This is a genomic window from Streptomyces sp. NPDC049585 (assembly GCF_040675615.1).
In the GTDB taxonomy this organism is placed as follows: domain Bacteria; phylum Actinomycetota; class Actinomycetes; order Streptomycetales; family Streptomycetaceae; genus Streptomyces; species Streptomyces luteosporeus.
In genome coordinates this window covers 54,667-168,826 of sequence record NZ_JBFAPE010000001.1, presented here as the reverse complement: position 1 = coordinate 168,826, position 114,160 = coordinate 54,667, and the positions used below count along the sequence as shown (strand labels likewise).

The 114,160-nt window shown below is 72.6% G+C and carries 104 protein-coding genes, 1 tRNA gene and 2 pseudogenes (2 of these 107 running past the window's edge); 68 read left to right on the top strand and 39 right to left on the bottom strand.

Features of this window, described 5'->3' with window-relative positions:
- Nucleotides 1-466: the 3' end of a histidine kinase N-terminal domain-containing protein gene (locus AB0K17_RS00805; protein ID WP_365965360.1), read on the top strand. The gene continues 1,004 nt to the left of window position 1, outside the view; 466 of the gene's 1,470 nt are visible here — the last part of the coding sequence; its start codon lies beyond the left edge, outside the window; it ends in the stop codon at nt 464-466.
- 146 nt (nt 467-612) lie between these two features.
- On the opposite strand, the gene AB0K17_RS00800 is transcribed toward AB0K17_RS00805, so the two are convergent.
- Together AB0K17_RS00800 and AB0K17_RS00795 are read right to left on the bottom strand one after the other, a co-directional pair.
- On the bottom strand, nt 613-870 hold the full coding sequence (locus tag AB0K17_RS00800) for a WhiB family transcriptional regulator (protein WP_004937597.1): 258 nt from the start codon (nt 868-870) through the stop codon (nt 613-615).
- Between the two features lie 322 nt (nt 871-1,192).
- Nucleotides 1,193-2,161, bottom strand: a complete 969-nt coding sequence (locus AB0K17_RS00795) for a diacylglycerol kinase family protein (protein ID WP_365965289.1) — start codon at nt 2,159-2,161, stop codon at nt 1,193-1,195.
- Nucleotides 2,162-2,243: 82 nt separating this feature from the next.
- Between AB0K17_RS00795 and AB0K17_RS00790 the strand changes: the two genes are divergently transcribed.
- Entirely contained in the window at nt 2,244-2,720 is a 477-nt protein-coding gene (locus tag AB0K17_RS00790) for a hypothetical protein (protein ID WP_365981668.1), read from the top strand.
- 168 nt (nt 2,721-2,888) lie between these two features.
- On the opposite strand, the gene AB0K17_RS00785 is transcribed toward AB0K17_RS00790, so the two are convergent.
- The 4 genes from AB0K17_RS00785 to AB0K17_RS00770 form a co-directional block, all read right to left on the bottom strand.
- Entirely contained in the window at nt 2,889-3,842 is a 954-nt protein-coding gene (locus tag AB0K17_RS00785; protein WP_365965287.1) for an RNA polymerase sigma factor SigF, read from the bottom strand.
- Nucleotides 3,843-3,858: 16 nt separating this feature from the next.
- Nucleotides 3,859-4,275: an anti-sigma regulatory factor gene (locus AB0K17_RS00780; protein WP_126915983.1), complete on the bottom strand. Its 417-nt coding sequence runs from the start codon at nt 4,273-4,275 to the stop codon at nt 3,859-3,861.
- A 198-nt stretch (nt 4,276-4,473) separates the two neighbouring features.
- Nucleotides 4,474-5,010, bottom strand: a complete 537-nt coding sequence (locus AB0K17_RS00775) for a GNAT family N-acetyltransferase (protein ID WP_365965286.1) — start codon at nt 5,008-5,010, stop codon at nt 4,474-4,476.
- Between the two features lie 36 nt (nt 5,011-5,046).
- Nucleotides 5,047-5,307, bottom strand: coding sequence for a UBP-type zinc finger domain-containing protein (locus AB0K17_RS00770; RefSeq protein WP_344437253.1), 261 nt, complete (start codon nt 5,305-5,307; stop codon nt 5,047-5,049).
- A 57-nt stretch (nt 5,308-5,364) separates the two neighbouring features.
- On the opposite strand from AB0K17_RS00770, the gene AB0K17_RS00765 reads away from it, so the two are divergent.
- Entirely contained in the window at nt 5,365-6,960 is a 1,596-nt protein-coding gene (locus AB0K17_RS00765; protein ID WP_365981822.1) for a Na+/H+ antiporter, read from the top strand.
- Between the two features lie 199 nt (nt 6,961-7,159).
- Here the strand turns inward: AB0K17_RS00765 and AB0K17_RS00760 are convergent, their stop codons facing one another.
- Nucleotides 7,160-8,065 carry a pyridoxal-phosphate dependent enzyme gene (locus tag AB0K17_RS00760; RefSeq protein WP_365981667.1) on the bottom strand — a complete coding sequence of 302 codons (906 nt, stop codon included), beginning with the start codon at nt 8,063-8,065 and terminating at the stop codon, nt 7,160-7,162.
- A gap of 46 nt (nt 8,066-8,111) precedes the next feature.
- Here AB0K17_RS00760 and AB0K17_RS00755 point away from each other — a divergent pair, with 46 nt between their 5' ends.
- Nucleotides 8,112-9,023 (top strand): glutaminase, encoded by a 912-nt coding sequence (locus AB0K17_RS00755; RefSeq protein WP_365965284.1) that lies wholly within the window; start codon nt 8,112-8,114, stop codon nt 9,021-9,023.
- A gap of 18 nt (nt 9,024-9,041) precedes the next feature.
- Here the strand turns inward: AB0K17_RS00755 and AB0K17_RS00750 are convergent, their stop codons facing one another.
- The 3 genes from AB0K17_RS00750 to tatA form a co-directional block, all read right to left on the bottom strand.
- Nucleotides 9,042-9,980 carry a beta-ketoacyl-ACP synthase III gene (locus AB0K17_RS00750; RefSeq protein WP_365965283.1) on the bottom strand — a complete coding sequence of 313 codons (939 nt, stop codon included), beginning with the start codon at nt 9,978-9,980 and terminating at the stop codon, nt 9,042-9,044.
- A 161-nt stretch (nt 9,981-10,141) separates the two neighbouring features.
- Nucleotides 10,142-11,497, bottom strand: coding sequence for an alkaline phosphatase (locus tag AB0K17_RS00745; protein WP_365981666.1), 1,356 nt, complete (start codon nt 11,495-11,497; stop codon nt 10,142-10,144).
- A gap of 101 nt (nt 11,498-11,598) precedes the next feature.
- The gene (gene tatA, locus AB0K17_RS00740) at nt 11,599-11,814 is read right to left on the bottom strand and encodes a Sec-independent protein translocase subunit TatA (RefSeq protein ID WP_365981665.1); all 216 of its coding nucleotides are present in this window, start codon (nt 11,812-11,814) and stop codon (nt 11,599-11,601) included.
- 162 nt (nt 11,815-11,976) lie between these two features.
- Between tatA and AB0K17_RS00735 the strand changes: the two genes are divergently transcribed.
- A complete protein-coding gene (locus tag AB0K17_RS00735) occupies nt 11,977-13,461 on the top strand; it encodes an LCP family protein (RefSeq protein WP_365981664.1) in 1,485 nt (494 codons plus the stop codon).
- Nucleotides 13,462-13,570: 109 nt separating this feature from the next.
- Nucleotides 13,571-14,911: a hypothetical protein gene (locus tag AB0K17_RS00730; protein ID WP_365981663.1), complete on the top strand. Its 1,341-nt coding sequence runs from the start codon at nt 13,571-13,573 to the stop codon at nt 14,909-14,911.
- Between the two features lie 214 nt (nt 14,912-15,125).
- Here AB0K17_RS00730 and mgtA read toward each other — a convergent pair whose 3' ends face one another.
- A complete protein-coding gene (mgtA, locus tag AB0K17_RS00725) occupies nt 15,126-17,660 on the bottom strand; it encodes a magnesium-translocating P-type ATPase (RefSeq protein ID WP_365981662.1) in 2,535 nt (844 codons plus the stop codon).
- On the bottom strand, nt 17,644-17,970 hold the full coding sequence (locus AB0K17_RS00720; protein ID WP_344437389.1) for a metalloregulator ArsR/SmtB family transcription factor: 327 nt from the start codon (nt 17,968-17,970) through the stop codon (nt 17,644-17,646). The genes mgtA and AB0K17_RS00720 overlap by 17 nt, the downstream gene beginning before the upstream one ends.
- 220 nt (nt 17,971-18,190) lie before the next feature.
- Here AB0K17_RS00720 and AB0K17_RS00715 point away from each other — a divergent pair, with 220 nt between their 5' ends.
- Nucleotides 18,191-18,460, top strand: coding sequence for a GlsB/YeaQ/YmgE family stress response membrane protein (locus AB0K17_RS00715; RefSeq protein ID WP_365965277.1), 270 nt, complete (start codon nt 18,191-18,193; stop codon nt 18,458-18,460).
- A 46-nt stretch (nt 18,461-18,506) separates the two neighbouring features.
- On the opposite strand, the gene AB0K17_RS00710 is transcribed toward AB0K17_RS00715, so the two are convergent.
- Together AB0K17_RS00710 and sodN are read right to left on the bottom strand one after the other, a co-directional pair.
- The gene (locus AB0K17_RS00710; protein WP_365981661.1) at nt 18,507-19,148 is read right to left on the bottom strand and encodes an HAD family acid phosphatase; all 642 of its coding nucleotides are present in this window, start codon (nt 19,146-19,148) and stop codon (nt 18,507-18,509) included.
- A 130-nt stretch (nt 19,149-19,278) separates the two neighbouring features.
- Nucleotides 19,279-19,674: a superoxide dismutase, Ni gene (gene sodN, locus AB0K17_RS00705; RefSeq protein WP_344437265.1), complete on the bottom strand. Its 396-nt coding sequence runs from the start codon at nt 19,672-19,674 to the stop codon at nt 19,279-19,281.
- A 154-nt stretch (nt 19,675-19,828) separates the two neighbouring features.
- Between sodN and sodX the strand changes: the two genes are divergently transcribed.
- Nucleotides 19,829-20,281, top strand: a complete 453-nt coding sequence (gene sodX, locus AB0K17_RS00700) for a nickel-type superoxide dismutase maturation protease (protein WP_365965357.1) — start codon at nt 19,829-19,831, stop codon at nt 20,279-20,281.
- On the opposite strand, the gene AB0K17_RS00695 is transcribed toward sodX, so the two are convergent.
- The gene (locus AB0K17_RS00695) at nt 20,173-20,814 is read right to left on the bottom strand and encodes a CGNR zinc finger domain-containing protein (RefSeq protein WP_365965275.1); all 642 of its coding nucleotides are present in this window, start codon (nt 20,812-20,814) and stop codon (nt 20,173-20,175) included. The genes sodX and AB0K17_RS00695 overlap by 109 nt on opposite strands.
- Nucleotides 20,815-20,962: 148 nt before the next feature.
- Between AB0K17_RS00695 and AB0K17_RS00690 the strand changes: the two genes are divergently transcribed.
- Both AB0K17_RS00690 and AB0K17_RS00685 read left to right on the top strand, forming a co-directional pair.
- Nucleotides 20,963-21,307 carry a hypothetical protein gene (locus AB0K17_RS00690; RefSeq protein WP_365981660.1) on the top strand — a complete coding sequence of 115 codons (345 nt, stop codon included), beginning with the start codon at nt 20,963-20,965 and terminating at the stop codon, nt 21,305-21,307.
- Nucleotides 21,308-21,321: 14 nt separating this feature from the next.
- Nucleotides 21,322-21,675, top strand: coding sequence for a hypothetical protein (locus AB0K17_RS00685; protein WP_365965273.1), 354 nt, complete (start codon nt 21,322-21,324; stop codon nt 21,673-21,675).
- A 54-nt stretch (nt 21,676-21,729) separates the two neighbouring features.
- On the opposite strand, the gene AB0K17_RS00680 is transcribed toward AB0K17_RS00685, so the two are convergent.
- The 3 genes from AB0K17_RS00680 to AB0K17_RS00670 form a co-directional block, all read right to left on the bottom strand.
- A complete protein-coding gene (locus AB0K17_RS00680; protein ID WP_365965271.1) occupies nt 21,730-22,491 on the bottom strand; it encodes an amino acid ABC transporter ATP-binding protein in 762 nt (253 codons plus the stop codon).
- Nucleotides 22,488-23,381 carry an amino acid ABC transporter permease gene (locus tag AB0K17_RS00675; protein WP_365981821.1) on the bottom strand — a complete coding sequence of 298 codons (894 nt, stop codon included), beginning with the start codon at nt 23,379-23,381 and terminating at the stop codon, nt 22,488-22,490. The genes AB0K17_RS00680 and AB0K17_RS00675 overlap by 4 nt, the downstream gene beginning before the upstream one ends.
- Before the next feature lie 864 nt (nt 23,382-24,245).
- On the bottom strand, nt 24,246-25,217 hold the full coding sequence (locus AB0K17_RS00670) for an ABC transporter substrate-binding protein (protein WP_365965270.1): 972 nt from the start codon (nt 25,215-25,217) through the stop codon (nt 24,246-24,248).
- A 576-nt stretch (nt 25,218-25,793) separates the two neighbouring features.
- Here AB0K17_RS00670 and AB0K17_RS00665 point away from each other — a divergent pair.
- Nucleotides 25,794-27,005, top strand: a complete 1,212-nt coding sequence (locus tag AB0K17_RS00665; protein WP_344437271.1) for an NADP-dependent malic enzyme — start codon at nt 25,794-25,796, stop codon at nt 27,003-27,005.
- A gap of 73 nt (nt 27,006-27,078) precedes the next feature.
- On the opposite strand, the gene AB0K17_RS00660 is transcribed toward AB0K17_RS00665, so the two are convergent.
- Nucleotides 27,079-28,443 carry a hypothetical protein gene (locus AB0K17_RS00660; protein ID WP_365965269.1) on the bottom strand — a complete coding sequence of 455 codons (1,365 nt, stop codon included), beginning with the start codon at nt 28,441-28,443 and terminating at the stop codon, nt 27,079-27,081.
- Nucleotides 28,444-28,661: 218 nt separating this feature from the next.
- On the opposite strand from AB0K17_RS00660, the gene AB0K17_RS00655 reads away from it, so the two are divergent.
- Both AB0K17_RS00655 and AB0K17_RS00650 read left to right on the top strand, forming a co-directional pair.
- On the top strand, nt 28,662-29,624 hold the full coding sequence (locus AB0K17_RS00655) for a zinc-binding dehydrogenase (protein WP_365965268.1): 963 nt from the start codon (nt 28,662-28,664) through the stop codon (nt 29,622-29,624).
- A gap of 7 nt (nt 29,625-29,631) precedes the next feature.
- Complete coding sequence (locus tag AB0K17_RS00650; protein WP_365965267.1) at nt 29,632-31,017, top strand: cellulase family glycosylhydrolase; 1,386 nt, start codon at nt 29,632-29,634, stop codon at nt 31,015-31,017.
- A gap of 76 nt (nt 31,018-31,093) precedes the next feature.
- Here AB0K17_RS00650 and AB0K17_RS00645 read toward each other — a convergent pair whose 3' ends face one another.
- Entirely contained in the window at nt 31,094-31,747 is a 654-nt protein-coding gene (locus tag AB0K17_RS00645) for a helix-turn-helix transcriptional regulator (protein ID WP_365965266.1), read from the bottom strand.
- Nucleotides 31,747-32,592, bottom strand: coding sequence for a DUF4097 family beta strand repeat-containing protein (locus AB0K17_RS00640; protein ID WP_365965265.1), 846 nt, complete (start codon nt 32,590-32,592; stop codon nt 31,747-31,749). Before AB0K17_RS00640 ends, AB0K17_RS00645 begins: the two co-directional genes overlap by 1 nt.
- A gap of 114 nt (nt 32,593-32,706) precedes the next feature.
- Between AB0K17_RS00640 and AB0K17_RS00635 the strand changes: the two genes are divergently transcribed.
- Entirely contained in the window at nt 32,707-33,537 is an 831-nt protein-coding gene (locus tag AB0K17_RS00635) for a hypothetical protein (protein ID WP_365965264.1), read from the top strand.
- A gap of 153 nt (nt 33,538-33,690) precedes the next feature.
- On the opposite strand, the gene AB0K17_RS00630 is transcribed toward AB0K17_RS00635, so the two are convergent.
- Complete coding sequence (locus AB0K17_RS00630) at nt 33,691-33,870, bottom strand: DUF6104 family protein (protein WP_086567929.1); 180 nt, start codon at nt 33,868-33,870, stop codon at nt 33,691-33,693.
- Between the two features lie 162 nt (nt 33,871-34,032).
- On the opposite strand from AB0K17_RS00630, the gene AB0K17_RS00625 reads away from it, so the two are divergent.
- From AB0K17_RS00625 to fxsT, 7 genes are all read left to right on the top strand, one after another.
- The gene (locus tag AB0K17_RS00625; protein WP_365965263.1) at nt 34,033-34,416 is read left to right on the top strand and encodes a CU044_2847 family protein; all 384 of its coding nucleotides are present in this window, start codon (nt 34,033-34,035) and stop codon (nt 34,414-34,416) included.
- Between the two features lie 32 nt (nt 34,417-34,448).
- On the top strand, nt 34,449-36,557 hold the full coding sequence (locus tag AB0K17_RS00620; RefSeq protein ID WP_365965262.1) for a trypsin-like peptidase domain-containing protein: 2,109 nt from the start codon (nt 34,449-34,451) through the stop codon (nt 36,555-36,557).
- A gap of 160 nt (nt 36,558-36,717) precedes the next feature.
- Nucleotides 36,718-37,725 carry a MoxR family ATPase gene (locus AB0K17_RS00615; protein ID WP_365965261.1) on the top strand — a complete coding sequence of 336 codons (1,008 nt, stop codon included), beginning with the start codon at nt 36,718-36,720 and terminating at the stop codon, nt 37,723-37,725.
- Between the two features lie 22 nt (nt 37,726-37,747).
- Nucleotides 37,748-40,801 (top strand): SAV_2336 N-terminal domain-related protein, encoded by a 3,054-nt coding sequence (locus tag AB0K17_RS00610; protein WP_365965260.1) that lies wholly within the window; start codon nt 37,748-37,750, stop codon nt 40,799-40,801.
- 101 nt (nt 40,802-40,902) lie between these two features.
- Nucleotides 40,903-41,130, top strand: a complete 228-nt coding sequence (locus AB0K17_RS00605) for a hypothetical protein (RefSeq protein WP_365965259.1) — start codon at nt 40,903-40,905, stop codon at nt 41,128-41,130.
- On the top strand, nt 41,127-42,467 hold the full coding sequence (locus AB0K17_RS00600; RefSeq protein WP_365965258.1) for an HEXXH motif-containing putative peptide modification protein: 1,341 nt from the start codon (nt 41,127-41,129) through the stop codon (nt 42,465-42,467). Before AB0K17_RS00605 ends, AB0K17_RS00600 begins: the two co-directional genes overlap by 4 nt.
- Nucleotides 42,468-42,524: 57 nt before the next feature.
- Nucleotides 42,525-45,554, top strand: a complete 3,030-nt coding sequence (fxsT, locus tag AB0K17_RS00595; protein WP_365965257.1) for an FxSxx-COOH system tetratricopeptide repeat protein — start codon at nt 42,525-42,527, stop codon at nt 45,552-45,554.
- 72 nt (nt 45,555-45,626) lie between these two features.
- On the opposite strand, the gene AB0K17_RS00590 is transcribed toward fxsT, so the two are convergent.
- From AB0K17_RS00590 to AB0K17_RS00575, 4 genes are all read right to left on the bottom strand, one after another.
- Nucleotides 45,627-49,451: a multifunctional oxoglutarate decarboxylase/oxoglutarate dehydrogenase thiamine pyrophosphate-binding subunit/dihydrolipoyllysine-residue succinyltransferase subunit gene (locus tag AB0K17_RS00590; protein ID WP_365965256.1), complete on the bottom strand. Its 3,825-nt coding sequence runs from the start codon at nt 49,449-49,451 to the stop codon at nt 45,627-45,629.
- Between the two features lie 234 nt (nt 49,452-49,685).
- Nucleotides 49,686-50,795 carry a HAMP domain-containing sensor histidine kinase gene (locus AB0K17_RS00585; RefSeq protein ID WP_365965255.1) on the bottom strand — a complete coding sequence of 370 codons (1,110 nt, stop codon included), beginning with the start codon at nt 50,793-50,795 and terminating at the stop codon, nt 49,686-49,688.
- 38 nt (nt 50,796-50,833) lie between these two features.
- Complete coding sequence (locus AB0K17_RS00580; protein WP_344437289.1) at nt 50,834-51,571, bottom strand: response regulator transcription factor; 738 nt, start codon at nt 51,569-51,571, stop codon at nt 50,834-50,836.
- Nucleotides 51,572-51,679: 108 nt separating this feature from the next.
- A complete protein-coding gene (locus AB0K17_RS00575) occupies nt 51,680-52,366 on the bottom strand; it encodes a spermidine synthase (protein ID WP_365965254.1) in 687 nt (228 codons plus the stop codon).
- A 159-nt stretch (nt 52,367-52,525) separates the two neighbouring features.
- On the opposite strand from AB0K17_RS00575, the gene AB0K17_RS00570 reads away from it, so the two are divergent.
- The 5 genes from AB0K17_RS00570 (at nt 52,526) to AB0K17_RS00550 (ending at nt 60,078) form a co-directional block, all read left to right on the top strand.
- Entirely contained in the window at nt 52,526-53,185 is a 660-nt protein-coding gene (locus tag AB0K17_RS00570) for a rhomboid-like protein (protein ID WP_365981659.1), read from the top strand.
- 278 nt (nt 53,186-53,463) lie between these two features.
- Nucleotides 53,464-55,860 (top strand): endopeptidase La, encoded by a 2,397-nt coding sequence (gene lon, locus AB0K17_RS00565; RefSeq protein ID WP_365965251.1) that lies wholly within the window; start codon nt 53,464-53,466, stop codon nt 55,858-55,860.
- A gap of 109 nt (nt 55,861-55,969) precedes the next feature.
- On the top strand, nt 55,970-56,551 hold the full coding sequence (locus tag AB0K17_RS00560) for a Uma2 family endonuclease (protein ID WP_365965250.1): 582 nt from the start codon (nt 55,970-55,972) through the stop codon (nt 56,549-56,551).
- 53 nt (nt 56,552-56,604) lie between these two features.
- Nucleotides 56,605-57,135: a DinB family protein gene (locus tag AB0K17_RS00555; RefSeq protein ID WP_365965248.1), complete on the top strand. Its 531-nt coding sequence runs from the start codon at nt 56,605-56,607 to the stop codon at nt 57,133-57,135.
- Nucleotides 57,136-57,321: 186 nt separating this feature from the next.
- Nucleotides 57,322-60,078, top strand: a complete 2,757-nt coding sequence (locus tag AB0K17_RS00550) for a M4 family metallopeptidase (RefSeq protein ID WP_365965247.1) — start codon at nt 57,322-57,324, stop codon at nt 60,076-60,078.
- A 147-nt stretch (nt 60,079-60,225) separates the two neighbouring features.
- Here AB0K17_RS00550 and AB0K17_RS00545 read toward each other — a convergent pair whose 3' ends face one another.
- A complete protein-coding gene (locus tag AB0K17_RS00545) occupies nt 60,226-61,131 on the bottom strand; it encodes a lysozyme (RefSeq protein WP_365965246.1) in 906 nt (301 codons plus the stop codon).
- Nucleotides 61,132-61,440: 309 nt separating this feature from the next.
- On the opposite strand from AB0K17_RS00545, the gene AB0K17_RS00540 reads away from it, so the two are divergent.
- A complete protein-coding gene (locus AB0K17_RS00540) occupies nt 61,441-61,851 on the top strand; it encodes a MarR family transcriptional regulator (protein WP_365965356.1) in 411 nt (136 codons plus the stop codon).
- 19 nt (nt 61,852-61,870) lie between these two features.
- On the opposite strand, the gene AB0K17_RS00535 is transcribed toward AB0K17_RS00540, so the two are convergent.
- Nucleotides 61,871-62,641: a hypothetical protein gene (locus AB0K17_RS00535; RefSeq protein ID WP_365965245.1), complete on the bottom strand. Its 771-nt coding sequence runs from the start codon at nt 62,639-62,641 to the stop codon at nt 61,871-61,873.
- Between the two features lie 183 nt (nt 62,642-62,824).
- Here AB0K17_RS00535 and AB0K17_RS00530 point away from each other — a divergent pair, with 183 nt between their 5' ends.
- The 5 genes from AB0K17_RS00530 to AB0K17_RS00510 all read left to right on the top strand — a co-directional run bounded on the left by AB0K17_RS00530 (nt 62,825) and on the right by AB0K17_RS00510 (nt 68,476).
- Nucleotides 62,825-65,518: a nitrate- and nitrite sensing domain-containing protein gene (locus AB0K17_RS00530; protein WP_365965244.1), complete on the top strand. Its 2,694-nt coding sequence runs from the start codon at nt 62,825-62,827 to the stop codon at nt 65,516-65,518.
- Nucleotides 65,519-65,619: 101 nt separating this feature from the next.
- Nucleotides 65,620-66,123: a roadblock/LC7 domain-containing protein gene (locus AB0K17_RS00525; protein WP_365965355.1), complete on the top strand. Its 504-nt coding sequence runs from the start codon at nt 65,620-65,622 to the stop codon at nt 66,121-66,123.
- Nucleotides 66,120-66,524 (top strand): DUF742 domain-containing protein, encoded by a 405-nt coding sequence (locus AB0K17_RS00520; RefSeq protein ID WP_365965243.1) that lies wholly within the window; start codon nt 66,120-66,122, stop codon nt 66,522-66,524. Before AB0K17_RS00525 ends, AB0K17_RS00520 begins: the two co-directional genes overlap by 4 nt.
- Nucleotides 66,505-67,206: an ATP/GTP-binding protein gene (locus AB0K17_RS00515; protein WP_365981658.1), complete on the top strand. Its 702-nt coding sequence runs from the start codon at nt 66,505-66,507 to the stop codon at nt 67,204-67,206. The genes AB0K17_RS00520 and AB0K17_RS00515 overlap by 20 nt, the downstream gene beginning before the upstream one ends.
- A 7-nt stretch (nt 67,207-67,213) precedes the next feature.
- Nucleotides 67,214-68,476, top strand: coding sequence for a styrene monooxygenase/indole monooxygenase family protein (locus AB0K17_RS00510; protein WP_365981657.1), 1,263 nt, complete (start codon nt 67,214-67,216; stop codon nt 68,474-68,476).
- Nucleotides 68,477-68,894: 418 nt separating this feature from the next.
- On the opposite strand, the pseudogene AB0K17_RS00505 reads toward AB0K17_RS00510, so the two are convergent.
- From AB0K17_RS00505 to AB0K17_RS00490, 4 genes and pseudogenes are all read right to left on the bottom strand, one after another.
- A pseudogene (locus tag AB0K17_RS00505) lies at nt 68,895-69,410 on the bottom strand (NlpC/P60 family protein); the annotation flags it as partial.
- A gap of 456 nt (nt 69,411-69,866) precedes the next feature.
- Nucleotides 69,867-70,163: a hypothetical protein gene (locus tag AB0K17_RS00500; RefSeq protein WP_365965239.1), complete on the bottom strand. Its 297-nt coding sequence runs from the start codon at nt 70,161-70,163 to the stop codon at nt 69,867-69,869.
- 26 nt (nt 70,164-70,189) lie between these two features.
- On the bottom strand, nt 70,190-70,921 hold the full coding sequence (locus tag AB0K17_RS00495) for a TetR/AcrR family transcriptional regulator (RefSeq protein ID WP_365965238.1): 732 nt from the start codon (nt 70,919-70,921) through the stop codon (nt 70,190-70,192).
- 61 nt (nt 70,922-70,982) lie between these two features.
- Entirely contained in the window at nt 70,983-71,906 is a 924-nt protein-coding gene (locus tag AB0K17_RS00490; protein WP_365965237.1) for a diiron oxygenase, read from the bottom strand.
- Nucleotides 71,907-72,145: 239 nt separating this feature from the next.
- On the opposite strand from AB0K17_RS00490, the gene AB0K17_RS00485 reads away from it, so the two are divergent.
- Nucleotides 72,146-73,240 (top strand): diiron oxygenase, encoded by a 1,095-nt coding sequence (locus AB0K17_RS00485; RefSeq protein ID WP_365965236.1) that lies wholly within the window; start codon nt 72,146-72,148, stop codon nt 73,238-73,240.
- A 150-nt stretch (nt 73,241-73,390) separates the two neighbouring features.
- Nucleotides 73,391-74,197: a polysaccharide deacetylase family protein gene (locus AB0K17_RS00480; protein WP_365965235.1), complete on the top strand. Its 807-nt coding sequence runs from the start codon at nt 73,391-73,393 to the stop codon at nt 74,195-74,197.
- On the opposite strand, the gene AB0K17_RS00475 is transcribed toward AB0K17_RS00480, so the two are convergent.
- The gene (locus AB0K17_RS00475; protein WP_365965234.1) at nt 74,148-75,413 is read right to left on the bottom strand and encodes a hypothetical protein; all 1,266 of its coding nucleotides are present in this window, start codon (nt 75,411-75,413) and stop codon (nt 74,148-74,150) included. The two genes, AB0K17_RS00480 and AB0K17_RS00475, sit on opposite strands and share 50 nt — an antisense overlap.
- A gap of 80 nt (nt 75,414-75,493) precedes the next feature.
- Nucleotides 75,494-75,565, bottom strand: a tRNA-Arg gene (locus AB0K17_RS00470).
- Between the two features lie 114 nt (nt 75,566-75,679).
- On the opposite strand from AB0K17_RS00470, the gene AB0K17_RS00465 reads away from it, so the two are divergent.
- The 25 genes from AB0K17_RS00465 (at nt 75,680) to AB0K17_RS00345 (ending at nt 101,377) form a co-directional block, all read left to right on the top strand.
- Entirely contained in the window at nt 75,680-76,150 is a 471-nt protein-coding gene (locus tag AB0K17_RS00465; RefSeq protein WP_365965233.1) for a response regulator, read from the top strand.
- A gap of 45 nt (nt 76,151-76,195) precedes the next feature.
- A complete protein-coding gene (nrtL, locus tag AB0K17_RS00460) occupies nt 76,196-77,011 on the top strand; it encodes an ArgS-related anticodon-binding protein NrtL (RefSeq protein ID WP_365965232.1) in 816 nt (271 codons plus the stop codon).
- A gap of 15 nt (nt 77,012-77,026) precedes the next feature.
- The gene (gene lysA, locus AB0K17_RS00455; protein ID WP_365965231.1) at nt 77,027-78,418 is read left to right on the top strand and encodes a diaminopimelate decarboxylase; all 1,392 of its coding nucleotides are present in this window, start codon (nt 77,027-77,029) and stop codon (nt 78,416-78,418) included.
- 114 nt (nt 78,419-78,532) lie between these two features.
- The gene (locus AB0K17_RS00450) at nt 78,533-79,825 is read left to right on the top strand and encodes a homoserine dehydrogenase (protein ID WP_365965230.1); all 1,293 of its coding nucleotides are present in this window, start codon (nt 78,533-78,535) and stop codon (nt 79,823-79,825) included.
- A gap of 25 nt (nt 79,826-79,850) precedes the next feature.
- A complete protein-coding gene (thrC, locus tag AB0K17_RS00445; protein ID WP_365965229.1) occupies nt 79,851-80,945 on the top strand; it encodes a threonine synthase in 1,095 nt (364 codons plus the stop codon).
- Nucleotides 80,946-81,251: 306 nt separating this feature from the next.
- On the top strand, nt 81,252-82,166 hold the full coding sequence (thrB, locus tag AB0K17_RS00440; protein ID WP_365965228.1) for a homoserine kinase: 915 nt from the start codon (nt 81,252-81,254) through the stop codon (nt 82,164-82,166).
- 414 nt (nt 82,167-82,580) lie between these two features.
- A complete protein-coding gene (gene rho / locus AB0K17_RS00435; protein WP_365965227.1) occupies nt 82,581-84,599 on the top strand; it encodes a transcription termination factor Rho in 2,019 nt (672 codons plus the stop codon).
- A 330-nt stretch (nt 84,600-84,929) separates the two neighbouring features.
- Entirely contained in the window at nt 84,930-86,048 is a 1,119-nt protein-coding gene (locus AB0K17_RS00430) for an LCP family protein (protein ID WP_365965226.1), read from the top strand.
- Nucleotides 86,049-86,191: 143 nt separating this feature from the next.
- Nucleotides 86,192-86,416 carry a 50S ribosomal protein L31 gene (gene rpmE / locus AB0K17_RS00425; RefSeq protein WP_344437319.1) on the top strand — a complete coding sequence of 75 codons (225 nt, stop codon included), beginning with the start codon at nt 86,192-86,194 and terminating at the stop codon, nt 86,414-86,416.
- 131 nt (nt 86,417-86,547) lie between these two features.
- Nucleotides 86,548-87,627: a peptide chain release factor 1 gene (prfA, locus tag AB0K17_RS00420; RefSeq protein WP_365965224.1), complete on the top strand. Its 1,080-nt coding sequence runs from the start codon at nt 86,548-86,550 to the stop codon at nt 87,625-87,627.
- A 37-nt stretch (nt 87,628-87,664) separates the two neighbouring features.
- A complete protein-coding gene (gene prmC, locus AB0K17_RS00415) occupies nt 87,665-88,510 on the top strand; it encodes a peptide chain release factor N(5)-glutamine methyltransferase (RefSeq protein WP_365965223.1) in 846 nt (281 codons plus the stop codon).
- Between the two features lie 69 nt (nt 88,511-88,579).
- Nucleotides 88,580-89,227: an L-threonylcarbamoyladenylate synthase gene (locus AB0K17_RS00410; protein WP_344437322.1), complete on the top strand. Its 648-nt coding sequence runs from the start codon at nt 88,580-88,582 to the stop codon at nt 89,225-89,227.
- Nucleotides 89,224-89,877 carry a protein-tyrosine-phosphatase gene (locus AB0K17_RS00405; RefSeq protein WP_365965222.1) on the top strand — a complete coding sequence of 218 codons (654 nt, stop codon included), beginning with the start codon at nt 89,224-89,226 and terminating at the stop codon, nt 89,875-89,877. Before AB0K17_RS00410 ends, AB0K17_RS00405 begins: the two co-directional genes overlap by 4 nt.
- Nucleotides 89,878-89,978: 101 nt before the next feature.
- Nucleotides 89,979-91,289: a serine hydroxymethyltransferase gene (glyA, locus tag AB0K17_RS00400; protein WP_365965221.1), complete on the top strand. Its 1,311-nt coding sequence runs from the start codon at nt 89,979-89,981 to the stop codon at nt 91,287-91,289.
- Nucleotides 91,290-91,401: 112 nt separating this feature from the next.
- On the top strand, nt 91,402-92,706 hold the full coding sequence (locus AB0K17_RS00395) for an MraY family glycosyltransferase (protein WP_365965220.1): 1,305 nt from the start codon (nt 91,402-91,404) through the stop codon (nt 92,704-92,706).
- 281 nt (nt 92,707-92,987) lie between these two features.
- A complete protein-coding gene (locus AB0K17_RS00390; protein WP_365965219.1) occupies nt 92,988-93,422 on the top strand; it encodes a hypothetical protein in 435 nt (144 codons plus the stop codon).
- A 267-nt stretch (nt 93,423-93,689) separates the two neighbouring features.
- Nucleotides 93,690-94,502, top strand: a complete 813-nt coding sequence (gene atpB / locus AB0K17_RS00385) for a F0F1 ATP synthase subunit A (protein ID WP_365965218.1) — start codon at nt 93,690-93,692, stop codon at nt 94,500-94,502.
- A gap of 78 nt (nt 94,503-94,580) precedes the next feature.
- Entirely contained in the window at nt 94,581-94,832 is a 252-nt protein-coding gene (gene atpE / locus AB0K17_RS00380) for an ATP synthase F0 subunit C (protein WP_365965217.1), read from the top strand.
- A 42-nt stretch (nt 94,833-94,874) separates the two neighbouring features.
- Complete coding sequence (locus AB0K17_RS00375; protein WP_365965216.1) at nt 94,875-95,438, top strand: F0F1 ATP synthase subunit B; 564 nt, start codon at nt 94,875-94,877, stop codon at nt 95,436-95,438.
- Nucleotides 95,435-96,250: a F0F1 ATP synthase subunit delta gene (locus AB0K17_RS00370; protein ID WP_365965215.1), complete on the top strand. Its 816-nt coding sequence runs from the start codon at nt 95,435-95,437 to the stop codon at nt 96,248-96,250. The genes AB0K17_RS00375 and AB0K17_RS00370 overlap by 4 nt, the downstream gene beginning before the upstream one ends.
- 120 nt (nt 96,251-96,370) lie before the next feature.
- The gene (gene atpA / locus AB0K17_RS00365) at nt 96,371-97,942 is read left to right on the top strand and encodes a F0F1 ATP synthase subunit alpha (protein WP_365965214.1); all 1,572 of its coding nucleotides are present in this window, start codon (nt 96,371-96,373) and stop codon (nt 97,940-97,942) included.
- A gap of 4 nt (nt 97,943-97,946) precedes the next feature.
- Nucleotides 97,947-98,864 (top strand): F0F1 ATP synthase subunit gamma, encoded by a 918-nt coding sequence (locus AB0K17_RS00360; protein ID WP_365965213.1) that lies wholly within the window; start codon nt 97,947-97,949, stop codon nt 98,862-98,864.
- A gap of 4 nt (nt 98,865-98,868) precedes the next feature.
- Nucleotides 98,869-100,311 (top strand): F0F1 ATP synthase subunit beta, encoded by a 1,443-nt coding sequence (gene atpD, locus AB0K17_RS00355; RefSeq protein WP_365965212.1) that lies wholly within the window; start codon nt 98,869-98,871, stop codon nt 100,309-100,311.
- Between the two features lie 116 nt (nt 100,312-100,427).
- Nucleotides 100,428-100,805: a F0F1 ATP synthase subunit epsilon gene (locus AB0K17_RS00350; RefSeq protein ID WP_365965211.1), complete on the top strand. Its 378-nt coding sequence runs from the start codon at nt 100,428-100,430 to the stop codon at nt 100,803-100,805.
- A 122-nt stretch (nt 100,806-100,927) separates the two neighbouring features.
- The gene (locus AB0K17_RS00345) at nt 100,928-101,377 is read left to right on the top strand and encodes a DUF2550 domain-containing protein (protein WP_344437337.1); all 450 of its coding nucleotides are present in this window, start codon (nt 100,928-100,930) and stop codon (nt 101,375-101,377) included.
- Between the two features lie 184 nt (nt 101,378-101,561).
- Here the strand turns inward: AB0K17_RS00345 and AB0K17_RS00340 are convergent, their stop codons facing one another.
- Complete coding sequence (locus AB0K17_RS00340) at nt 101,562-102,113, bottom strand: hypothetical protein (protein WP_365981656.1); 552 nt, start codon at nt 102,111-102,113, stop codon at nt 101,562-101,564.
- Between the two features lie 158 nt (nt 102,114-102,271).
- Between AB0K17_RS00340 and AB0K17_RS00335 the strand changes: the two genes are divergently transcribed.
- The 4 genes from AB0K17_RS00335 (at nt 102,272) to AB0K17_RS00320 (ending at nt 107,208) form a co-directional block, all read left to right on the top strand.
- On the top strand, nt 102,272-103,480 hold the full coding sequence (locus tag AB0K17_RS00335; protein WP_365965209.1) for a histidine kinase: 1,209 nt from the start codon (nt 102,272-102,274) through the stop codon (nt 103,478-103,480).
- Nucleotides 103,477-104,139, top strand: coding sequence for a response regulator transcription factor (locus tag AB0K17_RS00330; protein WP_365965208.1), 663 nt, complete (start codon nt 103,477-103,479; stop codon nt 104,137-104,139). Before AB0K17_RS00335 ends, AB0K17_RS00330 begins: the two co-directional genes overlap by 4 nt.
- A gap of 176 nt (nt 104,140-104,315) precedes the next feature.
- Nucleotides 104,316-106,274: a glycoside hydrolase family 18 chitinase gene (locus AB0K17_RS00325; protein ID WP_365981820.1), complete on the top strand. Its 1,959-nt coding sequence runs from the start codon at nt 104,316-104,318 to the stop codon at nt 106,272-106,274.
- A 154-nt stretch (nt 106,275-106,428) separates the two neighbouring features.
- Nucleotides 106,429-107,208, top strand: coding sequence for a transglutaminase family protein (locus AB0K17_RS00320; RefSeq protein ID WP_365965207.1), 780 nt, complete (start codon nt 106,429-106,431; stop codon nt 107,206-107,208).
- On the opposite strand, the gene AB0K17_RS00315 is transcribed toward AB0K17_RS00320, so the two are convergent.
- Complete coding sequence (locus AB0K17_RS00315) at nt 107,141-107,713, bottom strand: cob(I)yrinic acid a,c-diamide adenosyltransferase (protein ID WP_365965206.1); 573 nt, start codon at nt 107,711-107,713, stop codon at nt 107,141-107,143. The two genes, AB0K17_RS00320 and AB0K17_RS00315, sit on opposite strands and share 68 nt — an antisense overlap.
- A 14-nt stretch (nt 107,714-107,727) precedes the next feature.
- Nucleotides 107,728-107,946, bottom strand: a pseudogene (locus tag AB0K17_RS00310) (ABC transporter permease); the annotation flags it as partial.
- Nucleotides 107,947-107,977: 31 nt separating this feature from the next.
- Between AB0K17_RS00310 and AB0K17_RS00305 the strand changes: the two are divergent.
- The 4 genes from AB0K17_RS00305 (at nt 107,978) to AB0K17_RS00290 (ending at nt 112,714) form a co-directional block, all read left to right on the top strand.
- Nucleotides 107,978-108,250: a hypothetical protein gene (locus AB0K17_RS00305; RefSeq protein WP_365981655.1), complete on the top strand. Its 273-nt coding sequence runs from the start codon at nt 107,978-107,980 to the stop codon at nt 108,248-108,250.
- A 182-nt stretch (nt 108,251-108,432) separates the two neighbouring features.
- The gene (locus AB0K17_RS00300) at nt 108,433-109,281 is read left to right on the top strand and encodes a 3-hydroxyacyl-CoA dehydrogenase family protein (protein WP_365965204.1); all 849 of its coding nucleotides are present in this window, start codon (nt 108,433-108,435) and stop codon (nt 109,279-109,281) included.
- Between the two features lie 143 nt (nt 109,282-109,424).
- Nucleotides 109,425-109,790, top strand: a complete 366-nt coding sequence (locus AB0K17_RS00295; RefSeq protein ID WP_365965203.1) for an STAS domain-containing protein — start codon at nt 109,425-109,427, stop codon at nt 109,788-109,790.
- A 260-nt stretch (nt 109,791-110,050) separates the two neighbouring features.
- On the top strand, nt 110,051-112,714 hold the full coding sequence (locus tag AB0K17_RS00290) for an ATP-binding protein (protein ID WP_365981654.1): 2,664 nt from the start codon (nt 110,051-110,053) through the stop codon (nt 112,712-112,714).
- A 56-nt stretch (nt 112,715-112,770) separates the two neighbouring features.
- Here AB0K17_RS00290 and nucS read toward each other — a convergent pair whose 3' ends face one another.
- On the bottom strand, nt 112,771-113,430 hold the full coding sequence (gene nucS, locus AB0K17_RS00285; protein ID WP_365965201.1) for an endonuclease NucS: 660 nt from the start codon (nt 113,428-113,430) through the stop codon (nt 112,771-112,773).
- Nucleotides 113,431-113,638: 208 nt separating this feature from the next.
- On the opposite strand from nucS, the gene AB0K17_RS00280 reads away from it, so the two are divergent.
- Nucleotides 113,639-114,031 carry an SCO5389 family protein gene (locus tag AB0K17_RS00280; protein ID WP_365965199.1) on the top strand — a complete coding sequence of 131 codons (393 nt, stop codon included), beginning with the start codon at nt 113,639-113,641 and terminating at the stop codon, nt 114,029-114,031.
- A gap of 128 nt (nt 114,032-114,159) precedes the next feature.
- Here AB0K17_RS00280 and AB0K17_RS00275 read toward each other — a convergent pair whose 3' ends face one another.
- On the bottom strand, nt 114,160 holds a 1-nt sliver of the coding sequence (locus tag AB0K17_RS00275) for an LLM class flavin-dependent oxidoreductase (protein WP_365965198.1). It continues 1,037 nt past the right edge of the window; just 1 of its 1,038 coding nucleotides falls inside the window; its start codon lies off the right edge, out of view — the gene reads right to left on this strand; only part of the stop codon is in view: it crosses the right edge, with 1 base visible at nt 114,160.

The following is a 114,160-nucleotide window of genomic DNA, read 5'->3' as shown; positions in this document are numbered from 1 at the left end:
CCACGAGACCCTCTCGCAGAACCTCGACGAGCGGGTGGAGTTCGACGAGATCGCCGACCGGGTGCTCGCCATGGTCGCGGAGATCTCCCCGGGCCGGGTCGCCGCCCGGCGCACCGGCCGCTTCGGGATACTCGAGGCCGAGGTCGCCACCCCCCTGTCGATGGTGCTGACCGAGCTGCTGCAGAACGCCCTGGAGCACGGCTTCGGCCCGGGCGAGCAGGGCACGGTCGAGGTCACCGCGGTGCGCGGCGGCACCCGCCGGGACGCCCGGCTGCTGATCTCCGTGCAGGACGACGGCCGCGGCCTGCCCGCGGGCTTCGACCCGCAGCGCGCGGGCAACCTCGGTCTGCAGATCGTGCGCACCCTCGTCGAGGGGGAGCTGGGCGGGACGTTCGACATGGTGCCCGCCGCCGAACGGGGCACCAGGGTCGTGCTCGACCTCCCCGTCCGGGCCGAGAAGCACTGACCGGTCCCGCACCGCGCCCCGCACAGCACTGAGCCCGGTCGCTCTCGAACGAGAGCGACCGGGCTCAAAGCGTTGTATGCACTGTGTGCTTAGCGCACCGTGGGGGGTACTGCGCGCTGCGGCTCGGGGGCCGAAAGGGGTCCTCGTCAGGCGGTCGCGTTGCGCGCCCGGTTGCGGGCGGCACGGCGCTTCATGGCGCGGCGCTCGTCCTCGCTGAGACCACCCCAGACGCCGGAGTCCTGGCCGGACTCGAGCGCCCACTGCAGGCACTGCTCCATCACGGGGCAGCGACGGCAGACGGCCTTGGCTTCCTCGATCTGCAGCAGCGCAGGACCGGTGTTGCCGATGGGGAAGAACAGCTCGGGGTCTTCCTCGCGGCAAACGGCGTTGTGACGCCAGTCCATGGCTGCTCCATCTCCTCGTGTTACGGCTACGTGGCTTGTGAATGTGAACGCTTTCACGAATCCCCTCGCAAGGGAAGGGCCGACGCCCAGCTGCACGCTGGTGTGGTCCAGGGAGGAAAAGGAGGGGGTTCGGGCTCTCCGGGGAAGCCTTGATGGCGGGCTGTCCCGATCGCCAGGAAGAGACTCGCAAACCTCGGCGACGGATACAACCCCTTCCGGAAAGTTTTTTTTGATTCCTCGGTGTCGGCTAGGTCACAGCCGTCATTCCAGGGGGTGGAACCCAGTCTAAACGTTCGACTGTAAGGACTTTGGTCCCTCGCACTCACACAATCACACGCAGTGCACGGCGAACGCCTGTGAACGTCACGCTCGACCGCAGCCCGAGGTGGTCGCCGTCCATCTGGAACGGCAGGGGGGCCTGCGAATGCAAGGTGAAGGAGGTCTGGTCATGCAGTGACACAGCGTGTTTGCCCTCCGGCCCGCGCTCCGGCGTCGAGGCCAGCAGCTGCAGCGCGTGGCGGGTGGCGGTCACCGTGGACAGCTTGGTGAATCCGAGCACGTCAAGGGCGGTGTCGAAGGACGCCTGCGGCGCCGCGTAGACCGGGCGGTTGCCCAGGTAGGTCCACGGGGCGGTGTTGCAGATTATCGACATGACGAGATTCTCGAGTGGCTCCTCGTCCGGCCGTTCGAGGGTGATCGTGCCGTGCCGGCGGTTCGGTTCCCCGAGGAACTGGCGCATCATCTGTCGCACGTACAGGGCGTGGGTCGAACGCTTGCCGCGCTCGCGCTGCTGCTCCACCCGGCCCACGACCCCCGCGTCGAAGCCGAAGCCGGCGCAGAAGGTGAACCAGCGCTCGGGCACCCCCTCGTCCTCGGTGCCGGGCGTGCCGGCCGCCAGGCCGAGGCCCACCGTGCGCTCCGAGCCCTCGCGCAGCGCGTCCAGCAGGGCGCCGGTGGCCTCCACGACGTCGTTGGGCAGGCCCAGGGCCCGGGCGAAGACGTTGGTGGAGCCGCCCGGCACGACGGCCAGGCGAGGCAGGCCCTGCGGGTCGGGGCCGGCGTGCAGCAGGCCGTTGACGACCTCGTTGACCGTGCCGTCGCCGCCGAGCGCGACCACCAGCTCGATGGTCCCGCTCTCGGCCGCTCTGCGGGCCAGGTCCCGCGCGTGCCCCCGGTACTCGGTCGTCGCGACGTCCAGCTTGAGGTCGCTGGCCAGCGCGTGCGCCAGGACGTCACGCGTACGGGCACTGGTGGTGGTGGCCGAAGGATTGACCACAAGAAGCGCACGCATGCGCTTCAGCCTACCTACCTGTCGGTACACCACCCATCCCAGGCCGGGCTTTCCGGACGCCGGTACGGCTACCCTGCATCGGGTGAGCAGCAAGCAGTCCGCGTCGAAAAACCCCCGGAAGGGCGCCGCCCCCGCCGCCCCCGCCACCCGTGCGGCCTCCCCGGGCCCCCGGCCCGCCCGGCTGACCGCCGCGGCGGCGCTGGTCGGCCTGGAGGGCCTGGCCCTGTTCGCCGCGGGCGCCGCCATGCTCGTCATGGGCCTGCTGGGCCGCCCCGACAGCCCGCAGCAGGCGGAGACGGGCGGCCTGACCGTCCTGGCCCTGGCCGTGCTGCCGCTGCTGGCGGCGCGCGGGCTGTGGCTGCTGCGCCGCTGGAGCCGCGGCCCGGCCGTGATCACGCAGATCATGGCGCTGCCGGTGGCCTGGACGCTCTTCAACGGCGGCGGGGCACTGATCGCCGGGGCGGTGGCGCTGGCAGCCGCGGCCGTGGCCGTGCTCGTGCTGCTGGTCAGCCCCGCGGCGGCCGAGGCGCTGGGCGCCGGGCCGCGCAGCGCCCCGTAAGGGGCGCCCCGTAAAGGGGCGCGGTCGGCCGCCGGCGGCCTGCGGCCGACGTGCCGCCCCGGTCCGGGCGCAGCACGGTATGCCCTCTGCGGGCGCGTCGTGGCTTGTCGCGCAGTTCCCCGCGCCCCTTACGGGGCGCGCCGTGGTGCCGCGGGACAGGAAGGCGCCTCACTCCTCGATCAGCAGGCGGTCCCGCAGCTGGGCGAGGGTGCGGGCCAGCAGCCGGGAGACGTGCATCTGCGAGATGCCGACCTCCTGGGCGATCTGGGACTGGGTCATGTTGCCGAAGAAGCGCAGCAGCAGGATCTTCTTCTCGCGCGGCGGCAGGTCCTCCAGCAGCGGCTTGAGGGACTCGCGGTACTCCACGCCCTCCAGCGCCTCGTCCTCCGCGCCGAGGGTGTCGGCGACCGCCGGGGACTCGTCGTCGGTGTCCGGCACGTCCAGGGAGAGCGTGCTGTAGGCGTTGGCCGACTCCAGGCCCTCCAGCACCTCCTCCTCGGAGATCGACAGGTGCTCGGCCAGCTCGTGGACGGTCGGGGCGCGGCCGTGCCGCTGGGAGAGCTCGGCGGTGGCCGTGGTCAGCGACAGCCGCAGCTCCTGCAGCCGGCGCGGCACCCGCACCGCCCAGCCCTTGTCGCGGAAGTGCCGCTTGATCTCGCCGACGACGGTGGGCGTGGCGTACGTGGAGAACTCCACCCCGCGGTCGGGGTCGAACCGGTCCACGGACTTGATCAGCCCGATCGTGGCGACCTGGGTGAGGTCGTCCAGCGGCTCGCCGCGGTTGCGGAAGCGCCGGGCCAGGTGCTCGACCAGGGGCAGGTGCATCCGCACCAGGTGGTTGCGCAGCTCGGCGCGCTCGGGCGAGCCGTCGGGAAGCGCGCGCAGCTCGACGAACAGGGCCCGGGCTCCGCTGCGGTCGTGCGGATCCGGGTGCGGGTTCCGCTGCCGGCGCTGCTGCTGATCCATGTGGTCCGCCCGCTCCGAAGGGTCGCTGGCCTGGTCCGGACCGGGGTCCGGGCCCTGCGGGCCGGGACGCTCCGGATCGAGGTCCTCCGGATGCGGCCGGGCAGGCTGCTGCGGGATGGCCGGGGTGCGCACTCCCCGCGGTGACGCAGTACTCACGGAGCCCCCTCTTCCGTCACGGCTGTCCGGGGCCGGCGCCGCGCTTCTTGTGCAGGCTGATGCTGACCGTACGGTCCTCCGCGACGGTGGAGTCCACCTCTCCGGCCAGGGCGGAGAGCACCGTCCAGGCGAAGGTGTCGCGCTCGGGCGCACGGCCGTCGGTGGTGGGTGCCGAGACGGTCACCCGCAGGGCGTCCCCCACGAGCCGGAAGACGCAGCTGAGGACGGAGCCCGGCACGGCCTGTTGCAACAGGATGGCGCAGGCCTCGTCCACGGCGATGCGCAAGTCCTCGATTTCGTCGAGGGTGAAGTCCAGCCGGGCCGCGAGGCCGGCCGTCGCTGTCCGCAGCACCGACAGGTAGGCACCTGCGGCGGGCAGCCGGACTTCCACGAAGTCCTGGGTCGTCCCAGGCTCGCCTGCGATGGGGGACACCCTCACCTCCAAGGTGGCACAAGCTCATTGAGCTGAGTTGAGCGCCGGTCCCGCGCGGTCCGGTGAAGGCCGGTGCGGGTCGGGGCGGCACATGGTCCGGCTGAGACGCTATCGCGATCTGCGGTTCCGCGCCGCAGGCCCACGACTGTCACTCATGGTAAACCCATGAGTACGGACAGTGGCTAGAGGTCTGCGGTCTCAATTCGAAAGCGAGGACGGCTCGTTGGGCCGCTTGCTCGGATTTTCGTCACTCTGCGCGAGCGCCGCAAGAGCCCGGAGCGGTTCGCCGGTAAGTCGTTGCACGGTCCATTCGTCCATGGCCTGCGCCCCGATGGACTTGTAGAACGCGATCGACGGGGCGTTCCAGTCCAGCACTGACCACTCGAAACGGCGGTAGCCGCGCTCGACGCAGATCCGGGCGAGCTCCGCGAGCAACGCCTTTCCGTACCCGCCGCCCCGCGCGTGCGGCCGTACGTAAAGGTCTTCGAGATAGATACCGTGCGTACCCGTCCACGTCGAGAAGTTCCGGAACCACAGCGCGAAACCGAGCGCCTCGCCCGGCTTTTCGTCACTCTCCGCCATCAGGGCGAACACGGCGGGTTCCGGACCGAACAGCGCCTCGCGCAGCTGTTCCTCGGTGGCCTGTGCCTCCTCCAGCGCCCGTTCGTACTCCGCGAGTTCGCGGATCATCGCGTGGATCTCCGGCACGTCGGCCGGCGTGGCGGTACGGATCATGCCTGCATGCTAGCCCGGGCCCCGCGCAGCACCCCTTCAGACGATGTGCTTGTCCACGTAGCACCAACGCCAGGTCTGCCCCGGCTCGAAGCTGCGCATCACCGCGTGCCCCGTCCGCTCGAAGTGCGCCGTCGCGTGCCGGTACGGCGAGGAGTCGCAGCAGGCCACGTTGCCGCACACCAAACACATGCGCAGCTGCACCGGATGACTGCCCGCCGCCTCGCAGTCCGGGCACGTGACGGCCAGCGGCTCCGGCTCGGGGCGCGGCAACCCCGGAACGTGCGCACACTCGATCATGATTGCCAGGGTAGATCGCACAGCCGGATCGTGTGTGCGCAGACAGGCGGGGAGCCCATGGACGTCATGCCGTTGCTGTTGCTGGTCGCCGCCAGCGCCGTCGTCGCCGGCGCCGCCCGCCGCACCCCCGTACCCGCCCCCCTGCTGCTCGTCGCCGCCGGGCTCGCCGCCGCGTACGTCCCCGGCGTGCCCGACTACGCCCTCGATCCGCACATCGTCCTGCCGCTGCTCCTGCCGCCCCTGCTGCACACCGCCGCCCTCGACAGCTCCTACCTCGACCTGCGCGCCAACCTGCGGCCCGTGGCGCTGCTGTCCTTCGGCTACGTGCTGTTCGCCACCGTCTTCGTCGGCTACGCGGCCTACCTCGTCGTCCCCGGGCTGCCGCTCGCCGCCGCCATGGTGCTCGGCGCCGTCGTCGCCCCGCCCGACGCCGTCGCCGCCACCGCCATCGCCCGCCGCCTCGGCCTGCCGTCGCGGCTCACCACCATCCTGCAGGGCGAGTCCCTGGTGAACGACGCCACCGCCATCACCGCCTACCGGGTGGCGGTCGCCGGCGTCGTCGGCGGCAGCGTCAGCTGGGCGCACGGCATCCGCGAATTCGTCCTCGCCGCCCTCGGCGGCGTCGTCGTCGGCTTCGTCCTGATGGTGCCGCTCCACTGGCTGCGCACCCACCTGCGCGAACCCCTGCTGCAGAACACCCTCTCCCTGCTCATCCCCTTCGTCGCCTACGGCACCGCCGAGCAACTGCACGCCTCCGGCGTGCTGGCCGTCGTGGTCGTCGCCCTCTACCTCGGCCACCGCTCCTGGCAGGTCGACTTCGCCACCCGGCTGCAGGAGGCCGCCGTGTGGCGCATGGTCGCCTTCCTCCTCGAATCCGCCGTCTTCATGCTGATCGGCCTCCAGCTGCCGGTGGTGCTCCGGGAACTGGGCACGTACGGGGTGGGGGAGGCCCTGATCTACGCGCTCGCCGTCTTCGCGGCCGTCGTCCTCGCCCGCTTCCTGTGGGTCTTCCCCGCCACCTTCGTGCCCCGGGCCCTGTCCCGGCGCGTGCGCGAACGGGAGGAGAACCCCACCTGGCAGGGCGCAGTGATCATCAGCTGGGCGGGCATGCGCGGCGTCGTCTCCCTCGCCATCGCCTTCTCCGTACCCGTGGCCGCCACGCACGGGCCCTTCCCCGCCCGCAACCTCATCCTCTTCCTCACCTTCACCACGGTGATCGGCACCCTCGTGGTGCAAGGCCTCACCCTGCCCCCGCTGATCCGCCGGCTCCGGCTGCCGCAGCGCGACCCCGGCAGGGACACCCTCGTCGAGGCCCAGGCCCAGAGCGAGGCCTCCGAAGCCGCGGAGCGGCGCCTGGCCGAACTCCTCGCCGACGAGCGCAACGCCCTGCCCTCCCCCCTGGCCGACCGCCTGCGCGCCGTCCTCGAACGCCGCCGCAACGCCGTCTGGGAACGCCTCGGAGCGGTCGACGAGCGCACGGGGGAGTCGGTCGACGACACCTACCGGCGGCTGTCGCGCGAGGTCATCGGGGCGGAGCGGGCCGTGTTCGTGGCCCTGCGGGACGCGCGGCGCATCGACGACGAGATGCTGCGCACGCTGCTGCGGCGCCTGGACCTGGAGGAGGCGGCCGCATACCGCGAGGAGACGGCCTAGCGCCCCGAAGGGGCGCGGGGCTCTGTCGATGTGCGGCTGCCGCCGCGTGGGCGCGACAAGCCACGACGCGCCCGCAGTCGGCCCCCGGGGTGGCGTGTCGGCTGCGGGCCGTCGCCGGCTGATCGCGCAGTTCCCCGCGCCCCTACGGGGCACTGCGTGATCAGCCGGACACGCCCTAGCCGTCTCCGGCGGATCTTCGTCACGCGCCCGTGATCACGGCCGCCACCGTCGTGCCCGGCGCGAACGCGCCCTCCTGCGCCAGCGTCGTCAGCCCGAAGAGCATCTTCGCCACGTACACCCGCTCCAGCGGAACGTCGTGCCGGGCCTCGAAGTCCGCCGCGAACGCCTCCAGCTCCGGCGTCCGCCGGGCGTAGCCCCCCGCGTGGAAGCGCTCGTCCAGCACCCACTGCCCGCGCCGCCCGCCGAACGCCTCCCGCTGCAGGCGCAGCACCTCCTCGCCCAGGAAGCCGCCCTTGAGCACCGGGAAGCCGATCGCCCGCTGTCCCGGCCCCAGGCCGGCCGCCAGGCCCGCCAGCGTGCCGCCCGTGCCGCAGGCGACGCCCACCACGTCCGCCACGCCGCGCAGCTCGCGGCCGAGCACCTGGCAGCCGTGGACGGCGGCCGCGTTGCTGCCGCCCTCCGGCACGACGTAGCAGTCCTGCGGCACGAGCGCGGCCAGTACCTCCGGCTCGGTCTTGCGGCGGTACGTGGCCCGGTCGACGAAGCGCAGCCGCATGCCGTCCGCGGCGCACTGCGCCAGGGACGGGTTCAGCGGGCGGTCCGCCAGCTCGTCACCGCGCACGATGCCGATCGTCGCGAACCCCAGCAGCCGGCCGGCGGCGGCCGTGGCCCGCAGGTGGTTGGAGTACGCCCCGCCGAACGTGAGCAGCGTGCGCCGGCCGGCGGCGGCCGCGGCGCGCAGGTTCGGCTCCAGCTTGCGCCACTTGTTGCCGGGCAGGTCCGGATGTATGAGGTCGTCCCGCTTGAGCAGCAGCCGCAGGCCGCGCCGGGCGAACGCATCGTCGGCCAGCTCCTGCACAGCAGAGGGCAGCAGCGGGCGCAACGCGGCCGGATCGGGGGGATTGTCGCTGGTCACGCCCCCCATTTTGTACGCTGGCCCGGCCAGCGAGCAGAAGAGGAAGCACACCACCGTGGACTACCAGGCCGTACTCGAAGAGGTCGCCGCCTTCGCGAGGCCGCTGGTCGGCCGCGGACAGGTGGCCGACTACATCCCCGCCCTCGCGGAGGTCGACGTCGCCCAGTTCGGGATGGCCGTCGCCGACGTCGACGGCGGCCTGTACGGCGTGGGGGACTGGGAACGGCCCTTCTCCGTGCAGTCGATCTCCAAGGCCTTCGCCCTCGCCCTGGTGCTCGCGCACGGCGGCGACCGCATCTGGGAACGGGTCGGCACCGAGCCGTCCGGCAATCCCTTCAACTCGCTGGTGCAGCTGGAGTACGAGCACGGCATTCCGCGCAACCCCTTCATCAACGCCGGCGCCCTGGTCGTCACCGACCGGCTCCAGAGCCTGACGGGCGACGCCAGCGCCACGATGCTGGAATTCCTGCGCGCCGAGAGCGGCAACCCCGACGTCGCCTTCAATGCGGCCGTGGCCAAGTCCGAGTCCGAGCACGGCGACCGCAACGCGGCCCTCGCCCACTTCATGGCCAGCTACGGCAACCTCGACAACCCCGTGCCGACCGTGCTGGAGCACTACTTCCGGCAGTGCTCCGTCGAAATGAGCTGCCGCGACCTCGCCCTCGCGAGCGGCTTCCTGGCCCGGCACGGCCTGCGCACCGACGGCTCGCGGCTCCTGCCGCGGCGGGAGGCCAAGCAGATCAACGCGGTGATGCTCACCTGCGGCACGTACGACGCGGCGGGCGACTTCGCGTACCGGGTGGGGCTGCCGGGCAAGTCGGGCGTGGGCGGCGGCATCGTCGCCGTCATACCGGGGCGCTGCACGCTGTGCGTCTGGAGCCCGGGGCTCGACACGCGGGGCAACTCCGTTGCAGGCGTCGCGGCGCTGGACCACTTCACGTCGCTGACGGGCTGGTCGGTGTTCTGAAGCCCTCCGGGCCCCGCCCTACGGGCAGTGGATGACCTGGCCCGCGTACGAGAGGTTGCCACCGAAGCCGAACAGCAGGATCGGTGCTCCCGGCTCGACGCGGCCGGAGGCCACGAGCTTCGACAGAGCCAGCGGAATGCTGGCCGCCGACGTGTTGCCGGACTCCGTCACGTCGCTCGCGACGATCGCGTTGACCGCCCCCAGCCGCCGGGCCACCGGCTCGATGATGCGCAGGTTCGCCTGGTGCAGCACCACCGCCGCCAGGTCCTCCGGCGCGAGCCCCGCCCGCTCGCACACCCGCCGGGCGATCGGCGGCAGCTGCGTGGTGGCCCAGCGGTAGACCGACTGGCCTTCCTGGGCGAAGCGCGAGGGCGTGCCCTCGATGCGTACGGCGTGGCCCATCTCGGGCACCGAACCCCACACGACGGGGCCGATGCCGGGTTGCTCGGCGGCGGTGACGACGGCGGCGCCGGCGCCGTCGCCGACCAGGACGCAGGTGGTGCGGTCGGTCCAGTCCGTGACGTCGGTGAACTTCTCCACCCCGACGACCAGGGCGTTGGTCGCGGCCCCGGCGCGGATGGCGTGGTCGGCGGAGGCGAGGGCGTGGGTGAAGCCGGCGCAGACGACGTTGACGTCCATGACCGCGGGCGAGGCGAGGCCGAGCTCGGCGGCCACGCGGGCGGCGGTGTTGGGGCTGCGGTCGACGGCGGTGCAGGTGGCGACGAGGACGAGGTCGATGTCGGCCGGGTCGAGGCCGCTGGCGGCCAGGGCCTTGGCCGCGGCCCGGGCGGCCATGCTGGCGACGGTCTCGTCGGGGGCGGCGACACGACGGGTGCGGATGCCGACGCGGGTGCGGATCCACTCGTCGCTGGTGTCGACCATGGTGGCCAGCTCGTCGTTGGTGAGCACCCTGGCGGGCTGGTAGTGGCCGAGGGCCAGGACGCGAGACCCGGACATCGGGGTTCCTCCTGCGCGCGGTGGGGACGGATCTCTCAGTGTTGATGCTGAGGGGTCCTGCACCGGGTGCGTGATCCACCAATGTTCGGGCCGGATAACTGGCGTGACCGCACACGGGCCCGGCCGCCCCCACAGCGGCCGGGCCCGTGCGGGTGGGTGGGTCAGCGCAGGGAGAGCGCGGTGCGGATGGTGGTGAACAGCTCGGTCTGGTCGGTCACGCCGAGGACGCGCTGGGAGCTCGGGCCCTGTGCGGCGATGCGGACCTCGGTGCCGGTGTGCTCCTGGGACTGTCCGGGGGTGTTGGTCGAGTAGTTGACCTTCAGCTGCTGTCCCTCGTTGGTGATCAGGGTGGAGGACAGGCCGGGCGGGTTGGCCTCCAGCGGCACGATCTGGCTGCTGTGGCCGTGGTCGGCGGTGGTGACGACCAGGGTGTCGGGGTGCTTGGCCGCGTAGTCGCGGGCGACCTTCACGGCGCGGTCGAAGGCGGCGGTCTCGCCGATCTGGCCGCAGGGGTCGGCGGCGTGGTCGCGCTTGTCGATGGAGGCGCCCTCGACCTGCAGGAAGAAACCGTTCTTCTTGGCCTTGGGCGTGTTCAGCAGCTCCAGCGCGCGGCGGGTCTGCTCCTCCAGGGCGGGGGTGCCGGCCTTGCGCTCGGGGTTGCTCGTCACGCAGCGCTGGGCGGCGGTGCCGCCGACGGCAGCGGCCTTGCCGGTCCACTCGACGGGCACGTTGCCGTCGGCGAAGAGGCCGAGGACGGGCTTGCCGGAGCGGGCGCCGGCCAGGCCCTTGCTGTCGGTCACCACCTGGTAGCCGAGCTTGCGGGCCTGCTCGGTGACGGTCAGGCCCTTGTACGGGCCCTCGGTGATCTTCTGGTCGAAGCGGGCCTTGCCGCCGCCGAGGAGCACGTCCACCTTGTGGTTCACGCTCTGCTCGGCGATGGAGCCGGGGCCGCCCTTGGCGATGGTGTCGTTCGGGCAGGCCTTCATGTCGGCCGGGCCCTGGCAGCTGCGGTCGGTGGCGTGGGAGGCGAGGACGGCCGGGGTGGCGTCGGTCATCTCGGCGGTGGTGACGCTGCCGGTGGCCAGTCCGCCGCGCTGGGCGAGCTCCAGGATGGTGGTCATGGGCTTGTCGGTGCCGGGCGTCTTGGATATGCGGCCGTTGACGGTCTTGTGGCCGGTGGCCCAGCCGGTGCCGGATGCGGCGGAGTCGGTGACGTAGTCCGGCTTGCCGTTCTTGTCCACCGAGTACGTGGTGTACGCGCCGGTCATCGGGAACCTGTCCATGTTCAGCCGCCCGGCCGCGCCCACGGTGTAGTCGCGGGCGAGGGTGATCTCGGAGTCGCCCATGCCGTCGCCGATGAGCAGGATGACGTTCTTGGCCTTCTTCGGGGCGTGGGCGAAGGCGTCCGACTGGCCGCCGTGCTCCGAGGCCGCCTGGGCGGCGGGCACGGCGACACCGGCGACGAGGAGCGCGGCGGCGCTCCAGGCGAGACGGCGTCGGTACGGACGAGAACCCATGGTTGCTTCCTCCTAGCTCGGCCGCGGCGGGGTGCCGGGCGGCCGCGAGGAAGCTCACCAGGGGCGGGTGTACCGCAGGTGATCGCCGGGTGACGTCCGGGTCACCGGGGGCCGTCTACAGTTGCGGCCTTCGTGTCGGCACCTGCGCCGGCTCCTGCGTCGGCCCCGTCCTTCATCGCCTTGGCCTCGCTCTTGAGGATGCGCATCGACTTGCCGAGGGCCCGCGCGGTGTCGGGCAGTTTGCGCGATCCGAAGAGCAGGACCATGACGAGTACGACCACGAGGATGTGCCAGGGCTCCAGGGCATTGCGCAGCACGGCGGCCCACCACCTCTCATCTGACTGGTTTGGATGCGTCCCGGCCGGACAGCCGAGCCCACAATACTTGCTAGATTGCGCAACTGGACAACCAAAGTCCGTGGCCGCCCGTCTCACCGTGCGGAAACGCACGGACACCGGGGGAGCGATGAGGGTACGGACATGAGCGGCAGGCGCGGCAGGCGAGGCAGGACCGGGGGCGGGGGCGCGCGGCTGCGGACCTTCACCGTGATCGTGGTGTCGTTCCTGGTGCTGGTGACCGCCGTCGCCGGCTGGCTGTACCTCAGGCTCAACGGCAACATCAACACCTTCGATGCGGACGGGCTCTCCAAGGACCGGCCCGGCGCCGGCGTCGGCGGCCGGAACGTCCTGGTCATCGGCTCGGACTCGCGCGCCGGCGGCAACAGCGAGCTCGGCGGCGGCGAGGGCGACGTGGGCCGCTCGGACACGGCCTTCCTGCTGCACGTCCACGGCGACGGCAAGCACGCGGTCGCCGTCTCCATCCCGCGCGACACGCTGGTGGACATCCCCCCGTGCCGCAGGCCCGACGGCACCTGGACCGCCGAGCAGCCCCGCGCGATGTTCAACTCCGCCTTCTCCGTGGGCGAATCGCCGCAGGGCAACCCCGCCTGTACGCAGAACACCGTCGAGCGCCTGACCGGACTGCGCGTCGACCACACCGTCGTCGTCGACTTCGCCGGGTTCTCCGCGATGACCTCGGCCGTGGGCGGCGTCGACGTCTGCGTCCCCAAGGACGTCTACCAGGGGGACCTCAACCCGAACCTCGGCTCCCGCGGCAAACTGCTCTTCCCCAAGGGCCCGCAGACCGTCTCCGGGCAGCGCGCCCTGGACTACGTCCGCGTACGGCACGGCATCGGCGACGGCTCCGACATCGGGCGCATACAACGCCAACAGGCCTTCATGTCCTCGCTCGTGAAGAAGGTGCGCGCCCAGGGCTTCGACCCCACCACGCTGCTGCCGCTCGCCGATGCGGCCACCAAGTCCCTGACCGTCGACCCGGGTCTGGGCTCCGCGCAGAAGATGGTGTCGTTCGCGATGTCGCTCAAGGGTATCGACCTGCACGACATGAAGTTCGTGACCCTGCCCTGGCGGTACGAGGGCAACCGCGTCGCCGTCGTCCAACCCGACGCGGACGCCCTGTGGGCCGCCCTGCGCGCCGACCGCACCGTCGACGGCAAGAACGCGGGCCTCGGCGGCGGGGCGGCCCCGCAGGCCACGCCGTCCACCCCGGCGCCGATCTCGGGCGGCGGCGCGAAGGTCGCCGTGCGCAACGGCACCGAGGTCGACGGGCTCGCCGCCCGGGCCGCCGCTGCCATCGGGCAGCACGGTTTCGAGGTGACCGGCACCGCCACCGCCCGCTCCCAGGACCAGGCCACCACCGTCATCGAATTCGGCTCCGGACAGGCCGGACACGCCCGCGACCTCGCCCGGCTCTTCCCCGGGGCCTACGTCCGCGGGGCGGACATCAGCGGCATCACCCTGACCCTGGGCCGCGACTACGCGACGGCGGCGAGTCCGACTCCCTCGCCGAGCACGGAACCCCCGCCCGCCACGCTCTCCCCGGACGTCGCCCGTGGCGCCCGGTCGGCGGACGACGACCCCTGCGCCAATCTCTCCTACGGGTGATGCGGGGATGGCGTGCGGATGACGTGCGGATGGCGTGCGGCGATATGCCTGATTGATCCGCACTTGTGGTAGGTGCACAGTAGACCGTGACCCCTCCAAGGAGCTCCCCATGCCCGCCACCGCCGTCCCCCGCGCCGTCCACCGGCTCGTGACCCTCCTCGCGGTCCTCCTCCTCGCGGCCGGCACGGCACTGTGCGGCCCCGGCGCCCACGCTGCCGGCGGGCTCGACACCGTGGCCGAGGCCCTGCGCAAGAACCCCGTCTTCGTCGACCCCCGCGCCGCCGGCCAACTGCCCCCGGCCGACGCCGACGCCCTCGCCCGGAAGATCAAGGACGCCGACAAGCCCGTCTTCGTCGCCGTCCTGCCCGACGCGCCCGAGTACCCCCGGGCCACCGTCCTGCGCGACCTGCGCACCAAGGTCGGCCTCGCCGGCGTCTACGCCGTCCACCTCGGCGACGCCTTCAACGCCGCCGCCGACCGCAGCGTCATGTCCCGCAACGCCGTCACCAACCTCGTCGGCTCCGTCCGCCGCACCGACGGCGACACCAACGCCCAGCTGAACGCCTTCGTCGACGAGGCCACCCGCACCGCCCGCGGCCACGCCCCCGGCTCCTGGGGCGGCAGCGGCAAGGGCGTCGGCACCACCGGCCTGATCACCGGCGGCGCCCTCGTGGTGGCCGGCGGCGCCGGCGCCTACGCCCTCTACCGGCGCGGCCGGCGCAAGCGCGAGGAACGCGAGCGCGCCGAGCTCGACGCCCTGCGCGTCGTCGTCGACGAGGACATCACCGCCTTCGGCGAGGAACTCGACCGGCTCGACTTCTCCCCCACCGAGACCGGCGCCACCGACGAGATGCGGGCCGACTACAGCCGGGCGCTCGACGCCTACGACGAGGCCAAGTCGAAAATGGCGGCCGCGAGCAAACCGGACGACGTGCGCGGCGTCACGGCGACCCTGGAAGAGGGCCGGTTCGCCCTCGCCACCCTCGCCGCCCGGCGCACCGGGACGCCCCTGCCGCAGCGGCGGCCCCCCTGCTTCTTCGACCCGCGGCACGGGCCCTCCGTACAGGACGTCCAGTGGGCGCCCCCCGGCGGCGCCCTGCGTACCGTGCCGGCCTGCGCGGCCGACGCGACCCGGCTGGCGAGCGGGCAGGAGCCGATGGCGCGCGAGGTGCAGACCGCGTACGGGCCGCGGCCCTACTGGGACGCGGGACCGGCGTACGCGCCGTGGGCCGGCGGCTACTTCGGCGGCGGCCTGCTGCCCGGGCTCCTCGTCGGCACGATGCTGGGCGGCATGCTCGGCGGCTCCCCCGCGTACGCGGCTCCGCCGGCGGGGCCGGAGGGCGGCGACTACACGGGCTCGGACTACAACCCCGACGACTTCGGGGGCGGCGGCGACTGGGGCGGTGGCGACGGGGGAGGGGGCGGCGACTTCGGCGGCGGCAACTGGTAGCGCCTGCGGCGGGCTGATCCCCAGCCCCGCCCTCTCCCCGTCTCCCGGGGGCAAGCCCCCGGACCCCTGGGGGTGCCCCGTAGGGGCGCGGGGCAGTATCGATCTGCGGCTGCGCCGCGTGCGCGCGACAAGCCACGACGCGTCCGCAGATGCGTCGGCTGCGGGCCGTCGGTGGCCGATCGCGCAGTTCCCCGCGCCCCTTACGGGGCACCCCCTAGCGGCGGCGCGCCACCGCCAGCGCGCACCCGTAGACGGCGAGAACCGCACCCAGCGCCCCGTAATACGGCACCGGCAGCGGGGCCATCCCCAGCGCCGCCCCCGCCGGGGACGCCGGCAGCAGGAGCCCCGCCAGCGCCAATCCTGCAACCGCCGCCCGCAAGGGCCCCGGCAGGCGCCCCGTGCGGAGCAGCACCATCACCATCGCCTGCGTCAGCAGGTTCTCCGTGAACCACCCCGCATGGAAGACCCCCTCGTCCCCCGCCGCCAGCACCGCGAACGTCGCCACGTCCGCCGCCGCGTTGAGCAGGCCGAAGCCGGTCACGAACCGCAGGAGTGCGCGGGGGCGCAGGACGGCGGGGGTGGCGGCCGCCGCCGGGCCGGGGCGGTCGAAGGCCAGGGCGAGCTGGGCCGTGTCGAAGAAGAGGTTCTGGACGAGGACCTGCGCCGGCAGCATCGGCAGGAACGGCAGCATGAGCCCGGCCGCCAGCATGGCGATGACGTTGCCGATGTTGGAGGACAGGGTGATCCGCAGGTAGGAGCCGATGTTGGCGGTGCTGCGCCGGCCGGTGACGATGGCCCGGTCCAGGGCGGTGAGGTCCTTGGCGGCGAGGACGACGTCGGCGGCCTCGCGGGCCACGTCGACCCCGTCGCGCGGGCAGACGCCGACGTCGGCGGCGTGCAGGGCGGCGAGGTCGTTGACGCCGTCGCCGAGGAATCCGGTGGTGTGCCCGGCGCCGCGCAGGGCGGTGACGACGCGGGCCTTGTGGGCGGGGGTGCAGCGGGCGAAGACGGTGGTGGTGGCGGCCAGCCGCATGAGGGCGGCGTCGTCGAGGGCGTCGATGCGGTCGCCGGTGACCGCATCGCCGGGTGCGAGGCCGAGTTCGTGGCAGACGCGTACGGCCGTGCCGGGGTGGTCGCCGGTGAGCACCTTGACGGTGACGCCGTGCCGGGCGAGGGCGGCGAGGGCCTCGGCGGCGCCGGGGGCGGGCGCGTCGCGCAGGGCGAGGAAGCCGGTGAAGGTGAGGTCGTGTTCGTCGGCCTCGGTGTAGGGCCGCTCGCGGGCGGGTCGTTCGGCGCGGGCGACGGCGAGGACGCGCAGTCCTTCGGCGGCGAGGCCGGCGGCGCGCTGCCGGTGCCGTTCGCGGTCGGCCGCATCGAGGGCGCACCGGTCGAGCACGTCCTCGGGGGCGCCCTTGACGACGAGGGTGTGGGTGCCGGCGAGGGCGAAGCGGGGGTCGCCGGGGCGGCGTACGACGGCGGTGGCCAGGCGCCGCCCGGGTCCGCAGGGCAGTGCGTCGACGCCTTCGTACGGCAGGTCGTCGAGGTCGCCGGGGCAGGCGTCGAGCACGGCGTCGTCGAGGGCGTCGGGGACGGGCAGTTCGGCGAGGTGGAGCGTCCACAGGGCGCCGAGGGCCGCCCAGCGCAGGACGTCGTCGTCGGGGTGGCCGGCGGCGTTCTCGGCGAGGGCGAGGACGGGCCGGTTCTCGGTGAGGGTGCCGGTCTTGTCGACGCACAGCACGTCGGCCGCGCCGAGGTCGTGCAGGGCGGGCAGCCGGCGGACGACGACCTCGCCGCCGCGGGCGAGCAGGGCGGCGCCGCGGGCGAGGGAGGCCGTCACGATCACGGGGAGCATCTCGGGCGTGAGCCCGACGGCGACGGCGACGGCGAAGGGCAGGGTCTCCAGGCCGCGGCCGCGCACGAGGGCGCCGGCGACCAGGGCCAGGGGGGCGACGAGCAGCATGAACCGGACGAGGGTCCAGGCGATGCCGTTGACCGAGCGGTCGAAGGGGCCGGGCGGGCGCCGGCGGGGTGCGCCGGAGAGGGCGCCGGAGAGCAGGGTGCGCCGGCCGGTGGCGACGACGACGCCCGTGCCGGTGCCGGAGACGACGCTGCTGCCCTGGAAGCACTGGTGGGGCAGGTCCAGGCCGGTCGCCGCGGGGTCCTGCGAGGCGGTGCGGGCCGTCTTGGCGATGGGGGCCGACTCGCCGGTGAGCGCGGCCTCGTGGACGGTCAGTCCACGGGCGCGCAGCAGGTGCAGGTCCGCGGGGACGAGGTCGCCGGGGGCGAGCAGCACGACGTCGCCGGGCACGAGCTGGTCGACGGGCAGTTCGCGCACCTCCGGCGCCGAGGTGTCGGTGGCGCGGCGGCGTACGGTCGCGGTGCTGGCGACCAGCTCGCGCAGGGCGGCCGCCGAGCGGTCGGCGCGGTGCTCGCCGGTGGCCCGCAGCACGCAGCTGACCGTGACCAGGACGCAGATGACGAGGGCCGTGCCCCAGGAGGCCAGCAGCGCCGAGACGACGCCGAGGCCGAGCAGGACGGCGGTGAAGGGGTCGCGCAGGCTGCGGGCGAAGCGGTGCGGCCAGGAGGCGGGGCGGCGGCCGGGCAGGGTGTTCTCGCCGTACCGGCCGATCCGCTCCTCGGCTTCCGCTTCCGTCAGGCCGCGGGGCCCGCTGGCCAGGGCGCGCAGCACCTGCAGGGTGGTGCCGGTGCCCGGGCCGGGCGCCGCGGAGGACTCAGGCGCCCAGACCACGGAGGCGTCCGGCGGGGGCGCCGGCGTCCGCGCCGGCCCGGCGGTCGGCGAGCTGGCCGACCATGAGGCGGACGATGGTCACGACGTCGGGGTCGGCCACCAGGTACACCACCCGCCGCCCCTCGCGCCGGGACCGCACGAGCCCCGCGAGCTTGAGCTTCGCCAGGTGCTGGCTGATCGCCGGCAGCGCGCCGCCGACCCGCTCGGCGAGGGCGCTGACGTCGCTCTCGCCCTGGGCCAGCGCCCACATCAGGTGCAGCCGGGCGGAGGAGGCGAGCAGCCCGAAGGCCGCGGCCGCCTCGGCCAGCAGTTCGGCCGACGGGTCGCAGAGGTCGTCGAGGGAACCTCCGGCGCCCTTGGCGTTGCCGAAGCTCCCGACGCCTGCCGTCACTGTCGCACTCCCCTCCCCGGGATTCCGCTCGCCCGGGCGCGCCCCAGTCTAGGCACCCGCCGGGGCGGGGCGGTCCGACATGCTCCGCCGACGGGATGGGAAGGGTGTACCGACAGGAAACGGCCGCAAGGGGGAGGGCATGGAAATTGCGGGACTTGTCAGTGCGATCGTGATCGGTGCCTTCATCGGCGTCCTGGGCCGGCTGGTGGTGCCGGGCCGGCAGCGGGTCGGGCCGGCCGCCACGGTCCTCATCGGCATCGCGGCGGCCTTCCTCGGTGCCCTGCTCTGCCATCCGCTCGGCCTGTACGACACCAAGGGCATCACGTGGGCGGTGTGGCTGGTGCAGATCCTGCTGGCGGCGGTGGGCATCGCCTGGTACGACCGGCGCCGGGCGGGGCCGCGGTGGTGAGCGGGGCGGCGCGGGCCGGTCGGGGGAGTCGGGGGACGCGGGGGAGTCAGGAGAGCTTGCCGTCGTAGTCCGGCAGCTTGAAGGTGCGCTCGGCGTGGCCGCCGGAGAGGTCGGTGTCGTGGTTGCCGATGTTGGCGACGACCGTGTAGCCCTGCGCCTCGATCGCGGCCCTCTTGGCGGTCTTGTAGGTGCTCACGTCGTGGAAGAGGTCGGGGAGGTGCCGGACGTACAGACCGTCGACGGGGTAGCCGACCGTGCGCAGGTTCCACTCGGTGTACCCGTCGAGGATGCCGGGGCGCGCCGTGACGAAGAAGACGGCGACGCCGCGCTCGTGGGCGTAGCGGGTGAGCTCCAGGACGGGGCGGATCGCCGGCGTGGGTACGGCCGCCCAGTGGAAGTCGGTCTCCAGCGAGCTGTTGTCGATGTCCAGGACGATGGCCGGCCGGGTCCCGTCGGGGTGGGCGGTGCGCTCGGTTATGTACGGCTTCGCCCGGTCGACGACGGCCTGGACGTCCCGCTGCCAGACCGCGTAGTCGACGCCCTTGAGGCCGGCGGGGCCAAAGGTGCGGGCGTCGGCGGTCTGCGGCGCGGCGGCCTGCGCGGGGGCGGTGGCGGCCCCGGCGAGAGTCAGCGCGAGGGCGGCCACGGCGGCCGCGGCCGCACGGCGGGTCCTGATCATTGCGGTCATGCGTGGCATGCTCACGATCAAGAATGGCGTCGTGGGAACGCCCGCCTGAACCGCAGATGTACGGTGCGGGGCACGGCAAGGGCCCGGCCGCCGTGCGGCGACCGGGCCCCTCGTACCGCAAGTACCGCGCTCAGGCCTTCTTGGTCTCCCAGAAGATCCTGTCGATCTCCGCGATGAGCTCCAGCGCCTTCTCGCCCGTCTTCGGGTCCGTCGAGGCCTTTGCCGCGCTCAGAGCCTTGAGCGTGTCATTGACCAGCTGGTGCAGCTGCGGGTACTTCTCGAAGTGCGGAGGCTTGAAGTAGTCGCTCCACAGCACCGAGACGTGGTGCTTGGCCAGCTCGGCGCGCTGCTCCTTGATGAGGATCGCGCGGGCGCGGAACGCCGCGTCCTCGTTGGCCTGGTACTTCTCTTGGACTGCCTTGACCGATTCGGCCTCGATCCGGGCCTGTGCCGGGTCGTAAACGCCGCAGGGCAGGTCACAGTGTGCACTGACCCGCACCTTGGGGGCGAAAAGGCGGGAGAGCATGAGCTGTCCTTCCTCGTGATCGTCTTCTCAGGTGCGAGATTACTCGGTGCGGGAAGGCTTTTCTCGGGTGCCCCGGGGGGCTTGGGACGAAAGTCCGGTGTCAGTCTGGGACCGGAGGCGGAACGGACGCGGAGGTGCCGTCGTGCAGGAGCAGCTGGACGAGCGCGGGCAGGAGCTGGAGCGCGAGCATCGGGGGCTGCTGCGCATCGGCCTGGCCGAGGTCTACAACCCGTCGATGGTGCCCACCCTCAACCCCGGCGACCAGCTGCTGGTGCAGTACGGCGGGGTGGTGCGTCCGGGTGACGTCGTGGTCCTGCGGCACCCCTTCCGGCAGGACCTGCTCATCGTCAAACGCGCGGTGGAGCGGCGCGAGGGCGGCTGGTGGGTGCTGGGGGACAACCCCCTCGTCGAGAACGACAGCCGGGAGTTCGGCACCGTCCCGGACGAGTTCGTCGTCGCCCGCGCCCTGCTGCGGATGCGCCGCCCGCCCGCGCGCGGTCAGCGCTCGGCGACGGCCGTGCTCTCCTGGCTCGCCTCCGCCGTACGGCCGCTGCGCTCCGCCGCCTCGCCCGCCCGGGCGCTCTCCAGGCGCTTGCGGGCCCGGTAGGCGGCGACGTTGGCCCGCGTGGCACAGCGGTCGGAGCAGTAGCGGCGGGAACGGTTGGTCGAAGTGTCCAGATAGGCGTTGCGGCACGGCGGGGCCTGACAGATGCCCAGGCGCTCCACGCCGTGCTCCGTCAGGTGCACCGCCAGCCCCATGCAGGCGGTGGCCGTGTACGACGCGCCGGCGTTGGCGGCGTGGTCGGCGATGTGCAGGTGCCACTTGGGGCGCCCGTCCTCGTCCCGGTACTCGTGCCCCGAGATCTGGGGGCTGACGGGGAAGTCCATCAGCAGCGCGTTCAGCAGGTCCACCGCCCGCACCTCCTCGCCCCCGGCGGCCGCCTCGAAGACGGCCCGCAGCCGCCCGCGCACGGCCCGCAGCCGTGTCAGGTCCCCGTCGGTCAACCGCCGTGCGGTCTGCGAGCCGGTCCCGAACAGCGCCCGCACCGCGTCCAGCGAGGTCAGCGTGTCCACTCCGCGCGCGGGCTGCTCGGTATTGACCAGCCGCACGGCGTAGTCCGAGTACAAGGCCAGTTCCACTTTCACTTCCCCAGTCGCGCCGTAATGGCTGCCGCTATATCGAGGTTATTACACATGGTTGGCAGCTTGCTGCAACGACCGTGGAGAGCCTTCCGGGGGCGCCCCCACCATGAACGCGTTTTCGCATCCGCTGTCGAAGGAGAATGCGATGCGCCTCATGAAAACCGTCCGCCTCGGCGCGGTCGCCGTTGCCGCCGCCGCGGGCCTGGGGCTGGCTGTGGCCCCGGCCCATGCGTCGACCACCACGCTCCACAAGGTCGAGTGCAACCAGAGCGACAAGTCCCAGCTCCAGTTCTGGCAGATCGTGACCCCTTGGCCGCAGACCTGCTTCGCGGGCCACGGCGACCTGAACGTCAGCCTCTCCCAGTTCGCCCTGACTCCGGGGAACAACACCGGCTACCTCGTGTACCGGGACGGCACGAAGAAGACCTTCACCGCCGGTGAGCCGAAGTTCGGCCTCAAGGGCGAAGTCATCCACATCCACGTCAACTGAACACGGAGAACACGATGAACACGAAGAACATCATGAAGTCCGTCCGTCTGGGCGCCGTCGGCCTGGCCGCGGCCGCGGGCCTGGGGCTCGCCGCGGCCCCGGCGCAGGCGTCGACCACGCTGCACAAGGTCACCTGCGACGCGAACGACACCACCCAGCTGAAGTTCTGGGGCTTCGTCTCGCTCTTCCCGACGGCGTGCTTCTCCGGCTCCGGCGACCTGGACACCAGCGTGTACGTGACGTCGTTCGTCCCCGGCAGCCAGTCCGGTTACGTCGTCTACGAGGACGGCACGAAGAAGTCCTTCAGCGCGGGCACCGCGCGCGTCGACGGCGCGTTCAAGAACGTCGTCCACATTCACACCAACTGAACAAAAATGCGGGGGTACGGGCCGTCCGGCCCGTACCCCCGCATTTCGCTGCCGTCAGAGGACCTTCGACAGGAACGCCTTCGTGCGCTCGTGCTGCGGCTTGGTCAGCACGTCCCGCGGGTGGCCGGACTCGACCACCACGCCCTGGTCCATGAAGACCACCGAGTCGCCGACCTCACGGGCGAAGCCCATCTCGTGCGTGACCACGATCATCGTCATGCCGTCCTCGGCGAGGTCGCGCATCACGTCCAGCACGTCGCCCACCAGCTCCGGGTCCAGCGCCGACGTCGGCTCGTCGAAGAGCATCAGCTTCGGCTCCATCGCCAGCGCCCTCGCGATCGCCACCCGCTGCTGCTGGCCGCCGGAGAGCTGGGAGGGGTAGTTCTCCGCCTTGTCGGCCAGGCCCACGCGGTCCAGCAGCTTCTTCGCCCGCTCCCGGGCCACCGCCTTGGACTCGCCCTTGACCTGGACCGGCGCCTCCATGACATTCGCCAGCGCCGTCATGTGCGGGAAGAGGTTGAAGCGCTGGAACACCATGCCGATGTCCCGGCGGTTGCGGGCCACCTCGCTGTCCTTGAGCTCGTAGAGCTTGTTGCCCTGCTCCCGGTAGCCGACCAGCTGGCCGTCCACGTACAGCCGGCCCGCGTTGATCTGCTCCAGGTGGTTGATGCACCGCAGGAACGTGGACTTGCCGGAACCCGAGGGGCCGATGAGGCAGAACACCTCGCGCGGCGCGACCTCCAGGTCGATGCCCTTGAGGACCTGCACGGCGCCGTAGGACTTGTGGACGCCCTCGGCCTTCACCATCGCGTTCATGCGCTGACACCTCCGGTGGTGCGGTTGCTGAAGGAGGCTGCGTTCTTGAGGTTCTGCTTGACCTTCTGCCACGGGGTCAGCGGCAGAGTACGCAGCGAGCCCCGGGCGTAACGCCGCTCCAGATAGAACTGGCCGACGCTGAACACGCTGGTGAGGATCAGGTACCAGGTGGCGGCGAGGAAGAGCATCTCCACCGTGGCGCCGGTGGTCTGACCGATGTCGGACGTGGAGCGCAGCAGCTCCAGGTACTGGGCGGCACTCGCCGCCAGCGACGACGTCTTGAGCATGTTGATGAACTCGTTGCCCGTCGGCGGCACGATCACCCGCATCGCCTGCGGCAGCACGATGCGACGCAGCGTCCTGCCCTGGCTCATGCCGAGCGCGTGCGCGGCCTCCGTCTGCCCCTCGTCCACCGACTGGATGCCGGCCCGCACGATCTCCGACATGTACGCGGCCTCGTTCAGGCCCAGGCCGAGCAGCGCCGCCATGAACGGCGTCATGAAGTCGCTCATCTCGTCCCGGTAGATCGGACCGAGATTGATGTACGGGAAGATCAGCGCGAGGTTGAACCACAGAAGCAGCTGGACGTAGACCGGGGTGCCCCGGAAGAACCAGATGTACAACCACGAGACGGACGACGTCACGGGATTCTTCGACAGCCGCATCACCGCCAGCACGATGCCGAGCACGAGGCCCAGCAGCATGGCCAGCAGCGAGATCAGCACGGTCTTGCCCAGACCGGACAGAACCGAGGAGTCGAACAGGTAGTCCGGGATCGCGCTGTAGTTGACGTTGGCCGTGGCGAAGGCGTTCACCAGCAGCCCGAGAAGACCGAGCACGACGACGGCCGAAACCCAGCGGCCGTAGTGCCGCACGGGAATCGCCTTGATCGCCTGCGGCTCACCACTGTCGGCGTCGGCAGCGGGCGCCTTGGCGGCGCCGGGCCCATCACCCTTGCCGCGGCCGCCTGCGGCGGCCTTGGCGGCCTTGCCGCCGTCCTTCTCGGCCGCAGCCGAAGCGGCACCGGCCTTGTCCGCGTCCGCGGCCTTGGCCTCGGCGGCATCCGCCGGCTCGGCTTCGGCTTCGGCGTCGCCCGCCGCGTCCGTGGCCTTGGCGGCCGTCTTGCCGTCCGCCGCGGCAGCCACCGGCTTGTCCGCCGCGTCGGCGGAGTCCCCGGCCTCACCGGCCGCGCCGGCGTCCGCCGGCTTGGCCTCGGCCTCGCTCGCCGCGTCCCCGGCATCGCCGGACGCGTCCGTGGCCTTGGCGGCCGTCTTGCCGTCTGCCGCGTCGGCGGGGGCCTCCGAGGCACCGGGCTCGTCCGCCGCCGCCTCGGCGGCCTCGGCGTCCTTGGCCGAGCCATCGGCCTTCGCTGCCTCGGCGCCTTCGGCCGTGGCGGCCGAGCCGTCGGCCTTCGCCGCCTCGGCGGCCGGGCCGTCGGCGTCCTTGCCGGCTTCGCCGGCCTCGGCGGTCTCGTCAGTGGCGGCCTTCGCCGCGTCGGTTGCCTTGCCGGCTTCGCCGGCACCGGCGGCCGCCTTGCCGGCCTTCGCCGCGGCAGCGGCCCCGGCGGCCTTGCCGGCTGCGCCGGCCCCGGCTGCACCGTTCGCCTTGCCGGCTTCGCCGGCCTTGGCTTCGCCGGCTGCGGCTGCGGGAGTCGGCTCCTTGCCGGCCTTCGCCGGCTGTGGCTCCTCGGGGGAGGGGGAAGAAGTCACGGGTGGTGCCTTTCAGCAGTTCCGTACGAGGGCGAGGGGGCGGGCTCAGGAACCGCCGTTGATCTTCACTTCCTTGATGGCGCCGGCGTCGACGCCCCAGGTCTTGACGACCTTCTCGTACGTACCGTTCTTGACGATCGCCTCGAGCGCCTCCTTGAGGGCGTCCCGGAGCTGCGCGTTGTCCTTCGCGACAGCGATGCCGTACGGCGCGGCCTCGACCTGGTCGCCGACGATCTCGAAGTCCTTGCCGCCGCCGGAGGTCTTGACCGCGTACGCGGCGACGGGGAAGTCGCTGGAGACGGCGTCGACGCCGCCCGCCTTGAGGCGGGTCTGTGCTTCGAGGTCGGTGTCGAAGGCCTCGATGCTGATGCTTCCCTTGTCGTCCTTCTCGCACTTGTCGGACTGGGACTTGGCCAGGTCATGGGAGACGGTGCCGCGCTGGACGGCGACCTTCTTGTCGCACAGGTCGGCCCAGCCGCCGATCCCCTTGGTGTCGCCCTTCTTGGTGTAGAGGGAGACGCCGGCGTTGAAGTAGTCGACGAAGTCGACGCCCTCGCCGACCTTCTTCTTGGTCTTGGAGTCGACGCCTTCCTGCCGGTCCTTGGTGTCGGTCATCGCGGACATCGCGATGTCGTAACGCTTGGATCGCAGTCCGGTCAGCAGGGCGTCGAAGGTGCCGTTGTTGAACTCGACCTTGACCCCGAGTTCCTTGCCGAGGGCGGCGGCGATGTCGGGGTCGATGCCGACGACCTTGCCGTCCTGCTTGAACTCCACGGGCGGGTAGGCGATGTCGGAGCCCACCTTGATGACCTTGGAGTCCTGGATCTTCTTGGGGAGCTTGGCGAAGAGCGGGGCCTGGGAGCCGGCGGCGGTCTGGCCGGCGCCGTTGCCGGTCGTGGTCTTGTCCCGCTGGTCGCCGCAGCCGGTCAGCAGCAGGGTGCCGGCGACCGCGATCGCGCCGGCGGCGGCCAAACGACTCCTGGCGGCTGCCGGGCGGGGGGTGGTGCTTGCGGTCATTGCTCGTTCCTCCTGCGGTCGAGGGGGTATCCGACGGGTAACTCGGCAATCACGCGAAACACGGCTCGAGGGGGCGAGCACACTTCCTCGTGCGCCGCGACCTCGTGCGGTCTGCGCATCTTGCCATCCGGACTGCCCCATTCGGGGGGCCAGCCATGTCAAAATCGGATAACGGGTGATCGGCTTTCGTTACCAGCCGGTTCACACCTTTTATGGAGCTGTATCGCTTCTGTTCGACTTCCGGCGGGGAGACCCACCTCACGCCCGCGCCGTCTCACTCCGTGGACGTTCGGCCGTTTCCCGTCACCAGTTCACACGTTTCCGGCCCGATCCGGTGCGGGAGCCGCGTCACACACAGCCGGAACTCACTCGTCGGCCGTAGCGCTCTTCCGGTAGAAAGACCAGTTACACCCCTCACCCGGGGCCCAGGGCGCGCGTGTGCGGCGCGCCCGGTGTCCGTACGCGCCCGGTCATTCGCTGGTCATCCGCCGGCCGGGGCCCGGACACGTGCCCGACCCGCTCCCTCATCCCCGGAGCGGTTACCCTCGACGGCAATCGACAAAGGGGTCAAGAACAGTGTCAGCGGAGATCGTGAATCCTCGCAGCGACAGCGGTCCGGACGAAGAGCGCCAGGAGCTCTTCGACCCGGCGTTCGCGCTGCACCGGGGCGGCAAGATGGCGGTCCAGGCGACCGTCCCCGTGCGTGACCGGGACGACCTGTCCCTCGCGTACACGCCGGGCGTCGCGAAGGTGTGCAGCGCGATCGCCGAGGAGCCGGAGCTCGTGCACGACTACACCTGGAAGTCCCAGGTCGTCGCGGTGGTCACGGACGGCAGTGCGGTCCTCGGACTGGGGGACATCGGTCCGGAGGCGTCGCTGCCCGTGATGGAGGGCAAGGCCATCCTCTTCAAGCAGTTCGGCGGGGTGGACGCGGTCCCGATCGCCCTGGACTGCCGGGACGTGGACGACCTCGTCGACACCGTCGCCCGCCTCGCCCCCTCCTTCGGCGGCATCAACCTGGAGGACATCTCGGCGCCGCGCTGCTTCGAGGTCGAGCGCCGCCTGCAGGAGCGCGTCGACATCCCCGTCTTCCACGACGACCAGCACGGCACCGCCGTCGTCACGCTCGCCGCACTGCGCAACGCCGCGCGTCTGACGGGCCGCACGCTGGGCCAGCTGCGGGCGGTGATCTCGGGCGCCGGTGCGGCCGGCGTCGCCATCGCCCGGATCCTGGTGGAGGCGGGCATCGGCGACGTCGCCGTCTGCGACCGCAAGGGCATCGTCTCCGGGGACCGCGAGGACCTCACCGACGTCAAGCGCGAGCTCGCCGGCTTCACCAACAAGGCCGGTCTGTCGGGCCCGTTGGAGACGGCGCTGGACGGCGCGGACGTCTTCATCGGCGTCTCCGGCGGCACGATCGCCGAGGCCGCCGTCGCCAAGATGGCGAAGAACGCGCTGATCTTCGCGATGGCCAACCCCACGCCGGAGATCCACCCGGACGTCGCGCACAAGTACGCGGCCGTCGTCGCGACCGGCCGCAGCGACTACCCGAACCAGATCAACAACGTCCTCGCCTTCCCCGGCATCTTCGCCGGTGCCCTGCAGGTGCGGGCCTCCCGCATCACCGAGGGCATGAAGCTCGCGGCCGCCGAGGCGCTGGCCGCCGTGGTCGCCGACGAGCTCAGCGCGGACTGCGTGATCCCCTCGCCGTTCGACGAGCGGGTGGCCCCGGCCGTCACCGCCGCCGTGGCCGCCGCGGCCCGCGCCGACGGCGTCGCCCGGCGCTGATCAGCCCGTTGTGACGTGGTGACGTGGGGCCGGACCGCTGTGCGGTCCGGCCCCACGGTCGTTCACGGCGGATTCACCGCAGACGCCGTACGAACGCGTCGTACGCCTTGTTGGTGTCACCCGGCACCATGTTGTCCGCATCGCAGGTGAAGAGCGCGACGCGTCCCGCCCGGTCGACGCCCTCGAGGAAGGAGCTCCCGTTCGGCGGGCCGCCGTCCCGCGTGACGCTGACGCGCTCGGTCGTACCCCGCACCACGTCCCGCACGAAGACGTCCTGCGTCGTGCCGCTGTCGCCCGGCACCAGGTTGGAGGCGGTGGAGACGAAGAAGACCCGGCGGTTGTCGGCGCTGATCGCGAGCCCCGGCACCCCGTTGCCGTTGGACGGGGACCCGTCGTACGCCCGGCTGATCATCTGTACGTCGCCCGTCCGCAGGTCGCGCAGGAACGTGTCGGTCAGGCCGTTGGTGTCGCCGGGCACCACCTCGCTCGAGACGGCGTTGAACAGCGCGTGCCGGCCGTCCGGGCTGATGACGGGCGCGCCGATCACCCCCACCTGCAGGCCCTTGTAGCTCTTGGACGCCACCTCGGTGCGCCGGGCGCGCATGTCACGTATGTAGAAGATGCGCGGATGCGGCCGGTGCAGCTCCGCCACGCCCGCCGCGGCGTCGTCGCCGGGCGCCAGGCCGCCGAAGCCGAGGAAGCCGACGCGGCTGCCGTCCGCACTGATCGACGGCGACATGCTGAAGGTGTCGGCCTGCCCGCTACTGGCGACGCTGACCCGTTCGGTCGTGCCCCGCACCCGGTCCCGTACGAAGATGTCCTGCTTGCCGTTGGTGTCCCCCGGGACCAGGTCGCTGCGGGTGGAGGCGAATGCGACGAACCGCCCGTCGTGGCTGACCGCCGGGGACGTGGTGTTGGCCGCCGTCCCCGCCGGGCTCGGGACGAGGACCTTCGTGCGGCCCGTCACCAGGTCGTGCACGAAGACGTCCTCGCTGCGCTCACCGGTGTTGCGGCCCGGCGCCAGGTTGGTGGCCATGGACTCGAAGACCACGTACCGCCCGTTGCCGCTGATGACCGCGGACCACGACGCGTCGTTGCCGGCCGAGCCGTCGGGAGCGGTGCTGATGCGCTTCAGCCTGCCGGTCGCCAGGTTCCGTACGTACACCTGTGCGGTGCCCTTGGGGTTGCCGGGCAGCAGGGTGCGCGCGTGGGAGGTGAAGACCACCAGCCGGCCGGACGCGTCCACGCTCTCCCCCCGGCTCTCGCCGTCGCCCTGCTCGCCGCCGGGTCCCACGCTCACCCGTTCGACGAGGGCCCGCGGTGCCTGCTGCGCGGCGGTCGCCGGCGCGAGCGGCAGCCCCGCCACGCAGGCCCCCAGTGCCGCGGCCGCCACCACGATGCGTCTGCGCCGCCACCCCCGGCGCGTCCCGTCCCGCATGTCCGCCCCCTCACCCGGGCCCCGGTGGCCCGCCGAGGACGCAGCCAACTCCGTGCGGGGGACACCGGTCAATGCGGCGGTGACGCTTCCGCGCGGGGTTACGTCCGTTGCGGCAGCCGGACGTGGACGGCGTGGGCGGAAGCGCGCGGCGGACACGCGGCGCGCGTCACACATCCGACCGGTTCCGCCGCGCACCGGCATCCCGCTAGGTTCGGATCATGTTCGCCGCCTACGCCGCACGCATCGACCGCGACCAGCCGCTCAACGGCCTCGAACTGGGCGAGCGCCCCGAGCCCGAGGCGCGTCCCGGCTGGACGATCGTCAACGTCAGGGCCGGCTCGCTCAACCACCACGACCTGTGGTCGCTGCGCGGCGTCGGCCTCGGCGAGAAGGCCCTGCCGATGATCCTCGGCTGCGACGCCGCCGGCGTCGACGAGCACGGCAACGAGGTCGTCCTCCATTCGGTCATCGGCCAGAGCGGGCACGGCGTCGGGCCCGACGAGCCGCGCTCGATCCTCACCGAGCGCTACCAGGGCACGTTCGCCGAGCAGGTGGCCGTGCCCACCTGGAACCTGCTGCCCAAGCCGGCCGAGCTCTCCTTCGAGGAGGCCGCCTGCCTGCCCACGGCCTGGCTGACCGCCTACCGCATGCTGTTCACCAACGCGGGCGTGCGCCCCGGCCAGAGCGTCCTCGTCCAGGGCGCGGGCGGCGGCGTGGCCACGGCCGCCATCGTGCTGGGCGCCGCGGCCGGCCTGCGCGTCTTCGCCACCAGCCGCGACGAGGCCAAACGCCGGCGCGCCGTCGAACTCGGCGCCGAGGCCGCCGTCGAGCCCGGCGCCCGGCTGCCGCACCGCGTGGACGCGGTGATCGAGACGGTCGGCGCCGCCACCTGGTCGCACTCGGTGAAGTCCCTCAAGCCGGGCGGCACCCTGGTGATCTCCGGCGCCACCAGCGGCCCCAACCCGCCGGCCGCCGAGCTCAACCGCATCTTCTTCCTCGAACTCAAGGTGGTCGGCTCCACCATGGGCACCAAGGACGAGCTGAAGGACCTGATCGACTTCTGCGTCGCCAAGGGTGTACGCCCCCTGATCGACACGGTCCTGCCGCTCGACCGGGCCCGTGAAGGCTTCGAAAAGATGTCCACTGGCGACCTGTTCGGGAAGGTCGTCCTGACGGTATGACCGGGGGATGCCGACCCCGACGAGACGTACGACGGCGGTCCTCGCAACGCTGACCGCCGTCCTCGCACTGCTGACCCCCACGGCCCGGGCGCACACGGGACCCGGCATCCCCCGCCTCACCGACGAGCACGGACGCGTCCTCGAACTCCACGGCTGGAACCTGGCCGACAAGGACCACCGGGGCGAGCAGGCGCTCGCCGACATCACCGAGAACTCCGTGCGCGACCTCGCCGCGCACGGCTTCGACCTCGCCCGCCTCGCCGTCTTCTGGGACGACCTCGAACCCGCCCCCGGGCAGTACAGCGAACGCTACCTGCGGAAGATCGAACGCGTCCTCGACTGGGCCCACCGCTACCGCCTCCGCGTCGTCGTCGACGCCCACCAGGACGTCTACGGCCCCGCCTTCGGCGGCCACCGCGGCATCCCCGCCTGGGCCACGCGCACGGACGGCCTGCCGTACACCCCGCATCCGGACGACTGGTTCTCGGAGTACTTCGAGCCGGGCGTGCAGGCCGCCTTCGAGCACCTCTACCAGGACGCCGACCTGCAGCGCGCCCAGGCCCGCATGTGGCGGGTCCTCGCCGGACGCCTCGCCGGGCACCCCGCCGTCCTCGGCTACGACCTGATCAACGAGCCGATGGGGCGCCTGCGGCCGGGCGAGGACCTCTTCGCCGCCGCACGCCGCATCGAGGCCACACAGATCACTCCCATGTACAACCGCATCGCGGCAGCCATCCGCAGCGTCGACCGCCGGCACTGGCTCTTCGTCGAACCCACCCCCGCCGCGGGCGAGGGCAAGCCCACCGGCCTCGGACGCATCCGGGACACCAAGGTCGTCTACGCCCCGCACTTCTACAACGCCGCCATGGAGGCCGGCCGCGACTACGACCCGACCTCCGGCTGGCTGGAGGCGTACGAGGCGGCGGTCGTGCGCTACCCCCGCGAACACCGGATGCCGGTGGTGGTGGGGGAGTGGGGGCCGCTCGACAGCTCCCTGCCGCACATGGGGCGGTTCTACGAGGACGCCCTCGCCTCCGTCCGGCGCTACGCGTCGGGGTGGGCGAGCTGGCAGTGGTGCTACGGGGAGACGTACTGCGCGCTCGACCGCGACGGGAAGTGGCGGCCGAACAAGGAGCGCACGGCTCAGGTCTACGCCACTGCGGTGGCGGGGGCGGTGCGGGCGGAGTCCTACGACGCCGGCGCGCGGCGGTACCGGCTGGTGTACGACGCCCCTGCCCGGGGCGGGGTCACCGAGGTGACGGTGCCGGCCGCTCCGCGGGGGTGGTCGGTTGCCGTGTCGGGACCGGCGCGGGCCGACGGGCCCGTGGGACGGACGGTACGGGTACGGGCGTACGGTGCGGGGTTGGTGACCGTCACCGTGGGTGCCGGCTAGGCCGTGTCCGGCGGATCGTGCAGCGCCCCTTCGGGGCACCGTGGTTGCCGCGCAACGAAGACCCGCCGGACACGCCCTAGCGGCGCAGGGCTTCCGCGACGTGGGTTGCCGTCTCCTTCAGGAGCGCCCGTACTTCCTCCAGTTGGGCTTCCGTCACGCCATGGTCCCTCGCCGCGTCGCGGACCTCGTCGCGGAAGCGGTCGAGGAGGCGTTCGAGGTCGCGGACGCCGCCGGTGGTGCGGGAGCGGGCGCGGCGGGCCTGGTCCTTCCACTCCTGCTTGGCCCGGCGCAGCTCCTCCTTCGCCTCGGTGAAGAAGTCCTCACTGACGCCGCCGCTGCGGGTGCGGGCGCGCAGGGCGGCCTCGCGCATCTCGTGACGCAGGGCGCCCGCGGCGCCCTGGACGTCCTCGCGGATGTCCGCGGCCAGGGCGGTCAGGGAGTCGCGGATCTCGGCTTCGAGGTCGGCCAGTTCCCCGCGCCGGGCGGCGAGTTCGGCCCGTCCGGCGTCGGTGATGGAGTAGACCTTGCGGCCGCCCTCGGTGGCGTGCGTGACCAGGCCCTCGGCCTCCAGCTTGGTCAGGCGGGGGTAGACGGTGCCGGCGGAGGGGGCGTACAGGCCCTGGAAGCGCTCCTCCAGCAGGCGGATCACCTCGTAGCCGTGGCGCGGGGCCTCGTCGAGGAGCCCGAGCAGGTACAGCCGCAGCCGGCCGTGGGCGAAGACGGGGGGCATCAGAGGACCTTCCCTTCCGGTGCGGTGGCCGGGCTGCTGAGCAGGGCGACGGCTCCCGAGACGGTGGTGACCCTGAGCTGGCCGCCACCGTCGCCGAGCGTGCCGCTGATCCGCTTGGCACCCCACTGGCCCGTGACCCGCAGGTCGTCGAAGGAGCAGGAGACGGGGCCGCTGGTGGTGCCCGCCTCGACGCGGGCACCGGCGGCCTGCGGCAGCCGGACGGCGATCTCGCCGGAGACGGTGACCAGGCTCAGGGAGGGGTTGCGGGCGGCGCCGGCCAGGTCGACGGTCATGTTGCCGCTGACGGAGTCGGCGCGGACCTCGGAGCCGGCGGACTCGACGAGAGTGAGGTCGCCGGAGACGGACTTGAAGCTCAGCGGCCCGCGCAGGGAGTGGGCCTCCAGACCGCCGGAGACCGTCTCGGCGCGCACGGCGCCGCTCACGCCGACGAGCGTGGTGTCGCCGGTGACGCCCTTGACGTCGGTGTCACCGGTGACGCCGGAGACGACGGCGTTCGCGCCGACGACGCCGACCTCGACGCGGGTGGCGGTCGGGACGGTGAGGGTGACGGTGACGGTGCGCTGCCAGGACTTGCGGTCGAACCACTTCAGCAGGTTCTTCCAGGGCAGGTCGTCGTAGGCGACGGTGAGCACGCCGCCCTCGTGGGTGACCTGCAGGGGCGGGCCCTCGATGTGGGTGAGCTCCAGGGCCGGCGCCCCGGTGTCGGTGCCCACGATGTTGACGGTGCCGCCCACGACCCGGACGTTCAGGGCGCTGAACGGCTCTTCGAGGACGAGCTTCTGCGGTGCGTCGAGGGACCACTTCGTTGGCGACCGGTCCGGCATGGCGGGCCTCCTCCTCGGAGAACGAGACTGTGACGCAACATATCGCGTCTATGGCAACACGATATATCGCGGTTGCGGGAAGTCAAGGCCGACCGAGTGACATAGCGTTGAGGCATGTCCGCAACCGATCACGGCCGGAACGCGGGGCTGCTGCTGCTCTGCCGGGCCGAGCCCGACCGCGTCCGCCCGTGCGCACAGTTCCTGCGCGAGCCGCTGCTCCTCGCCCCAGCGGGCGAGGACTGGAGCGTGCTGGTGCCCGCGGGGGAGGAACCCTGGCGGGAGACCGGCGCCCGGCCGGCCGTGGTCGCGGCCGAGTGGGCGCACGCCCTGGCGGCCGCCGAGCCGTGGCCCGCGGTGGGGCTGTGGTGGGACGAGGAGGGCGCCGGATTCGTGGTGGCGGCAGGCTTCCGCCGCACGGTCGGCCACACGTGGCTGGCCGACGGGTCGCCGCTGGGGGAGGAGAGCGCCTTCACGGCGCTGCGGGCCCGGCTGGGCCTGGACCCGGTGCTCGACGCCGCGGCCTTCGACCGGCTCGTCGAACCCGACCCGGACGCGGACGGCCCCGACCGGCTGCTCGGACTGGTCGCGGTCCTGTCGAGGGCCGGCCTGAACCTGCCGGCAGGCCTGACCCCGGGCGCCGGCCCGGACGCGCTGCGCGCGGCCGCCGGCGCCGCGGCGGCCGAGCAGGTGCAGTGGCCCGGCTGGCGGGCGGCACTGGGCGAGGGCCTGACGGAGGCCGAGCGGGGACCGCTGGGCCAGTGGATACGCGGGCCCCGGGCACGGGTGCTCGGGGCCGTGGAGATCGCGGCGGGAACGTCGCTGCTGGCATCCGCCCGCCGCGGACCCGCCCGGACCGGCCGGGCAGTGCTGGGCGCCCTCCTGCTGGCGGACGGCGTGCTGACGCTGGCGTACGACGCGTACCGCTCGCGCGGGCGGCGCGCCTAGGGTGCCCCGTAGGGGCGCGGGGCGGTGTCGATCTGCGGCTGCCGCCGCGTGGGCGCGACAAGCCACGACGCGCCTGCAGGTGTTCGGCTGCGGGTCGTCGGTGGCCGATCGCGCAGTTCCCCGCGCCCCTACGGGGCGCCGTGACCGGGGCGCTTACTCGTCGTCCTCGTCGTCCAGTCGCGCCAGCCACGTGGCCAGGCGCTCCACCGGCACCTCGAAGTCAGGGTTGAGGTCGACGAACTCGCGCAGGCGCTCCGCCACCCAGCCGAGGGAGACCTCCTCCTCGCCGCGCCGGTTCTCCAGCTCCTCGATGCCGCGGTCGGTGAAGTACAAGGTGATCTCCGTGAGTACAGGGGCACGACAGGGACGGTGGGGGCCCGGTGGGCCACCGCTGCCAGGATAGGCAGACCGCGGCCGGCCTTGGCCACGACCTCTCGCGTCCGTAGGCGCCCGGGCACTAGCCTGCTGCCTCATCCGTGTGACGGGGGGTGGCACGTGACGGAGGGGAACGGCATCACCCAGGTGCGCCTGGACGACGGCACGGTCGTCTGGGCCCGGGTGTCCGAGGCGCAGCAGCTGCGCACGGGCGGTGCCTACGAGGATTCGAGTGTGGCGGGCGCGGGCCGCCGCGTGGCGGAGCTGGCGGGCGGGCTGTCCGACGTCGTGCGCGGCGTCGTCGGCTCGCTGCGCATGGGCCTGGCGGCGGCCAGACCGCACGAGGTCGCGGTGGAGTTCGGCATCGAGCTGTCCGCCGAGGCCGGGAAGGTGGTCAGCCTGCTGGCCGACGGCAGCGGCAAGGCGTCGGTCAAGGTCTCGCTCACCTGGAGCGAGCGCGGCGCGGACGCCGGTGGCGACGGCGAACGGCGCGGGGAAGCTTGAGCGCCCACGAAGGGACCGTACGACGGTCGGTCGTGCGCATTTCCGCGGCCGGAGGCGGGTATGACCGCACCGGCACGCGATTTTGGGGCAGCGGGTTCTTCATCGCCCCGGGGTGGGTCCTGACGTGTGCCCATGTCGTGGGGAACGGGGGTGGCGAGGTGCTCGCCGGAGCCGAGGCCCTCGACGTCACCGACTGGCGGGGTCGTACGGGAGCGGGCCGGGTGGCGCTCGTCCTGCCGCCCGCGCCCCCTGGCGGCCCGCCGCGGCCCTGGCCGCTGCCGGACCTGGCGCTGGTGGAGGTGGCCGGCGCGGACGACGCCGAGTGCCTGTGGCTGAGCGACCGTTCCACGATGGTGCCCGCCGCCGTCAGCCTGCACGGCTGGTCGCTGGATACCGGCGAGCTGGGCCTGCGCTTCGGCGTGGGCACCGCCAGCGGCGGTGACGGCGGCGAGGGCGAGGCCATGCTGCTGCGCGGCGAGATACCGGTGGCCGGCTGCTCCGGCGGCCCTGTCGTGGACACCGCGCGCGGCGCGGTCATCGGCGTCAGCAAGGGGCGCGGCACGGACACCGCCGGGCTGGCCGTGCCCGTCACCGCCCTGCGGCGCATCGCGGACGACGCGCCCGGCCGCGAGCGGCTGCACGCCATCGTGCGCGCCCACGACCGCCACCACTTCGCCCGTTACCGCATCGCGGGCACCGGCAACAGCTGGACCGGCGTGCAGCAGGCGCTGCGCGCCGGCGCGCCGGCGGACGGCTTCACGCCCGTCCAGCGCACCCACCTGTTCGCGCGCCTGGCCGAGCTCACCCCGCCCACCACGCCCGGCGAGGTGATGGTGCTGGTGGAGGCGGTCAAGCGGCGGGTGATCCAGGGCCCGTACCACCCGGGCGTCGAGCACGACCCGCGCAGCTGGCGGGAGGGCGTGGGCCTGCTGTACGACCTGCCGCACGACGGGCCCGGCGCGGCCCGGCCCGCCGGGGCGCACGGCGACCTGGAGCCGGAGGCCGTGCTGCTGTACGCGGCCCGGGTGGCCGCGGCCGTCAGCCTGCTCGGCCTGGAGCGCGACCGCGAGCCGCTGCGGGAGCTCAGCGCGTGGGTGAGCGCGCAGGCCGAGCCGCTGACCGGCTACATACGGGAGGAGATCCACCAGATCCTGCACGGCGGCGCGGACGTGCCCGGCGAGCCGCCCGGCCCCGCGCCGGCGGGCTGCCCGGTCGAGCTGCGCAAGCCCGAGCCCCGGGACGTCGAGCCCGGCGTGGTCCAGCAGGGCGCCCGGGCCGACGTCCTGGTGGAGGTCGACCCGCTGCTCTACGGCGACCGCTATCCCTGGCGGGTGAAGCTCCTGCTGGAGAACGGCGTGGTCACCCCGCTGCGGGCCGACGAGGAGGGGGCGCCGCGCGCCCGCCTGCACGAGGTGCTGCGCGAGCCGATCGCCGCCGCACTGCGGCAGGGGGACGTCGGCGAGCACCTCGCCCAGCTGCACGTGGTCGTCCCCCGCGAGCTGTTCGACGAGCCGCTGGACGCCTGGCGGCTGACCCCGCCCGGCGCGGCCGGTCCCGGTCTCGACCCGCACACCATGCCGCTCGGCCAGCGGCGGGTGGTCGTCGTGCGCGACCGGCTGCGCCGCGACCGGCCGGGCTTCCCCGAGTGGCACCGCCGCTGGGCCGGCGTCAGCCAGGGCCCCCTGCGGGCGGTGCCGCTGCGCCGCGAGGTGCCGCTCAAGGGCCACGACGGGCCCGGCCGGGAGAGCGGGTACGCCGCCTACGACCGGCTCTCCGACGCCGACCCGGCCGCCGTGCCCGTCTACTGCGGCGAGGTGGCCGCCGGCGCGGGGGCCACCGCCATGGAGGCCGCGCTGGCCGCCGGACACGCGGTGGTGATCTGGCGCAGCTGCGCCAAGGGGCACACGGATTGCGCCGAATTCCACCGCCACGTCTCCCGCCTCGTGGCCGAGGCCGGCACCCCCGAAGGGCTGCACCGGCGCATTCGCCGGCTGCGCATCCGCTGCGGCGATCCCGAGTCGCCGGATCCGGAGGTGGAATGGGCCAGGTCGATAGCGCTGCTGTGGGACTCGCCGCTCCATCCGCCCCTGACCGATACGCCGTTGTACGCCCCCGGCGTCCGGCCGGAAACAGCGCCGTGATCCCGCGTCAATTGTTCGCCGGTGCCGCCCGATCGGGCTCGGCAGCACCCGCCGGCCGCGCTACGGTCGGGCAGGGGTCAGCGGCGGCTGGGGCGGGCGCACGCGAACTCACCGGACGACCACGGTGCTCACCGTCACCCACCACCAACGAGGAGCGCAGGTGAACGATTGGCGCATCTACCGCGGGGCCGGCCTGCCGCACGACGGAGTGCGCCGGCTGCCGCCGCCCCCGCCCTGGCGGGACTTCGCCTCCCGGGGCCCCGACGCCGGGGCCGGCACCGACCCGAGCGCGGCCCGCAGGCTCGGCGTGCTGCGCCGGCTGGTGGAGAACCACCACCCCCGCCCCGAGGAGGTCGAGGCGGTCAACGCCGCCCTCTACCTGCGCCGCCCCCTGCTGGTGACCGGCAACCCCGGAACCGGCAAGTCCACCCTGGCCCACGCCGTCGCCCACGAGCTCGGCCTGGGACGGGTGCTGCGCTGGCCCATCGTCAGCCGCACCACCCTGCACGACGGGCTCTACCACTACGACGCCATCGCCCGGCTGCAGGACGTCCAGCTCGAACGCGCCGGAGGGCGGCAGGACGCTCCCCGGCGCCCCATCGGCTCGTACGTGCGCCTCGGCCCGCTCGGCACCGCGCTGCTGCCCGGCGACCGGCCGCGGGTGCTGCTCGTCGACGAGCTGGACAAGGGCGACCTCGACCTGCCCAACGACCTGCTCAACGTCCTGGAGGAGGGCGAGTACGCCCTGCCGGAGCTGGAGCGCATCGCCGACCTCGAACCGGAGGTGGAAGTGCTCACCGACGACGGCGAGCGGGCCGTCGTGCACGGCGGCCGGGTGCGCTGCACCACCTTCCCGTTCATCGTGCTCACCTCCAACGGGGAGCGCGACTTCCCCGCCGCCCTGCTGCGCCGCTGCATCCAGCTGGAGCTCGAAGCGCCCGGCGAGGAACAGCTGACGGCCATGGTCCGCGCGCACCTCGGCGACGACGCGGTCGGCGACGGGGACGAGCTCCTGCGGCGCTTCCTGGACCGCGAGCCGGGCGAGGTCATCGCCGCCGACCAACTGCTCAACGCCCTCTACCTCACCCAGCACGCCCCCCGCGCCGAACGCGTCACCCGCGACCGCCTCGCGGACATGCTCATGCGGCCCCTGGACCGCCCCCGGTGACGAGAGACGGAGATGCTGACGGATGACGGCGCCCCCTGACGGGCGGCTCGGGCAGCTGATCGCCCGGCTGCGGGCCGCGCCCGCACCCCTGGACCTCTCGGCGCAGGAGCTCGCCGACGCCCTCTGGCTCGCCCGGTGGATCGACCACCCCGGCGAGCCGGACGGGCGCGCGCACGGCGGCGGGCAGGACGCGGCGGCGCACACGGCGGGCCGGCCCGCCCCGGCGGGGCACGACCGGCCGCCGGGACCGCCGCCCCGGCCCGCCACCGGCGAGCCCGCCCCCGCGCCCGTACGGCATGCGGAGAACACCGCGCCGGTGGCCATGTACGCCGCCGGGGGCCCCGGCACCGCCGGCACCTTCCCCGTCCGCGTCCCCATGGCCGCCTCCCTGCCCGGCCTGCTCGGCCTGCAGCGCTCCCTGCGCCCGCTGCGCGGCTACCGCACCCCCACCGCGCCCGGGCCGGGGCCGCTCGACGAGGACGCCACCGCCGACGCCGCGGCCCGCACCGGCATCGTCCAGCCCGTCCACCGGCCCGGCGGACGACCGTCGGTCGCCCTGCAGTTGCTGATGGACACCTCCGCCTCCATGGCCGTATGGGACAGGATGCTGGAGGAACTGCGCCAGGCCTGCGCCCAGTTGGGCGTCTTCCGGGACGTCCGCGTGCGCTACCTGCACCGGGCCGCCGACGGCACACCCCTGGTGGCCACCCGGGCCGACTCCGCATGCCACGACGGTGGTGGGCAGGTGCCGCGCCCCGCCGGCCAGTTCCGCGACCCCACCGGCCACCTGCTCACCCTCGTCATCAGCGACTGCGTCGGCCCCCTGTGGCAGGAGGGGCGCGCCCAGCAACTGCTGCGCCCATGGGCGCAGACCGCGCCGCTCGCCCTCGTCCAGCCCCTGCCGCCCCGGCTGTGGCCGCGCACCGCGCTGCCCGCCGGCGCCGGACTGCTCACCCGCGACCCCACCACCGGCGGCCGGCTGCACTTCCGGCCCGACGGCTACGCCCCGCCGCCCGCCCCCGGCGCCCTGCCGCTGCCCGTCCTGCTGCCCACCCGCGACGCCCTCGGCGCCTGGGCGCGCCTGCTGTCCGGACCCGGCCGCCGGGCCGTGCGCGGCGCCGCCGGCTGGCTGCTGCCCGGCCACCCCCCGCGCCCGGCCCCCGCCCCCGGCACGCCCGGCCGGGCGGACCCCGGCGACCTGCTGCGGGCCTTCCGCGTCAGCGCCTCGCCCGGCGCCCTGCGCCTGGCGGTGCACCTGGCGGCCGTACCCCTGACGCTGCCGGTGATGCAGCTGGTGCAGCGGGCGATGCTGCCCGACACCGGCCCCATGGAACTCGCCGAGGTGCTGCTGAGCGGCCTGCTGTGGCGGCTGCCCGACGACGTTCCCGGCACCGGCGGGGGACAGTGGTACGAATTCGCCGACGGCGTGCGCGAGATGCTGCTGCAGTCCCTCGACCGGGGAGCGGCCGCCCTCGTGCTCAAGCACTGCTCCGACTACGTCGAGCGGCACTTCGGCAAGGCCGCCCGCAACTTCCCCGCCCGCGCCGCCGCTCTGCTCTCCGGGGAGCCCGCCGTCACGGGACCGGCCCCCGCCCAGGACGCGCCCGACGCGCCGGAGCCGGCCGAGCCCGAGCTGTTCGCCGAGGTCCCCGCCCGGGTCGTGCGCTGGTACCAGCCCGTGGCCGCCGACCCCGGCCCCCTCGCCCGCGCCGAACGCCTCCTCGGCCAATGGCACCTCCAGGGCGACCCCACGCTCCTGCAGGAGGCCCGCACCGCCGCCGAGAGCGCCGCCGGCGCCCCGCTCACCGCCCCCGACGGGGCCCGCGCCCGGCGCGTCCTCGGCAGCGTGCTGCGCGCCCTCGCCGGCACCGGGGCCGTCCGCCGCGAGACCGCTGCCCGCCGCGACCTCCTGCAGCAGGCCGCCGAACTGCTCGACGAGGCCCACCGCCACACGCTCCCCGACGACCCCGGCCACCTCACCGCCGCACGCGAACTGGCCGCCACCCGCCACACCCTGTGGCGCCTGGACGGCGACCGCGCCCACCTGCTCGCCGCCGCCCGCACCCTGCGCACCCTGCCCGCCGGCGACCCCGCCGGCCACCTGCGCCTGGGCCGCGTCCTGCTCGACCTCGCCCGCACCGCCCCCGGCCCCGCCGGACCCCACGCCGAGGAGGCCGCCACGGAACTGCGCACCGCCTGCGCCCTCATGGACGACACACCGGCCCCCGACGGCCGGCGCTGCGCCGCCCTCCTCGACCTCGCCGCGGCCCTCCGCCTCGCCGACGCCCCCACCGCCGAGATCCTCGCCGCCCTCGAACGCGCCGGCGAGGCCGCCGTCGGCGACGGGCAACTGCTGCGCTGCCGCACCGAACAGGCCCGCACCCACGCCGCCGCCGAACAGTGGGCGGCCGCCGACGAGGCGTACGCCGCAGCCGTGCCCATCGGCCCCCGCGACAGCACCACCCGCGCCGAACTGCTCACCGAATGGGGCGAGTCGCTGCTCACCCGCGCCAGCGGCACCGGCGACGCCGCGACCGTCGGCCGGGCCGAGGCGGTGCTGCGCGAGGCGTACGCCGTCACCCCCGGCCGCTCCCCGCTGCTGGCCCGCACCCAGCTGCTCCTCGGCCGCGCCCTCGTCCTGCGCTTCGGCCGGCAGGGCTTCCTGCCCGACCTCTACGAGAGCTGCCACCTGCTCGAACAGGTGGCGCGCCGGGCCGCCGACGGCGCCCTGCGCGCCGAGGCCTGGCTGGAACTGGGCACCGCCCGGCTCCTGCAGGCCGAGCGCACCGGCAGCGTCACCGTGGCCGACGCGGCCGCCGCCTTCGACGCGGCCGTCAAGGAGGCCCGGCGGCTGCCCACCCCCGACGGCCCCGGCTCCCTCACCGTCGCCCGCGCCCTGCACCGCTACGGCGAGGCCATGGAGCGCATGGGGCTGCGCAGGCCGGCGCTCGCCGCCTACCGCGGCGCGCAGCGCGAATGGCGCGACCTGACCGGCCGGCTCGCCCCGGTGCCGTGGGCGCAGGTGCAGGCGACCAGAGAGGCCGTCGCCCGGCTCGCGGACGACGTGGCGCCGTGACCGGACCCCTTCCGAACGTGTTTCCGGAAAGCGGACCCTGGGAAGAACCGTGCAGCCGCGGGGGCAGGCACCCGGCGGACGCCGGCAGGGAGGAGAAGACGGTGACCCAGCTCGAGAACGCCCCGGCGGCCGACCGGACGGACGGCGCGCCGCGCACGTCGCCACTGCCCGATCTGAGCCGTACCGGCCTGCGCGGCCTGCGCGCCAGCCGGGACCCGGCCCTGGCGGCGGCCGTGCGCCACGTGCTGGCGCACCCCGCCGAGCTGACGGAGGGCTGGGACGACGGCAGCGTGGGCGGGCTCGCCGGTGCCCCGTGCGGCGCCCGGTGAGCCCCCGCCGGCCGGCCGGAAGCCCGGCACCCCCGGCCGCGCGCCCCGAGCCCGCGCCCCTGCCGGCACCCGTCCTGGCCCGGCTGGCCCGCACCCGCTCCGTGCCCGGCGACCTCGCCCTGCTGCTGAGCGCTCTGCACAGCCGCCGATTAGTGCTGCTGAAGTCCCTGCTGACCAGGCTGGAGGAGCCCGCCGCCGCGCCCGACGGCGCCCGCGCCCGCTTCGAGGAGCACTGGCTGCTGCTCGAACGGGCCGAGGTCCGCCGGCCCCACCTGGCCGGCTGGGCCCTGGACTACCCGCCCGTCGGCACCTGGCTCACCCACGCGCTCACCGCCCCCGACGGCGCCGAACTCGCCCGGGCCCTGGAGCACTTCGGCGCCGTCGCCGCCGCCGTCGCCCTGACCTCCGGCACCGACTTCACCCTCGACCTGCCCGCGCCCGGCGGCGCCCTGGCCCTGCCCGGCATCGGCACCCTCACCACCCGCAGCCCGCGCCTGCGGCTGACCGCCCGCGGCCCGCTCGCCCGGCTGCGCGAGCCCGGCGGGCCCACCCGGGCCGTCCTGCTGCGCTCCGGCGGCCGCGTCACCGGCGCCGGGCCCGGCTGGCACGGCCTGGTGCGGCTGCCGGGCAGCACCGCCTGCCTCGACGACCTCGACCCCTACCGCACCCCGCCCGCCGGCGTCGGCCGCGCCGCGCTGCCCCCGGCGGACCGCGGCGCGCACCGCGACTGGCCCCGGCACTGGCGCTCGGCCCTGGCCCTGCTGCGCGACGCCGACCCGGTACGCGCCGCCGAGGTGACGGCCCTGCTGCGCTGCCTGGTGCCGCTCGCGCCGCGCGACGGCGGCTCCGGCGCCAGCGCCACCTTCCGGGCGGCACCCGGCGCGGTGCTGGCCACACCGCCCGGCACGGCCGCGGCCCTGGCCGAGGTCCTCGTCCACGAGACCCAGCACAGCAAGCTCGCCGTCCTGCACGATCTCGCGCCCCTGCACCGCGCGAGCGCCGCCGCGCGCCACCGCGTGCCCTGGCGGCCCGACCCCAGGCCGCTCGGGGGCGTCCTGCAGGGGACGTACGCCCACCTCGCGCTCGCCGACTTCTGGGCCCGGGCGGCGCGCCGCCCGCAGCTTGCGCCCCGTGCGCGGCACGGTGCCCGCGCCCGCCGCGATTCCTACCTCCGGCAGGTCGCGCAAGCCCTGCCCGTCCTGCTTGAATCGGCTGAACTGACCGCCGTCGGGCGGCAGTTCGCTGCCGCCATGGAGCGACACCGGGCCTGTCTCGAACAGTCGGACGAGCACATCGCGGAAATCGACGCACTGTCACGCGATGGTGACGTAGGGTAATCTTTGTCGGACCGGCTCCCCGGCCGGTGCGGCGCGAAGGACAAGGGAGGCGTGCGGATGGCCACGCAGCGGCAGGCCGCCGGCACCGGCGCGCAAGGCACCGGCGCTCAAGGAGGGGGCGGTGAGCACTTCCTCGTCGTCTTCGCCGGGTTCCACCGGCCCTGGGCCACCTGGATCGCCCACCGCCTGGAGACCCACGGCCACCGGGTCAGCCTGCACCGCTGGGACCCTCCGCGCGAGATCCCCCTGGAATCCGCGCTCGGCGACCTGCTGCTGGCCTCCGGCCGCATACTGCTCGTCCTCAGCGACTGGTTCTTCCAGCTCGGCCCCCGGCCCGAGGGGGAGTGGAGCGAGGCCCTGCGCGGCATCGTCGCCGCCAACGCCCACCGCTTCGCCGCCGTCAACCTCACCAACCGCGCCCTGCTGCCCGCCACCGCCGTCCTCGAACCCGTCGACCTGTGGGGCATCGGCGCCCAGGAGGCCGAGCGCAGACTGCTCGGCAGGCTCGGGCTGCCCACCGGCGGCCCCCGCCGCCCGGTGCCGGCCGGCCCCGGCTCCCGCTACCCGGGCGACCCGCCGGCCGTCTGGGGCGAGGTCCCCCGCCGCAACGTCCGCTTCACCGGCCGCGACGACCTGCTCAACCGCCTCCAGCAACACCTCATGGACGCCGAGCACAGCACCGCCGTCGTCGCCCTGCTGGGCATGTCCGGCATCGGCAAGACCCAGATGGCCACCGAATACGCCCACCGCTTCAGCTCCGACTACGACGTCGTCTGGTGGGTCAACTCCGACACCCGCGGCACCCTGCGCGAACGCCTGGGCGAGCTCGCCCCCGAGCTCGACCTGAACGCCGGCTCCGAGCCCGGCGAGCGCATCCGCGCCCTCAAGGAGGCCCTGCGCCACCGCGACCCCCACGGCCGCTGGCTGCTGATCTTCGACGGCTGGGACGACATCGAAGGCGCCGACGACGTCCTGCCCGAGGGTTCCGGCCACGTCCTGATCACCTCCCGCAACCGCAGCTGGGGCGACGGCCGCGCCATGGTCCTCGACGTGCCCGGCTTCGAGCGCGGCGAGAGCACCGGCTACCTCATGCGCCGTGCCCCCCGGCTGACCGCCGCCGAGGCCGACGAGGTCGCCGCCGAGCTCGCCGACCTCCCCCTCGCCCTCGTTCAGGCCGCCGCCTGGCTCGGCGAGTCCGACATGGCCGTCGGCGACTACCTGCGCATGGTCCGCGGCGAGATCTCCGAACTCGCCGACCAGTCCGGCCTCGACGACGTCCCCCGCTCCTCCCTCACCTCCTGGTCGATACTGATCAACCGCCTGCGCGAGGCCCAGCCCCACGCCGTGGAGCTGCTCTCCCTGTGCGCCGCCTTCGCCCCCGGCCGCATCCCCATCGGCCTGGTGCGCCACCTGCCCGCCTCCGACCTGCCCGAGGGCCTGGCCTGGCTCGCCACCGACCTCGCCGGCTGGACCCGGGCGCTGGACACCCTCGTCAACTACTCCGTCTTCACCCGCGACACCCGCACCGCCCTCGCCGGCGAGGAGCCCGGCCCCGAGCAGGAGTCCGTGCACATGCACCGGCTCGTCCACGACATCGTCGGCCGGCTCACCTCCCCCGAGGAGCGGGCCCTGCACCGCAAGGTCGTCCGCCGCACCCTCGCCGCCGCCGACCCCGGCAACCCCCAGGACAGCCGGCTGTGGCCGCGCTACGCCGAGCTGCTGCCCCACCTCGAACCCTCGGGCGCCCTCGCCAGCCGCAACGAGCGCGTCCAGGACACCGTGCTCAACCTGCTGCGCTACTGCCACCGCAGCGGCGAGTTCCGCACCGGCGTCCAGCTGGCCGAGCAGGTGCGCGAGGCGTGGTCGGAGCTCCACCCGCCGGAGCACCCGCGCATGGGCGAACTCACCACCCAGCAGGGCAACATCCTGCGCGCGTACGGCTCCTTCCGCGCCGCCTACGAACTCGACCGCGAGCTGCTGGACCGGCTGCGCGCCGCCCCCCACACCGAGGGCACCGCCCTGATGACCGCCACCAGCTGCCTGGCCGCCGACCAGCGCTACCTCGGCCAGTACACCGAGGCCCTGCAGGCCCAGCGCGAGGTGCTGGAGACCGCCCTCGACCTGCTCGGCCCCGACGACTACCTGACCCTCCTCGCCCAGCACAACCTCGGCACCGGCCTGCGCCTGCTCGGCCGCTACGCCGAGGCCTACGAGGTCGACCTCGAAACCCTGCGCAAACGCGAGTCCCTGCTGCGCGCCCGGCACCCCGCCACCCTCGTCTCCGGCAACGCCTGCGCCCGCGACCTGCGGCTCATGGGCCGCTACCGCGACGCCCTGGCCCGCCAGGAGCTCGGCATGCGGCTGCACCTGCAGGTCCTGGGCGCCCAGCACCCGCAGACCCTGCGCGCCCGCCACAACCTCCTGCTGTGCGAGCGGCGCGCCGGAGTGCTGCAGGACGCCGGAGCCGCCATGGCCAGCCTGCTGGAACACACCGAGCAGGTGCACGGCCGCCGCCACTACGCCACCATCGGCCTCGTCGTCGACCACGGCAACCACGCCCGCGAACACGGCGACCTCGGCCAGGCCAGGGAGCTCATCGCCGAGGGCGAGGCCGGCTTCCGCGAGCTCCTCGGGCCCGCGCACCCCATCAGCACCGGCATGCTCACCAACACCGGCCTGATCCTGCAGGCCTCGGGCGACCGGGCCGAGGCCCTCACCCTCTTCGAGGCCGCCCTGGCGGGCCTGACCGCCACCTTGGGGCCCGACCACCCGTGGGTGCTGGGCTGCGCCCTCAACGCCGCCGGCGGACGCAACTTCACCGGGCGGCTGGACGCCGCCCACGAGCTCAGCCGCGACACCCTGCGCCGGGCCCGGCAGGCCCTGGGCGACGACCACCCCTTCACCCTGTCGTGCGAGGTGGCGCTCGCCATGGACCTGCGGGGGCTGCGCGAGCACGAGGAGGCCGGCAAGGTCGAGGAGGACGCCCTGCAGCGCCTCACCCGCACCCTCGGCGCCCAGCACCCCCACACCCTCGCCGCCCGCCAGCGCATCCGCCCGTACTGGGACTTCGAGCCCTACCTGGGCTAGGGGCGCCACAAACGGGCAGGGCCCGTACCACCGAAGTGGTACGGGCCCTGCTGCACGGCCGAAGGCTCGGGCTTACGCCTCGAAGACCTCCGCCACGAGCTGTGCCTGCTCGGCCTGGTGGCGCTTCGCCGAACCCACCGCCGGGGAGGACGAGTGCGGGCGGGAGATGCGCCGCAGCCGCTCCCGGGCCGGGATGTCGGCACCGACCGCCAGGTCCAGGTGGTCGATCAGGTTGAGCGCGATGAACGGCCAGGCACCCTGGTTCGCCGGCTCCTCCTGCGCCCAGATGTACTTCTCGGCACCGGAGTACTTCTTGAGCTCCTCCTGCAGCTCCGCACCCGGCAGCGGGTACAGGCGCTCCAGACGGATGATGGCGGTGTCCATGGCCCCGCGCTTGACCCGCTCGGCCTCCAGGTCGTAGTAGACCTTGCCGGAGCAGAAGACGACCTTGCGGACGTCCGCCGGGTTGACCGTGGAGTCGCCGATGACCGGCCGGAAGCGGCCGCTCGTGAACTCCTCCGCCTTCGACGCCGCGGCCTTCAGACGCAGCATCGACTTCGGGGTGAAGACGATCAGCGGCTTGTGGTGCGGGTTGTGGACCTGCCAGCGCAGCAGGTGGAAGTAGTTCGACGGCAGCGTCGGCATGGCGACCGTCATGTTGTTCTGCGCGCACAGCTGGAGGAAGCGCTCGATGCGGGCCGAGGAGTGGTCCGGGCCCTGGCCCTCGTAGCCGTGCGGCAGCAGCAGGACGACGCCGGAGGTCTGGCCCCACTTCTGCTCGGAGGAGGAGATGAACTCGTCCGTCACCGACTGGGCGCCGTTGACGAAGTCACCGAACTGCGCCTCCCACATCACCAGCGCGTCCGGGCGGGCCAGCGAGTAGCCGTACTCGAAGCCCATCGCCGCGTACTCGCTGAGCAGCGAGTCGTAGACGTTGAAGCGCGCCTGGTCCTCGGAGAGGTAGAGCAGCGGGGTGTAGTCCTCGCCGGTCTCCCGGTCCACCAGCACCGCGTGGCGCTGGCCGAAGGTGCCGCGGCGGGAGTCCTGGCCGGCCAGGCGGACGGGGACGCCCTCCATCAGCAGCGAACCGAAGGCGAGGGTCTCGCCCATGGCCCAGTCGATGGTGCCGTCCTCGACGCTGGAGGCGCGCCGCTGCAGCTGCGGCAGCAGACGCGGGTGCACGGTGACGTGCTCCGGCAGCGTGACCTGGGACTCGGCGATCCGCTTGACGACCTCCTGGGAGATCGCGGTGTCCACGGCGACCGGGAACTCCGGCTCCGCGGCGGGCACCGGGGCCTGGGCCGGCTCCGCCGTGGCGTCGCGGACCTCGGTGAAGACCTTCTCCAGCTGGCCCTGGTAGTCCTGCAGGGCCTGCTCGGCCTCCTCCAGGGTGATGTCGCCCCGGCCGATCAGCGACTCGGTGTACAGCTTGCGCACCGAGCGCTTCTTGTCGATCAGGTCGTACATCAGCGGCTGGGTGAACGAGGGGTTGTCGGCCTCGTTGTGGCCCCGGCGGCGGTAGCAGATCAGGTCGATGACGACGTCCTTGTTGAACGCCTGGCGGAACTCGAAGGCCAGCCGCGCCACGCGGACCACGGCCTCCGGGTCGTCACCGTTCACGTGGAAGATCGGCGCCTCGATCATGCGCGCGACGTCGGTGCAGTACAGCGACGAGCGCGAGGACTCCGGCGGCGCGGTGAAGCCGACCTGGTTGTTGATGACGATGTGCACGGTGCCGCCGGTGCGGTAGCCGCGCAGCTGCGACATGTTCAGCGTCTCCGCGACCACGCCCTGGCCCGCGAAGGCCGCGTCACCGTGCAGCTGGATCGGCAGGACGGTGAAGTCCGTGCCGGCCTTGCCGATGATGTCCTGCTTGGCGCGGGCGATGCCCTCGACGACCGGGTCGACCGTCTCCAGGTGGGAGGGGTTGGCGGCCAGCGAGACCTTGATCTGCTCGCCGTCCAGGCCGGTGAAGGTGCCCTCGGCGCCCAGGTGGTACTTCACGTCGCCGGAGCCGTGCATCGACTTCGGGTCGAGGTTGCCCTCGAACTCGCGGAAGATCTGGGCGTAGGACTTGCCGACGATGTTCGCCAGCACGTTCAGCCGGCCGCGGTGGGCCATGCCGATGACGGCCTCGTCCAGGCGGGACTCGGCGGCCGCGTCCAGCACCGCGTCCAGCAGCGGGATGACGGACTCGCCGCCCTCCAGCGAGAAGCGCTTCTGGCCGACGTACTTCGTCTGCAGGAACGTCTCGAACGCCTCGGCCGCGTTCAGGCGGCGCAGGATGCGCAGCTGCTCCTCGCGCTCCGGCTTGTGGTGCGGGCGCTCGACGCGCTCCTGGATCCAGCGGCGCTGCTTGGGGTCCTGGATGTGCATGTACTCGATGCCGGTGGTGCGGCAGTACGAGTCGCGCAGCACGCCCAGGATGTCGCGCAGCTTCATCATCGACTTGCCGGCGAAGCCGCCGACCGCGAACTCGCGCTCCAGGTCCCACAGGGTGAGGCCGTGCTCGGTGATGTCGAGGTCGGGGTGCTTGCGCTGGCGGTACTCCAGCGGGTCGGTGTCGGCCATGACGTGGCCGCGGACCCGGTAGGAGTGGATCAGCTCGAAGACGCGGGCGGCCTTGGTGACGTCGTCGTCGTGGGAGGCGTCGATGTCCTTCAGCCAGCGGATCGGCTCGTAGGGGATCCGCAGCGCTTCGAAGATGTCGTCGTAGAAGTTGTTCTCGCCGAGCAGCAGCTGGTGCATGATCCGCAGGAACTCGCCCGACGCGGCGCCCTGGATGACGCGGTGGTCGTAGGTCGAGGTCAGGGTCATGACCTTGGAGATGCCCAGCTTGTTCAGGGCGTCCTGCGAGGTGCCCTGGAACTCGGCCGGGTACTCCATGGCGCCGACGCCCATGATGACGCTCTGGCCGGGCATCAGGCGCGGCACGGAGTGGACGGTGCCGATGCCGCCGGGGTTGGTGAGCGAGCACGTCACCCCGGTGAAGTCGTCCATCGTCAGCTTGTTGTTCCGGGCGCGGCGGACGATGTCCTCGTAGGCCTGCCAGAACTCGAAGAAGTTGAGGGTCTCGGCCTTCTTGATGGCCGCGACGACCAGCTGGCGCTCACCGTTCGGCTTGACCAGGTCGATGGCCAGACCGAGGTTGACGTGCGCCGGCTTGACGAGGGTCGGCTTGCCGTCCTTCTCCGTGAAGGAGTAATTCATCGACGGCATCAGCTTCATCGCCTGCACCATGGCGAAGCCGATGAGGTGGGTGAAGGAGACCTTCCCGCCCCGGGCGCGCTGCAGGTGGTTGTTGATGACGATGCGGTTGTCGAACAGCAGCTTGACCGGCACCGCGCGCACGCTGGTCGCGGTCGGCACCTCCAGGCTGGCGTTCATGTTCTTCGCCACGGCGGCGGAGGGGCCGCGCAGCGTCATGAACTCCGTCTCGGCGGCCGGGGCCGCCTCCTCGGCCTTGACGGCCTTCTTCACGACCGGCTTGGGCGCGACGGCCTTGGCCGGCGCGGCGGCCGGGGCAGCGGCGGCGGGCTTCGCCGGGGCGGCCTGCGCGGGCTTCGCCGGGGCGGCCGGAACCGTCGCGGCCTGGGCCGCGGCCGGGGCGGCCGGGGTCGCAGCACCCGCACCAGCGGCCGGCGCGGCACCGGGCGCCGCGGGGGCGGCCGGGGCGGCCCCGGTCACCTCCTGCGTCGGCGGGGCCGACGCCGTGCCCGGCTTGTAGTCGGCGAAGAAGTCCCACCAGGCTCGGTCGACCGAGTTCGGGTCCTGGAGGTACTGCTGGTAGATCTCGTCGACGAGCCACTCATTGGGACCGAACACATCGGCAGGACTCTTGCCCTGCCCGGCTTGGTCGGTCGAGATGCTCGAGGTGTTGGGGGACTGTGGCGACACGGCGGCAACCGCCCTCTTCCGCTTCCTAAGGTGGTGGACAGCGGGAATAAAGGCTACGCCTGTCGGGACCCTTAATGCAGGCCACCCCGGCCAGTCGTCGCCTAAGTCACACTCTGCCCCGGGTTTCGGGGCAGGGCGACGCGGGAAAACCCGGAGGTTCTGTTTCCTTCCGGGTTCCCCGATCACCGGACCGTGCCCCGGTCCGGTCGCGGATGTGTGCTCCCACCAACGACCCTACGCCAACCCGGCCCGCGGGGCCTGTCCCGGAAGCGTGACCTTGATGCGGCAGCCACGGGGCGACTCCGCCACCCCGATGCTCCCGCCGTGCAGGTCCACCGCCCAGCGCGCGATGGCCAGCCCCAGGCCGGTGCCCCCGTCCCCCGGCTGGCCGGCCGGCTGGGCGCCGGTGCCCCGGTTGAAGCGCTCGAAGACGCGGTCCCGTTCGGAGGCGGGGATGCCCGGGCCCTCGTCCAGCACCTCCAGGGCCAGCGACTGCGGCCCCTCGCCCCGGCGCGCCCGGACCGTCACTCGGCCGTGTGGGGGACTGTGCTTGACGGCGTTGTCCACCAGATTGGCGACCACCTGGTGCAGCCGCTCGACGTCCGCGTGGGCCGTCAGCTCCGGCGGCGCGACGTCCAGGTGCAGGTGGACGTCCTTGCGGGCGCGCGGCGAGGAACCGCTGCCGCAGGCCATGCCGGCCTCCTTGAGCACCCCCGCCAGGTACGGCCACACCTCGAAGCGCCGGGCGCGCAGCGGCACCACCCCGTTGTCCAGCCGGGACAGATCCAGCAGCTGCTCCACCAGCCGGCCCAGCCGCTCGGTCTGGCGCAGCGCCGTGCGCATCGTCTCCGGATCCGGCTCCGAGACCCCGTCCACCACGTTCTCCAGCACCGCCCGCAGGCCGGCGATGGGGGTGCGCAGCTCGTGCGAGACGTTGGCCACCAGCTCCTTGCGGTGGGTGTCCACCGCCTCCAGGTCGGCCGCCATGCGGTTGAAGGCGTCCGCCAGGTCACCGAACTCGTCCCGCCGCCGCGCCTGCACCCGGCGGGTGTAGTCCCCCTGCGCCATCGCCCGGGTGACCTCGGTCATCTCGTCCAGCGGCGCGGTCAGGCCGTGCGCCACGAACTGGGTGATCAGCAGCGAGGCGATGATCGAGAAGACGGTGATCACCCGCAGCTCGGTCGCCGAGCGGATGGCCATGAACACCAGCAGGGTGGTGATCGCCACCGAGCCGATCACCAGGGCGCCGAGCGCGGCCTTGACCGACCGGTACGGATCCAGGGGCCGCAGGGCCAGCCAGAGCCGGCTCCCCAGCCCGGGCGGCGGGGTGCTGCCGTCAGTCATGCCGCCTCACCAGCCGTGCCTCACCAGTCATGCCGTACTCACGCCGCCGGCGTCTCCAGGGCGTACCCCACCCCGTGCACCGTACGGATCCGCTCCGCGCCGATCTTGCGGCGCAGCGCCTTGATGTGGCTGTCCACCGTGCGGGTGCCGGAGGCGTCCGCCCAGTCCCACACCTCCGCCAGCAGCTGCTCGCGCGAGAGCACCGCGCGCGGGGTGTTGGCCAGGCACACCAGCAGGTCGAACTCGGTCGGCGTCAGGTGCACGTCCCCGCCGCGCACCCGCACCCGGCGCTGGGCGTGGTCGATCTCCAGCTCGCCCAGCCGCAGGATGCCGCTGCGCGGGGTGTGCGCGGCCAGCGTGGCCCGCTCCACCCGGCGCAGCAGCACATGCACCCGCGCCGCCAGCTCCCGCATCGAGAACGGCTTGGTCATGTAGTCGTCCGCGCCGACCCCCAGCCCGACCAGCATGTCGGTCTCGTCGTCGCGCGCGGTCAGCATCAGAACGGGCACCGGCCGCTGCGCCTGTACCCGGCGGCACACCTCCAGCCCGTCGAAGCCCGGCAGCATCACGTCCAGCACCAGCAGGTCCGGCTGCCACGCCTCGGCGGTGTCGACGGCGGCGGGGCCGTCGCCCGCCGTACGCACCTGGAACCCCTCCGCACGCAGCCGGGCCGCGATGGCGTCGGTGATCGTCCGGTCGTCCTCGACGACCAGCACCCGGCGCTGTGCCCCGACGCTCGCCGCGGCGCCGCTCGGGCCGATGTGTGTCTGTTCCATACGCCCCGCCCCTAGCGTCCTCCATGCGGAAATCCCGGCACCGGTGCCGGGATCCCCGCCGGTCCTGCAGCTGTGGAAGGCAGGGTACGGGCACCCGGCGCGGCTCGGCTACGCGGCGCGGATCGCGAGGTGGACGACGTCCGGGACGCCTCGGGCAACCGCGATCTCTTCCGTCGTTACCCCGGCGAATCCGGCATTGCGAAGGGCTTGTTCGAACGCCGGCGAGGGCTGCGCCGACCACACGGCGAGCACCCCGCCGGGCGCCAGCCGCTCCCGGCAGGAGGCCAGACCGGCGGGGGAGTAGAGGCTGTCGTTGTCCTCCGTGACGGTCCAGTCGGGGCCGTTGTCGATGTCCAGGCACAGCGCGTCGAAGACCGGGCCCGACCGGTCCGCCAGGTACGCCACCAGGTCCGCGCGCACCACCTCCGTACGGGGATCGGCCAGGGCCGCGCCCGAGATCGCCGCCAGCGGGCCGCAGAGATGCCAGTCGATCACCGCCGCCTCGCGCTCGACCACCGTGATCCGCCCCCAGCGCCGCTCCGCCGCCGCCCGGGCCAGTGAGAACCCCACCCCCAGCCCGCCGATCAGCACCGCCGGCTCCTGCCGGCCGGCCGGCAGCGCGGCCAGCGCCGCGTCCACCAGCAGCCGCTCGGACCGCCCGTCCGAGGTGTCCATCAGGAAGCAGCCATTGGCGATGATCTCGTGGTGTCCGCCCCGGCGGCGCAGCACGACCTCGCCGTGCGGCCCCTCGCGACGGTCGATCACGACAGGCGCATCAAACGAATCGACAGGCATTGCGTACCTCCTCGCATCGTTGGCGAACCGGCCGACGCCGAAAAGCGTCAAGAGGTTGACAAAGGTGAGCCGAGTCACGCCCCGGAGTTGATCCGGCGGCCGGTCCTGCACCTTAATGTTCCAATCCGGGGGGACGTGCGCGGAAAGGGGCCTGACCGAGTGACTGCGGTTGACGCCGAGAAGCGCCCCGCCGCGACCACCCCTCGCCGGGGCCGGATACGGCTGCTGCCCACCCCCACGGGCACGCCCTTCACCTTCTCCTACGGCCTCGTCCTGCTCGCCACCGCGATATACGCCGACCTCGGCGACCAGGCCACCGTCACGCAACTTCTGAAGGAATCCAGCACCGACGCGGCCCACCTCGCCGACCGCCCCGTCCTCGTCCTCCTCGCGAGCGCCCTGTGGGTGGCCGGCGGTCTCTACTCCGCCTACGGCCCCGCCCTCCTCCTCGTCCTCGCCGCCCTCGAACGCCGCGTCGGCGGCGCCCGCACCGCCGGCGTCTTCCTCGCCGGCCACGTCCTGGCCACCCTCGCCACGGAACTCCCCGTAGCGGGCGCGGTGGCGGCCGGCCGCCTCCCCGAGGCGTCCCTGCACCGCCTCGACTACGGCATCAGCTTCGGCCTCATGGCGTGCGTGGGCGCCCTGTCGGGCTTTTTGCCGCGGATCGGGCAGTGGGCGCTGCTGGGGGTGGCGGGGGCGATGTGTGCGCAGGACCTGATCGAACTCATCGACCCCATGTCGAGCTGGGGCCACCCGATAGCCCTCCTGATCGGCCTCTTCTGCCGCCCACTGCTGCGCGACCGCCCCACAAGCGGCTGAACCCCCACCCCGCCCTTTCCCCCTTTCCCGGGGCTGCGCCCCGGACCCCGCGGTGGATCCCGCCTTTCCGGCCTTTGAGGACGCCGCGCGGAGCGCGGTCCGGAGGTGCCAGGGCGGGTCCGGCGGATGCAGTTCCCCGCGCCCCTTACGGGGCGCCTGACGGCCACCCGCAGGGCCACCCATCCCTGATCGCTCACAGCGAACAACGCACTGGGAACATCCGGCACCGGTCATGCATTGAGTCGGTACAGCTCAACTTGCCTGCCGAAGGGGAGATCATGGCTTCGACGTCCGCATCGCTCACCCTGCCCGTCCTGCCGCTCGACGACGAGGTCGTCCTGCCCGGGATGGTCGTCCCCCTCGACCTCTCGGACACCGAGGTGCGCGCCGCGGTCGAGGCCGCGCAGGCCGCCGCGGCGAGCGGCGCCAAGCCGCGTGTCCTGCTCGTGCCGCGCGTCGACGGCACGTACGCCGGCGTCGGCACGCTCGGCACCGTCGAGCAGGTGGGCCGGCTCTCCGGCGGCGACCCCGGCGCGCTGATTCGCGGTGTGCGCCGGGTCCGGATCGGTGCCGGTACGACCGGCCCCGGTGCCGCCCTGTGGGTGGAGGGCACCGCCGTGGAGGAGGTCACCCCCGACCCGCTCCCGGGCGCGGTGTCGGAGTTGATGAAGGAGTACAAGGCCCTCGCCACCAGCTGGCTGCGCAAGCGCGGCGCCTGGCAGGTCGTGGACCGGGTGCAGCAGATCGACGATCCGGGTCAGCTCGCCGACAACTCGGGTTATTCCCCGTTCCTGTCCGTCGCCCAGCGCGTGGAGCTGCTGGAGACCGCCGATCCGGTCGCCCGTCTGAAGCTGGCCGTGAAGCGCCTGAGCGAGCACCTCGCCGAGCAGGACGTCGCGGAGTCCATCGCGAAGGACGTCCAGGAGGGCGTGGACAAGCAGCAGCGCGAGTTCCTGCTGCGCCGCCAGCTGGAGGCCGTCCGCAAGGAGCTCGCCGAGCTCAACGGCGATCCGGAGAACGAGTCGGAGGACTACCGCGCCCGGGTCGAGGCGGCCGACCTGCCGGACAAGGTCCGCCAGGCGGCCCTGAAGGAGGTCGGCAAGCTCGAACGCGCCTCCGACCAGAGCCCGGAGAGCGGCTGGATCCGCACCTGGCTGGACACGGTCCTGGAGATGCCCTGGAACGAGCGCAGCGAGGACGCCTACGACATTCCCGGGGCCAAGGCCGTCCTCGACGCGGACCATGCGGGCCTGGAGGACGTCAAGGAGCGGATCACCGAGTACCTGGCGGTGCGCAAGCGGCGCGCCGACCGGGGGCTGGGCGTGGTCGGCGGGCGGCGCGGGGGCGCGGTGCTCGCGCTCGTCGGCCCGCCCGGCGTGGGCAAGACCAGCCTCGGCGAGAGCGTGGCCCGCGCGATGGGCCGCAAGTTCGTCCGGGTCGCCCTCGGTGGCGTGCGCGACGAGGCGGAGATCCGCGGCCACCGCCGTACGTACGTCGGTGCCCTGCCCGGCCGCATCGTGCGGGCGATCAAGGAGGCCGGCTCCATGAACCCGGTCGTCCTGCTCGACGAGATCGACAAGGTCGGCTCCGACTTCCGCGGCGACCCGGCCGCGGCCCTGCTCGAAGTGCTGGACCCGGCCCAGAACCACACCTTCCGCGACCACTACCTGGAGGTCGAGCTCGACCTGTCCGACGTGGTCTTCCTCGCCACCGCCAACGTCCTGGAGGCCATCCCCGAGGCGCTCCTGGACCGCATGGAGCTGGTGCGCCTCGACGGCTACACGGAGGACGAGAAGGTCGTCATCGCCCGCGACCACCTGCTGCGCCGGCAGCTGGAGCGGGCGGGCCTGGCGCCGGAGGAGGTCGTCATCGAGGACGCCGCGCTGCGCAGGCTCGCCGGGGAGTACACCCGCGAGGCGGGCGTGCGGAACCTGGAGCGCGCCATCGCCCGGCTCCTGCGCAAGGTCGCGGCCAAGCACGAGCTGGGCGAGCAGGAGCTGCCCTTCACCATCGGCGTGGAGCAGCTGCGCCCGCTCATCGGCCGGCCGCACCACACGCCCGAGTCCGCGCAGGACCCGGCCGAGCGCCGTACGTCCGTGCCGGGCGTGGCCACGGGCCTGGCGGTCACCGGCGCGGGCGGCGACGTCCTCTTCGTCGAGGCGTCGCTGGCCGACCCGGAGACGGGCGGCGCGGGCCTGACGCTCACGGGTCAGCTGGGCGAGGTCATGAAGGAGTCGGCGCAGATCGCCCTGTCCTTCCTGCGCTCCCACGGCGCCGAGCTGGAGCTGCCCGTCGGCGACTTCAAGGAGCGCGGCGTCCACCTGCACGTCCCGGCCGGGGCCGTGCCGAAGGACGGGCCGAGCGCCGGCATCACCATGACCACCGCCCTGGCCTCCCTCCTGTCCGGCCGCCAGGTGCGCCCGGACGTGGCGATGACGGGCGAGGTCTCGCTGACGGGCCGGGTCCTGCCGATCGGCGGCGTGAAGCAGAAGCTGCTGGCTGCGCACCGCGCCGGAATCACCACGGTGATCATCCCCAAGCGCAACGAGCCCGACCTCGACGACGTCCCGGCCGAGGTCCTGGCCGCGCTCGACGTGCACGCGGTCTCGGACGTGCGCCGCGTGCTGGAGCTGGCCCTGACCCCGGCGACGGCAACGGTGCCGCTGGCGGCGTAGCCGCGCGCGATGTGACGCACCTCTCCCGCTGCCCGGCGTGCCGGGGGCCGCGTGCGTATCGTTGTACTGCGCGGCTGCTGACATCAGTGGCAGCGGGGAGGAGCGCCAAGTGACCATCGTGCTGACCGACAGGACCGAGATGGCCGGCGAGCAGAGCTTCGACGACATGTTCGAGCTTCTCTACGAGATCGTCCCCGAGGGGTACAAGGGCGAGATCGTCGAGGGGGCTGTTCATATGTCGCCGCAGAGGGACACCCATTGGGTCATCATCCAGTCCGTGCTGCTGCAGCTCGTGACTCACTTCGGGGAAGACGCCATCATCCGGTGCGACGTCCGCCTCGACCTGCCGGGCTACCGCAACGGTTTCGCACCGGACCTGTTCAAGCTGTCCGACGGGGCCGAGAAGGACGACAAGGGCAAGTGGCGTTACCAGGACGTGGAGTTCGTCTTCGAAGTGATCTCGCGTGAGACCGCCGACAGCGACTACGGCAAGAAGAAGGCCGCCTACGCCGCCGGTGAGATCCCGGTGTACGTCATCGCGGACCCGTACACCGGGCAGTGCCATGTGTACACGGTCCCCAAGGACGGCGAGTTCCGCGCCTACCGGAAGCTCGACTTCGGTGACCCGATCGACCTGAGCGACACCCCTCTGGGACTCACGCTCTCCACGGCCAAGTTCCCGCGGGACTGAGGCCGCTGCGCGGGGGGTGACCGGCCGGGTCCGTCCGTGCCAGGGTGAGGCCCATGGTCTCGATGCCGGACGGGCGGGCCGTGCCGCCCCTGCATGCAGATGAACGGGCCATGCTCGAAGCATGGCTGGACTTCCACCGTGAGACCCTCGCGCTGAAGTGCACGGGCCTCGACGACAAGCAGCTGCGCACCGCCTCCGCCGAACCGTCGTCCATGACGCTTCTCGGCCTGGTGCGGCACATGGCCGAGGTCGAACGGAACTGGTTCCGGCGGATCTTCGCCGGTCGGCCGGACACGCCCTGGTTGTACGGGGAGGCCAAGGACCAGGGCTTCGTCCTCGATGCCGACGAGGGCATCGAGGAGGCCCTGGCCGCATGGCGGGCGGAGATCGCTGCGGCCCGGGAGCTCATCGCCGGTGCCTCGCTCGACGACTGCGGCACGCTCACGGAGGAGGGCGTGCGCTTCATGGGCGAGGAGCGGGTGTCGCTGCGCTGGATCCTCGTCCACCTCGTCGAGGAGTACGCCCGCCACAACGGCCACGCCGATCTGCTGCGCGAACGCATCGACGGTGCTACCGGCTCGTAGGCCCCGGCCGAAATCAACCCCCCGTTTCGTACGCCCCATTGATCGGCTCACACCTCACGGGTTGCATATGCGCCGACCACAGAAATTCCGGCGTTCCGTACGTACGGAGGGGGAACCTTGCGCAGTTCCAGAGCTCGTTCAGGAAGACCGGTAGTCAAGAGCGGAATAGCAGGGGCGGCAGCGCTGGTGAGCGCTGCCGCCCTTGTCGTCGGTGCGCTGCCGGCCCAGGCCCTCGCGGCCGGGAGCGGCAGCGGCGGCGATCCGGCGGACGTCGTTCCGGGGAAGGGAACCTCCACTCCTTCCCTGGTCGACGGCATCCGGGACACCGCCAAGGCCTCGGGCAGCGCGGCCGATGCGGCCCGGGGGCACCTCGCGGACAAGAAGAACCGTTACCGCATAGCGAATCCGGGCCGTGACCTCACGCCCGTGCAGACGCTCGCCGCGGGCACGACGGAGACCGTCCGGCTGCAGCAGAAGCACCACGGCGTCGAGGTCCTCGGCGGGCAGTACGTCGTCCGGATGGAGAAGAAGGACGGCAAGCGCGTCGTCACCGGCACCTCCGGCAAGTACTTCACGGCGCTGACCACCGGCACCACGCCGGACGTCGGCGAGGAGCTCGCCGTCCGGCGGGCCGTCGGCGCCGTCACGGCGCAGCTCGGCGCCAAGAAGCTGCAGGCCAAGGCCGGCAGGCCGGCCCTGAGCGGCACCGCCCGCGGCCTCGTCGTCATTCCCAGGGGCCCCGGCGTCCTCACCCAGCACGTCACCGTCCGTGGCGTGGACCCCGCCACCGGCGAGCCGGTGCTGCGCGAGGTCTACATCGACGCCAAGGCCGGCTTCCCGGTCCTGCAGTACAGCGGGATCAAGACCTTCGGCGCGCCGAAGCCGCAGCCGGCCTCCGGCGCCCCGGCCGGTGACGCCAAGGAGGGCCGGGCCCCCGACGGCGGGCGCAACCCCGGCATCCAGGGCTCGGGCGTGAAGTACGACGGCACGACCGTCGAGCTGGGGCTGTTCTTCGACACCGCGCGCGGCGAGTACGTGATGAACGACCACGCGCGGATGTGGGACACCAGCAAGAACGTGATCTCGACCTGGGACGTCCGCGGCAAGGACGTCACCGAGGTCAGCGGCACCTGGCCCGAGGGCATCAAGGAGTTCGGCTCCAAGACGCCGCAGTTCGGCAAGGACGCCACCGAATCCGGCGCGGTCGACGCGCACTGGGCGGCCGGCAAGGTGTACGACTACTACAAGAAGGTCCACGGCCGCGACAGCCTGGACGGCCGCGGCATGGCCATCAAGTCCCTGGTCGGGGTCCAGTACTTCGGCATGCCGTACGTCAACGCCTTCTGGGACGGCACCAAGATGGTGTACGGCGGCGGGGACAAGGAGTTCCGGACGCTCTCCGCCGACCTCGACGTGGTCGGCCACGAGATGACGCACGGCGTCGTCGAGAACTCCGCCAACCTCGTCTACGCCGGCCAGTCCGGCGCCCTCAACGAGGCCCTCGCGGACTACTTCGGCAATGCCATCGCCGTCGACGCGGCCGGCATGTCGATGGACGACCCGGACGCGGGCCTGCTGGGCGGCAACCTGTGCCGTACCAAGTCGCCGCGCGACTGCGCCTTCCGCGACCTCAACGACGGGGCGACGACGGCCAAGAACTTCACGGGTACCTCCTTCGCCTACGACAACGGCGGCGTGCACCTGAACTCCACGATCTTCTCGGGCGCCCTGTGGGACATCCGCGAGGACCTCGGTCGCACCCTCGCCGACAAGATCGCCTACAAGGCGCTCACCGAGTACATGACCCCGCTCGACGGCTTCACCGAGGGCCGCAACGCGGTCATCGCGGCCGCCCGGGCCCTGGCGGTCTCCGGGCAGCAGCTGAACGTGGTCAAGCGCTCCTTCAACGCCCACGGCATCGTCCCGAACTGGGAGCAGGCCCTCGGCGTCGACTCCGACCAGCTGCTGGGCCGGCTGAACACCGCCGACACCGGTGTGGGCGCGGGCGGCGGCTGGTGGGCCGCGGCCAAGTCGAACGACGACGGCACCGAGGCGTACTCGGTGTGGGCCGGGCGTACGGACGGCTCGGGTACGCCCAAGCTGATCAGCCCGAACGACGGGCGCTTCCACGTCAACCCGGCGACCGACGGCAAAACGGTGGTCTGGTCGGCGTACAGCCCGGCCGGCATCGACGTGCTCTCCCGGCCGCTGGCCGGCGGCCCGGTCAAGAAGCTCTACAGCACCCCCGACACCGTCTCCGGCGTGCGTGTCGAGGGTCAGGTCGTGGTGCTGGAGAAGATGGACCTCTTCGGGTCCCGCCACGTGGGCTACCTGCGTCCGGGTGACAAGGAGCCCACCTGGGTGGACGGCGGCACCGCCGACGTCGGCTCGGCCGCGCCCTCGATCAGCCACGGCCGCATCGCGTACGCCACGTCCTACCGCGACGGTGACGACTACCGCAGCGGCGTGGAGGTCCTGGACCTCGCCAGCGGCAAGCGCACGCTGATGAAGCAGCTCGGGCAGCCCCAGGCCGTCGGCCGGACGGCCATCACCGGCAAGCACGTCTACTGGCTGGCCGACGAGAACGTCGACGACGGCCAGGTGGCCGTGCGCCGGTCGAACCTCGACGGCACCGGCACGGTGGACGTGAGCCCGGAGAAGGGCGAGCGGGCGCTGTACGCCTTCGACGTCACCGCCTCCGACGACGCGGTGACCGTCTCGGCCCAGGTGCCGGACAGCCGCGCCCGCAACGAGTCGCTGGCCAAGCTGTGGCAGTTCGGCGCGGACAGCACCGGCGCCACCGCCCCCGCCCGGGTCTCGTGCAACCGCGGCGAGCAGATCGGCGCGGCCGCGGCGGGCGGCAGGCAGGTGGTGTGGATCGACGGCACCACCGGCTACACCGATCTGGTGACCCGCACCCGCCCCGCGGGCCACTGCGGCTGACCGGCCGACTGCTTCACCGGCCGGTCGTTTCACCAGCCGGTCGTTTCACCGGCCGACGCCCGACGGGCCGACCGCCCGTCCGGCCGACGCCCGTCCGGGCCCCCGGCGCGCCGATGTGCGCCGGGGGCCCGGTGGCGTGCGCGCTTCTCACCCGTAGGCGAGCGCCTTGAGCCGGGAGTAGGAGCCGTTGAATCGGTTGTGGTCGCCGACCGTGCTTCCGCTGTCCGTGTACTGCCACAGGGTGTGGAAGCCCCAACCGTTGGGCAGCTCGCCGGCGGAGGAGCCGTAGCGCGGGATCCACAGGGGGTTGTACGAGCCGAAGCCCCCGTAGTTGCCGGTGCACCGCTTCCACCACGTGGTGGTGGTGTAGACGACGGCGTCGCGCCCGGTGCGCGCCCGGAAGGTGGCGAAGAAGTCGGCCATCCAGCCGATCAGGTCGCCGGCGCTCATGCCGTAGCAGGTGTCGCCGTAGGGGTTGTACTCCATGTCGAGCACGCCCGGCAGCGTCCGGCCGTCGCCCGACCAGCCGCCGCCGTGGTCGACGAAGAAGTCGGCCTGCTCGGCGCCGCTGGAGTTGGCGGGCAGGGCGAAGTGGTACGAGCCGCGGATCATGCCGCGGTCGTAGGAGCCGTTGTACTGCTGGGCGAAGTAGGGGTTGGTGTAGCTGGTGCCCTCGGTGGCCTTGATGTAGGCGAAGCGGGCGCCCTTGTTCCACAGGGTGGACCAGGCGACGTTGCCGTTGTGGCTGCTGACGTCCACTCCCTCGACGGTGGGGACACCGGCCGAGCCCTCGTCGGTCTGCGGGCCGCCCTCGTGGGCCCGGACGGTGGAGCCCATCCAGTCGCGCTCGGGGTGGGTGGGCCGGATGCCCGCGCCGGCCGCGGGCGCCGCGGTGTCGGGCAGGGTCAGCGGGACGAGCAGGGCGAGGAGCAGGGTGAGTGCGGAGAGCAGGGGGACGGACCGGATGCGGCGGGCGTGGGGGGTGTGGGGGGCGCGTGGGGTCGCCGATCTCGGAGGAATCGGGCGACCCGGGCCGGAACGATGCTCGGGCATATGGTGCCTCCGAAGCCAAGGGTGGGGGGAGGGTGGGGGAGAGTTCAATGGCCAGCCGATTGGTATGACCATGCCATTAATCAAGCTACGGACGGAGACGCGCAGCGCGATAGGGACCCGGGGTGCTGCCGTTGGTCTAATCCTGCGAAATACTGACCGAGCTGCGGCGACACGACGCGGCCAAACCGGATTTTTCAGCGGCTGAAAGCAGGAGAGGGCGTCCACGTGCACCAGACCGGTAACCCGCTTCCCGAGGACGGCGGCCCCCGCGGCTGCGCCGGTGCCGGCGAGGACGAGGCCTTCCTCGCCCTGGAGCGCGAGCTCGCGGTCTTCCTGCGCCGTGCCCGGGCCACCTCGGGCGAGCTGGCCCGGCAGGTCCACCCCGACCTCGAGCCCGCCGCCTACGGCCTGCTGGTCCGTCTGGAGGAGTCCGGCCGGCAGCGCGCCACCGACCTGGCCGCCTACTTCGGGGTGGGCAAGGCCACGATGAGCCGTCAGCTGCGGGCCCTGGAGGAGCTCGGCCTGGTCAGCCGCGACCCCGACCCGGCCGACGGCCGGGCCTCCCTCGTCCGGATCACCGAGGAGGGCCGCGCCCGGTTCACCCGGGTACGCGACGCCCGGCGGGCCCAGTACGTGAGCCGCTTCGCCGACTGGGACCGCGACGAGGTCGCCGAGCTCGCCCGCCTGATGCACCAGATGAACGAGCGCGCCGAGTCCTAGGGCGTATCCGGCGCGGGCCCTACAGCTGCACGTACACCGCCGTCGCGTCGTCGTGCGGCTTGCCCCGGCGGAAGGCGCGGCACTGTGCGTCCGCCGCCTCCGCCTGCCGTACGCGCTCGACGAGCGCCTGGGGACCCTCCTTCGCCAGGAGCGCGAAGCACTCCGCCCACGCGCCCTCGCGGAAGACCTCCACCCAGCGGGAGGCGCCGTCCGTCAGCGCCGCCAGCGCACGGACGTGCCCGCGCGCCGTCGTCCCCGTCACCGCGCGGGCGGCCACGCCCGGGTCGGCCGCCGCCGTGAAGAAGCCGCCCTCCACGTTGCGCTGGTCGTCCGTCACCGGGCCGAGCGCCACCAGGCGGTCGAGGCGGTCGTCGAGCACCGCGCGCACCTCGCCGTCGGACCCCTCCAGCAGCAGCACCGAGTCCGACAGCACCAGGTGCTCGACCACCTCCGCGTCCCAGCGCACGGCCACCACCGTGGCCTGCGGGGTCAGCCGGGCGGACAGGTCGCAGGTGTCCCGGTGCGCCTGCGCCGTGCGCGCCACCGCCTCCGACAGGCACGCACCGAGCGGCATCCGCCGCTCGCCGGCCGCCAGTTCCAGCAGGGTCGTACCCAACCGCGTGGTGAACCACGGCACTCCGTGCACGCATCCCGTCCCCCGCGCCGGCGGCGTCACCCCGTCGAGGACGACGAGCGCCCCGCCGGTACCCGAGGCGGGCAGGGCGACGGCCGCGAAGTCCTCGTTCGGACGGCCCGAATCCCCTGGCTGACCGGCAAGTTCGATGCGCATGCGACCAGTGTGCCGGATGCCCGAATTTCCGTGCCCTTCGACGCGCATCCTTCCGGCGCGCCGCGCTGTTGATGTAGTGGGGGCACTTGCCGGGGGGATGCGGTGGGTGACACCCGACAGGGGTCAGATCGGTCAGGGTCAGTCGGCGGTGCGCCGGACGACGAGAGCAGATTGCGAGCACCGGTGCGGAAGAAGCGACTTCGCGGCGGCCAGCGCGAACAGCAGACCACGGCAGTGCCCGAGCGCACCGCCCGCGTACGCAATCGGCTCATCGCCTCCGTGGCCGTCGTCTCCCTCGCCGCCCTCGGCGCGGGCGCCTTCGGCATCGCGGACGCCATACGTGACCTCGCCGACTCCCGCGACCTCGCCGCCGGCGCCACCACCGGCAGCGGCGCGGTCGCCCTCGCCCACTCCCTTGCCGACGAGCGCGACGCCATGACCGAGTTCGTCGCGGGCGGCCGCTCCGGCGCGCCCGTGCCGGTGGCCGCCTCCGAGGAGCAACGCGCCCGCGTCGACCGGCAGATCCAGGAGTTCGGCCCCGGCGCGCCCGCCGCCCTGCGTCACCGCCTGGCCGGCCTGCCCGAGCTGCGCCGCCGTGCCCTGGCCGGCCCCGGCGACGCGCTCGGCGTCTTCACCGCGTACACCGCCACCGTCCAGGCGCTGCACGACGCCGAGGCCGATGTCGTCCAGCGGCTGCCGGCGCGTGCCCGATCGGCCGAGGCCACGGCCCTGCCCGCGCTCGGCCGCGCCGGCGAGGCGGCGTCCGCCACCCGGGCCCTGTTCACCGCCGCCCTGGCCGCCCACGGCACCCAGCCCGGCTACGGCCAGGCCGCCCTGCAGCAACGGCTGCGGGAGCAGGCCGCCCTCGCCGACTTCCGCCGGCTCGCCCCGGCCGCCCTGCGCGCCGAGTACGCCCGCACGGTCGCCGGGCCGCAGACCGCCGCGGCGGAGGCCCGCCTCGACCGGCTCCCCGAGCGGCCCCAGCCCGCGCCGGCCGAGCTGGAGCGGCCCGGCCCCGTGCGGGCCCAGCTCACCGCCCGCCTGGAGCAGCTGCGCGGCCTGGAATCGACCCTTGCCACCGAGGAGATGGCCCGGCTCGGGGCCCTGCGCGACCGCGACGCGACCGCCCTGCAGGTGCGCTGCACACTCGCCGTGCTGGCCTTCCTGCTCGCCGTGGTCACGGGGGTGCAGTCGGCCCGCTCCGTCACCCGGCCGCTGGCCGCGCTGCGCCTCGGGGCGCGCCGCCTGTGCGCCGAGCCGGGGGCCCGCGAGCCGGTCTCCTTCCGTGGCCGCGACGACGAGTTCGCCGAGATCGGCCGCTCCGTCAACGTCCTGCACGGCACCGTCGTGCGGCTGCGCGAGCGCATCGCCCTCCTGGAGGGCGAGCGCAACCGCCTCGACGTCGCCCGCCAGGACCTGGCCGAGGAGCGCGACGCGCTGCGCGAGCGCTGCCACGAGCTCGACGAGCGCATGACCGGGCTCTCCGGCCGGGTGCACGCCACCTTCGTCGGCCTGTCCCGGCGCACCCTCGGCCTCGTCGAGCGTCAGCTGACCGTCATCGAGTCCATGGAGGCCCACGAAGCCGACCCCGACCGGCTGGAGGTGCTCTTCACGCTCGACCACCTCGCCACCCGCATGCGCCGCTACAACGAGAATCTGCTCACCCTCGCCGGTGCCGAGCACCCCGGCGGCCACGCCGCCCCCGTCCCGCTGCTGGACGTGCTGCGCGCGGCCGTCAGCGAGATCGACCGGTACGAAAGGGTGCGCATCCACTCCCTGCCCGCCCGCGCCCAGGTCGCCGGCTTCGCCGCCGACGACATCAGCCACCTGGTCGCCGAGCTCCTGGAGAACGCCACCGCCTTCTCCCCGCCCGACGTCCAGGTCCAGGTCTCCGGCTGGCTGCTGGAGAACGGGGAGGTGATGCTCTCCGTCCAGGACGAGGGCATCGGCATGGCGCCCGAGCGCCTGGACGAGCTCAACGCCCGCCTGACCCAGGCGGGTTCCGGGCCGGGCGCCGAGGTCCCGGGTGGTCACGACGAGCCCGTCATGGGCCTCGGCCTGTACGTCGCGGCCCGGCTCGCCGCCCGGCACGGCGTCCGCGTCCAGCTCCGCGAGCAGCGGCCCGGCGGCATCACCGCCGTCGTGGTCCTGCCCGGCCGGCTGCTGCCCGCCGAGCCGCCCGCGATGAGCGACCCGGCGGCCGCGCCACCCGTCCCCGGTGCGGCCCGCACCGGGCCGCCCACCGACCTGCCCGGGGCCGCCGCCGAGGTCAACTCCCACGTCCTCCAGGGGCGTTCCCCCCAGCGACCGTCCGTGCCCGGGCCGCGTCGTGCGGCCCCGTGGGCCCACCAGGACGAGCAGACCATCCAGCTGACCACCATTCGCAAGCCCGTACCGCCGGAGGCCGCGCACCGGCCCGCCGCGCAGCCGCACCCGGCGCACTCCCCCCACCCCACCGCCCACTCCCCGTACGTCACCCACACCTCACCCCCCGAGTACGGCCACCCGGGCCACCGGCCCGTCGTGCCGCCCCCGCCGCACCCCGACTCCCGGCTGCAGCCCGAGCCCCGGCACGCGTCGCCGGCCGCTCCCGGCGTCACCGGTACGGGTCTGCCGCGGCGTACCCCCAGGGTCGTCGCCCAGAAGCCCGTTCCGCTGAGCGTGCGGCAGGGCGTCGACCCCGAGGCCCTGCGCCGCAAGCTCGCCGGCTTCCAGCAGGGCGCGCGCGAGGGGCGCCGGGACGCCGAGGAGGAGTGGGCGACGGAGGTGGCACCGGGGTTGACGCGCCGTGATCACGGCATCGCCGATCGTGGTACTGATCGGGGACGAGCGGGGGCACCGGACGAGGGCGGCACTGTCGAGGAGGCACGCGGTTGACTGCATTTTCCCAGGGGGCGACGCCCGTCACCCCCACCTGCACCACGGGCGGCACCACGGCCCGCACCACCGCGGGCCGCGCCGGGATCCCGGCCCTGGCCCTGAGCGACGAGGCCCGCAGCCTGCACTGGCTGCTGACCGACCTGGTCGAGGAGGTGCCCGGCGTGCGATCGGTCGCCGTGGTCTCCTCCGACGGCCTGCTGCTGCTCTCGTCGTCCCCCGACGACCGGGCCGCCGCCCCGTACGGGCAGCAGCACGACCAGGCGCCCGGCCAGCATCCCGGCCAGCTCCCCGGCCCGTCGTACGGGCCGCGCGGTTCGACCGCCGACCTGGCCACCATCGTCGCCGGCCTGGGCAGTCTGACCACCGGCGCGGCGGCCCTGATGGACGGCGGCCCGGTCAAGCAGACCATGGTCGCCATGGACGGCGGCGGGCTGTTCGTCATGACCATCAGCGACGGCTCGCTCCTCGGCGTCCACACCACGCCCGACTGCGACATGGCCGTTGTGGCCTACCACATGGCCCTCTTCGTCGGCCGGGCCGGACACGTCCTGACGCCCGAACTCCGCAGGGAGCTGCGCAAGTCGGTGGAGGCCGGCACATGACCGCCCCCGCCCTGTGCGCCCCCGCGGGCCCCGTGCCCCCGCGCAGGACGGCCCGCGTCCGCCCGTACTCGCTGACCGGCGGGCGCACCCACTGCGGGCACGTGCTGCTGCTGGAGACGTTCGTGGCCGCGCCGGACGGCGGCGACGGCGCCCCCGGCACCGGCGGCGGGCTGGCCGCCCGGCTGCTGCCCGAGGTGCGGGCCGTGCTCGGGCTGTGCCGCCGGCTGCGCTCGGTCGCCGAGGTCGCCGCCCTGCTGAAGATGCCGCTGGGCGTCGTCCGTCTCCTCCTCGCCGACCTCGCCGAACAGGGAAGGATCCGCGTCTACGGCACCGGTCACGTCACCGGACGGCCCGACCGCGCACTGCTCGAAAGGGTGTTGAGTGGACTTCGCAGCCTCTGACACCGGGGAGCACACCGGCCGGGGCGCCACCGGCCCCGTCACCGGCCTCGCCGCCGGGCGGACGCCGAGCTGGCAGACCGACCTCAGCCGCGCCCCCGCCGTCACCAAGATCGTGATCGCGGGCGGCTTCGGCGTCGGCAAGACCACCTTCGTCGGCTCGGTCTCCGAGATCACCCCCTTGCGCACCGAGGCCCTCATGACGGCCGCCGCCGAGGGCCTGGACGACGTCACCGCCGTGCCGCAGAAGGCGACGACCACCGTCGCCATGGACTTCGGCCGGATCACCCTGGAATCCGACCTCGTGCTCTACCTGTTCGGCACCCCCGGGCAGCAGCGCTTCTGGTTCATGTGGGACGACCTGGTGCGCGGGGCGATCGGCGCCGTCGTGCTGGCCGACACCCGGCGCCTGGCCGACTGCTTCCCGGCCCTCGACTACTTCGAGAGCTGCGCCCTGCCGTACGTCGTCGCCGTCAACCACTTCGACGACGCGCCCCGGCACGCCCCCGAGGAGATGCGCGAGGCCCTCGCCCTCGCCCCGGACGTCCCCGTCCTCGCCATGGACGCCCGGCGGCGGATCTCCGTCGTCGACACGCTGGTCACCCTCGTGCGCCGGGCCCTCGCCCTGAGCCCCGGCCCGGCCGCGCCGGCCGGCGCCCGGGCCACCACAGCGGAGCGGAGCTGAGCCGGCGGTGCGACGGATCCTCATAGTGGGCGCCGGCCAGGCGGGCCTCCAACTCGCCCTCGGCCTGCAGGCCAAGGGCTACGACGTCACCGTCATGGCGAACCGCAGCGCCGAGGAGATCCGTACCGGGCGGGTGATGTCCACCCAGATGATGTTCCGCACGGCCCTGCGCTACGAGCGCGAGCTGGGCCTGAACTTCTGGGAGGGCCTCGCCCCCCGCGTCGGGGCCCTGGGGGTGTCCGTGGCCGGCACGGCCCCCGGCGTGCCCGGGGTGCAGCGGCCCGTCGACTGGACGGGCCGGCTCGACGGCCCTGCCCAGTCGGTCGACCAGCGCGTGAAGATGGCCGGCTGGCTGGACGCCTTCGCCGAGCGCGGCGGCCGCGTCGTCGTGCACAGCGCGACCGTCTCCGACCTCGACTTCCTCGCCCCCCGCTACGACCTGGTGGTCGTCGCCGCGGGCAAGGGCGAGATCGTCTCGCTCTTCGGCCGCGACCCCGCCCGCTCCCCGTACACCACGCCGCAGCGCTGCCTGGCCCTGGTGTACGTGCACGGCCTCGGCCCGCACGAGGGGCACCCGGCCGGCGAGGCGGCGCGCTGGAGCCTGGTGCCCGGCGTCGGCGAGCTGTGGGTCATCCCCGCGCTCACCACCTCCGGCCGTGCCGACATCCTCTTCTGGGAGGGCGTCCCCGGCGGGCCCGTCGACGCCTTCACCGGAGCCTGCGGGCCGCGCGAACACCTGGCGCTGACCCTGGAGCTGCTGGAGCGGTTCGTGCCGTGGGAGTACGGGCGGGCCACCGCCGTCGAGCCCACCGACGCCGGTGCGGCCCTGGCCGGGCGCTACACCCCCGTCGTCCGCGACCCGGTCGGCCGCCTGCCCTCCGGCGGCTTGGTGCTGGGCGCCGGGGACGCCGTCGTCGTCAACGACCCGCTCACCGGCCAGGGCGCCAACTGCGCCGCCAAGTGCGCCACCTCCTACCTCGCCTCGATCCTGGAGCGCGGCGAGGAGCCGTTCGACGCGGACTGGATGCGCACGGCCTTCGAGCGGTACTGGTCCTCGGCCCGGCACGCCACCCGCTGGACGAACACGATGCTCGCCCCCCAGCAGCCGCACGTGCGCGCCCTGATCGGCGCGGCGGCCGGCGTGCAGCCGGTGGCCGACCGGTTCGCCAACGGCTTCGACGACCCCTCCGACTTCGACGACTACTTCTTCGACGCGGCCAGGGCCGAGGCCTACGTGGCCCGCGCCGCGGCGGGCCAGGGCGCCCCGTAGGGGCGCGGGGCCGTGCCGATCCGCGGCTGCCGCCGCGCGGGCGCTCCCGGTGCGGGTGCGTCGTGGCCGATCGCGCAGTTCCCCGCGCCCCTGACGGGGCACTGCACCAGCCCACGGGCGCCCCGAAGGGGCGCGGGGAACTGCGCGACAAGCCACCGCGCGCCCGCAGGCAGGGTGCCGTGTCGCGCCCACGCGGCGGCAGCCGCAGATCAACAACGCCCCGCGCCCCTGACGGGGCGCCGTGGTGGCGCGTGACGAAGATCCGCCGGACACGACCTAGACGTCCGGGCGCACGGCGCCCAGCAGCGGATTGGAGGCGAGGGGGGAGACCTTGACGACGTCGCCCGTGCGTGGCGCCCTCGAAGTACAGCACCAGATCACCGGGCCGCAGCCGGCTCAGCGGTATGCGGCGCAGTGCCTGCCACTGCTCCTGGCTGGTGCGCGGTATCGGGTTGCCCGCGTGGGCCCAGGCCTGCGACGTGAGCCCGGAGCAGTCGAAGGAGTCCGGGCCGGCCGCGCCCCACACGTACGGCTTGCCGACCTGCGCCAGCGCGTACTGCACCGCCAGGCCGCCGGCGCGCGAGGGGGCCTGGGGCCCGCCGAGCGCGCCGGACGCCAGCAGCCGGCGCTGGGCGTCACCGACGTCGCGCGCCTCCAGGGTGCGCAGCTCGGCGAGCTGGTCCGGGGTGAGCGAGGCCAGCAGCCGCTCGACCTCGCCCAGCCGTTTGCGGACGGTGTCGCGCTGCTGCGCCTGCGTGGCGGCCAGGGTCTGCTGGATGTCGAGCGCCTTGCGGGCCTTCGAGGCGAGGGTGGCGGACTGCTGCTCGTCCTGCGTCAGCCGCTCGACGGCCAGGGCCCGGTGGCCGGCCGCCCGCCGGATGGCGTGGGAGCGGTCGGCGGCCTGCTGGGGGTCGCGGCTGAGCAGGAAGTCCATGTACGGCGAGATGCCCCCCGTGGTGCCCCGGTACTGCTCCCGGGCGATCCGGCCCACGTCCTCGCGGCTGGAGGTCAGCGCGACGCGGGCGTCGGCGAGCTGCTCGTTGAGCTTGTCGACCTCGGCGCGCTGCCGCTTGAGCTTGTCGTCGGTGGCGTTGTACGCCTCGGAGGCCTCCTCGGCCTGCCGGTACAGCGTCCGCAGCCGGTTCAGCAGGGAACTGACCGGCTGCCCGGGGGGATCGGCGGGCGCCGCGCCGGCCACCGGCGCCGGCCCGGCGAGCAGCGTGCTCGCCAGCAGCACCGCCGTGCACACGATGCGCACGATGCGCACGATGCGTCCTGACACTGGTTCACCTCCGGGCACGGGCGTGGGCGGGCATCCCGCACGCCGCAGGAGGATCTTGCCATGTCCGGTATGACTAATAAGAGCGCAGTGTCGGGTCGGGCGGACCCTTCACTCCGGCGGACGCGTCCCGGGCGCCCCGCCCGGCCTGCCCCACGGCAGCCGCAGCCCCGGACCGGGCCGGCCCTCCGGGTCGTACGCGTACTTCCACCCCTTCGGCAGGCCCAGCCGGCGCGTCGTGGCCGCCGGCACCCGCCGGTAGACCAGCACGACCGGCGCCGTGCCCGGCTCCACGGCCGGCACCGGCACCTCGTACGTCTTCGGCGGCAGCCCGTTCAGGCCGACGAGGACGTCCAGTACCCGGCCGTCCAGGGGCCCGCCCTCGAAGAGGGTCTTCTCGCTTCTCACGCCCCCAGTCTGCCCCCTGATCCCCGTCAGTGCAGGTGACCGGCCTCCCCGACCAGCGGCGCCAGCCGCCGGGCGAGGTCGCCGACCGGGCCCTCGGCCGGTTCCGCCGCCAGCGCCGCCCGGGCCACCTCGCCCGTCTGCGCGTCCCCCGCACCGGTCGTCAGCAGCAGCGCCACGAACTGCTCCACCAGCCAGTCCCGCAGCTCGCCCCGCGGCGGCAGCTTGCCCTCGTCCAGCCACGTCAGGGACGCGACCTCGACCGTCGCGATCCATGTGCGCACCATCAGGCGCAGCCGTACGCCCGGGTCGGGCACCGACAGGTGCTTGAGGATCTGCGCCGCCGCGGCCCGGCGCACCTCGTCGACGATGGCTCCCGTACGGCCCGTACCCGACGTCTCGGCGACGCTGCCGCCCCGCAGCAGCGCACTGAAACCCGCGTCGTGCTCGTCGACGAAGGCGAGGTAGCGGTCCAACACCGCCCCCAGCCGCCCGGACAGCGGCCCCGCCTCCGGCTCGGCGAAGCACAGTTCCAGATCGTCGGCGGCACTGCGCAGGGCCGCCTCGTACAACTGCTGCTTGCCGCCGGGGAAATAGCGGTAGACCAGCGGCCGGGAGACGCGCGCGGCAGCCGCGACCTCGTCGAGCGAGACGTCCTCGGGGGCCCGGTGGGCGAACAGCGCCAGGGCCGTCGCGATGAGCTGGGCCCGGCGTTCGGAGACGCTGAGCCTGCGGTAGGAGGCGGTGCCGCTGCCGGTCATGGACGGCAGGGTAACGGCCGTCCCCTCCTGACCTGCAGGGCGCACGGCCCCGGCCGCGGGCTCAGGCCAGCAGCCCGGAGCTGCGCCACAGGCGGCCGCCGGCGCCGCGCAGCAGGCCGATCTCGTCGAGGAAGTCCGTCAGGCGCTTCGCGCCCGCCTGCATCACCTCGCGGCGGTGGGCGCTGGCCTTGACCTGGGCGACGGCCTCGTGGCGGTTCAGGCCCACCTCCGTGTACACGCGCGGGTTGATGAAGGCCACCGAGAAGACGCGGGCCGCCTCGCCCGCGCTCACCCGCGTCAGGTGCGCCTCCCACCGCGGGCAGTGCGCCATCTGCCGCCGCAGCTCCTCGCGCGCGTACCGCACGTGCCGGGCCTCCTCCACGACGTGGATGCGCGTGACGCCGCGCACGAGCGGCTGGACGCGCGCGTCGGGGAACGTCAGGCGCTGCATGTGGTCGAGGATCTCCTCGCCGAGCAGCGTGCACGTGAACGAACCCGGGGTGGTGGAGACGGTCTTCAGGACGCGGGCGAGGTTGTGGTGGCGCCGGGAGACCGGATACGTGGGCGTGCCCAGTGTGCGGATCATCCGGGCGAACATCTTGGAGTGCCGGCACTCGTCGGCTATCTCGGTGAGCGCGTACCCGACGTGGGCGCTGGTGACGGGCTTGTCGTAGATGTGCCGGACCAGCAGCTGCATCAGGATGATCTCGAACCAGATGCCGAGCGAGGCGAGCGAGGCGATCTCGTGCCGGGACAGCTCGATGCGCTGCTCCTCGGGCATCCGCCGCCACAGCGGGGTGCCGTAGAGGGAGACCAGCTCCGGCGGGCAGAACCACAGGCCCGGCTCGAACGGCGCGTCCCAGTCGAGCTCGGTGTCGGGGTCGAAGGAGTGCCGGGCGGAGGACTCGAGCAACCGCTCGGCGACGCGCTCGCGGTCCTTGAGGGGTCCGAACGCGTCGTGGTGCCGGTCGGGCGCGGTCGTCATGGCGGCTTCCCCCTTCATTCGAATGCGCATTCCTTCGAATGCGAAGTCATCGATCTGGTCTTCGAGTTACCGACGGTAGGTTCTTATGAGACTGCTTGTCAGTAAGCGCAGTCAAGCCCCTTGTGAGCCCCTTGCGAGCCCCTTGCGAGCCACGCGGGCCGGCTCATTGACCCCCGCACGGCACGCGTGTGAGCCTGCAGAAGACCCCGCAGACGCTGACGACTCGGGAGGCATCGGCCATGACGCACGAGCTGTACACCCACCCGCCCGCCGGACCCGTCTGGGAAGTGCCGGCGAGCGGCGCCGCCCGTTTCAGCTGGGACTACGACGAGGGACGCGCACGGCTCCTGGCCCTGTACCAGAAGGGCAAGGACAAACAGTGGGATGCGACCAAGCGCATCGCCTGGGACACCGAGGTCGACCCCTACGACCCGCTCGGCGTCCCGGACGAGAACCTCACCGTCTTCGGTACGCCGTACTGGGACAGGATGAGCGAGCAGAACAAGCGCGATCTGCGCCGGCACTACGCCTCCTGGCAGTTCAGCCAGTTCCTGCACGGTGAGCAGGGAGCGCTGGTGTGCGCGACGCGCATCGTCGAGGCCGTGCCCGACCTGGATGCGAAGTTCTACTCCGCCACCCAGGCCATGGACGAGGCGCGGCACGTGGAGATCTACAGCCGCTTCCTGCACGAGAAGATCGGCATGCTCTACCCGGTCAACCCCAACCTGCAGTCGCTGCTGGAGGACACTCTGCGCGACTCCCGCTGGGACATGCCCTGCCTGGGGATGCAGGTCCTGATCGAGGGCCTGGCGCTGGCGGCCTTCGGCATGTTGCGGGACTCGACCGAAAAGCCGCTGCCCAAGCAGATCCTCGCGTACGTCATGCAGGACGAGGCGCGTCACGTCGCCTTCGGTCGCATGGCCCTGCGCGACTACTACCGGCAGCTGACGGACGCCGAGCGGCGCGAACGCGAGGAGTTCGTCATCGAGGGCTGCTACCTCATGCGCGACCGGCTGCGCGGCGAGGAGGTGCTGGCCGATTTCGGCATCCCGGCCGCCGAGGCCGCCGAACTGAGCGAGCGCTCCGAATACCTACAGATCTTCCGCAAGTTGCTCTTCAGTCGCATCGTGCCGTGTGTGAAGGACATCGGCCTGTGGGGCGAACGACTCCAGCGTGCCTATGCGGACATGGGCGTCTTCGAGATGGGCGACGCCAACCTCGACGGACTCATGGCCCAGGACGAGGAGATCGCCGAACAGCTCGACGCCCACCGCTTCGCCGCCGAGGAGGAGGCCCGCGCGTCGGAGGTGGCGCAAACGATCGCGGAAGCGTAACGACGGTGGGGCAACGGGGGAAATTGCGCAAGGTTTGCGCCTTACTTGTCTGAGTTCTGTGAGCGATGGCGCGTTAGGGAACGCTTTGGGGTACATCGCCGTCTTAGGCGGGCAGAACTCAGGTACGTGCACGAGGGGGTGGGGGACACCATGACCCGACTGTCCGCCCGTAGGAGGCACTTCGTGATCGCGGCGGGGGGAGTGCTGGCTCTCGCCGGAGTGATATCAGGTTCCGTCGCCGTCGCCACCGAGGGCCACGGCGGCCACCAGGGCACCGCACGAGCCTCCCGGCTCCCGCCGCGCGCCGACAGCACACCGCCCACTTCCGCCCCGCCCACCACGAGCGGGCCGGTCTCCGCCGACATCAGCCACGAGACCGAGCCGGGCGGCCGCACCGTGGCCCTCACCATCGACGACGGCCCCGACCCCAAGTGGACGCCGATGACCCTCGACCTGCTCAAGCGCGAGGGCGTGAAGGCCACCTTCTGCATGATCGGCCCCCAGGCAAGCGCCCACCCCGACCTCGTCAAGCGCGTCGTCGCCGAGGGCCACCGCCTGTGCGACCACTCCGTCGACCACAACACGGCGATGGACAAGCGCTCCGAGGACTACCAGAGGCAGCAGATCCTCGACGCCAAGAAGATGATCGAAGCCGCGGCCGGCGGCACCGCCGCCGTCCCCTACTACCGCGCCCCGGGCGGCGCCTTCACCCCGTACAGCCGCAAACTCGCCGCCGACAACGGCATGCGCCCCCTCGGCTGGGGCGTCGACACCCGCGACTGGCAGCGCCCCGGCGTCGACCGCATCGTCGAAACCGTCAAACGCGAACTCCCGGGCGGCCCCGTCATCCTCTTCCACGACGGCGGCGGAGACCGCAGCCAGAGCGTCGAGGCCCTCTCCCGCTGCATCACCTGGCTGAAGGCGGAAGGTTACGGCTTCGCCTTCCCGAAGGCCTGACGGGACGAGTGATCAGCCACGTTCCGCCGACGACAAGGAGGGCGAAGACGGCGAGGCCCGCGCCGAGGGCGGTGATCAGCCACAACCGGTCGCGCAGCGGGATCGCACCGTTCAGCGTCACCTGCAGGGAACCCACCGCGAAGGCGATCGCGGCCGTGAACACGGCGACGAGTTCCACCGCCCGCACGGCCGACGATCGCGCCTGCTGCAACTCCGCCTCCAGCCGCTCCCAGCGCAGCCGGTGCTCGGCCTCGCGCACCTCCAGCCGGCGCTGGAACTCCGCCTCCCGGCCGGCCCGCAGCCGGGCGTCCAGCACGGTCGTGCGCAACCCCAGGTACTGCTCCTGGAGCAGCCGGTGACTGCCACGGCTGCCGACGGCCGGCAGGAGGGCCAGCGCCCGATCGACACTGTCCAGCGCCTCGTCGTGCAACCCGCACAGGTACTGCCCGCAGGCCAGCCGGAAACGGAAGAGGTGGTCCGCAGCGTACTCCGCGACGGCCTCCTGCGCCCGCGAGCGCAGCAGTTCGCCCTGGCCGTCGAAGGGGGCGGCGGCGTGGATGCCGTTCAGGCACACGTCCACCACGTGCCGGGTACGCCGCGCGCCCGCCCCCCACGCCTCGTCCAGCAGCCCGGTGGCGTACTCCGCCGCCAACGCCCGGCTGCCGAACGCGGCGAACGCGCGCAGCGCCGTGAACAGCGGATCCCTGCGGTGCGGGCCGGCCGCCAGGGCCAGCAGGGACGACTCGAGGAACGTGTGGAGCTCGTCGAAGCAGAAGTTCGCGCGCAGTTTTCCCGCGTGGTACAGGGTGGCGAAGTAGGCGATGTCGCCGGGGGCGGCGTCCCGGGCCACGATCTCCCCCGTGGCCTCCGCGAGTTCGGCGGCCGACTCCACCGTGTCCCTGGTGATGAAGGCGTAGCCCAGGCTCCACTTCTCCCGTACCTCCGTGCGCACCCCGGCCGGTACATGGCTCCCCAGCCAGGCGGCACACGCCGCCGCGGTGCGCACGCCCGGCACCCGCAGGAACCGCAGCCGCCAGTACCGGTCGGCACAGATCAGCCGGGCATCGGCCGCGAAGTCCGCCGACGCCACGTCGAACGGCGGCTCCACCCCCGCCGCCACCAGCTCCTGTGCCGCCTCCTCGCACACCCGGTCCAGCTCCCGCGAGTCCCCGCCCCGCACCTCGTCCAGCCGCGCGGTCAACGACGCGGAATCCATCGCAACTCCCCCCAGTCCCTGAACGACAAAGCCCCGGACTCAGCGATGCTGAGTCCGGGGCTTCGGCACTTCCATGGAAGTGCCCCCGGCAGGATTCGAACCTGCGCACACGGCTCCGGAGGCCGTTGCTCTATCCCCTGAGCTACGGGGGCGTGTCGTCCGCCTCGCGCTCTCGCGCCCGGCGACGGGTAGAACAGTACCAGCTCGGGGCGGGTGGGCTGCAACCGTGATCGAAAAGTGGGGGTGGTCGCCCGGGTGGGGTGGAAGTGGGGAAACGCCGGACGCGGGGCGGGGGGCGCGCCTACGCTCGGGGTGTGCCTGGCTTGTCCGGCCGGGTCCTTGTCGTCGACGACAACAAGGTCATCCGGCAGTTGATCAGGGTCAACCTCGAGCTGGAGGGGTTCGAGGTCGTGACCGCGGCCGATGGTGCCGAGTGCCTGGAGATCGTGCACCGGGTGCGTCCCGACGTGGTGACCCTGGATGTGGTGATGCCCCGGCTCGACGGGCTGCGCACGGCCGCGTTGCTGCGGGGCGACGTACGGACGCGGGACATACCGATCCTTCTCATCAGCGCCTGCACCCGGCCCGAGATGGACGGCGGGCGCTCGGCCGGGGTGGATGCGTTCCTGGCCAAGCCGTTCGAGCCCGCGGAGATGGTGCGGGTCGTGCGGCGGCTCGCGGGGTGGCACGGGGCGGTGGCGCCGGGGGATGTGGAGCCGGTCCGTCCCGCTGGGTGAAACCGGTTCGCTCCGGGGTACCCCCTCTCGCCTAGGCTTGGCCCTGTGACCCCCGCCGATCTTTCCTGCGCCGTGCTGGACAGCGTGCGTCGCGCCGTCGAGGCCGACGAGCTGGACGCGGTCGTGCCCGAGCGGGTCGCCGTGCGCGTGCCGCCGCGGCCGGGGTGCGGGGACTACGCGACCAACGTCGCCCTCCGGCTCGCCAAGGACAGTGGGCGACCCGCCCTGCAGATCGCCGAAGTGCTGCGGCACCGGCTCGCCGGGCACCCGGGGATCGCCCGCGTCGACGTCGCCGGGCCCGGGTTCCTCAACATCACGCTCCACGGGGGCTGCGGGGCCGACATCGTGCGGGCCGCCGCGGCGACTGCCGCCGCCGAGCCGCTGCCGCTCGCGCCGTCCGCCGCGCTCGTCGCGCGCCTGGGCGCCGACGCCGCCCGCTGGTCCCTGGTCAGCCCGCCCGGCCTGGACCGCGAGCTGCTGCTCGTGCAGCGCGAGGCCAACCCGCTCTTCCGCGTGCGCTACGCCCACTCCCGTACGTGCGCGCTGGTGCGGGGCGCCGGCCTGCTCGGGTTCGCCGGCGAGGCGGGGGAGACCGGTGATGTCGGTGCGCAGCCGTTGATCGGCGAGCTCGGTGAGCACCCCCGCATCACCGCCGCCCGCGACGCCGACCGGCTCGCCCGGCACCTGGAGCGGATCGCCGACGCCTTCCTGCGGTGGCAGGCCGAGTGCGACACCCTGCCCCGCGGTGAGGAGAAACCCTCGGCCGTCCACCGTGCCCGTCTGGCCCTCGCCGAGGCCACGGGGGCGGTGCTCGCCGACGGCCTGCACCAGCTCGGCATCTCCGCACCCGCACATCTCTGAGGGGACACACCACTCATGAGCCGTTCCGCACACCCCGCCGGGCCCCGCTACGCCGACGTCCTCCCCGAGGGCCACTACAGCCCGCCGCCCACCGACCTCAACGCGCTCGACGCCCGCGTGTGGTCCCGTACCGTCGCCCGGGACGCCGACGGCGTGATCACCGTGGCCGGGCTGCGGGTGACCGACCTGGCCGAGGAGTTCGGCACCCCCGCCTTCTTCCTCGACGAGGAGGACTTCCGCGCCCGCTGCCGCGCCTGGCGGGACGCCTTCGGCGACGATGCCGACGTCTTCTACGCCGGCAAGGCCTTTCTTTCGCGTGCCATCGTGCGGTGGCTGTACGAGGAAGGGCTGAACCTCGACGTCTGCTCCGGCGGCGAGCTCGTCACCGCCCTCGACGCCGGCATGCCCGCCGAGCGGATCGCCCTGCACGGCAACAACAAGTCCACCGAGGAGATCACCCGTGCCGTCGAGGCCGGCGTCGGGCGGATCGTCGTCGACTCCTTCCAGGAGCTGGCGCGTGTCGCGCACATCGCCGAGCGCGCGGGCAGGCGGCAGCGGGTGCAGATCCGGGTGACCGTCGGCGTGGAGGCGCACACCCACGAGTTCATCGCCACCGCCCACGAGGACCAGAAGTTCGGGCTGGCGCTGGCCGGCGGGCAGGCCGCGGAGGCCGTGCGGCGGGCGCTGAAGCTGGACGGGGTCGAGCTGGTGGGCATCCACTCCCACATCGGCTCGCAGATCTTCGACACCTCCGGCTTCGAGGTCGCCGCCCACCGCGTCGTCGGCCTGCTGAAGGAGATCCACGAGGAGCACGGCGTCCAGCTGCCCGAGATCGACCTCGGCGGCGGCCTCGGCATCGCCTACACCTCGGACGACGACCCGCGCGAGCCGCACGAGATCGCCACCGCCCTGCGCGCCATCGTCACCCGCGAGTGCGCGGCCGCAGGCCTGGCCGTGCCGCGGATCTCCGTGGAGCCGGGCCGCGCGGTCGTCGGCCCGACGGCCTTCACGCTGTACGAGGTCGGCACGGTCAAGGAGCTGCCGGGCCTGCGGACGTATGTGAGCGTCGACGGCGGCATGTCGGACAACATCCGTACGGCGCTGTACGACGCGGAGTACTCCGTGGCGCTGGCCTCCCGCACCTCCACCGCCGAACCGATGCTCACGCGCGTCGTCGGCAAGCACTGCGAGAGCGGCGACATCGTCGTCAAGGACGCCTTCCTGCCGGCCGACGTCGCGCCCGGCGACCTGCTGGCCGTGCCGGCCACCGGCGCCTACTGCCGCTCGATGGCCAGCAACTACAACCACGCACTGCGCCCGCCGGTCGTCGCCGTACGCGACGGCGCGGCGCGGGTGATCGTCCGGCGCGAGACGGAGGAGGATCTCCTCCGTCTGGACGTCGGCTGAACCACATGGGCACACCCATGTGAACAAACGTCTCGGATACTGGACCGGAGCGGGAATCTCCCTTCCAGTGGGTGAGACTGGTAACCGCCTATTTGTATGAAGAAACGAGGTCGCATGATGCGTACGCGTCCGCTCAAAGTGGCGCTGCTGGGCTGTGGAGTGGTCGGCTCCGAGGTGACGCGCATCATGACGACGCACGCCGACGACCTCGCGCAGCGCGTCGGCGCCCCCGTGGAGCTCGCCGGCATCGCCGTCCGCCGCCCCGACCGGGTACGCGCGGGGGTGCCCGCCGAGCTCATCACCACCGATGCCACCGCCCTGGTCAAACGGGGCGACATCGACGTCGTGGTCGAGGTCATCGGCGGCATCGAGCCCGCCCGCACCCTGATCACCACCGCCTTCCAGCACGGCGCGAGCGTCGTCTCCGCCAACAAGGCGCTGCTGGCCCAGGACGGCGCGGCCCTGCACGCCGCCGCCGAGCAGCAGGGCGTCGACCTGTACTACGAGGCCGCCGTGGCCGGCGCCATCCCGCTGATCCGGCCGCTGCGCGAGTCCATGGCCGGTGACAAGGTCAACCGCGTCCTCGGCATCGTCAACGGCACCACCAACTTCATCCTCGACCGGATGGACACCAGCGGAGCCGGCTACTCCGAGGCGCTCGACGAGGCCACCGCCCTCGGCTACGCCGAGGCCGACCCGACCGCCGACGTCGAGGGCTACGACGCGGCCGCCAAGGCGGCCATCCTGGCCGGCATCGCCTTCCACACCCGCGTCCGCCTCGACGACGTCTATCGCGAGGGAATGACCGAGGTCACCGCGGCGGACTTCGCATCCGCGAAGAAGATGGGTTGCACCATCAAGCTGCTGGCCATCTGCGAGCGCGCCGCCGACGGGCAGTCGGTCACCGCCCGGGTGCACCCGGCGATGATCCCGCTCAGCCACCCGCTGGCCTCCGTGCGCGAGGCGTACAACGCGGTGTTCGTCGAGGCCGAGGCGGCGGGACAGCTGATGTTCTACGGCCCCGGCGCGGGCGGCGCGCCCACGGCCTCCGCGGTCCTCGGCGACCTCGTCGCCGTCTGCCGCAACCGGCTCGCCGAGGCCACCGGCCCCGGCGAATCCGCCTACACCCGGCTCCCGGTGAGCCCGATGGGCGACGTCGTCACCCGCTACCACATCAGCCTCGACGTGGCCGACCGGCCCGGCGTCCTGGCGCAGGTCGCCACGGTCTTCGCCGAGCACGGCGTGTCCATCGACACCGTCCGCCAGCAGGGCAAGGACGGCGAGGCGTCCCTCGTCGTGGTCACCCACCGGGCCACGGACGCGGCTCTGTCGGCCACGGTGGAGGCCCTGCGCCGGCTGGACACCGTCCGCGGGGTGGCCAGCACCATGCGGGTCGAGGGCGAGTAAGGACCTGAAGGGGATTACGAAAGCAATGTCTGCCAACAACGGCCGCTCCGGCGGCGCCCCCGCCACCCGCCAGTGGCGCGGGATCATCGAGGAATACCGCGACCGGCTCCCGGTCACCGCCGACACGCCGGTGGTCACCCTGCGCGAGGGCGGTACGCCGCTGGTTCCGGCCCAGGTCCTCTCCGAGCGCACCGGCTGCGAGGTCCACCTCAAGGTCGAGGGCGCCAACCCCACCGGGTCCTTCAAGGACCGCGGCATGACCATGGCCATCACCCGGGCGAAGGAAGAGGGAGCGCGCGCCGTCATCTGCGCCTCCACGGGCAACACCTCCGCCTCGGCGGCGGCCTATGCGGTACGGGCCGGCATGGTCTGCGCCGTCCTGGTGCCGCAGGGCAAGATCGCGCTCGGCAAGATGGGCCAGGCCCTCGTCCACGGCGCGCGCATCCTGCAGGTCGACGGCAACTTCGACGACTGCCTGACGCTGGCCCGCGAGCTGTCCGACAACTACCCCGTCGCGCTGGTCAATTCGGTCAATCCGGTCCGGATCGAGGGCCAGAAGACGGCCGCCTTCGAAATCGTCGACGCGCTCGGCGACGCGCCCGACATCCACGTGCTGCCGGTCGGCAACGCGGGCAACATCACCGCCTACTGGAAGGGCTACCGCGAGTACGCGGCGGACGGCATCGCGGCCCGTACCCCGCGGATGTGGGGCTACCAGGCGGCCGGTTCGGCGCCGATCGTGCGCGGCGAGCCGGTGAAGGAGCCGCACACCATCGCCACCGCCATCCGCATCGGCAACCCCGCGTCGTGGCGCTTCGCCGAGCAGGCGCGGGACGAGTCGGGCGGCCTCATCGACGAGGTGACGGACCGGCAGATCCTGGCCGCATACCGGCTGTTGGCCGCGCAGGAGGGCGTCTTCGTGGAGCCCGCCTCCGCTGCGAGCGTGGCGGGGCTGCTCAAGGCCGCGGAGCTCGGCCTTGTCGACCCCGGTCAGCGGATCGTGTGCACGGTCACGGGCAACGGGCTCAAGGACCCCGACTGGGCCGTTGCGGGGGCGCCGCAGCCGGTCACCATTCCGGTGTCCGCGGGGGCCGCTGCGGAGCGGCTCGGGCTGGTCTAGTCGCCCGGGTGCGGGCCGTCGCCGGGTTGTGCCCACCCGTTCCGCCCTGCGGAACGCCTGCCCACAACCCGGCGGCGGGGCGCCTGGCCGCAAGCCGGTGCAACCTGGGCAGATGCACAGGTAGCGGTGCGACACGCATCGTGCGCCTCCTGTGCGCCCTATGTCGTCACTGAACCTTCCTTCGATAGGCTGTGCTCACACCGCCCCGTCGCTGACCGTGCCGTCCCCACGCGGTATTGCCGTCGCGACCACTTGCGGATGTCGCAACGCACCAATTACGGCCACACCAAGGAGAGTCATCGAGCGATGGCCGGTCCCGCCTTCCGCGCCGCCGCCGTCCGAGTGCGCACCCCCGCCACCAGCGCGAACCTCGGTCCCGGCTTCGACGCCCTCGGCCTGTCCCTGGGTCTGTACGACGATGTCGTGGTCCGGGTGGCGGAATCGGGGCTGCACATCGACATCGCCGGCGAGGGTGCCGACACCCTCCCACGCGACGAGGGGCACCTCCTCGTACGGTCCCTGCGCACCACCTTCGACCTGCTCGGCGGCCAGCCGCGCGGGCTGGAGATCGTCTGCGCCAACCGCATCCCGCACGGGCGGGGCATGGGTTCCTCCGCCGCGGCCATCTGCGCGGGCATCGTCGCCGCCCGCGCGGTGACGATAGGCGGGGCCGACAGGCTCGACGACACGGCGATGCTCGAGCTGGCCACGGAGCTGGAGGGGCACCCCGACAATGTCGCCGCATGCCTGTTCGGTGGCTTCACGGTCGCCTGGACGGAGGGCGGAGGGGCCCGTGCCGTGCGGATGGACCCGGCGGATTCCATCGTTCCGGTGGTCTTCGTCCCGTCGAGAGCCGTGCTCACCGAGACGGCCCGGGGGCTGCTGCCGCGCAGCGTCCCCCATGTGGACGCGGCCGCCAACGCGGGCCGCGCGGCACTGCTCGTCGAGGCCCTGACCAGGCGTCCCGAGCTGCTGCTGCCGGCCACGGAGGACCGGCTGCACCAGGAGTACCGCGCCCCGGCGATGCCGGAGAGCGTGGCCCTGGTCAACCGACTGCGGGGGGACGGCGTCCCCGCGGTCATCTCCGGCGCGGGCCCCACGGTGCTCGCGCTGGTCGAGGACGCTGCGGCCGACAAGGTCGCACGGCTGGCGGGCGAGGGATGGGCGGCCAACCGGCTGACCCTCGACGCCGGGGGGACGAGCGTGCTGCCGCTCGCCTGACCAGTGGCGCCCGGGGGGACCGGGTCCACGAAAAACGCGGTTGCCGGTCTTTGAGAGGGGGAATGTTTGTGGGATCCGGTAGTGTTAACCTCAAGTCTGCACCCGAAGCCACTACGGCTTGGTGCTGTGTGTCCCGATCAGGGACCGCTTTTCTTCCGGGAGCCTCCCCAACTGCCTGAGCAGCCTGCCTGAGCAGTTTCGAGCACGCTCCGGAATCGGCGTGGGCGACATGAGTGAAGCGTTATGTCGTGCCCTTCCCTCATTCTTCACGCCGGCACCAATGAATTGATTCTTCCGCCGTAACACCGGCGGACCACCGCCCCGGCCGGTCCGCACATCAGGACCGCAGCCGGACAGCACAACCGGTCGCCGAGCCAAGACAGGCCGACGCCCGCTCCAGGGAAGGACCCCTTCGTGAGCGACACCACCGATCTGATGGGCGTGAACGCCGCAGGCACTTCTGACAGTGCTGTCGGCAATGCCTCCGCGCCCGCCACGGACGCTCCCGCCGCGCCTGCCACCGGTGCTGCCACCGCCCCCAAGCGGCGCCGCTCGGGCACGGGCCTCGACGCCATGGTTCTGGCCGAGCTCCAGCAGCTCGCCTCCAGCCTCGGCATCAGGGGCACCGCGCGGATGCGCAAAGGCCAGCTGATCGAGGTCATCAAGGAGAAGCAGGCCGGCGCCTCCGCCGCGCCCGCCAAGTCGGAGGCCGCCGAGGCCGCCGAGACCAAGCCCAAGCGCCGTACGACCTCCCGTGCCCGTACGGGTGAGGCCGCGGCCGAGAAGCCCGCCGAGAAGGCTGCCCAGCAGCAGATCGAGATCCCGGGCCAGCCGGGCGGCGACGAGGCCCCGGCCGGCGAGCGCCGCCGCCGGCGCGCCACCGCGCCCGCCGGCAGCCCCGACGGCGCCACCGCCGCCGCGGAGGCCCCCCGCACCGAGGCCCGTACGGAGGTGCGCACCGAGGAGCGTGCCGAGGGCAAGGCCGAGGCCGCCGTCGAGACCGCCGAGGGCAAGGGCGCCAAGGGCGAGCGCCAGGACCGCGGCGAGCGCGGCCAGAAGGGCGACCGCCGGGAGCGTCAGCGCGACCGCCGCGGCCGTGACGGCGACGCCGGTCAGCAGCAGGGCGGCGGTGCCCGCCAGCAGCAGCGCGACGGCGGCCGTCAGGGCGGCCCCGCGCAGGACGAGGACGACTTCGAGGGCGGCCGTCGTGGCCGTCGCGGCCGCTACCGCGACCGCCGTGGCCGTCGTGGCCGCGACGACTTCGCGGGCGAGCCGCAGCTGGCCGAGGACGACGTCCTGATCCCCGTCGCGGGCATCCTCGACATCCTTGACAACTACGCCTTCATCCGTACCTCCGGCTACCTGCCGGGTCCGAACGACGTCTACGTCTCCCTCGCCCAGGTCCGCAAGAACGGCCTGCGCAAGGGCGACCACGTCACCGGTGCGGTGCGCCAGCCCAAGGACGGCGAGCGGCGCGAGAAGTTCAACGCGCTGGTCCGCCTGGACTCGGTCAACGGCATGGCGCCGGAGACCGGTCGCGGCCGCCCGGAGTTCGGCAAGCTCACCCCGCTCTACCCGCAGGAGCGCCTGCGCCTGGAGACGGACCCGGGCGTGCTGACGACGCGCATCATCGACCTGGTCGCGCCCATCGGCAAGGGGCAGCGTGGTCTGATCGTGGCCCCGCCGAAGACCGGCAAGACCATGATCATGCAGGCGATCGCCAACGCGATCACCACCAACAACCCCGAGTGCCACCTGATGGTCGTCCTGGTCGACGAGCGTCCGGAAGAGGTCACCGACATGCAGCGGTCGGTCAAGGGCGAGGTCATCTCCTCGACCTTCGACCGCCCGGCCGAGGACCACACCACGGTCGCCGAGCTGGCCATCGAGCGCGCCAAGCGCCTGGTGGAGCTGGGCCACGACGTGGTCGTCCTGCTGGACTCGATCACCCGTCTGGGTCGCGCCTACAACCTGGCCGCCCCGGCCTCGGGCCGCATCCTGTCCGGTGGTGTCGACTCCACCGCCCTCTACCCGCCGAAGAAGTTCTTCGGTGCGGCGCGCAACATCGAGGACGGCGGCTCGCTGACCATCCTGGCCACCGCGCTGGTCGAGACCGGCTCGCGCATGGACGAGGTGATCTTCGAGGAGTTCAAGGGCACCGGCAACATGGAGCTCAAGCTCGACCGGAAGCTCGCCGACAAGCGCATCTTCCCGGCCGTGGACGTGGACCCCTCCGGCACCCGCAAGGAGGAGATCCTCCTCGGCGGCGAGGAGCTGGCCATCGTCTGGAAGCTCCGCCGGGTGCTGCACGCCCTGGACTCGCAGCAGGCCATCGAGCTGCTCCTCGACAAGATGAAGCAGACGAAGTCCAACGCCGAGTTCCTGATGCAGATCGCCAAGAACACGCCCAACCCGGGCAACGGCAACGACTGACGCCTCGCGCGGCAGTAACCGGAACCTCCTCGTCACTGCTGACGGGGAGGTTCCGTCGTTCCGGCGGCCGATGGCGCGCATCTGCGCGGCGCCGTGATCTTCCTGTGACATTTTGAGACATCCGCCACAGGCGCGAAAGCGTCACCACACCCCGAAACACCTCGGCCACATGGCCTAAACCGCAGGTAGGAGCCGTGGAGCAGGCAAAACGGGCTGTGGCCGGGCCGATCTTTTCTTAGCTTCTCCTCAGACACCGCTGTGCAACCCTGGCGCATACTTCCCCGTCAACCAGCAGGGGGCAGCCGAAGACCAGCGGAGGACTGAGAGCGCATGGCCGACGAGACCACGGGTAGGCGGGCCGGATCGCATCGCCGGCACGCCGGCGGGAAGCGCGGCCGTCGTCGTAAGCCTCCCGTGCGCCGCAAGGGCAGGCGAATAGCCCTCTGGAGTGCCGGCGCGCTGGTCCTGCTGGGCGGTACGGGTGCGGGGCTGCTGTACATGAAGCTCAACGGCAACCTCAGCAGCGTCGACATCAACGCCGCTCTGGGCAAGAACCGGCCGGACAACGTCGACAACGGCTCGATGGACATCCTCGTCCTCGGCTCCGACTCCCGCGCCGGCGCCAACGGCAAGTACGGCCGCGACGAGGGCAGCTCCCGCTCCGACACCGCGATGATCGTCCACGTCTACGCGGGTCACAAGCAGGCCAGCGTGGTCTCCATCCCGCGCGACACGATCATCTCCCGCCCCGCGTGCACCACCCAGAGCGGCAAGACGGTTCCCGCGGTCAAGCGGGAGCAGTTCAACGAGGCGTACTCCGTCGGCGGCGCGGTCTGCGCGGTCAAGACCGTCGAGGCCATGACCAACATCCGCATGGACCACTACCTGGAGGTCGACTTCGCCGGCTTCCAGAACCTGATCGACAAGCTGGGCGGCGTCGAGGTCACCACGACCAAGCCCATCAACGACCGGTGGAGCCACCTGAAGCTGGACGCGGGCACCCACACCCTCACCGGCGAGCAGGCCCTGGGCCTGGTGCGCACCCGGCACGGCGTGGGCGACGGCAGCGACCTGGGCCGCATCAAGCTGCAGCAGGCCTTCATCAAGGCGCTGATCAACCAGGTCAAGCACGTGGGCCTGTTCACCAACCCCACCAAGCTCTACGGGATCGCCGACACCGCCACCAAGGCACTGACCACCGACAAGGACCTCGCCTCGGTGGACAAGCTCTACGGCTTCGCCAACGGTCTGAAGGGCATCGGCCCCGACCAGATGCGCATGGTGACGCTGCCGGTCGGCCCCGACCCCCGCGACCAGGACCGCGTCGTGCCGCTGGAGGAGCCCACCGCCCAGCTGTGGCAGGCGCTCAGGGCCGACCAGCCGGTCCCCGACACCGTGCTGAAGGCCGGCGACGGGGCGAAGACGCAGGCCGACGGCGTGGTGAAGTAGCCCGGCAGGGGCCCGGGAATACCGGGCCGCCGACCCCCGTTTTGGGGGATGCGGCCAGTACTGGCAGACTGGTACGTCGGCCCCGGTTCACGTACGGCAATCCCGCCCTGCGACCCGGTGCCCTCCCGAACCTAGGAGAACCCTTGAAGCGCGACATCCACCCGGAGTACGTGGAGACCCAGGTCAGCTGCACCTGTGGCGCCTCCTTCACCACCCGTAGCACGATCGCGGCCGGCACCATCCGTGCCGAGGTCTGCTCCGAGTGCCACCCGTTCTACACGGGCAAGCAGAAGATCCTCGACACCGGTGGCCGTGTGGCGCGGTTCGAGGCCCGCTTCGGCAAGAACGCCGGGTCCGCCAAGAAGTAGCGGCCCGCTGGCGCCGGTCCTGCTCCCGCTCCTCCGTGCGAGGGTCGGGGTGGACCGGCGCTTTGTCGTCGTCCGGCAGGCCCCCCTCCCGCACGCCCGCGGGCCCCTTACCTCCGCTTGAAGGAAACCTGATGTTCGAGGCTGTCGAGGACCTCATCGGCGAGCACGCCGACCTCGAGAAGCGGCTCGCCGACCCCGCCGTGCACGCGGACCAGGCCAATGCCCGCAAGCTCAACAAGCGCTACGCCGAGCTGACCCCGATCGTCGCCACCTACCGCTCCTGGAAGCAGGTCGGTGACGACATCGACACCGCGCGCGAGCTCGCCGCCGAGGACCCCGACTTCGCGGCCGAGGTGAAGGAGCTGGAGAAGCGGCGCGAGGAGCTCACCGAGAAGATGCGCCTGCTGCTGGTCCCGCGCGACCCCAGCGACGACAAGGACGTCATCCTGGAGATCAAGGCCGGCGCCGGTGGCGACGAGTCCGCGCTCTTCGCCGGCGACCTGCTGCGCATGTACCTGCGCTACGCCGAGCGCGTCGGCTGGAAGACCGAGATCATCGACGCCACCGAGTCCGAGCTGGGCGGCTACAAGGACGTCCAGGTCGCGGTGAAGACCAAGGGCGGCAACGGCGCCACCGAGCCCGGCCAGGGCGTGTGGGCCCGACTGAAGTACGAGGGCGGTGTGCACCGCGTCCAGCGCGTGCCCGCCACCGAGTCGCAGGGCCGCATCCACACCTCCGCCGCCGGCGTGCTCGTCACGCCCGAGGCCGAGGAGGTCGACGTCGAGATCAACATGAACGACCTGCGGATCGACGTCTACCGCTCGTCCGGCCCCGGCGGCCAGTCGGTCAACACCACCGACTCCGCGGTGCGCATCACCCACCTGCCCACCGGTGTGGTCGCCTCCTGCCAGAACGAGAAGAGCCAGCTCCAGAACAAGGAGCAGGCCATGCGCATCCTGCGCTCGCGGCTGCTGGCCGCGGCCCAGGAGAAGGCCGAGGCGGAGGCCGCGGACGCGCGCCGCAGCCAGGTCCGCACCGTCGACCGCTCGGAGAAGATCCGGACCTACAACTTCCCGGAGAACCGCATTTCCGACCACCGTGTCGGGTTCAAGGCGTACAACTTGGACCAGGTGCTCGACGGTGAGCTGGACGCGGTCATCCAGGCGTGCGTCGACGCCGACGCGGCGGCCAAGCTCGCCTCGGCCCAGTAGCCGTACGAGAAGCGACCCGGATCAGGAGGAAGGCCCAGTGAACCTGCTGCTCGCCGAGGTGGCGCAGGCCACCCAGCGGCTGGCCGACGCCGGCGTGCCCTCCCCGCGCTTCGACGCGGAGGAGCTCGCCGCCTTCGTGCACGGCGTCAAACGGGGTGAGCTGCACAACGTCGCCGACGCCGACTTCGACGCCCGCTACTGGGAGGCCGTCGCGCGCCGCGAGGCCCGCGAGCCGCTGCAGCACATCACCGGGCGCGCCTTCTTCCGGTACCTGGAGCTGCAGGTCGGCCCCGGCGTCTTCGTGCCCCGGCCGGAGACCGAGTCGGTCGTCGGCTGGGCCATAGACGCCGTGCGCGCCATGGACGTGGTCGAGCCCCTGATCGTCGACCTGTGCACCGGGTCGGGCGCCATCGCGCTCGCCCTCGCCCAGGAGGTGCCCCGCTCCCGGGTGCACGCCGTCGAGCTGGACGAGACCGCGCTCGGCTGGGCCCGCCGCAACACCGAGGGCTCCCGGGTGCACCTGCACCACGGCAACGCGCTGACCGCCCTGCCCGAGCTGGACGGCCAGGTCGACCTGGTGATCTCCAACCCGCCGTACATCCCGCTCACCGAGTGGGAGTACGTCGCCCCCGAGGCCCGCGACCACGACCCGGAGCTCGCGCTGTTCTCCGGCGAGGACGGCCTGGACACCATCCGCGGCCTGGAGCGCACCGCCCACCGGCTGCTGCGCCCCGGTGGCATCGTCGTCGTCGAGCACGCCGACACCCAGGGCGGCCAGGTGCCGTGGATCTTCGCCGAGGAGAGGGGCTGGGCCGACGCCGCCGACCACCCCGACCTCAACAACCGCCCGCGCTTCGCCACGGCCCGCAAGGCGACGCCGTGACGCCCTCCGGCGCACCCGGGCGAGAACACCCCCACCCTTCCGTCCCTTCCGTACGAGGAGGCCAGTGACATGGCACGGCGATACGACTGCAGCGACGCGACCGACCGCAGGACCGGTCTGCGCGAGGCGGCCGCCGCGGTCCGCCGCGGCGAGCTGGTCGTGCTGCCCACCGACACCGTCTACGGCATCGGTGCGGACGCCTTCAGCCGCGAGGCCGTCGGCGACCTCCTGCAGGCCAAGGGCCGGGGCCGAGGCATGCCCTCGCCCGTCCTCGTCGGCTCGCCCAACACCCTGCACGGGCTCGTCACCGACTTCTCCGAGCAGGCCTGGGAGCTCGTCGACGCCTTCTGGCCCGGCGCGCTCACCCTCGTCGCCAAGCACCAGCCGTCGCTGACCTGGGACCTGGGCGAGACCCGCGGCACGGTGGCCGTGCGCATGCCGCTGCACCCCGTCGCCATCGAGCTGCTGACCGAGTTCGGTCCCATGGCCGTCTCCAGCGCCAACCTCACCGGCCACCCCGCCCCGCAGACCTGCGACGCCGCGCAGGAGATGCTCGGCGACTCCGTCTCCGTCTACCTCGACGGCGGCGCCACCCCCGCCGACGTGCCGTCCTCCATCGTGGACGTCACCGGCAAGGTGCCCGTCCTGCTGCGCGCCGGCGCCGTCAGCGCCGAGCAGCTGCGCGAGGTGGTACCCGACCTCGAGGTGGCCAATTGATCGCCCCGCAGGGGCGTGGCATAGCGGAGCCGGAGACATCCGCCGACATCTTCCGCATCCTCCACGTCAGCACCGGCAACGTGTGCCGCTCGCCGATCACCGAGCGGCTGACCCGGCATGCCCTCACCCACCGCCTCGGCGACCCGTACGCCGGGGGGCTGGTGGTGGAGAGCGCCGGCACCTGGGGCCACGAGGGCGCCCCCATGGAGGCCCACGCCGCGACGGTCCTCGCCGACTTCGGCGCCGACCCGCACGGCTTCACCGGCCGGGAGCTGCTGGACGAGCACGTCATCCGCGCCGACCTGGTCCTGACCGCCACCCGCGACCACCGCGCCCAGGTCATCTCGATGGGCCACTCGGCGGGGCTGCGCACCTTCACGCTCAAGGAGTTCACCCGGCTGGTGCGGGCCATAGACCCCGCGACCCTGCCCGACCCGCGGCAGGCCGGCGGGGTGGTCGAGCGCGCCCGCGCCCTGGTGCAGGCCGCCGCCGCGCTGCGCGGCTGGCTGCTGGCGCCGAGCGCGGAGGCGGACGAGGTGCACGACCCCTACGGCGCCCCGATCACCTTCTTCCGCTCCATCGGCGACGAGATCAACCAGGCGCTGGACCCGGTCGTCACCGCGCTCACGGGGGTCTCCGGCCGGCCCTAGCCGCGACCTTCCGGGCATATGGCACTGTGCGGGCCTACATTGGGAAGGACAGGCCCTTCCGGGACCGCCCGCCCATCGCACCGCACAGCCGGGAGCCAGCGATGCCCGTGCCCACCACCCCCGCACCCGTCGGCAGCACCGGGCCCCTGGCCGCCGCGCAGGACCTGCCGCGCCCCTCCTGGGACGGCGGCTTCGCCGCACTGACCCGGCAGGACCCCGAGATCGCCGGACTGCTCCTGGCCGAGGCCGAGCGCCAGGCCACCGGGCTGCAGCTCATCGCCGCCGAGAACTTCACCTCGCCCGCCGTCCTGGCCGCCCTCGGCTCCCCGCTCACCAACAAGTACGCCGAGGGCTACCCCGGCGCCCGCCACCACGGTGGCTGCGAGCTCGTCGACATCGCCGAGAGCCTGGCCGTCGAGCGCGCCCGGCACCTGTTCGGCGCCGCCCACGCCAACGTCCAGCCGCACTCCGGCACCGCCGCCGTCCTCGCCGCCTACGCCGCGCTGCTGACCCCCGGCGACACGGTGTTGGCCATGGGTCTGCAGCAGGGCGGACACCTCACCCACGGCTCCCCGGTGAACTTCTCCGGCCGGTGGTACGACTTCGTCGGCTACGGCGTCGACGAGACCACCGGCCTGCTCGACTACGACCGGGTGCGCGACCTGGCCCGCACCCACCGGCCCCGGGCCATCGTCTGCGGCTCCACCTCCTACCCGCGCCACCCCGACTACGCGGCCTTCCGCCGGATCGCCGACGAGGTGGGAGCCCACCTGATCGTGGACGCCGCCCACCCCATGGGCCTGGTCGCCGGGGGAGCGGCGCCCAACCCCGTGCCGTACGCCGACGTGGTGTGCGCCACCACGCACAAGGTGCTGCGCGGACCGCGCGGCGGGCTGCTGCTGTGCGGCCCCGAGCTCGCCCAGCGCGTGGACCGCGCGCTGTTCCCCTTCACCCAGGGCGGCGCCCAGATGCACACGGTCGCCGCCAAGGCCGTCGCCCTGGCCGAGGCGGCGACCCCCGCCTTCGGCGCGTACGTCCACCAGGTCGTCGCCAACGCCCGCCGGCTCGCGGCCACCCTGGCCGCCGAGGGCGTCCCCGTGGTCACCGGAGGCACCGACACCCACCTGGTGGTCGCCGACGTCTCCACGCTCGCCCTGGACGCCGCCACGGCCCGCCGCAGGCTGACGGCGGCCGCCATGGTGCTGGACGTCTGCGGGCTGCCCCGCGGCAGCGCACGCGGCCTGCGCATGGGCACGGCGGCGGTCACCACGCAGGGGATGGGCGAGAGCGAGATGGAGCTCGTCGGCACGCTGCTGGCGGGCGTGCTGCGCGGCGAGGTGCTGGAGGCCGACGCCCGCGCCGAGGTGGCCGATCTGGCCGGAAGGTTCCCCCCGTATCGCTCCCAGATGTGATCATTTGGAACCCCGCCGGGGCGGTGGGCGTCTTGGTGGGCATTCACGGTTCCGGGGCGGACGCGAATATGGTGTGAGGCTGTGATGTCCAGCGCTATCCCTGGGGCAGCCCGTGCGTGAATACCTGCTGACGTTGTGCGTCACCGCGGCGGTCACCTACCTGCTGACGGGCCCGGTGCGGAAGTTCGCGATCGTGGCGGGCGCCATGCCCGAGATCCGCGCGCGCGACGTGCACCGGGAACCGACGCCGCGGCTCGGCGGTATCGCGATGTTCGGCGGGTTGTGCGCGGGACTGCTGGTCGCCGCGCACCTGTCCAACCTCAAGTCCGTCTTCGAGCTGTCCAACGAGCCCAGAGCCCTGTTGTCGGGCGCGGGGCTGATCTGGATCCTCGGCGTGCTCGACGACAAGTGGGGCGTGGACGCCCTGGTCAAGCTGGGCGGCCAGATGATCGCCGCCGGCGTGATGGTGCTGCAGGGTCTGACGATCCTGTTCATCCCCGTGCCCGGCGTCGGCACGGTCTCGCTGACCCCCATGCAGGGCACGCTGCTCACGGTCGCCCTCGTCGTGATCACCATCAACGCGGTGAACTTCGTCGACGGCCTGGACGGCCTGGCGGCCGGCATGGTGTGCATCGCCGCCGCCGCGTTCTTCATGTACGCCTACCGCATGTGGTACGGCCACGGGCTGGAGTCCGCCGCTCCCGGCACCCTGATCGCCGCCGTGCTGATGGGCATGTGCCTGGGCTTCCTGCCGCACAACATGCACCCCGCGCGCATCTTCATGGGCGACTCCGGCTCGATGCTCATCGGCCTGGTCATGGCCGCGGGAGCCATCTCCATCACCGGCCAGGTCGACCCCGACGCCCTCAAGCTGTGGGCGGGCTCCGAGCGGGCGGCCGTGCAGGCGATGGTCCCGGTCTACATCCCGCTGCTGCTGCCGCTGACCGTCATCGCGGTGCCGGTCGCCGACCTGCTGCTGGCCATCGTGCGCCGCACCTGGAAGGGCCAGTCGCCGTTCGCCGCGGACCGCGGCCACCTGCACCACCGGCTGCTGGAGATCGGTCACTCCCACAGCCGGGCCGTGTGGATCATGTACTTCTGGTCGGCGCTGATCGGCTTCGGCACGGTCGCCTACTCGGTGAACTCCGCCAGTGTCTGGATCCTGCTGGTCATCGTCGCGCTCAGCGCCGTGGGCCTGGTGCTGCTGCTGATGCCGCGCTTCACACCGCGCGCCCCGCTGTGGGCCCAGCGCTTCGTCCCGCCGCGCTACCGCCGCCGCGTGCCCGCGGCGCCGGCCACCGCCGCCGCACGCAGCGGCGAGGGCGAGGAGCGCGAGCCGGTGCCGGCCGGGCTGCACGGGGCCACCGCCGTCGGCGACCGCTCCCGCTTCGCACATGCGCGCGGCGGCAAGAACTGAAGGACGCCGCAAATGCAGAAGACGCGGAAACGGTGTCCTCTAGCAGACGAAAGACGGCTCCGTCAGCCCTGTGACCAGGGCATTGACCCCTGAGTGTGACATGCGGCACACGATGTAGGTAAAGACCTCATCAAATAGTTTGTGATACCGTTCACGAAACCCTTGGTAGAGCCGAAGGACCGTAGTGCGGCGGCCCTTCGCTGCGAGGTGCCACCTCATTCCCGGGGATACGCTCAGTCACGACGAATCGTTGCTTCCGACCTTCGCCGGAGAAACCCTTCATGCAGTCCAACGACGCCCGAACACTTCTGCAGTGCGCCGTTCCGACCGCCCTCACCGGTGTGGTGGCCGTCGTTGTCGGCTTCGTGGTCGCCGGCGCCAAGGGCGGGATCGGCGCGACCACGGGAGTCGCCCTCACCGGCGCGGTCATGGCCTCGGGCCTGGTCATCCTGCAGCGCACCGCCAAGCATCTGCCGCACCTTTTCCAGGCCATGGGGCTGCTGCTCTACATGACCCAGATGCTGCTGGTGGCCGTCTTTCTGATGGTGTTCAAGGACACCACGCTGTTCGACACCAAGGTTTTTGCCTTCACCCTGCTCGCCGCGACCCTCGTGTGGATCGCGGCGCAGGCGCGCGCGTACATGAAGGCCAAGATCCTTTATGTGGAGACGTCCCGCGAGACCGAGAAGACCACGCCCGCCGGTTCTCCGTCATGAGCGGTAGGCCCGGGATAAAGGCTCGCGTGCTCACCTGCTATCGTCCGATGCCATCTGAGGTGCAGCGGACGCAGGCAGCCGAAACCCCGAGTCCCGCGGGGCAGAGCCGGCAGCCCGTGCAGCTGACGCCTGCGATGCATCTCGGCCCTTCCCGGCCGATCTGCCGCACCCCCATTCGTAAGACCAGTCCAGTGCCGTTCCGTGGCTGCACGCCGCGCCGACACAACGAGGTTGCCGTACCTATGCGCCACGCTGAAGGAGCTCGCGGTGAGTGCTGACCAGACGCTGCTCGCCTTCGAGACCGATTGCCACATCTTCAACGGGTGCGGCTTCCCGGCCCCAGGGCTCCACTCGTTCGTCTTCGAGCCGCTGTTCACGATCGGCGGTTACGAGTTCAACAAGCCGATGCTGCTGGCCATCCTGGGCTCGCTCATCATCGTGGGGTTCTTCTGGGCAGCATTCGGCAGGGCCAAGGTGGTCCCGGGCAAGCTGCAGATGGTCGGTGAGGCCGGCTACGACTTCGTGCGCCGCGGGATCGTCTACGAGGCGCTCGGCAAGAAGCACGGCGAGAAGTACGTGCCGTTCATGGTCTCGCTGTTCTTCTTCGTCTGGATGATGAACGTCTGGTCGATCATCCCGGTGGCTTCGTTCCCGGTGACGTCGATCATCGCCTACCCCGCCGGTCTGGCCCTGGTCGTCTACGTCATGTGGGTCTTCCTGACCTTCAAGAAGCACGGCTTCACGGGCGGCTGGAAGAACATCACCGGCTACGACAAGGAGCTGGGCGCCGTCCTGCCGCTGATCGTGGCGATCGAGGCCCTGTCGAACCTGATCATCCGGCCCTTCACCCACGCGGTCCGGCTCTTCGCCAACATGTTCGCCGGCCACCTGCTGATCGTGATGTTCACCATCGCCAGCTGGTACCTGCTGAACGGCATCGGCATCGCCTACGCGGGCGCGTCCTTCATCATGACGATCGCGATGACCGCCTTCGAGCTCTTCATCCAGGCCGTCCAGGCGTACATCTTCGTCCTCCTGGCCACCAGCTACATCCAGGGCGCGCTCTCCGAGCACCACTGAGCCCCCGCCTCCTCCCAGCCCCAACTGACGTCCGGTGGCCAACCCCCACCGGTCCGTGAAAGAGAAGGAAGTAACGGCATGTCCGCTGCTCTCGAAATGGTCAACCTCGCCTCCAAGGACGCCTTCACCGGCAGCGCCAGCGCCATCGGCTACGGCCTGGCCGCCATCGGCCCGGGCGTCGGCGTCGGCATCATCTTCGGCAACGGCACCCAGGCCCTGGCCCGTCAGCCCGAGGCGGCCGGCCTGATCCGCACCAACCAGATCATGGGCTTCGCCTTCTGTGAGGCGCTCGCCCTGATCGGCATCGTCATGGGCTTCGTGTTCCAGTAAACCGATCCCAGCGACAACCCCTTTTCGACGAAAGGCACTGATGTGTACGCCCTGACGCACCTGGCGTCCGAGGAGATGGAGAACCCTCTCCTCCCGCCGATGCCAGAGCTCATCATCGGCCTGATCGCCTTCCTCATCGTCTTCGGGTTCCTCGGCAAGAAGCTCCTCCCGAACATCAACAAGGTTCTGGAGGAGCGCCGGGCGGCCATCGAGGGCGGCATGGAGAAGGCCGAGGCCGCGCAGGCCGAGGCTCAGCAGGTTCTCGAGGACTACCGGGCCCAGCTCGCCGACGCCCGCCACGAGGCCGCGCGTCTGCGCCAGGAGGCGCAGGAGCAGGGCGTCGCGCTGATCGCCGAGATGCGGCTCGAGGGCCAGCGGCAGCGTGAGGAGATCATCGCCGCCGGTCACGCCCAGATCGAGGCCGACCGCAAGGCCGCCGCGGCCACGCTGCGCCAGGACGTCGGCCAGCTGGCCATCGACCTGGCCGGCCGGATCGTCGGCGAGTCCCTGACGGACGCCGAGCGCCAGAGCCGGACCATCGACCGCTTCCTCGACGCGCTCGAGGCCAAGGCGGGCGACGAGACGAAGGCCGAGGCCAAGCGATGAGCCTTGCGAGCCGGGAGGCCCTGGCCTCCGCACGGGAGCGCCTCGACGCGCTGGCGGACAACACGGCCGTGGACGCCGCGAAGCTCGCCGAGGAGCTGGCCGCCGTGACCGCGCTGCTCGACCGCGAGGTCTCGCTGCGTCGGGTCCTGACCGACCCGGCGCAGTCCGGCGAGGCCAAGGCGGAGCTGGCGCGCCGGCTGCTGGGCGGCCAGGTGGGCGAGGAGTCCGTCGAGCTGATCGGCGGCATGGTCCGCTCCCGCTGGTCGCGCTCGCGCGACCTGGTGGACGCGATCGAGGAGCTGGCGTCCGGCGCCGACCTGATCGCCGCCGAGCGGGCCGGTGACCTGGACGACGTCGAGGACGAGGTGTTCCGCTTCGGCCGCATCGTCGCGTCGAACCCGGAGCTGCGCGCCGCGCTGGCCGACAAGGTCGCGGACCGCCGCGCCAAGGCCGAGCTGGTCCGCGAGCTGCTGGGCGGCCGGGCCAACCCGGTCACCGAGCGCCTCGTGCTCCGGCTGGTGACCGCGCCGCGTGGACGTAGCCTGGACGGTGGGCTGAACGCCCTCTCCAAGCTGGCTGCCGACCGCCGCAACCGCATGGTCGCGGAGGTCACCTCGGCGGTGCCGCTCAGCGATCAGCAGAAGCAGCGTCTCGGCGAGGCGCTGGCCACGCTGTACGGGCGACGCGTCCACCTCAACCTGGACGTCGACCCCGAGATCATCGGTGGCATCCAGGTGCGGATCGGCGACGAGGTCGTCAACGGCACGATCGCGGACCGGCTCGCCGAGGCGAGCCGCCGGATGGCCGGCTGACCAGCCACCAACTCAAGAGCATGTACTGACGGCCCGGGTTGGGCCGACGGTGTCCTCTGGGGGACAGTCCCCAGACCCCCAGAATTACTTCGGGCCCAACAAGGAGAGCAGGGAACCCAGATGGCGGAGCTCACGATCCGGCCGGAGGAGATCCGGGACGCACTGGAGAACTTTGTCCAGGCGTACAAGCCGGACGCGGCCTCGCGCGAGGAGGTCGGTACGGTCAGCGTTGCCGGCGACGGCATCGCGAAGGTCGAGGGCCTTCCCTCGGCCATGGCGAACGAGCTGCTGCGGTTCGAGGACGGCACCCTCGGTCTCGCCCTCAACCTCGAGGAGCGCGAGATCGGTGCGGTCGTCCTCGGCGAGTTCAGCGGCATCGAGGAGGGCCAGCCGGTGCAGCGCACCGGTGAGGTGCTCTCCGTCGCGGTGGGCGAGGGCTACCTCGGCCGCGTCGTCGACCCGCTGGGCAACCCGATCGACGGCCTCGGCGAGATCGCGACCGAGGGCCGCCGCGCCCTCGAACTGCAGGCCCCCGGCGTCATGGTCCGCAAGTCGGTCCACGAGCCGATGGAGACCGGCTACAAGGCCGTCGACGCCATGACCCCGGTCGGCCGTGGCCAGCGTCAGCTGATCATCGGTGACCGTCAGACCGGCAAGACCGCGCTCGCGATCGACACGATCATCAACCAGCGCGACAACTGGCGCACCGGCGACCCCAAGAAGCAGGTCCGCTGCATCTACGTCGCCATCGGCCAGAAGGGCTCCACCATCGCCGGCGTGCGCCGCGCGCTGGAGGAGAACGGCGCCCTGGAGTACACGACCATCGTCGCCGCTCCCGCGTCCGACCCGGCCGGCTTCAAGTACCTCGCCCCCTACACCGGCTCGGCCATCGGCCAGCACTGGATGTACCAGGGCAAGCACGTCCTGATCGTCTTCGACGACCTGTCGAAGCAGGCCGACGCCTACCGCGCCGTCTCCCTGCTGCTGCGCCGCCCGCCGGGCCGCGAGGCCTACCCGGGTGACGTCTTCTACCTGCACTCGCGTCTGCTGGAGCGCTGCGCCAAGCTCTCCGACGACATGGGCGCCGGTTCGATGACGGGTCTGCCGATCGTCGAGACCAAGGCCAACGACGTCTCGGCGTTCATCCCGACCAACGTCATCTCCATCACCGACGGCCAGTGCTTCCTGGAGTCCGACCTGTTCAACGCCGGCCAGCGCCCGGCCCTGAACGTCGGTATCTCGGTCTCCCGTGTCGGTGGCTCGGCCCAGCACAAGGCCATGAAGCAGGTCTCCGGCCGCCTGCGCGTGGACCTGGCCCAGTACCGCGAGCTGGAGGCGTTCGCCGCCTTCGGTTCCGACCTGGACGCCGCGTCGAAGGCCGCCCTGGAGCGCGGCAAGCGCATGGTGGAGCTGCTCAAGCAGTCCCAGTACGCCCCGTACTCCACCGAGGACCAGGTCGTCTCGATCTGGGCCGGCACCACGGGCAAGATGGACGACGTCCCGGTCGAGGACATCCGCCGCTTCGAGCGCGAGCTGCTGGACTACCTGCGTCGCGAGCACGGCGGTCTGATGACCTCCATCCGCGAGGGCGGCAAGATGTCCGACGACACGCTGCAGGCCGTGGGCGACGCGATCGCGGCGTTCAAGCAGCAGTTCGAGACCTCGGACGGCAAGCTGCTGGGCGAGGGCTGAGCATATGGGTGCCCAGCTCCGGGTCTACAAGAGGCGGATCAAGTCCGTCTCCGCGACCAAGAAGATCACCAAGGCGATGGAGATGATCGCCGCCTCGCGCATCGTCAAGGCGCAGCGCCAGGTGGCGGCCTCCACTCCGTACGCCAGTGAGCTCACCCGGGCAGTGACCGCGGTTGCCACCGGGTCCAACACCAAGCACGCCCTGACGACCGAGGTCGAGAACCCGGTCCGGGCCGCGGTCCTGCTCGTCACGAGCGACCGCGGTCTGGCCGGCGGCTACTCCTCGAACGCGATCAAGTCCGCCGAGCGGCTCACCGAGCGGCTCAAGGCGGAGGGCAAGGACGTCGTCACGTACATCGTCGGCCGCAAGGGCGTCGCGTACTACGGCTTCCGCGAGCGCCCGGTCGCCGGTTCGTGGACGGGCTTCACCGACAGCCCGACCTACGCCGACGCCAAGCGGGTCGCCGGTCCCCTCATCGAGGCGGTCCAGCAGGACACCGCCGAGGGCGGCGTGGACGAGCTGCACATCGTCTTCACGGAGTTCGTGTCGATGATGACGCAGACGCCGGTCGACAACCGGCTGCTGCCGCTGAGCCTCGAAGCCACGGTGGAGGAGTCGGAGGCGGTCAAGGACAAGATCCTGCCGCTGTACGACTTCGAGCCGTCCGACGAGGGCGTGCTCGACGCGCTGCTGCCGCGGTACGTCGAGTCCCGGATCTACAACGCCCTGCTGCAGGCCGCCGCTTCCGAGCACGCGGCCCGCCGCCGGGCGATGAAGTCGGCGACCGACAACGCCGAAGAGCTCATCAAGTCGCTCACGCGGCTTGCCAATGCGGCCCGACAGGCCGACATCACCCAGGAAATCAGCGAGATCGTCGGTGGCGCGAGCGCCCTGGCCGACGCGACCGCGGGGAGTGACTGAAACAATGACCACCACTGTTGAGACGGCCGCCGCGACGGGCCGCGTCGCCCGGGTCATCGGCCCGGTCGTCGACGTGGAGTTCCCCGTCGACGCGATGCCGGAGATCTACAACGCGCTGACCGTCGAGGTCTCCGACCCGGCCGAGGCCGGCAAGAAGAAGACCCTGACCCTCGAGGTCGCGCAGCACCTGGGCGAGGGCCTGGTCCGCGCCATCTCCATGGAGCCCACCGACGGTCTGGTCCGCCAGGCCGCGGTGACCGACACCGGCGACGGCATCACCGTCCCCGTCGGTGACGTCACCAAGGGCCGGGTGTTCAACACCCTGGGCCGCATCCTGAACGAGCCCGAGGCCGAGTCCGAGGTCACCGAGCGCTGGTCCATCCACCGCAAGGCCCCGGCGTTCGACCAGCTCGAGTCGAAGACCGAGATGTTCGAGACGGGTCTGAAGGTCGTCGACCTGCTGACCCCGTACGTCAAGGGCGGCAAGATCGGTCTGTTCGGTGGTGCCGGTGTCGGCAAGACCGTTCTGATCCAGGAAATGATCATGCGTGTGGCCAAGCTGCACGATGGTGTTTCCGTCTTCGCCGGCGTCGGCGAGCGCACCCGTGAGGGCAACGACCTCATCCAGGAGATGGAGGAGTCGGGCGTTCTGGACAAGACCGCCCTGGTCTTCGGCCAGATGGACGAGCCCCCGGGCACCCGTCTGCGCGTCGCCCTGGCCGGTCTGACCATGGCGGAGTACTTCCGCGATGTGCAGAAGCAGGACGTGCTGTTCTTCATCGACAACATCTTCCGCTTCACCCAGGCCGGTTCCGAGGTCTCCACGCTGCTGGGCCGCATGCCCTCCGCCGTGGGTTACCAGCCGAACCTCGCCGACGAGATGGGCCTCCTGCAGGAGCGCATCACCTCGACCCGTGGTCACTCGATCACCTCCATGCAGGCGATCTACGTCCCCGCGGACGACCTGACCGACCCGGCCCCGGCGACGACCTTCGCCCACCTGGACGCCACGACCGTTCTGTCGCGTCCGATCTCGGAGAAGGGCATCTACCCGGCGGTCGACCCGCTGGACTCGACGTCCCGCATCCTGGACCCGCGCTACATCGCGCAGGACCACTACGAGTGCGCCTCCCGCGTCAAGGGGATCCTGCAGAAGTACAAGGACCTCCAGGACATCATCGCGATCCTCGGTATCGACGAGCTGGGCGAAGAGGACAAGCTGGTCGTCCACCGCGCCCGTCGCGTCGAGCGCTTCCTGTCGCAGAACACCCACGCGGCGAAGCAGTTCACCGGTGTCGACGGTTCGGACGTTCCGCTGGACGAGTCCATCGCCGCGTTCAACGCGATCTGCGACGGTGAGTTCGACCACTTCCCGGAGCAGGCCTTCTTCATGTGCGGTGGCCTCGAGGACCTGAAGAAGAACGCCAAGGAGCTGGGCGTCTCCTAAGGGCCCTCGCGCCCTGACGTCCGGGGGCGGGGCACTCCCGCCCCCGGACGCCACGTCCCCTATTCTTTGACCCAACACCCGTCGCACCCGGCGGGTGTAAGACCCGAGGAGCCACGTTGGCTGCTGAGCTGCACGTCGAGCTGGTCGCGGCGGACCGAAGCGTCTGGTCCGGCGAGGCCACCCTGGTCATCGCGCGTACCACATCGGGTGACATCGGCGTCATGCCCGGCCACCAGCCGCTGCTCGGTGTGCTGGAGTCCGGCCCGGTGACCATCAAGACCACCGACGGCGGCACCGTCGTCGCGGCGGTGCACGGCGGATTCATTTCGTTCGCGGACGACAAGCTCTCGCTGCTCGCCGAGATCGCGGAGCTCGCCGACGAGATCGACGTCGAGCGCGCCGAGCGGGCGCTCGAGCGCGCCAAGGCGGAGGCCGACGCCGCCGCCGAGCGGCGCGCGGACGTCCGGCTGAAGGCGGTCACGGGCGTTCGCTAGCCCGTATCCGCTTCGAGTACGACCCTCAGCCGCGGGCCGGCCTGGAACATTCCAGGGCGGTCCGCGGCTGAGGCAATAACGCAGGTGCGGTTGCTCTAGATGATGCGAGGAGGTCGGTGGAGATGGTCCTCGCTCTGCTCGTGAGCGGCATCGTCGTACTGCTGGTGTTGCTGGGGCTCTTCGTCTTCGGGCTGCGCAGGCGGCTCATCCAGCGTTCCGGCGGCACGTTCGACTGCAGCCTGCGCTGGAACGTTCCGGAGGACGACCCCGAACCCGCCGGCAAGGGCTGGGTGTACGGGGTCGCCCGCTACAGCGGCGACCGCATCGAGTGGTTCCGCGTCTTCTCCTATGCCCCGCGCCCGCGCCGTGTGCTGGAGCGGGACTCGATCGAGGTACTGGAGCGCCGCACTCCCCAGGGCGAGGAGGAGCTGGCGCTCCTTTCGGATGCGATCGTGCTGGGGTGCGCGCACCGGGGCACGCGCCTGGAGCTCGCCATGAGCGAGGACGCCCTGACGGGCTTCCTCGCATGGCTGGAGGCGGCGCCTCCCGGCCAGCGCGTCAACGTGGCCTAGCCCCGTAGGGGCGCGGGGAACTGCGCGATCGGCCACCGACGTCCCGCAGGCGAAGCACGGCCCTCATCTGCGGGTGCGTCGTGGCTTGTCGCGCCCGCGCGGCGGCAGCCGCAGATCGGACACTGCCCCGCGCCCCTGACGGGGCGCCGTGGTGGCCCCGTAACGAAGATCCGCCGGACAGGCGCTACACCTTCGCGTCGTCCTTCTTCGGCTCCTTGGGCCACAGCGTGTAGCTGACGGCGATGGCCAGGTTGATGCCCGCCACCCACAGCATCCTCGTCTGCCACTCCCGCAGGGAGCTGATGTCGCCGGAGGCCCCCACGTACCAGGCGGCGCACTGCAGGAGGCCGATGGCGATCGCCGACGCCAGGATCCACTTGCCCGCCGTCCGCCACTCGTGCACCGTGCGGGCCGTGCCGTACTTCGGCGGCTTCACCGGCGGCGGCCCGCCCGCGAAGCGGTGGGCGAAGCGCTGGTCGACCCACTTGATCGTGGAGTGTCCCAGCGCGACCGAGAAGCCGATGTAGACCGCCGCCAGGCCGTGCTTCCAGTCGGCCGTGGCACCGTTCCTCAGATCGATCGCCGTCGCGATCAGCAGCACCAGCTCCAGCACCGGCTCCAGCAGCAGTACCGCGACCCCCGCACGCGGCATGCGGGCCAGGTAGCGCAGGCTCAGCCCGGCGGCCAGCAGGACCCAGAAGCCGATCTCGCAGGCGACGACCAGGGTGACTATCACGTTCCTCTCCCTTCCTCCCCACCAGCGTCCGCTGCGTGCGGGCCGGTTTCGTCGTCGTACGCGGTGATCCGGCACTGCATCCTTCGATGTAGCGGACGGCTTTCGGCCCGGTCCTGGAGGGGACGATTCCACCCCTTGCGACGTGCTGAGATGGAATCATGCCCGGCCTCTTCACGCTGCCCGACCGCCCGCACCGCGACGACGTGCTCATCGCCGTCGCCGGGTTGCTGGGTGGGCTGGTGCTGTGGTTCCTGGGGCTGCGGGGACACAGGAGCTGGGTGCCGGGGCTCTCACCCCGGTGGGCACTGCTCGCCCTGGTGGTCATGGCGGGGCTGGAACTGCTGCGGCGCACCATGCCGGAGCCGGCCCTGGTGCTCGGCACGCTCGTCTTCGCGGTGGACCTGGTGACCGGCGTGAACCTGCTGGCCACGTTGCTGATGTTCACCGACCTGATCTACGCGGCCGTGCTGTACGGCCCGCCGGGCGCCGCACGCCGGGTACCGCGTACGTGCGAGGCCCTGACCGTCGTGGCGACAGTGGTCGCCCTCGCGGTGGCCCGCAAGCCCGAGGCCCTGCTCGTCGGCGTGGGCGTCGCCGTCGTCGCGGTGGCCCCGGCCTGGACCGGCGTCGCCGTCCGCACCCACCGCGACGCCGCCCGCGTGGCCCGGCTCAACGCCGAGCGCACCGCGCTGCTGGCGGAGATGGACCGCCGCGAGGCGGTGGGCGCCGAACGGGCCCGGATGGCGCGGGAGCTGCACGACATGGTGGCCGGGCATCTGTCCGCCATCGCCATCCACTCCTCGGCCGCGCTCTCCATCGACGAGCCGGCCGCCTCGCGCGAGGCGCTCGGGGTCATCCGGGAGAACAGCGTCCAGGGCCTGGCCGAGATGCGGCGCCTGATCGGGCTGCTGCGGGACACGACCGGAGCCGAGGAGCCGGCGGCCACGCCCACGCTGGCGGGTCTGGACGCGCTGGTGGAGCGGGCCAGGGCGGCCGTGCCGGACGAGCGCTTCGCCTTCCGGCTCGACGACGCCCGCGGCCCCGGCGCGCTGCCCGCGCCGGTCGAGCTCGCGGCGTACCGCATCGTGCAGGAGTCGTTGACCAACGCCGTCAAGCACGCGGCCCCCGGCGAGGTGCGGGTGGAGCTGGCGCGGGCCGTGGACGGCAAGGGAGGGCTGACGGTGCGGGTGACCAGTGTGCTGGGCGACGGGCCCGAGCACCGGGCGCCGGGCGCGGGGGCGGGCGTGGTCGGCATGCGCGAGCGCGTGGAACTGCTCGGCGGCCGGCTGACGGTCGGCCCCGCGGCGGGCGGTGCCGCATGGGAGGTACGGGCCGAACTGCCCGTGGACGAGGAGGACGCAGGATGATCCGGGTACTGGTGGCCGAGGACCAGGCCGCGGTGCGGTCCGGGCTGGTGCTCATCCTGAGGTCGGCCCCCGGCATCGAGGTGGCCGGGGAGGCGGCGGACGGCGAGGAGGCCGTGCGCCTGGCCCGCGAGCTGCGGCCGGACGTGGTGCTGATGGATGTGCAGATGCCGCGCCTGGACGGGGTGTCGGCGACCCGGGTCGTCACGGGGGAGCAGCTGGCCGACGTCCTGGTGCTGACCACCTTCGACCTGGACGAGTACGTCTTCGGCGCGCTACGGGCGGGCGCGGCCGGCTTCCTGCTCAAGGACAGCGAGGCCGCCGACCTGGTGGCGGCGGTGCGGACGGTGGCACGCGGCGAGGGGCTGATCTCGCCGGCGGTGACGCGGCGTCTCATTGCGGAGTTCGCCCGGCCCACGCCCCCGGGGCCCGCGGAGGACGGGCCGCACGCCGAGCTGCTCGCCTCGCTCACGCGGCGGGAGCGGGAGGTGCTGGTGTGCGTGGGGGAGGGGCTGTCGAACGCCGAGATCGCGGGGCGGCTGGGCATGGCGGAGGCCACGGTGAAGACCCATGTGAGCCGGCTGCTGGCGAAGCTGGGGCTGCGCAGCAGGGTGCAGGCGGCGGTGCTGGCCCGGGAGTCGGGTCTGGTCCAGACCTCTTGACCATTGGTACGGACCTTTTTACGCTCCGCTCACACGCACACCCCGCACCTCCATCTCGTCCCCCCACGTACACCCCCCACTCGTCCGAACCTCACTTGAGGGAGCACCCCTTGAGCACGAGAACCTCGGCACACCCCTTCCTCGCGGCACTCGCCGCCCTCCTCCTCCCCATCGGCATGCTCATCTCCCTGGCCGGCCCCGCCCACGCCGCGCCCGGCGCCACGGCGACCTTCGTCAAGACCTCCGACTGGGGGACCGGCTTCCAGGGGCAGTGGACGGTCAAGAACACCGGCACCACGACCATCGACTCCTGGACCGTGGAATGGGACTTCCCCTCCACCACCACGGTCGGCTCCTACTGGGACGCCCTCGTCACCAACTCCGGCGGCCACTACAGCGCCAAGAACCGCGAGTACAACGGCACCATCGCCCCCGGCGCCAGCGTGAGCTTCGGCTTCGTCGCCGCCGGTGACGCCGCCCCGGCCGGCTGCAAGCTCAACGGTGGCTCCTGCGACGGCGCGCCCCCCGGCGGCGACAACCCGCCCTCCGCCCCCGGCACCCCCCAGGCCACCACCGTCACCGACACCTCCGTCGGCCTGAAGTGGGCGCCCGCCACGGACGACAAGGGCGTGAAGAACTACGACGTCTACCGGGGCACCACCAAGGTCGCGACCGTCGCCAAGCTCTCCTGGACCGACTCCGGCCTGAGCGCCGGCACCGCCTACACGTACACCGTCGTCGCCCGCGACACCGCCGACCAGACCGGTCCGGCCAGTGCACCGCTGACCGTCCGCACCACCGGCGGGGGCGGCGACCCGCAGCCCGGCACCGGGTACGCCCGCGTGGGCTACTTCGTGCAGTGGGGCATCTACGGACGCGGCTACACCGTGAAGTCCCTCGACACCACCGGTGCCGCCCGCCGGCTCACGCACCTCAACTACGCCTTCTCCAACATCGACCCCGTCAACCTGACCTGTCTCAACGGCGTCACCAAGGCCACCAGCCCCAACCCGCAGGACCCCAGTCAGGGCGACGGCGCCGGGGACTCCTGGGCCGACTACGAGAAGGGCTTCGCCGCCGGCGAGTCCGTCGACGGCGTCGGCGACACCTGGGACCAGCCGCTGGCCGGCAACTTCAACCAGCTCAAGAAGCTCAAGGCCAAGTACCCCGCACTGAAGATCAACATGTCCATCGGCGGCTGGACCTACAGCAAGTACTTCTCGGACGTCGCCCGGACCGACGCCTCACGGCAGAAGTTCGTGAAGTCCTGCATCGACATGTACCTCAAGGGCAACCTGCCCGTCACCAACGGACGCGGCGGCCAGGGCGCCGCGGCCGGCATCTTCGACGGCTTCGACATCGACTGGGAGTGGCCCGGATCCGAGGGGCACGCGGGCAACCACGTCTCCAAGGACGACAAGGCCAACAACACCCTGCTGTTCGCCGAATTCCGCCGGCAGCTGGACGCGCTGAGCGCCACCACCGGCAAGAAGTACCTGCTCACCGCCTTCACCCCGGCCGACCCCGCGAAGATCGACGCCGGCTGGGACATCACCACCAAGGACGGCACACCCAGCGTCTTCGACTCCATGGACTTCGCCAACGTTCAGGGCTACGACTTCCACGGCTCCGGCAGCGACAACAGCTGGGAGCCGAACCGCACGGGCCACCAGGGGAACCTCTTCACCGACCCCAATGACCCCTACTCGACGAAGTTCAGCGTCGAGACGACCGTCCGCACCTACCTCGACGCGGGCGTCGCCCCCCGCCAGGTCGTCCTCGGCCTCGCCTTCTACGGCCGCGGCTGGCAACAGGTGGCCGACGGCGGCGCCCACGGCGCCTGGCAGACCGCGGGCGGCGCGGCCCCCGGCCAGTTCCCCGAGGAGGCCGGCACCCGCGGCTACGACAACCTCCTCGCGTCGGTGCCGAACCTGACCGTCCACCACGACGAGAAGGCGGTCGCCACGTACGGCTACACCGGCGCGGGCGGCCAGTGGTGGACGTTCGACGACGCGTGGTCGATCGGCAAGAAGACCGCCTGGCTGAAGGGGAAGGGCCTGGGCGGCGTGATGATCTGGGAGATGTCGGGCGACACCGGCACGCTGATGACAGCCGTCGACGACGGCCTGCGGTAGCCGCGCACGTCACTGCCGCGCAGCGGCCGGCCGGGCCCGGCACACCCGGACACCTCCCGAGCAGGACCGGTCACGTCGGGCCCGGCCGGATCAATTCCGGTGCTCTTCCCGCCACCCGCCCTTCCCGGCGGACACGCGGTCCCACCATGGGCCGGTGGGACATCACCGGACCTCGATCGCGGGTGCCTTCCTGGAAGGCACCCGCTTCTGCGACAGCACGTCCGCGCCGATCGCCCGGACGGCCGCGGACGTCACCGCGGGTGCGGCCGACGACCGGGAGAAGGCCGTGCGGCTCTTCCGCTGGGTGCAGGACGAGATCCAGTACGCCATCCTCCACGACTGGAGCCGCACGGCGAGCCAGACCCTGCTCCAGCGCCGCGGGTCCTGCTCCAACAAGGCGAACCTGCTCTGCGCCATGTTGCGCGCGCAGCGCATCCCCGCCGGTTTCGGCGTCCTCGTCGTGCACGGCAGGAAGTACTTCGGCCCCGCCTGGTTCCCCGCGCTCCAGCAGCGGTGCGACGAGAGGTCGCGCCACTTCTTCGCCACCGTCCACCTCGGCGGCCGGTGGCTGCGCTGCGACCCGAGCGACGACCACGCCCTGTCGGCCGCCACCTCCCACATCAACCCGCCCTCCGCACGGGTGTGCTTCAGCGGCACCGACCACGCCGACCTGCGCCTCGATCCGGCGCACGTGCTGTCCTCCACGTGGCCGGTCGCGGACATCGACCGCTTCCTCGCGCGGAGGACGACGAAGCCGAAGGAGGATTTCGAGCTCCTGGACTCCGCCGTCCGCTTCGCACGGCAGCACGGGGCCGCCTGCAAGGACCTGAGGGAACTGGAGGAGAAGTTCTGGGCGTGGCGCGGGCCTACCGGTTCTCGCCCGGCACCCACAGGACGTCGCCCAGCTCCTGGTTCGCCGTGCGGGCCAGGATGAACAGCAGGTCCGACAGGCGGTTGAGGTACTTGGCCGTCAGCGGATTCATGATGTCGCCGTGCATCTCCAGCGCCGCCCACGTCGAGCGCTCCGCCCGCCGGACCACCGTGCACGCCTGGTGCAGCAGCGCCGCCCCCGGCGTGCCCCCCGGCAGGATGAAGCTGCGCAGCTTCCCCAGCGGGGCCAGGAAGTGGTCGCAGTCGGCCTCCAGCTTGTCGATGTAGGCCTGCTCCACCCGCAGCGGGGGGTGCTTGGGGTTCTCGACCACCGGCGTGGCCAGGTCGGCGCCCACGTCGAAGAGGTCGTTCTGCACCCGTACGAGCACCTTCACGACCTCCTCGGGCAGCTGCCCGAGCGCGACGGCCACGCCGATCGCCGCGTTCGCCTCGTTGGTGTCCGCGTATGCGGCGATGCGGGTGTCGGTCTTCACGGTGCGGCTCATGTCGCCGAGGGCGGTGGTGCCGTCGTCGCCGGTGCGGGTGTAGATGCGCGTCAGATTGACCATGGCCCCGAGCGTAGTCACGCCCCGGCCCGGCGGAAGTACCGTGTGCCGGCCGTCACGGAGATGCCCGCGAGCGCCGCGGCGGCCAGGACGCCGTACAGCAGCGCCGGCGCCGTGTAGTGGCCGGCGAACGCGGCCCGGGACCCGTCCACCAGATAGCGCAGTGGCATCAGGTGCGAGAGCGCGTCGAGCCAGCCGGGTGCCAGGGACATCGGCAGCAGCAGGCCGGAGAGCATTTCCAGCAGCAGGGCCGCCCGGCTGACGGGCGTGACCCTGCGTGCCCGCGTCCTGGGTCTGCGGGGCCGGGCGACGCAGGCCCTGACCGATGCGCTGGTGCGCGAGTGCCCGGGCGAGGAGACCGTGGCCGGGCTGGTGGCCGGTCAGCCGGGGTGGATCCAGGCGCAGGTCGTGGAGTTCGTCCAGCGCGAGATGATGGCGGGCCGCACCGCGGCGCGGACCTCGCGTGCCGCCCTGGCCCTGCTCGACGAGATCGAGGAGTTGCTGAGCGCCAAGGTCCTGGAGTACCCGGGGCCACGGTGACGACTGAGGCCAGGGGGGCTCAACTGTGGTGTGGGGCATAGGCCGTGGCCGTCTCAGTGTGATGTCCGTCATTCGGGACGTGACGCGCATCTCTTACCGCCCAACGGTGCGTCGCCGGGCGCTAAGGTCCGGGCGGAGAGCCGTAATGCACACGCACACGCACAGGGAGTAAGGGGACAGCCGTGGCCAAGAAGCTCGCCGTCATCGGCGCCGGACTGATGGGATCCGGGATCGCGCAGGTGTCCGCGCAGGCCGGGTGGGACGTCGTGCTGCGGGATGTCACCGACGCCGCCCTCAAGCGCGGCACCGACGGCATCAAGGTCTCGTACGACAAGTTCGTCTCCAAGGGCAGGCTGAGCGCCGAGGAGGCCGAGCAGGCGCTGGCGCGCATCACGCCCACGACCGAGCTGGACGCGGCCGCCGACGCCGACATCGTCGTGGAGGCGGTGTTCGAGGACATCGACACCAAGCGCGAGATCTTCGGCGCCCTGGACCGGCTGGTGAAGGACGAGGCCGTGCTCGCCTCCAACACCTCCGCCATCCCCATCACCAAGATCGCGGCCGCCACGAAGCGCCCCGAGCGCGTCGTCGGCGCCCACTTCTTCTCGCCGGTGCCGATGATGCAGCTGTGCGAGCTGGTGCGCGGTCACAAGACCAGCGACGAAACGCTCGCCAAGGCGCGTGAGTTCGCCGAGGGCGTGGGCAAGACCTGCATCGTCGTCAACCGCGACGTCGCCGGCTTCGTCACCACCCGCCTGATCTCCGCGCTCGTCGTCGAGGCGACGAAGCTGTACGAGTCGGGCGTGGCCAGCGCCGAGGACATCGACATCGCCTGCAAGCTCGGCTTCGGTCACGCCATGGGCCCGCTGGCCACCGCGGACCTGACGGGCGTGGACATCCTGCTGCACGCCACCGGCAACATCTACACCGAGTGCCAGGACGAGAAGTTCGCCCCGCCGGAGCTCATGCGCCGCATGGTCGACGCCGGCGACCTCGGTCGCAAGAGCGGGCAGGGCTTTTACCAGTACTGAGCCACTGCGGCCAGTGAGCCTCACCCCGTGGGGTGAATTCGGCATCGGTTCGCTTACAGACGGCAACTTTGTCCTGTGAGAGGCAGTCAGTTCTTTAGAACCCTCCACCACATCTCACTCAGGCAGCACTCCGGGGAGCGCATATGCACATCAGGGGCGACCATGCCGAACTGGTCGTCGGGGGGCGCCTCGACGTCCGCAGTGCGGCGGACGCCCGTACGGTCCTGCACTCCGCGCTCGACGCCGGCCGCGGGGACCTCGTCCTCGACCTGACCGAGCTCGACTCCTGGGACGCCACCGGACTCGGCGTCATCATGGGCGCCCACCGCCGCGCCGGACGCACCGGCCGGCGGCTCGTCCTGCGCGGCGTGCCGGACCGCATGCAGCGCGTGCTGGTCGCCACCCGGCTCCACCGCATCCTCGCCATCGAGGACGGCACCGGAGCCGGCGTGGCGAGTGCCCCCGGCCCCGCCCGCGACCACTCCCGCGACACCGGCCGCCCCTCCTGACACCCCCGCGAGCCACCGCTGTGACAAGGGGCGCCGCCCGCGCCCGGTGAGCCCCCTGCGGCACGAGTACCCCGATCCTCATGAGACTGTGACGTCCCACGGCGCCGTCGCACCCCCCGCGTCGTAGATACTGTGGCCAGGTCTGTTCGGTTTCCCGCCGCCACCACGGCCCGCCGGCGGGCAGCGGGCCGCAGGGCGAGGAAACGCGGACAGGCCCGAGCGCACGACGGCACGCCACGCATCTTGGGGGCTTCACCAGCATGGACCCGACGAACCGCGGATCCGAGGAATTCCACGACGCCGAGCACGCTCCCGCGCAGCCGCAGGACGACGCAGCACCCAAGCGCCGCTCGCCCCGCGAGGCGGCACCGGCGCCGGACGTCCCCGGCGGGCAGGGCCCGGTCCGTGTCGTCCAGCTCGTCAGCGGCGACTACCTGCTGACCGTCAACCCCGTCGACGGCAGCGAGATAGAGCCCTGCCCGCCCGGCTCCCTGCCGGCCCGCCCCGAACGCCACGGCCCCGAGCAGCGCGCCGAACTGCGCCGCGCCGCCGCACCCCCGCCGCCCGCCCGGCAGGCGGGACCCCGGCTGCCCCTGCTGCACCGCGCCGAGGAGCGCGAGCGGCTCGGCCGGCTCCTCACCCGCGGCCGCTCCGTACGCCTGACCGGCCCCGCCGGCTCCGGGCGCAGCGCCCTGCTCGACGCCCTCGCCGAGGACTGCGAGGGCCTCGCCCCCGACGGCGTCGTCCGCCTCAACGGCCACCGCCGCAGCGCCACCGACCTGCTGCACGAGCTGTTCACCGCCGTCCACCACGCCCCCCTGCACCGGCTCGACCGGGCCGAACTGCTCGCCGCCGTGAGCGAGATCGGCGCCGTCGTCGTCCTGGACGACCTCGAATTCGGCGGCAGTGCACTCGACGAACTCCTCGACGCCACCCCCGAGTGCGCCTTCCTCTTCGCCGCCACCCCCGACGTCCCCGCGCCCTCGGCCGACTCCCACGTCGAAGAAGTCTTCCTCGGCGGCCTCGACCGCACCGGCTGCCTGGAACTGCTGGAACACGCCGTCGGCCGGGCCCTGACCGACGAGGAGGCCAACTGGGCGGCGGACCTGTGGTTCGAGTCCGAGGGCCTGCCCCTGCGCTTCGTCCAGGCCGGCGCCCTGCTGCGGCAGCGCGACGCCCTGGCCGCCGCGCCCTGCGCCGTCGAGGAGTTCGGCGTCTTCGCCGAGCGCCCGTACGCGAACGCGAGCGCGAGCGGTGAGAGGGACGCCGCCGGCGACGCCGGGGACGGCGCCGCGGCCGGCATCCCGGACGAGACCGCCAAGGGCCCGCTGCCGACCCTCGCCCAGGCGGCCGCCCCCGCCCCGCTGCTCGCCTCCCGCCTCGACGAGGCCGCACGCCAGACCCTGCGCTTCGCGGTCGCCCTCGGCGGTGCGGTGCCCCACCAGGCCCACCTGCCCGCCCTCGTCGGTGACACCCACGCCGACGCCGCCATCGGCGAACTCCTCGCCTGCGGCCTGCTGACCACCGTCGGCGCCCACTACCGGCTCGCGACCGGCGTCGCCGAGCAGCTCCTCGCCGAGTACGGCGAGGACTGGGCGACCGAGGCGGCCGCCAAGGCCCACACCGCGGCCCAGCACTACGCCTGGTGGGCCGGCCACCCCTCCGTCACCCCCGAACGCATCGCCCACGAGGCCGACACCGTCCTCGCCGCGCTCGGCGCGCTGACCGGCGACGCCGAGGCCCCGCACCGGGCGGCCGCCGTCCTGCTCGCCCGCACCGCCGCGCCCGCCTTCGCGGCCGCGCTGCACTGGGGCGCCTGGGAGCGCAGCCTGCGGTACGGGCAGGAGGCGGCCCGACTCGCGGGCGAGGTGGGCGAAGAAGCGTATTTCCACCACGAGTTGGGCGTTCTCGCCCTGTGCACCGGCAACCTCGACCGGGCCCGCGCCGAACTGGAGGCCTCCATCGGCCTGCGCGGCGTCCTCGCCGACAAGCGCGGCGCCGTCGCCGGACGGCGCGCCCTCGCGCTCGTCGCCGACCGCTCCGGACTCGCGGCGGGCACCGTCGCCGCGGCCGCGGCCGGCCGTACGGGCGGCGGGCGCACCGGTGTCGTACCGCCCCTGCCGCCGCTGCCCCACACGCCGCCCGGCGAGGAGGTGCCGGCCGCCCGCAGCGAACAGTCGGCCGCACCGCCGGCGACACCGGGTGCGGGGAAGGTGCCCGGGCCGCGGGCGACCGACGAGACGACGGCGGTCATCAAGCGGATGGCCGCGATGCCGGGAGCGCCCGCCGCCACGGCGGCACCCGGAGGTACCGGACCCGTGCGGCGGACATGGCTGCACAGGATCACGGACCGCAGCAACCGGCGCAACCTCGCCGCGGCCGGCGCGGGTGCGGTCCTCGCCGCCGTCCTCGCCGCGGTCGTCACGCTCGGCGCCGCCTCGGGCGGCGACGCGCCACGGCACCCCGACACCGTCAAGCCCGGGCAGTCCGCGTCCCAGCAGGACGGCGACGGCGGGCTGGACGCGGACGAGCCGGACAGCGGCGGCGCCGGGGGCGGCGGACAGGTACCGGCCCGCAAGGCCAGGCCGGGCGAGACCCCCGGCGAAGGCCCCGGCGGCACCACGGCCACGCCCGGGCCGAGCACCCCCTCCGGCGGCGCGGACCCCTCGCCCTCGCAGGGCACGCCCACCCCGACGGCGCCCTCCGGCACGCCGGGACGGCCCTCGCCGAGCCCGAGCCGGACGCCGGGGGGAGGCAGCCAGTCGCCGAAGCCGACGCCGTCGACGGATCCGCAGCCGACGAAGTCGGGGGGCGGGGAGACCAAGCCGACGCCGCCGACACAGCCGACGACTCCGTCGTCGGGCGTCTCGACCTCGGCGAGCGGGCCCGCGCCCAGCGGCAAGTCCTCCGCGCCCGTGGCCTAGGCCGTGTCCGGCGGATCGTGCGGTGCCCCGTAAGGGGCGCGGGGCGCTGCGCGAGGTCAGAACAAGCGCAGCTTGTCGTCTTCGATGCCGCGGAGGCCGTTGTAGTCGAGGACGACGCAGCCGATGCCGCGGTCCGTGGCGAGGACGCGGGCCTGGGGCTTGATCTCCTGGGCCGCGAAGATCCCCCGTACGGGGGCCAGGTGCGGGTCGCGGTTCAGCAGCTCGAGGTACCGGGTCAGCTGCTCGACGCCGTCGATCTCGCCGCGCCGCTTGATCTCGACCGCCACCGTCTGCCCGTCCGCGTCGCGGCACAGGATGTCCACCGGGCCGATGGCCGTCGGGTACTCGCGGCGGATCAGCGTGTAGCCGTCGCCGAGGGTCTCGATGCGGTCCGCGAGGAGCTCCTGGAGGTGGGCCTCCACGCCGTCCTTGATCAGACCGGGGTCGACGCCCAGCTCGTGGGAGGAGTCGTGCAGCACTTCCTCCATGGTGATGATGAGCTTCTCGCCCGCCTTGTTGATCACCGTCCAGCGGCCCTCCTCCTCCTTGAGGGTGCAGGGCGGGGACATCCAGTTCAGGGGCTTGTAGGCCCGGTCGTCGGCGTGGATGCTGACGCTGCCGTCCGCCTTGACCAGGATCAGGCGGGGGGCGGAGGGCAGGTGGGCGGTGAGACGGCCCGCGTAGTCCACGGAACAACGGGCGATGACGAGACGCATGGTCAGTCACGCTACTCGACTCCCGCCACTTCACGCGATTCGCCCTGGAAGGGCCCCTACGGCTTTGGCCAGTTGTCGGTGTTCTCCTGGTGGGGCAGCAGTGGCCGGATTACCGTTGAAGCGGGCGGTCGCCGTACGAGCACGGGGCGTCGTCGTCCGCTCGCCCATTCCTTAAGACCCCGTGAGCGGGGTCGCGAGAGGAGAACCCATGTCGCTCGACGTCTCACCGGCCCTCCTATCCAAGGCCGAGCGAGGCGAGGTCGACGAAGCGGAGTTCGTCGACTGCGTCCGGACGTCCCTGCCCTACGCGTGGGACATGATCAGTTCGCTGGTGGAGCGGCTTGCGACGGAAGGCGGCGAGTTCGCCGACAACCAGACCCCGCCGCCGGACGAGTACGCGCGCGGCCAGCTGCTGCGCGCCTTGGCGAGTGACGCGATCCGCGGTGCCCTGCAGCGGCACTTCGGGGTCCGCCTGGCGTTCCAGAACTGCCACCGGGTCGCCGTCTTCACCGTGGACCCCACGGCGGACGAGCGCCTGGCCCGCTTCACCACCGTGCGGGCCCAGCTGCTGAACCAGTCGCCGGAGCTCCGCGACTGCTGAGGCGATCGTGCTGCCGCTTCGAGGGCGTGGGGAGGTGCGCGCACCAGGGAACGGGGGGCGGCAGCTCCGGCCGGGGGAGGGCCGGGGACGGGGCGGGGACAGGGCGGGCCCGGTACGGGATGTACGGGT

Coding starts and splice junctions, on each gene's coding strand:
- AB0K17_RS00800 (WP_004937597.1), bottom strand. CDS start 870: ATGGACTGGCGTCACAACGCCGTTTGCCGCGAGGAAGACCCCGAGCTG.
- AB0K17_RS00795 (WP_365965289.1), bottom strand. CDS start 2,161: ATGCGTGCGCTTCTTGTGGTCAATCCTTCGGCCACCACCACCAGTGCC.
- AB0K17_RS00775 (WP_365965286.1), bottom strand. CDS start 5,010: ATGATCCGTACCGCCACGCCGGCCGACGTGCCGGAGATCCACGCGATG.
- AB0K17_RS00770 (WP_344437253.1), bottom strand. CDS start 5,307: ATGATCGAGTGTGCGCACGTTCCGGGGTTGCCGCGCCCCGAGCCGGAG.
- AB0K17_RS00765 (WP_365981822.1), top strand. CDS start 5,365: ATGGACGTCATGCCGTTGCTGTTGCTGGTCGCCGCCAGCGCCGTCGTC.
- AB0K17_RS00760 (WP_365981667.1), bottom strand. CDS start 8,065: ATGGGGGGCGTGACCAGCGACAATCCCCCCGATCCGGCCGCGTTGCGC.
- AB0K17_RS00750 (WP_365965283.1), bottom strand. CDS start 9,980: ATGTCCGGGTCTCGCGTCCTGGCCCTCGGCCACTACCAGCCCGCCAGG.
- AB0K17_RS00745 (WP_365981666.1), bottom strand. CDS start 11,497: ATGGGTTCTCGTCCGTACCGACGCCGTCTCGCCTGGAGCGCCGCCGCG.
- AB0K17_RS00735 (WP_365981664.1), top strand. CDS start 11,977: ATGAGCGGCAGGCGCGGCAGGCGAGGCAGGACCGGGGGCGGGGGCGCG.
- AB0K17_RS00730 (WP_365981663.1), top strand. CDS start 13,571: ATGCCCGCCACCGCCGTCCCCCGCGCCGTCCACCGGCTCGTGACCCTC.
- AB0K17_RS00715 (WP_365965277.1), top strand. CDS start 18,191: ATGGAAATTGCGGGACTTGTCAGTGCGATCGTGATCGGTGCCTTCATC.
- AB0K17_RS00710 (WP_365981661.1), bottom strand. CDS start 19,148: ATGACCGCAATGATCAGGACCCGCCGTGCGGCCGCGGCCGCCGTGGCC.
- sodN (WP_344437265.1), bottom strand. CDS start 19,674: ATGCTCTCCCGCCTTTTCGCCCCCAAGGTGCGGGTCAGTGCACACTGT.
- AB0K17_RS00690 (WP_365981660.1), top strand. CDS start 20,963: ATGCGCCTCATGAAAACCGTCCGCCTCGGCGCGGTCGCCGTTGCCGCC.
- AB0K17_RS00685 (WP_365965273.1), top strand. CDS start 21,322: ATGAACACGAAGAACATCATGAAGTCCGTCCGTCTGGGCGCCGTCGGC.
- AB0K17_RS00680 (WP_365965271.1), bottom strand. CDS start 22,491: ATGAACGCGATGGTGAAGGCCGAGGGCGTCCACAAGTCCTACGGCGCC.
- AB0K17_RS00670 (WP_365965270.1), bottom strand. CDS start 25,217: ATGACCGCAAGCACCACCCCCCGCCCGGCAGCCGCCAGGAGTCGTTTG.
- AB0K17_RS00660 (WP_365965269.1), bottom strand. CDS start 28,443: ATGCGGGACGGGACGCGCCGGGGGTGGCGGCGCAGACGCATCGTGGTG.
- AB0K17_RS00655 (WP_365965268.1), top strand. CDS start 28,662: ATGTTCGCCGCCTACGCCGCACGCATCGACCGCGACCAGCCGCTCAAC.
- AB0K17_RS00650 (WP_365965267.1), top strand. CDS start 29,632: ATGCCGACCCCGACGAGACGTACGACGGCGGTCCTCGCAACGCTGACC.
- AB0K17_RS00645 (WP_365965266.1), bottom strand. CDS start 31,747: ATGCCCCCCGTCTTCGCCCACGGCCGGCTGCGGCTGTACCTGCTCGGG.
- AB0K17_RS00640 (WP_365965265.1), bottom strand. CDS start 32,592: ATGCCGGACCGGTCGCCAACGAAGTGGTCCCTCGACGCACCGCAGAAG.
- AB0K17_RS00635 (WP_365965264.1), top strand. CDS start 32,707: ATGTCCGCAACCGATCACGGCCGGAACGCGGGGCTGCTGCTGCTCTGC.
- AB0K17_RS00610 (WP_365965260.1), top strand. CDS start 37,748: ATGACGGCGCCCCCTGACGGGCGGCTCGGGCAGCTGATCGCCCGGCTG.
- fxsT (WP_365965257.1), top strand. CDS start 42,525: ATGGCCACGCAGCGGCAGGCCGCCGGCACCGGCGCGCAAGGCACCGGC.
- AB0K17_RS00585 (WP_365965255.1), bottom strand. CDS start 50,795: ATGACTGACGGCAGCACCCCGCCGCCCGGGCTGGGGAGCCGGCTCTGG.
- AB0K17_RS00580 (WP_344437289.1), bottom strand. CDS start 51,571: ATGGAACAGACACACATCGGCCCGAGCGGCGCCGCGGCGAGCGTCGGG.
- AB0K17_RS00575 (WP_365965254.1), bottom strand. CDS start 52,366: ATGCCTGTCGATTCGTTTGATGCGCCTGTCGTGATCGACCGTCGCGAG.
- lon (WP_365965251.1), top strand. CDS start 53,464: ATGGCTTCGACGTCCGCATCGCTCACCCTGCCCGTCCTGCCGCTCGAC.
- AB0K17_RS00555 (WP_365965248.1), top strand. CDS start 56,605: ATGGTCTCGATGCCGGACGGGCGGGCCGTGCCGCCCCTGCATGCAGAT.
- AB0K17_RS00545 (WP_365965246.1), bottom strand. CDS start 61,131: ATGCCCGAGCATCGTTCCGGCCCGGGTCGCCCGATTCCTCCGAGATCG.
- AB0K17_RS00535 (WP_365965245.1), bottom strand. CDS start 62,641: ATGCGCATCGAACTTGCCGGTCAGCCAGGGGATTCGGGCCGTCCGAAC.
- AB0K17_RS00520 (WP_365965243.1), top strand. CDS start 66,120: ATGACCGCCCCCGCCCTGTGCGCCCCCGCGGGCCCCGTGCCCCCGCGC.
- AB0K17_RS00495 (WP_365965238.1), bottom strand. CDS start 70,921: ATGACCGGCAGCGGCACCGCCTCCTACCGCAGGCTCAGCGTCTCCGAA.
- AB0K17_RS00490 (WP_365965237.1), bottom strand. CDS start 71,906: ATGACGACCGCGCCCGACCGGCACCACGACGCGTTCGGACCCCTCAAG.
- AB0K17_RS00485 (WP_365965236.1), top strand. CDS start 72,146: ATGACGCACGAGCTGTACACCCACCCGCCCGCCGGACCCGTCTGGGAA.
- AB0K17_RS00480 (WP_365965235.1), top strand. CDS start 73,391: ATGACCCGACTGTCCGCCCGTAGGAGGCACTTCGTGATCGCGGCGGGG.
- AB0K17_RS00475 (WP_365965234.1), bottom strand. CDS start 75,413: ATGGATTCCGCGTCGTTGACCGCGCGGCTGGACGAGGTGCGGGGCGGG.
- lysA (WP_365965231.1), top strand. CDS start 77,027: ATGAGCCGTTCCGCACACCCCGCCGGGCCCCGCTACGCCGACGTCCTC.
- AB0K17_RS00450 (WP_365965230.1), top strand. CDS start 78,533: ATGATGCGTACGCGTCCGCTCAAAGTGGCGCTGCTGGGCTGTGGAGTG.
- thrC (WP_365965229.1), top strand. CDS start 79,851: ATGTCTGCCAACAACGGCCGCTCCGGCGGCGCCCCCGCCACCCGCCAG.
- thrB (WP_365965228.1), top strand. CDS start 81,252: ATGGCCGGTCCCGCCTTCCGCGCCGCCGCCGTCCGAGTGCGCACCCCC.
- AB0K17_RS00430 (WP_365965226.1), top strand. CDS start 84,930: ATGGCCGACGAGACCACGGGTAGGCGGGCCGGATCGCATCGCCGGCAC.
- prfA (WP_365965224.1), top strand. CDS start 86,548: ATGTTCGAGGCTGTCGAGGACCTCATCGGCGAGCACGCCGACCTCGAG.
- AB0K17_RS00410 (WP_344437322.1), top strand. CDS start 88,580: ATGGCACGGCGATACGACTGCAGCGACGCGACCGACCGCAGGACCGGT.
- glyA (WP_365965221.1), top strand. CDS start 89,979: ATGCCCGTGCCCACCACCCCCGCACCCGTCGGCAGCACCGGGCCCCTG.
- AB0K17_RS00390 (WP_365965219.1), top strand. CDS start 92,988: ATGCAGTCCAACGACGCCCGAACACTTCTGCAGTGCGCCGTTCCGACC.
- atpE (WP_365965217.1), top strand. CDS start 94,581: ATGTCCGCTGCTCTCGAAATGGTCAACCTCGCCTCCAAGGACGCCTTC.
- AB0K17_RS00370 (WP_365965215.1), top strand. CDS start 95,435: ATGAGCCTTGCGAGCCGGGAGGCCCTGGCCTCCGCACGGGAGCGCCTC.
- atpA (WP_365965214.1), top strand. CDS start 96,371: ATGGCGGAGCTCACGATCCGGCCGGAGGAGATCCGGGACGCACTGGAG.
- AB0K17_RS00360 (WP_365965213.1), top strand. CDS start 97,947: ATGGGTGCCCAGCTCCGGGTCTACAAGAGGCGGATCAAGTCCGTCTCC.
- atpD (WP_365965212.1), top strand. CDS start 98,869: ATGACCACCACTGTTGAGACGGCCGCCGCGACGGGCCGCGTCGCCCGG.
- AB0K17_RS00345 (WP_344437337.1), top strand. CDS start 100,928: ATGGTCCTCGCTCTGCTCGTGAGCGGCATCGTCGTACTGCTGGTGTTG.
- AB0K17_RS00335 (WP_365965209.1), top strand. CDS start 102,272: ATGCCCGGCCTCTTCACGCTGCCCGACCGCCCGCACCGCGACGACGTG.
- AB0K17_RS00330 (WP_365965208.1), top strand. CDS start 103,477: ATGATCCGGGTACTGGTGGCCGAGGACCAGGCCGCGGTGCGGTCCGGG.
- AB0K17_RS00325 (WP_365981820.1), top strand. CDS start 104,316: ATGCTCATCTCCCTGGCCGGCCCCGCCCACGCCGCGCCCGGCGCCACG.
- AB0K17_RS00315 (WP_365965206.1), bottom strand. CDS start 107,713: ATGGTCAATCTGACGCGCATCTACACCCGCACCGGCGACGACGGCACC.
- AB0K17_RS00295 (WP_365965203.1), top strand. CDS start 109,425: ATGCACATCAGGGGCGACCATGCCGAACTGGTCGTCGGGGGGCGCCTC.
- AB0K17_RS00290 (WP_365981654.1), top strand. CDS start 110,051: ATGGACCCGACGAACCGCGGATCCGAGGAATTCCACGACGCCGAGCAC.
- nucS (WP_365965201.1), bottom strand. CDS start 113,430: ATGCGTCTCGTCATCGCCCGTTGTTCCGTGGACTACGCGGGCCGTCTC.
- AB0K17_RS00280 (WP_365965199.1), top strand. CDS start 113,639: ATGTCGCTCGACGTCTCACCGGCCCTCCTATCCAAGGCCGAGCGAGGC.